The sequence below is a fragment of the Rahnella inusitata genome, assembly GCF_003263515.1.
GTDB classification, from domain to species: Bacteria; Pseudomonadota; Gammaproteobacteria; order Enterobacterales; family Enterobacteriaceae; genus Rahnella; species Rahnella inusitata.
In genome coordinates this window covers 57,672-173,014 of record NZ_JYDE01000020.1, presented here as the reverse complement: position 1 = coordinate 173,014, position 115,343 = coordinate 57,672, and the positions used below count along the sequence as shown (strand labels likewise).

Here is a 115,343-nt window from a genome sequence, read left to right as displayed (position 1 = left end):
TTTGGCGGCTCACTTCGCCACCACCGGCACCACAATCCGTAAAGATCTGACCCTGCTGGAAGAAGAAGGTGCGGTGCTCCGTACCTACGGCGGGGTAGTACTGAGCCGTGAAGAGGGCGATCAGCCGATTGATCGTAAAACCCACATCAATACCGGTAAGAAACTGAGTATTGCGCGCGCTGCGATTAAAGAAATCCAGGATGGCGATTCGTTGATTTTTGATGCGGGCAGTACGGTCATGCAGATGGTGCCGTTCCTCGGTCAGTTCAATAACATCACCGTGATGACCAACAGCCTGCACATCGTTAATGCCCTGGTGGAACAGGATAACGACCAGACTATTCTGATGCCTGGTGGCACCTATCGTAAAAAATCCTCTTCTTTCCACGGCAGCCTGGCAGAAGGCGCATTTAATCAGTTCAATTTTGATAAATTATTTATCGGCGCGGATGGCGTGGACCTGAATGGTGTTGTCACCACGTTCAACGAAGTTCACGGCGTGAGCCAGGCAATGTGTACAGCCGCCGAACGCATTTATCTGCTGGTGGATTCATCAAAATTTGGGCGTAAAAGTCCGAATGTGGTGTGTCATTTAGATAAGGTAGACACACTCATCACCGACTCGGGATTAAGCGATCAGTACCGTGAAGCCATCGAGCAACAAGGCATCCGCCTGATTTTAGTGGATGACCACGAGGAATAATGGCTTCACGGCGGTGGTTCTAGGACTCCTTATGCAGTGACTGCATGACGCGCGCGTGTTCGTTCGCGTCGAAGCAGACGAATTCCGGCCGCCGCCTGTTTAAGCGCCACAATGATCCGCTGGAAAATCGCGTCAATGCAACGGTCACGACGATGGCCACTGAGTGCTCGCTGGCGACTGAATCGAAGACGCCACCACGATAGAATTTGGCAATAAATCTTCCTTCAGGCGCGTTCCCGGTAGCCAGATTCTTTCTCAGAACGTTCCCTCCATCCTTGTTTTCACCCGCTAAACCTGGCGATTAGGGTTTACCTACACTGTATTCCGACATATCCACCGTTAACTGCAAGATGTTAGGCCGGATAGAGGCAAATAACCGGGGCGCATACCAGCTTGTAGTCTTTTAAGGGGGCCGCTTGGAAAACGGAAAATATCCTACGTTAAGCCTGTTTTTTAAGCAGGCATGACAGGCAGCTTTGAGCGAGAAGCGGACCTAAAGTCACGCAGGAAACGCCAGTCATATTTATACTTAAACGTTCCAACTCATAGTGTTCGATAACGAGTCAAATGAGGTCCACTTCCCACCATCACTTACTGTCGAGTATTGAAATGGTCTATACAAAATACCGTCTTAGGGTAGTGAGTTTTTCCGTTTTACAGGCGGACCTCAATAATAGCTCCTCAGGTTTCCATTAGTTTTGAAGACAGAAATTCAATAAAGCGTTGGGTTTTGGCCGGCGTAAGACGCGTTTCTGTCACGGCATAAATGCTGACGTCCGGGCCTTTCCACTCAGGAAGAACGCGCATGAGCCTGCCGGCAGCCAAATCATCTGCAACAATCTTCTCGGGAAGCAGTGCGATTCCCTGATTTTTTATGGCGAGAGTGCGGATCATCCCGACACTGTTAAGCGTGAATCTGCCACGAACGCCCACCTCGACATCTACCTTGTTTATCCGTTGATGCAAATTCCAGGTCGATACCCTTGTCATGCAGATACATTCATGTGCCGCCAGATCCTCAGGTGTAGCAGGTTTGCCTGACGCTTCGATATAACCGGGAGACGCATAGAGTTGGCGCGAGTGCCGACCGATAAGGCGAGCGATCAAACCCGACTCTTCCAGTTTGCCCATGCGGATCGCTACATCGAACGGTTCGGTCACCATATCGACACGCCGCGGAGTCAGGTCGAATTCGAACGTGATGCCGGGATAGTGTCCGGCGAAATCGACGAGGATCGGTGCGAGATAAAGTGTGGCGAAATCGACAGGCAGAGAAACCCGCAAGATCCCGCCCGGCTGCTCAAGCATCTCGCCGAGCTGCTCATGCACCAGCCGTGCCTCGTCGACGATATGTTTGCTTCGCGCATAGTAAAGCTGGCCCGCCTCGGTCAGCTCGATCTTGCGCGTTGTGCGATGCAGGAGCCTCAAACCAATCGCCTTTTCCAACTCACTGATCCGGCGTGACAGGGTGGAGTTAGGAATGCCCAGTGCCTCCGCGGCCCTTCGAAAACTCCTGACCCTCGCGACCTCCACGAACAGCGCCATGTCATTCAAATGGTTCATCTTATTGCCCCACATATGGAATACTGATTTCAACTATAGGGTATTTATCCCGAAATCGGAATGATGGATAGTGGATAGAGACGTCAACGTATGGAGAACTCAAATGAATCCAGTATTCGCACCTGTCTATTTAGGACGCTACACACTGACCAACCGGCTAGTCATGGCGCCCATGACCCGCAGCCGGGCAGCCTTCGACGGGACACCCGGGGAGCTATCCACCGAATATTATGAACAGCGCGCCAGCCTCGGCCTGATCGTGACTGAAGGCACCCAGCCCTCCGATGACGGCCAGGGCTACCTGATGACACCGGGCATCTATGCACCCGAACATGTCGCCGGCTGGCGGAAGATCACATCTGCCGTCCACGACAAGGGCGGAAAAATCTTCATCCAGCTCATGCATGCCGGGCGCATGAACCACCCCGACAACACTCCGCACCATCGCCAGGGCGTGGCACCCTCCGCAATCGCGCCGGGTGCGGGCATGTTTACCATGGCAGGGATGCAGGACATCCCCACACCGCGCGCGTTGACGACCGAAGAGGTGCGCCAGACCGTCGCCGATTTCCGCAATGCGGCGCGCTCTGCGATTGAAGCCGGTGCTGATGGTATCGAGATTCATGGCGCTAACGCTTATCTCGTCCAACAGTTCTTCGCGCCAAGCGCCAACACGCGCACGGACGAGTATGGCGGCTCTATCGAGAACCGTGCCCGCTTTGCCATCGAAGTGGCCTCAGCGATTGCCGAGGAAATCGGCGCGGACCGCACTGCGATCCGCCTGTCTCCCGGTACGACGATATGGGGAATTGATGAAGGTTCGGAAGGGCCGGAGCTCTATCGTTACCTCGTTGCCGAACTCGACAAGCTCGGTCTTGCCTATCTGCACATCATGCACCAGGGCAACGAAGCGCTGCTCACTGATATCCGCCAGCTCTGGCATCAATCATTGATCGTCAATCGCCCTGGTCGTCCGCGTGAGCAGATTGGCACCGATGTGGCGTCGGGACTGGCCGATCTGGAAGCCTATGGTCAGCTAGTCCTGGCCAATCCTGACTTCGTCGCGCGACTTAAAACGAACGCCGGGATGAACGCTGCGGACCACAAAACATACTACGGCGGCACAGCAGAGGGCTATACCGACTACCCTGCCCTCAACCTCTGAACCCTACCCGCTCATGAAAGGATATTAGATAATGGCTCAATCACCGCAACTTGCGACCGTCGCGGATACCCTCACGCCGGCGAGAAAGAAAGTCCTGGTCGTCGGCGCAACAGGTTTCCTCGGCGCAAAGATTCTGCACAACCTCGCGCTTGAGAAAAGCGCGGCCGTCGTTGCCATGTCGCGAAAGGGCGCCCCCTCAGGTGGGGACGCCGACATCGAATGGGTTCGCGGCGATATGATGGATCCGGCGTCGCTGGATCGTGCATTGGAGGGCGTTGACGTCGTCGTCAGCTCGGCAAACAGTTACATGAAGGGCAGCCTCGATACCGACTTTCAGGGCAACAAAAACCTCATCGAGGCCGCCGCGCGGGCGAAAGTGAGCAGATTTGTTTTTCTCAGCATCGTGAGTTGCGAAGCCGCGTCCGCTGTGCCTCATTTCCACGCCAAGAAAGTGGCTGAAGATCTGATCAAAAAGTCCGGCGTGCCATACGTCTTTGTCCGGGCACCCTCGTTTCTCGACCAGAGCACAGACTTTATCGCAAAGGCCGTGAAAGCTGGGAAATTCCAGGGAATGGGCGACAAAACCACAAGGTGGTCCTACGTGCTGACGGATGACCTTGCCTCCTATCTTACGAAGGCGGCGATCTATCCTGGCGCCGAAATCGTCAACCAGACGATCGATGTTGGCTGGAGTGACGGTCCTAAGAACCAGCAGGAGCTGGCCGATATCATCTCTGATGTCATCAATAAACGTCTGAAGATCCAGATCATTCCCTGGTGGATGATTCGGGTGGCCGCACGGCCGGTCAAGCTGTTTTCCGAACTCGGGTATGATCTGATCCAGATGTTCCTGTTCTTCAGAACGGGGCTCTATGTCTCGGACATCTCCAGGCACGAGGACTTCTTCGGACCCGCTCCGACAGCGCGCGATGCGATCACACGATGGGCACGAAATCAGCAGCTTATTCCCTAAGACGTAGGGATGGGGTGGCAATGCAATGATGACGCGACGTTGCGCCATCATTTGAGAAAAACGGCACGCGATAGCGGGACCGCCCTCAGCGGCGGCGTCTCGCCAGGAGGAGACAGGTATGAACCATTCACCAACCCCTGACAGGGGCAATACTAACGAACAGCAGGCCAAGGGCCGTGCCTTAAGGCTGCACGCTTACGGCGGACCTGAAGCTCTCAAGGTTGATCACGTTTCCTCACCCGAGCCGGGCCCGGGCGAGGTATTGGTATCGATCAAGGCCGCCGCGGTAAACGGCATCGACTGGAAAATCCGTGAAGGCCACCTGCGCGAGCGCTTCAAGCTGACCCTGCCTGCGACGCTTGGCATTGAAATGGCTGGCGTCGTGATTCGAACTGGCTACGACGTCACGAACGTGAAGCCAGGGGATCGTGTTATGGCGGCCCTCGGTGGCGTCGGAGCCTACACCGACTTTCTGGTCATTGATGCCGAGAAGCTCGTCCTGACGCCGGCAGGGCTGTCCGACGTCCAGGCTGCCGCCATTCCTGTAGCTGCAATGACGGCCTGGCATGTCATTCAGGCAGCGGATTTCGATCTGTCTGGAAAGCGAGTGTTGATTCAGGGCGCGGCTGGCGGTGTGGGTGGCTTTGCGGTTCAGTTCGCGAAGATGGCCGGTGCAACTGTTTACGCTACAGCATCGACCACTAGCCTTCAGCACGTACGAGCACTGGGTGCAGATGACGTTATTGATTATCGCCAGCAAACCCTGGAAAATCTTGCCGACCAGATCGACCTGGTGGTCGATCTGGTCGGCGGCGTGGTACTGGATCAGTGCTGGGACCTGCTGGCACCAGGCGGACTTTTGGTAAGCATTGCTGCTCCGGACGTAATCGCTCGCGCACCGCTAGGCCGCCGTGGCGTCTTTTTGTCTAACAAGCCGGACACTGCACGCCTGGCCTCAATTGCTCAGCAGGTCGCCGCAGGCACATTGCGTTCAACAATTGCAGAGGTGATTAGTCTCGGCGATTTGCCACTAGCGATTGAGCGCAACCGTACCGGCCATCCACCGGGTAAGATCGTTGCGGACCTTACCCTCAAATGAGGCGAAAAGTAGGAAGAGGTGGAAAACCGCGCGGCCTTTCTGCGCGGGTTGAACCCGACCGGAGGGCACCGCGCAGCGGCGGGATTTTGCGGCAATAACGGAAGTGCCTGAAACGTGGCCGGGATGCATGGCACACGTTTGAAAAAACGCGGGAGTCCAGAGGGCGCGCGTTTACGCGTCCTTTGGGCCAGTGTGGGGGGCAACCCGCGGTTTTGAAGTAGTGGCGAATGACGTCGCCCCGTCCCCTATAATTGTAATTATTGTCATCACCCTTTTTTGTTCCCTTTCGTAAACCTGCCAATTAGAATGCAAACCGTTATCATTTGTATTTACTTGGTTGTATTTTATTTCAGGGAATCACTCACATGTCTTTCATCCATGCCCCGCGCGGGGCTCTTGTCGGTGGATTTAAAAAATCCGTCGTTGCTGTCGCTATTCTCCACTGCTCGCCTCTCCTTGCGGCGACGCAGCCGTCTGAAGACTCCATTACCGTGAACGCGCAAGCCAATGCGCTGGATACCACCGATTACAGCGCAACGCAGAGCTCGACTGCCAGCAAAAGCGATACCCCGCTCAATGAAACGCCGCAGTCGGTCAGCGTGGTCACGCAGTCGATGATTCAGGATTACGACGTGACATCTCTGGATGACGCGATGAAGTTTGTCAGCGGCGTGACACAGGGAAATACGCTGGGCGGAACGGAAGATGGTTTCGTTAAGCGCGGGTTTGGGGCGAACAGTGACGGGTCGATTCTGATTGATGGCGTGCGCAGCAATCAGGGGCTTGGATTTGATTCGACTATCGATCATATCGAAGTGCTGAAAGGATCGGCTTCACTGCTGTATGGGATCCAAAACCCCGGCGGCGTGATCAACATGATCACCAAAAAACCGCAGTATGAGTGGAATACCCGCGTCAGTGGTCGTACCGGCGGATTTGGTGGCGGAGCAGGAACTCTCGACGTAACCGGTCCGCTTGGCAATGGTTTCGCATTTCGCATGATAGCCGAGCGCCAGTATGAAGATTACTGGCGCAACTTTGGCAGCGACTCACACACCCTGCTCGCGCCCTCGCTGAGCTGGTTCGGTGAAAAAGCCAGTTTCAACATCAGTTATCAGGAATACAAATACGATATTCCTTACGATCGCGGGACAGTATTCTCCAACGGCAAACCACTGGATATTCCTTATAACCGCCGTCTCGACGAACTGGCTAACCACGCCTGGGGAAAAACCAAACGCCTTAATACTACCTGGGAATATCAGCTGAATGAAGACTGGAAAACGCGGCTGACCTACGCCTGGCAGCAACGCCGTTATGACAGTAATGAAGTCCGTGCCACCGCAGTGAATACCGAAACGGGCGCCGTGACCCGCCGTGCGGATGCGAATCGCGGATTCAACCATCAGACCAGCTATACGTCATGGGACTGGATCGGCAATCAGGAAATCTTCGGAATGATGAATGACCTGCTGATTGGCGTCGATTACGAGAAAAACGAAACCTACAAGCAGTACTCGTATCGTGGCAAAACCTTCAGCACGTTTAACATGTACGATCCGGTCTATGGCGTTGAACCCATTACCAACAGCAGCACTTATTCCGACAGCAACAGCAATTTGCGCAATACGCTGTATAACAAATCGGTCTACCTGAAAGACAGTATTCATCTGACCGACAAATGGATCGGCGTAGTCGGCGGGCGTTATCAGCATTACAACCAGAAGCAGACGTCCGGTTTCGTGAATCCCACCCAAAGTCTGGATGATACCGACGACAAATTTCTTCCGCAGGTGGGCGTGGTGTACAAACTCACGGATGACCTCTCGTTCTACGCCAACTACAGTAAATCCTTTACGCCTTCCACCGATGTGGATGACAACGGCAACGTGGCCTCCCCGGAAAGCGGCACCACCTATGAAGTCGGCACAAAATGGCAGATTTCACCGCGTCTGGATGCCACGCTGGCGGTGTATCGCATTGATGAAGAAGACATGTCGGTATTCATTAACGGCGTAACCCGCAATATTCCTAAAGCACGCTCGACGGGTGCGGAGCTGGAGCTTAACGGGGAAATAGCCAAAGACTGGGATCTGACCGCCAACTACAGTTACGACAAAACAGAAATCACCGAAGATGACGTGAATTCTGCCAATGTCGGTAACCGTCTGGTGAATGCGCCAACCAACATGGGCAGCCTTTATCTCAGCCACACCATGCGCTGGTCAGTGGTGCCGGGCGATTTCCGCGTAGGCGGCGGTGCGCGTTACGTCGGTACGCGTGCGGGTGACCCGGAAAACAGCTTCACTTTGCCGGATTACACCGTGGCCGATGCGTTTGTCGCCTGGGATAACCAACTGCTGGGCAAACATACCCAGATTAAGCTCAACGTAAATAATCTGTTCGACAAAGAGTATTACTCCTCAAGCGCAGGAAATTTACGCGTGATCGAAGGCGAACCGCGCAATGTGGTGCTCTCTGCAGCCGTAGATTTCTGACAGACGAAGAAACAGAAGTTTAAGACGTGGATCAGAGCCGGCACAGAAATGTGCCGGTTTTCGTTATTCGTTATTCATTTTACATTATTCGTCACCCATTACTTTGCAGGTAACGTACTCCAGTAAGTCCCGCTGAACGGCACCGGCAGGAACTGTTGATAAAGATCTTTCATGGTTTGTTGCGGATCGACATCCTTAAACAGCTGCGGATACATCGCTTTCGCAAACACTTCTACGTCCACCAGATGATACGGGCTGAGGTAGAAGTTATGCCAGACGCTGTACGCGCGCCCTTCCCGCACCGCTTTCAGTGTGGAAAGCACCGGTTGCTGATCCATCACCTGACGGAAACTCTGCGCGGCTTCTTCCTGCGTGACCTGTGGGCCCAGCATCAGATTCGACACTCGCTTGCCTTCGGGCCCCGCCATACCGGTGGTGATATACACATCCGGGTTGGCGACGATCACCGCTTCCGGGTTGAGATCGCCATACACGCTTTTAAACGCGCCTTTAGCGATGTTATCGCCACCCGCAAAGGCCAGCAGATCCGCCAGATTACCGTGAGACACCGTGGTACAACAGGCTTCACGACGCCCAAGATGTAACTGCAACATCACTGTAGGCTTCTTTCCCTGATACGCGGCAATACGTTCCTGTACGCGGTTCATATGCTGCTGATAGAAGGTGATAAAACGCGCCGCTTTTTCGGGATGGTTAAGCACATCGCCTAACAGCTTCACGCTGGGGATCGTGTTATGCAGTTGATCGACGCGCAGATCGACGTAGATCACCGGGATCCCCGCTTTGGTCAGCGCTTCTTGCATCACATCGTGATCGTCCTGCTTTTTAGCGTAAATGGGCAAAATCACCAGATCTGGTTTTAGCGCGATAACCTTCTCGACGTTCATCTGCGTGTAATTGTTCTGCCCAAGCAGCGGGATCTTGCCGATGTCAGGAAAAGCTTTCAGATACATCGCCCAGCTCTGCGCATCCAGCGACGCCATGTCCCCCGGCCACCCCACCACATGCTGCGCGGGATTTCCGTCCTGAACCAGCGCCAGCGTATATAACATCCGGCTTTCGCCGACGACAATGCGCTGTGGATTTTCTGGAACCTCAACCGTGCGCTGAGAAATATCTGTCACCGTTTTGGCCTGCACGGCACCGGCGAGCAGCATGCAGGAGATCAGCAACGAAGGAATGAACTTAGGCATAGTACCTCAGGGAGGGATTTTTAATGTGGGGATGATAATGATAATCGTTGAGTATCGCAAACGTGAGGATACCCATCTTTAATGCGCAATTTTAATATTAGCTTATCGATATAATTAATTTCTAACATAGTAGTAACCCGTTTATGGTGATAACTCCTGCCAGCGCAGCCTCCCTCCGCTGGCCTCTGACCCAAGGAGAGACAGCTCATGAGCGTGCAATTTATCGGGATGATCGGCCACCGGCTGGCATCTGAAATCATCCCGCCTGCCGGTCCGATTTTTGATAAGCAATACATCGCCGATTTCGCCAAAGCCCACGAAGACGCGGGTTTTGACCGCATTCTGGTGGCCTACGCTTCGGATCAGCCGGACGCCTTTCTGGTGACTGCCCACGCCGGGGCAAACACTTCCCGCATTCACTTCCTGCTGGCGCACCGCCCTGGTTTTGTTGCGCCCACGCTGGCGGCCCGCAAGCTCGCAACGCTCGATCACCTGCTGGATGGCCGCGTCGCCGTGCATATCATCAGCGGCGGAAGCGATGCAGAACAACGCCGTGACGGCGATTTCGAACCTAAGTCTGGCCGCTATCAGCGTACGGATGAATATATCGATGTGCTGAAAAAAAGCTGGTACTCGGAAAAAGGCTTTGACCATCAGGGGGAATTCTATCAGGCAGAGAATGCCTTTTCGGCCATCAAACCTTATCAGCAACGTTTGCCGGTGTTCTTTGGTGGCTCCTCTGAAGATGCCATCCGCGTGGCAGGTAAACATGCCGATGTCTTTGCGCTGTGGGGCGAACCGCTGGCAAGCGCCGCGGAAACCGTCGCTGCGGTGAAAGCCTCGGCGGCGGCGCATCAGCGGGAGATAAATTTCAGCATTTCATTCCGCCCTGTTCTCGGTAACACCGAGGAAGAGGCGTGGGCGAAGGCCGATGAGATCCTGGCAAAAGCCAAAGCGCAGCAGGAGAAAAGCGGTCAGGTGCTGGCGGCCAAACCGCAAAGTGTCGGGGCGCAGCGGTTGCTGAATGCGGTGGCAAAAGGTGACCGGCTCGACAGTTGCCTGTGGACCGGCATCGCGGGGCTGATCGGCGGCGGATCTAACTCAACGGCGCTGGTTGGGACGCCTGAACAGGTCTCCGAGGCGCTACTCAAGTATTACGATCTGGGCATTACCACGTTCCTGATCCGTGGCTTTGATCCGCTTAATGATGCTGTCGAATATGGCAAGCACCTGATCCCGCTGACGAAGCAAAAAATCGCTGCCCGTCAGGCCAGTCATCAACCTGCCCGTACCAGTCTAGTCTGAGGAATTGCAATGCGAGTGAATGTGAAAAATCTGCTGCTGGCGGTGTCACTGATCGCCAGTATATCTGCGGCATTTGCCGAACCTGTGACACTGCGCGTGGCGGATCAAAAAGGGAATATGCGCGCACAGCTGGAAGCGGCGGGAAAACTGGATAATTTGCCGTACAAGATTGAATGGTCGGAATTCCCCGCCGCTGCACCGCTGGCAGAAGCGCTGAACGCGCAGGCGGTGGATGTCGGGATTATCGGAGATGCCCCCCTGTTGTTTGCCGAGGCTGCAGGCGCGCAGGTGAAAGCTATCGCGGTGGATAAATCAGATGCCTACGGCACCGCGTTGCTGGTCAAGCCCGACAATCCGATTAAAACGGCGGCCGATCTGAAAGGCAAAAGTATCGCCACCAACCGCGGATCTATCGGGCATTTCGTGGCACTGAAGGCGCTGGCATCTGCCGGGCTGACTGCCAAAGATGTCACCTTCCGCTTTCTGCCGCCGAGCGATGCCAAACTGGCGCTGACGCAAGGCTCTGTGGATGTCTGGGCGACGTGGGAGCCCTACACCGCCTTCGCCCAGACGCAGGATCATCTGCGGGTGCTGGTCAACGGACGCGGCCTGTGGTCCGGTAACAGCTTCCTCGCGGCGACGGATACCGCGCTGAAAGATCAGGGCAAACGTCAGGCGATTGCCGACTATCTCCAGCGTCTGAGCGACGCTCAGATCTGGGCGTATAAAAATCTGGATGCGTACAGCGTAAAGCTGGCGAAGATTATCGGTTTCCCGCTCGATGCGGCGAAGCTGTCGTTTGAACGCCGCAAATCCTACTGGCAGGCGATCGACTCAGCGACCGAAATACAGCAACAACAGACAGCGGATTTCTATCACGCTCAGGGGTTATTGCCTGTCGCGCTCAACGTGAGCGGCACGTTTGATCACTCTTTCCTGCTGAAATAACCCTGCTTTTCGGCACCGGTTTCCTGCCGGTGCTTTTTCCTTTGCCCCATTTATCGCTCTGATAACAACGGCAACTCCCTGCTAATCCAGTCGTCGAACACCTGCATCGTGGACGACATGCGTTTGGATTTGAGCCGCGTCAGCCAGTAGCTACCGAGCGTGATTTCAGTCGCAAAAGGCCGTACCAGATTTCCACTTTCCAGCTCGCGGGCAAACATCGATACCGGCACCAGCGCCACGCCTTCAGCCTGCATGGCGGCTTCCACCATCAGACGCGAGGAATCAAACACCGCGCCCGTCGCCCGCCACGGGGCCAGCCCGGCCGCAGTCATCCACTTATCCCATTCATCAGGACGGTATGAACGCAATAGTATTTCTTTGGTCAGTGATTCGGGAGTGGTCAGACGGCGGGCGATTTCCGGAGAGCATAAAACGGTGTGGGGCGCGTCGAACAGCAGCCGGTTATCGGTCGCCGCCCAGGTGCCTGTGCCAAAACGGATGGCGAAATCCAGGCCTTCAGAGGCCAGATTGACCACGTTATTATTGGTGAGGATTTTCAGTTCGATAAAAGGATGTTGCTCACGAAACGCCTTCAGTCTTGGCAACAACCAGCCGACTGCGAAGGTGCCGACCACCGCAATGGTCAGTACTTCATGGAAATATCCGCCCTCAAAGCGCTTGAGCACGGTCTGGATCTGGCTGAAGGCCTCAGTCAGAACTGGCAACAGCACCAGTGCTTCATCGGTCAGCTCCAGCCCGCGCGGCAATCGTTTAAACAGCGCCGTGCCCAGCTGATCTTCCAGTAAACGCACTTGCTGGCTGACCGCCGCCTGCGTGACGCTCAGCTCAAGCGCGGCGCGGGTGAAGTTAAGGTGTCGGGCTGACGCTTCAAAAGCTCGCAGCGCATTGAGAGGCAGAGATGTCCGCATAATGACTTATCCATAAGTTTTTCTTTATCCTGCGCGAAATTATTCTCGCTTGTCAATAATCTGCCAAACAAGGATATTGCCGGTCTCCGCAATACAACAGATAAGGATTTCTATGTTCAATAATACATTTCGTCATAAAGCGCTGCTGACCGTGGCCCTGATGCCTTTATTATTTTCCAGCGCCCCGCTATGGGCTCAGACGCCTGAACAGGCCAAAGCCGTGCAGCAAAAACTGGCTGATTTGGAAAAAAGCACCGGTGGCCGTCTGGGCGTGGCGATGATCAATACCGCTGATAACTCACAGACCGTATACCGTGGCGAAGAGCGTTTCGCCATGTGCAGTACGAGTAAAGTGATGGCTGCATCGGGCGTACTGAAAGCCAGTGAGCAAGATAAAAACCTGCTGAATAAGCATGTGGATATCAAAAAGTCAGATCTGGTGAACTACAACCCGATTACTGAAAAACATCTCGATACCGGTATGACGCTTGGCGAACTCGGCGCAGCAGCCATTGAGTACAGTGACAACGTGGCGATGAACAAGCTTATCGCGCAACTTGGTGGGCCGGCGAAAGTGACCCAGTTTGCGCGCTCGATCGGCGATGAGACATTCCGCCTTGACCGGACAGAACCGACGCTCAACACCGCAATTCCGGGCGACAAGCGTGACACCACGTCGCCTCTGGCGATGGCGCAAAGCCTGCGTAAACTGGCGCTGGGTGATGCGCTGGCCGAACCGCAGCGCGCGCAGCTGGTGGCATGGCTGAAAGGTAACACCACCGGTGCTGCCAGCATCCGTGCCGGTCTGCCAGCTTCCTGGACCGTCGGGGATAAAACCGGCAGCGGTGATTACGGTACGACCAATGATATCGCCGTTGTCTGGCCTGATAATCACGCACCGCTGATTTTGGTGACCTATTTCACCCAGCCGCAGCAGGATGCCAAAGCCCGTAAGGACGTCTTAGCCGCCGCCGCAAAAATCGTGACTGAAAACCTGTAACGCCCGACGCCCATGTGGACTCACCTCATGGGCGTATTGTTCTGTTAGTTTTCCGTGCGTTGCGCAAACTGTGAACTTCCGCCCTGTGCGAAACCGCTGAACGTGGTTAATAGAGAATGTCGCCCGATATCAGGCTTAGCTCACAGGATGCAGCATGGAAAATTACGCCAACAAAAGCGGTGATTCACAGGTTGTCAGCTTCCAGATAGATGCCAACTCGATCAAAGTCCGCTTTAAGAATAACCACGTGTATTTATACGACATCCGCCATCCCGGCCCGGAACATCTTGAGAAAATGAAAGAACTGGCGCGCTCCGGCTGGGGCCTGAATACTTATATTGAAAGCGAAGTGAAAACGGATTTTTCTTCCAAGGTTTTCTGAACACCGATCCCGTTCTGTAGTAAATAAAAACTCCCTCTCAGCAAACATTTATTATCCCTGAGAGGGAGTGAGTATATTACTTATTGATAGCGTCAGATGACAAGTACGAAGAAGTATTAAAAGACTGCATAAATTCTGTCTGTTGCTCCACTAACGTCAGATTGCTATGTGTGGCAGAGAAAGTACTCATCGCTTCAATTAATTCTTGAACTTGTATGCTCGTCAAATCATAACCGTCAGCCGTGTGAATAACTTTGTTTTTGTAATCAGTAGCCGAAAACCAGTTCATCAGTTCAACAGAGTCTTCGGAATTTTTTTCGTTAATCATCAGGTTAGCGTTCTTTTTGGAGAACCAAAGATCGCTAAATGTAGCGTCATTGAACTGCAGGATATCCGGGCTTTCTGATTTGAGCGCTGAATCCTTAACTTGATCTTTTCCATGGCCGTTAGAAAACAGATAAGTGTCCTGGCCGCTGCCTCCGTTTAAGGTGTCATCTCCTGCGCCGCCGTCTAAAACATCAGTACCACTTCCGCCACTAAGACTGTCGTTACCTGCGCCGCCTATAAGGCGGTCTGCGCCATACCAGCCTGACAGCCTATCTGCACCTTCATTCCCAGTTGAGATAACACCTGATGTGGCCAGGTCGTCTGCAGTCAGTGTCACGTCATCAAAAATGAATTGGCTGTAGCGAAAGACACTGCTTTGCCTGTCGTCGTCCATGAAATAATAACTCAATCTCACGCTGTCTTCGGTGCCATAGGCTTTGATAATCAGGTCATTACCATCACGTTCAAATATCGCCGAATCTGACTTCGCACCCGAAAAACGAAGAAAATCGCTTTCTTTCATGGTAGAAAAATCGTACATCGTATCCTGGCCGTGCCCCGCTGCGAAAAGGTAAGTATCACTGGCTCCGCCGCCATTTAGGTAGTCGTTACCCGCACCGCCTTCCAGGATATCAGTGCCACTACCGCCACTAAGACTATCGTTACCAGCGCCACCCGTCATTCTGTCTGCGCCATACCAACCTAATAGACTATCTATACCTTCAGTCCCAGTTGAGATCACACCTGTTGTGGCCAGGTCGTCTGCAGTCAGTGTCACGTCATCAAAAATGAATTGGCTGTAGCGAAAGACACTGCTTTGCCTGTCGTCGTCCATGAAATAATAACTCAATCTCACGCTGTCTTCGGTGCCATAGGCTTTGATAATCAGGTCATTACCATCACGTTCAAATATTGCCGAATCTGACTTCGCACCCGAAAAACGAAGAAAATCGCTTTCTTTCATGGTAGAAAAATCGTACATCGTATCCTGGCCGTGCCCCGCTGCGAAAAGGTAAGTATCACTGTCTCCGCCGCCATTTAGGTAGTCGTTACCCGCACCGCCTTCCAGGATATCAGTACCACTACCGCCACTGAGACTGTCGTTACCCACTCCTCCCTCTAAAATATCATTGCCTCCTCCACCGCTCAGGCTGTCGTTTCCGGCACCGCCAGTCATCCGGTCTACGCCATACCAACCAGAGTATGTGTCATTTGCCTCGGTGCCTGTATACGTCATACCCCTTGCCGCCAGATCTCCCACCGTCAGCGTAGCGTCGTCAAACACAAAACTGCTGGTGCGGTAATTACTTGTGGAAGAACTACTTTCAATAAAATAATCAGTTAATGTCACGCAATCTTCTGTGCCATAAGCGTTAATAATGAGGTCGTTACCCGATCTATCGAAATTCGCAGATGTTGCCATTGAGCCCACAAAACGAATAACATCCCCGTACTGTTTATTGTTATATGAATGAATTTTATCCTGCCCGTGCCCGACATAAAATAAATAAACCTCTGATTTATTTCCGTCATTAATCAGCAATTCATCTCCACTCGTGCCTCTTCTATATTTAGAAAATGAAAGACTGACTTGCTCCACTTCATTTTTGAAGTCAGTAGTATAAGTAAGCAGGTTTAAGAAAGTATAGCTGACATCATAAAAGTGAATGACATCTGTCTTTTCTTCTTGAGCAAGATACTGAGTAAAGGCATCAATATTTAATGATATTTTATCATCTTTATATTCGATAGTTACCAGATTAAATTCATCCTGATAAGCAGTCTGAATCATTAACCGGGCTAAAGAGAAATCATAATACTCCTGATACTCTTTTTGAAGCATAGCTATTCTATTTGGCAAACCATTCAAATTATCTGTAGAGAGAATATCTCCGGTAATGACCTCAAGAAAAGCCACTTTCCGTGCGTCAAATTCATCACCACGAAGAGTAGGACTAACATTCTCCACGCCAGCCCAGTTGAAGAGAATATCCTCTAACAGATTGCTTTTACTCGCATCAAGGGGATTAGCAATAAATTGCTCAACAAGTGTTTTAAGCTTATCATTTCGGCTCATGGCAATATGCAAATTGACCATATTCCCTGAACCTTTCAGGAAAGGCATGCCAAGTATTTCTTCAGTAAGAACATACTCACCGCTGTATCGTGTGTCCGCAGTGTTTGTGTCGAACCACACATCAGATGAAGCGGCTGTAGTACTATCATTAAATGTTATTGTACTTGTTTGCCTGTGAGCATTACCGTTCTCATCCACAAAAGTGGACGAACTATATTTCGTTGCAATAGTCTTTATATTTAATTGATCTAACGCGGTTAATTCTCCACTATCAACATGTCCATTACTGTTCTCATCTTGCCAGACACGTAATTGCTGCCAGATAGCATCTCCTGAATCTAATTGACCATTTTTATTATCATCCAGATCCTTAAGCGCGTCATACCCGTTAGTCGCCAGATGACCGTTTTTAAGCCTGGTGTTATTACCAAACAATTCCGCACCTGAATCGATCAGACCGTCCCCATTAATATCCCTGACTAAAAGTCCGTCATCTGCACCAACCCAACCGGTACTTTCTTCAAAAAAATTCCCGTCATGATCAAAATAGATACCCTGTTGTTTACTTAAGGTTTCGATACCATCACCGTCTAAATCGAAAATAATGGGACTGAATTCATTTTTGGCATCATCTAAACTTGGTGTACGTCCCGGAATGCGGTACCCATATTTATCAATCACCCCTCCCTCGACTAATGCATTATAAGCATTTAATTCTGGGTGGCCGCGGTAGATAAGGTCTATTCCTACACCCACTGTAATCCCCACATGTGTACCATAAGTCTCAGTAGCCAATGTTACCGAGAGGTCTTTAAATGCTTGTTTTCCAGCTGCTTGCGGATCCTTTTTATATAACTGATACAGATCGTAAGCATATTCAACCTTCCCTGCGGCCCCCAACATCGTAGATAGGCCCTGAGCAGCCCTTACCGGTTTTCCATCAAGCAGATTGTATCTATCATTATATTTAGCCGCATCAGCCCGATGCCCAGCAGCAGCAGTGGCGGCTGCATTTCTTTCGGCTTCTAAGGCGATGTATGCTGCACTCCCTCGTCCACCACTGGCATCCATTGCAGCAATTTGAGCGTCTAATGAAGCTACCCGACTGTTTTCTGCCACCGCGGCGAAGGTAGATGTAGCAAATTTTGAAGCCGCATCTACTTTACTGGCATTTACATCAGAAGTTCCGAGCTTAGACTCCACAAATGTATCAAAATTATCTTTTAAATCACTTAGAGTTTCCGGAGATTGATCCTTCGCATATTCAATAATGAGATCGGTTATGATATTTTTTTGCTCTTGAGTATCAGACATAATATAACTCCTTTTATATAAAAACCTAAATTACCACCAATTAATATTCATGCTAAGCTTTAGTTTAATATCAAAAGCATTCCCATTTACACATCTTATGGTTATTGCAAGCTGGGAATATTACTGAAAATAAAAATGTAAAGCGAGTTCTTAACTACGACCTGGGTCACAGATATCTTTATTTATCCTTCACTACCTCGCAGATCCATAGAAATATAATATTTTTAATTAAATCTCATCAAATTGATGAATAGTAATCACATTTAATTCAACATAATTATTACGATTCCAGTCAAAATAATTCTGGCGATATGAATGACGACAGATAACAGGCAAAAAAATCCCCGGTGAGGCCACCAGGGATTTCCTGAAAAACTATTATTTAAATGGTTTTAAATCTTCAGCTTCACATAATCAATCGCGCGGCTGATGATCCCGCCCTGCGCGACGTCTTCCAGCGCCACCAGCGGAACAGTTTTGATGACTTTACCGTTATCCACGATATTGATGTTGCCGAGCTCCTGACCTTTTTTAAGCGGTGCTTCGACCTGCGGATTGGTCAGCACGTACTGGGCTTTCAGCTTATCGGCATCGGCCTGCGGAACGCTGATGAACACATCGCTCAGTGAACCGACTTTCACCTGATCGTTAGCCCCAAACCAGACGTGCTCGCTGGAAACGGTCTGATTGGCTTTGAAAATTTGCTTGCTGGTGTACTCACGGAAGCCCCAGGTCAGCAATTTACGCGCCTGATCTTCGCGCCCTTTCGAACTTTTCCCGCCCATGACCACTGCAATCAAACGACGATCGCCCTGCGTGGCCGAAGCAATAATGTTGAAACCTGCACTTTCGGTGTGACCGGTTTTCAGGCCATCCACCTGCAGGTTTTTATCCCACAGCAGGCCGTTACGGTTTTGCTGAGTGATGTTGTCATACGTCAGCGATTTCTCGCTATACATGTGATATTCCTCAGGTTCACCACCGATAATCGCGCGGGAAAGTTTGGCGAGATCATAAGAAGTTGTGTACTGACCCGGCGCATCCAGACCGTGTACAGTTTCGAAATGGGTATTGGTCAGCCCCATGCTCACGACGTATTTGTTCATCATACCAACGAAGCTGTCCTGGCTGCCGGCCACATAATTCGCCATGGCGACACAGGCGTCATTACCGGAGGTAATGATAATGCCGCGGATCAAATCGCGTACCGAAACGCGATCGCCCGGCTTGAGGAACATTAGCGAAGAACCTTCCAGACTTTTATTACCAGCGACCCACGCTTCCTGCGGCACGGTCACAATGTCGTTCATCGTGATTTTCTTCTGATCCAGTGCGCGGTCAATCACGTAGCCGGTCATCAGTTTGGTCAGGCTGGCCGGGTTACGACGGTCATCCGGGTTCCCTGCTGCCAGCACATCACCGCTGGCGTAATCCATCAGGACAAAAGACGCGGCATCAATGCTCGGGGGAACAACCGGGAAATCCAGTGGCGCAACAGCGCTCGCACTGCCCGCAGAGAACAACAACACACAAGATAAAACACTTATTACACTACGTTTCACTGAATCTTCCTTAAACGTGCCGCATTGACCTGAACATAAATCCGCTCAGCATCTATACAAATAATCATACAAAAAAGTCATAGATCGAGATCTGCGGCATAGGGTGCCTGAAAACGGCGTTCAGAAAAACCCTTAGTCTTTTGCTAAGCATTTCATAATGAAACGATTCGGTTACAAGTTGGATGCTTTAACGCCAAAACAGGCAGTGACTGACGTAATCAGTTTTCGTTATCGCAAGATGCTGTTTTTGAAACCATTGAAATTGACTTTAAACGCCCGCCCGTCGAGGAAAATTTGCATTACGCCCCGATAAACCCTCGCGATAGACAGCTTCTATCACACCATCACGGCATTCGATTAGACGTAATCCCATCACCCTCCTAAACTTGTGACATAAAATTAACAATCGGATTAACAATTCGTCGATCCGGTTGTTTACAGACCAGATAAAAACCACCTGCGAAGCATAATTATGAAATTCAAAACTGAGATTAAACCCTACCACGGCGCGGCCGGTGGCTGGGGTGCATTGGAATCTACCACCCGTTTCGTCTTCGACAGTAAGAAAGTCCTTTCCAACCTGCGCAACCTGATGCGTGTTAACAAAGGTCGCGGTTTTGACTGTCCGGGCTGCGCTTGGGGCGATGATAACCACAGTACGTTTAGCTTCTGTGAAAACGGCGCGAAAGCCGTCAGCTGGGAAGCAACGCGCAAAGCGGTCGAGCCTGAATTCTTCGCGCAGCACAGCGTCAGCAAACTTCGCGAACAGAGCGATTACTTCCTCGAATATCAGGGACGCCTCACCCACCCGATGCGTTATAACCGCACCACCGATCACTATGAACCCATCAGCTGGGACGCGGCTTTTTCGCTGATCGCCAGCCATCTGAAAGGTCTGGAAAGCCCGGATCAGGCGGATTTCTACACCTCCGGTCGCGCCAGTAACGAAGCCTCCTACCTTTATCAGGTGTTTGGCCGCATGTTCGGTACCAACAATTTTCCTGACTGCTCCAACATGTGCCACGAAGCGAGCGGCGTCGGCCTCAAACAAAGCATTGGCGTCGGTAAAGGCACCATCCGTCTGGATGATTTTGAAAAGGCCGACGCGATTTTTGTCTTCGGCCAGAACCCCGGCACCAACCACCCGCGTATGCTGCACAGCCTGCGTCACGCCGCCGATCGCGGCGCGAAAGTGGTCAGCTTCAACACGCTGCGTGAACGTGGTTTAGAACGTTTCGCCGATCCACAAAAACCGCTGGAAGTCGTCACGCCGAAAGCCGGTCGCATCAGCTCTGCGTACTATCAGCCGAATCTGGGGGGCGATATGGCCGCCGTGCGCGGGATCGTCAAAGCGCTGTTGCAGACTCACCGCGAACGCATCGCCTCCGGCCAGCCTTCCCTGTTCGATGATGAATTTATTGCGCAAAACTGCGTTGGCGTGGACGACTATCTGGCGATAGTCGATGCCACCAGCTGGGAAAAAATCACCGAACAGTCCGGCCTGAGTGAACAGGATCTGCGCGAAGCCGCGGCTATCTATATGCATGCCGAACGCGTGATTTGTACCTGGGCGATGGGCATTACCCAACACAAACATTCCGTGCCGACCGTGCGCGAAATCACCAACCTGCAATTACTGTTCGGCCAGCTCGGCAAACCGGGTGCCGGTTTGTGTCCGGTACGTGGTCACAGTAACGTGCAGGGCAACCGCACCATGGGGATCGACGAAAAAGCGCCGAAAGCCCTGCTGGATGCGATGGAAAAACACTATCACTTCACGCCGCCGCGCACGCCGGGCCATAACACTGTGGAAGCGCTGGAGGCAATGCTGCGTGGCGACGCCAAAGTGCTGATCTGCCTCGGCGGGAATCTGGCTGCGGCAGCACCGGATACACCGCGTACCCTTCAGGCGCTGAGCAATCTGGATCTGTCGGTGCAAATCAGTACTAAACTGAACCGCAGCCATCTGACGCCGGGTCATGAAGCGCTGATCCTGCCAACGCTGGGCCGCACCGAGCTGGATATGCAGGCCACCGGCTCGCAGTTCATCACCGTCGAAGATTCCTTCAGCATGGTTCACGCGTCCGAAGGCGTGGGAATTCCGTTGTCGAAAGAGCAGCGTTCCGAAACCGCGATTGTCTGCGGTATCGCCGATGCGGTGCTTGGCGACAAATACCTCGACTGGATGGCCCTTGCGGATGACTACAACCTGATCCGCGACCATATCGAAGCGACCATTCCTGGTTTCCAGGACTTTAATGCACGCTGCGACATCAAAGGCGGTTTCTATCTGGGCAATGCGGCGGCGGAGCTGAACTTCAATACCTTAAGCGGCAAAGCCAATTTCAGCGCTGCTCCGTTACCGGAAGTGTTGATCCCGATGGGCGATCAAAATGCGCCGTTTACCCTGCAAACGTTGCGTTCGCACGATCAGTACAACACCACGATTTATGGTCTGGATGACCGCTATCGCGGCGTGTACGGCCAGCGTGAAGTGCTGTTTATTCACCCTCAGGATCTGGCTGATTTAGGGCTGAAAGACGGCGAACTGGTGGAAATCGAAACGCTGTGGAACGACGGCGTAGAGCGCAAAGTCAGTGGATTCAAACTGGTGAGCTACGATATTCCGCGCGGCAATCTGGCGGCCTATTATCCTGAGACAAACCCGCTGGTGCCGATGTCCAGCTTTGGCGACCAGACCCACACCCCGACCTCGAAAGCCGTTCCGGTGACCCTCCGTCGCTGTGAGCAAACGGTCGATCTGCAACGTATCGCCTGAACCGTTTTGCGAGGCATGCCGTAAATCCCCACTTTCGCTTCAGGGTTATGAGGCGAAAGGGGGATAAGAGCTTGCCCGACGGGGTCAGATCGCGTAAAACTGTCTGCCGCTAATCGAGCCACATTAACCCCCAATTCCCTGGACGATATGTTTCAAGATAACCCGCTGCTCGCGCAGCTAAAACAGCAACTTCACTCTCAGACTCCACGTGTCGAAGGCATCGTGAAAGGCACTGAGAAAGGCTTTGGCTTTCTTGAAGTAGACGGCCAAAAAAGCTATTTCATCCCGCCTCCGTACATGAAAAAAGTCATGCACGGGGACCGCGTGATCGCCTCCCTGCAAACCGAAAAAGAGCGTGAAGTCGTCCAGCCGGAAACCCTGGTTGAACCTTTTCTCAGCCGTTTTGTGGGCCGCGTGACCAAGAAAGACGACCGTCTTTCCATCATTCCCGATCATCCTTTATTACGCGATGCCATTCAGTGCCGCGTAATGCGCAACATCAATCACGAAGTGAGCGATGGCGACTGGTGTGTGGCCGAAATGCGCCGTCATCCGCTGAAAGAAGGCGATCACAGCTTCCAGGCTGAAATCACCGAGTGGATCACCAACGGCACCGACGATCTCGCGCCGTGGTGGGTCACCCTGGCACGTCACAATCTGGAACGTGAAGCGCCAAAATCTGAAATAGCCGAGCTGCGCGATGAAGGTCTGACCCGCGAAGATCTGACGGCCCTGCCCTTTGTCACTATCGACAGCGGCAGTACGCAGGACATGGATGACGCGCTGTTTGTGAAAGACAACGGCGACGGCACCCTGCAAATGACCATCGCGATTGCTGACCCGACGGCGTACGTCGCCGAAGGCAGCGACCTCGACAACACGGCAAAAAAACGCGCATTCACCAACTATTTGCCGGGCTTTAATATCCCGATGCTGCCGCGCGAATTGTCCGACGACATCTGTTCCCTGTGGCCGGACGTCAGCCGTCCAGTTCTGGCGTGTTCCGTCACGCTGGGCACCGATGGCGCACTGGGCAGCGACATTCGTTTCTTCGCCGCGACCATTGAATCCAAAGCCAAGCTGGCCTACGACAATGTCTCTGACTGGCTTGAAGCGGATGAGAAAAGCGAATGGCAGCCTGCCAGCGATGTGATTGCCGACCAAATTCGCCTGCTGAAACGCGTCTGTGACGTGCGCAGTGCATGGCGTACAGAAAACGCGCTGGTGTTTAAAGATCGTCCTGATTACCGCTTCGTGCTGGGTGAGAAAGGCAACGTGCTGGAGATTGTCGCCGAGCACCGCCGTATCGCTAACCGTATCGTGGAAGAATCGATGATCGCCGCCAACGTGTGTGCCGCTCTCGCCCTGCGCGACAGTCTCGGTTTCGGCGTCTATAACGTGCATACCGGTTTTGATCCGTTGCTGGTTGAGAACGCGGTTACCATACTGCAGGCCAACGATGTGGAAGCCAACGCCGAAGAGTTGCTGACCCTGCCGGGCTTCTGCGCACTGCGCCGCAAGCTTGACGCATTGCCAACGCAGTTCCTCGACAGCCGCATTCGCCGTTCCCAGACTTTCGCAGAAATCAGCACCTCGCCGGGGCCGCATTTCGGTCTGGGTCTGGAAGCTTATGCAACCTGGACTTCGCCGATCCGTAAATACGGCGACATGGTGAATCACCGTTTGTTGAAAGCGATGATCCTCAACCAGTCTGCAGAAAAACCTCAGGATGAGATGACCGTTCAGCTGGCCGAACGCCGCCGCGCCAACCGCATGGCCGAGCGTGACGTCGGTGACTGGCTGTATGCACGTTATCTGGAAGATAAAGTCGGCACTGACGTTAAGTTCAGCGCGGAAATCATCGATGTCACCCGTGGCGGCCTGCGTGTCCGCCTGCAAGATATCGGCGCCGTCGCCTTCATCCCTGCTCCGTTCCTGCACAGCGTGCGCGACGAACTGGTATGCAGCGCGGATACCGGCACCGTTCTGATTAAGGGCGAAGTGGCCTACCGTCAGAGTGACATCATTGATGTAGCGATTGCGGAAGTACGGATGGAAAATCGCAATGTGATTGCCAGGCCTGCTGCTTAGCGAACCTTGGGATTATTGATGTGAGTGAAAAGCCGGTTTAGAACCGGCTTTTTTTATGTGCGGGTTGTAACCCGACCGGAGGGGAACCGCACAGCGGCGAGATTTTGCGGCAATAACCGGAGTTTCTGAAACATAGCCCGTTTGCATAGCACATGTTTTAAAGAGCCGGAGATTCTTAAGAGGCTCGGCGACAGGCGCCTCTTAAGGCCGGTTTGGGCGGCAGCCCAAGGTTTTGACCGTGAAGTTGAAGTTAAAAGCCGCCCATTGCGCGGCCCCGCACGATCAGATCTGGTAGTCAATTACCGTCTCACTCTCCTGCCCCGACGCAAACACCTTCTCCTTAATATCATTCACCGATAACCCCGGATTACATAATTCGATAAATCGCCAGACATAGTTACGCTGCAACTGCGCCCTTTTCAGACCCAGCCAGACGGTGTTGGCTTCGAATAAATGTTCGGCATTGATGAGCTGAAGACCGGTGTCGCGGGCGGCTTCGTAAGCTTTGTCGGCGAGAATACCGACGCCTAAACCGAGTTCGACATAGGTTTTGATCACGTCAGAATCCTGCGCGCTGAGCACGATATCCGGGCTGAGTGCGGCACGACTAAAGGCTTCGTCAAGCCGCGAACGGCCAGTAATGCCCTGACGATAGGTAATCAGCGGTTGTTCGCTGAGATGTTGCAACGTGACTGGATGCTGCAACGTCAGCGGATGCCCCTGCGGAACCACGATGGCGTGGTGCCAGCGGTAATACGGAAACGCGGCGACAGAGGTGTCGTTCATCAGCTTCTCGCTGGCGATAGCAACATCCGCCTGCCCGCTGAGCAACATCGCCAGCACTTCGTTTGGAGAGCCCTGATGCAGCTCCAGCCGGACGCCAGGGTAGATGGCGCGGAAGGCTTTGATGACTTTCGGCAGACTGTAACGCGCCTGAGTATGCGTGGTGGCGATGGTCAGTACGCCCGCGTCCTCTTTGGAGAAGACGTCCGCCAGACGACGGATGTTCTGGGCTTCGTTGAGAATTCGCTCAGCAACGGCCAGTAACTCTTTACCCGGCTCGGTCAGCCCCAGCAAACGCTTGCCGCGACGGATAAAAATCTCGACGCCCAGCTCATCTTCCAGCTCGCGAATGTGGCGGCTGACGCCTGACTGCGAAGTGAACAACATGTTCGATACTTCGGTCAGGTTGTAATTGCATCGCGCTGATTCCCTGATAATTTTGAGTTGTTGAAAATTCACCGCCGTCGCCCCTGTCTGTTCTAAAACCCTATTGTTACGGCCTGCGGGTATGCCAGACAAATAAGAAAAAGCGGTTACTTATGCTTTTTCCGACTATAGAGAGTGACAGCGGTTTCAGATTTACTCCGGCACCGGCGTCAGCACCGGTCTGGCGGAGAAATGAGCGCTGAGGTTATCCAGCACCAGCGCCAGCATATTTTCGACCGACTCCGGCGAGCGCCCTGCCACATGCGGCGTGATCACCAGATTATCCAGCGTCAGCAACACAGGCGGCACCTGCGGTTCGCCGTCCACCACGTCCAGCGCGGCACCGGCGATTTCATGACTTTGCAGGCTGGCTGTCAGCGCGTCGGTATCCACCACGCTGCCGCGCGCAATGTTAATTAAAAATCCTTCAGCGCCCAGTGCGCGCAACACGGCGGCATCCACCAGCCGGACAGTATTTTTGCCCCCCGGCGTGGCGACCACCAGATAATCCGCCCAGGCGGCCAGTTCGGTCACGCTGTGGAAATAGGTGTAAGCCGTATCCGCCTGCGGTTTACGGTTGTGATAACCAATTGCCATATCAAATCCGCCCGCCGCGCGACGGGCAATCAGCGCGCCGATGTTGCCAAGCCCTACGACACCGAGCTTTTTGCCCGCCATGCCGGGGACATTCCAGCGCGCTTTATTCCACTCACCGCCGCGAACCGCCTGGTCAAACTGAGGAATGCGGCGGGTAATGGCCAGCATCAGCGCCAGCGTGTGGTCCGCGACAGAGGAATTATTGGTGCCCGGTCCGTGGGTGACGTGAATACCGCGCGATTTTGCCGCCGCGACGTCAATATGTTCATACCCCACGCCCTGCGCACAGATTATTTCCAGCTGCGGCATCGTTGCCATTTCTGCATCGCTCAGGCCAATACTGCCTATGGTTAACACGGCCTGAATTTGCTGTGCAAGTTCGCAGGAAAGCGTGGCGCGCTGCCCTGGCGTGGTGGCGAAATGGAGGGTAAATCCGGCGGCAGCAAAACGTTCAGGATAGCCAGCGTCCAGCGGGACATGGCTTAGCAACGCGATAGTCATGGGGGCTCCTGTTTCATAAAAGACGGCAAATACGTTCAGCGCCCGCCCTGATTGCAGCGGGTCAGAAAGAATATCTGTGAATGCCGCCGCTAAGTACAGAAGTTAAACTTTGCAGAATGATGCAGACGAAAAATGCCGGTGTGAGGGTTCACACCGGCGAATTTAAACAGTACGGATTAAATAACTAAAAAGTATTTCTGACAGCGGATTACACCGCCTTATGTTGATAAGTCGCGATAATCTTGCTGTAGGCGTAAGACTCGGTGCCTTCATAAGTACATTGATAGAGGTTGTTGTGATCGCTGGTGTGACACATTTCCAGACCCTGATTGTAATCGCGGGTCGCATCCCAGCCGGAGATGGTGCCGAAATTGTATTTCTTCGCCAGGTCGATCAGTTTTTTCATATGCTCGGTAGTGAAACTCGGGCCGGTGTCGTTGATACCAAACATCGGCGTCACACCAATACGACGCCAGAGTTTGGCATCTGACCACTCGGTGAAAACGGTTTTGATCTGACGATGCATCGCCAGCATCGACATTTCCACACCGGTATACATGTCCGGCGGTGGCGCCACGTCGCCGAAGTCCATCGACATGGCGTTGAACAATGCCGGTGAAATCCCCGCGTCATGCACCATGCGCACAAAATCAATCCCAAAGGAAGTCAGACCCTGGGAATCGTCAGACGTTTGCCCATCAACCGGCAGCGTGAAGGCGATTTGCAGTGACGGATTGTTTTTTTGCACTACCGCCATGGTCGCCAGCAAACGGCTAAGCATTTCAGTCTGCTGTAACGCGCCGCCTTCGATATCGAAGTCGATATGGTTCACGCCGTAGTTATCCAGCACGCCCTGATACAGCGCAGCCAGCTCACCCACGTCAGTGATGTGCTCTTCGAGGAAGTTGGAGTTCGCCCCGCCGAAAGAAATCGCCACATCGCCACCCGCCGCGCGGAACGCCGCGATATCTGCTTTACCGTAATCTGACACCGTTGCATCACCGGTAAACTCTGCGCCGTAGTCGCCAACGTTCGCATCAGTGATGCTCACCAGACCACCCCAGCAAGGACGGTAGTTCGGTGCGCCGTTACCGGCATTCATATCGGCAGATGTAATGAAGCCCAGGGTATAGGCTTTCAGACCGGACTCTTTACCGAACACGCTCGGACGCGGCGTCGGCCAGCCGGTGAAATCCATAAACGGCGCGTGGTTGAAGCTGTAATCACCGGAATCCGGCAAGGTTTTGTCTGTGGTGACATTCAGCGCCGGGGATTTTGCCGAGAAATTACTGGCCATATCGTAAGCACGTACCTGAACGCTGTAGGCCGTTTCCGCCGTCAGCCCGACCAGAGTCACCGAGGTGGTGCTAGTTTTTTGAGTTTTGACGACATTAGTTTTGGTGTTGGTATACGTGACTTCGTAACCGCCCACCATCACGTTATCGGTAGATGCCGTCCAGCCTAAGGTCAGGGTCACCGCCCCGCTCGCCACCACTTTCACAGCAGAAGGTATGGTCGGTGCCTGAGTATCGGCTACCTGATCGGCCACTTCGCCGTTGACTTTGAAGCCGCGCGGCAGATTACCGATGCTCACGCCGGTGTTGTTGCCGACCATAATGGCAAAAGTGCCTTTGCCGCCCGCCGGGATCACGCTGCAATCGTCAATCAGCGTGCCTTTAATCGGGCTGCTCCAGGTTTCGAACTGGAAGTTGATGTTGGCGGAAGCGCTCTGAGAGTTATCAAGCGTAAATTCAACTTTGCCTGATTCCAGGTCGGTATCCGTCATATTAAATACGTCAATTGAACAGGAAGATGACCAGACATCGTCAGCATTTTCCCATGCTGCGGAAACCATATATTTTTGTTTGGTAGTGCTCATAAATCGTGACTCCGAAAAAAGATGTAAGTGAATGTCGGAAAGCAGATGACGGCGTGGGGCAAGATTCGTTGTCTCATCGCTCGCTGCTGCTTTCTCTGTGGCCAGTATCGGAGCCTGATTTCAAAAGAGAAAATCACACTGCATCATAAATTTTCGTGAGAAACGTATTCTTCAATATCAACGAGTAAGAGGGAAATGTGTGCTTTTTGGTGATATGCAAAAGGGCATCAATCAGGAATATTTTCTCCCCACTGATTTTTCGATATACGCGGTTAGATGCCTCTTTTTAGTCATGTAAAAAAAGCGTTATTCGCCGGTTAATTGGCCCCTGGCAGGGGAAAAGCCGGAACTGCAACTACACTGATTTGATAGCAACGGACAAGCGGCCCCATGAGCCGCGGATCTTTTTCGCTCAATTCTTTCTCAGGATTTATTCTGATTGACCTGCTCAGGAGTGTGAAACGAATGGCAAAAGCCCGATCCAGCAAAGTGACCCAACCCACAGCCAGTACTGATGAAGTCCGCACTGTCCCCTCCAATTCCCAGGTCAACATCGCTGTTGACGAACTTGGTGTGCGCATCATGCATCCTTACAGCGACGGCGAAATCGTTCGCAGTTTCGATTCGGGCCACACCACCCGCGTGCGCGAAGGTTTACCGGTACCGCTCGGCGCGACGTGGGACGGTCTGGGCGTGAACTTCGCGCTGTTTTCCGCGAATGCCACCAAAGTCGAACTGTGTCTGTTTAACGACGAAGGCGAACAGTACGACGTGATCGAACTGCCGGAATACACTGATGAGGTCTGGCACGGTTATCTGCCGGATGCCCGCCCCGGCCTGTTGTATGCCTATCGCGTACACGGCCCTTACGCGCCACACGACGGACACCGGTTTAATCCGGCCAAGCTGCTGCTTGATCCCTACGCCAAGCAAATCGTCGGCGACCTGAAATGGGACGACGCTGTGTTTGCCTATGACATGCAAAGCGCCAAGAAGGATTTGCATATCGATAACACAGACAGCGCGCCTTTTCTGCCCAAGTGCCGCGTGATCGACCCGGCCTTTTCCTGGGCGCGTTCGCGCAAAAAGCATATCCCGTGGGAAAAAACGCTGATCTACGAAACGCATTTGCGCGGCTACACCATGCGTCATCCTGCGGTGCCGGAGCATCTGCGCGGCACGTTTTCCGGCATGAGCACGCCACATATCGTTGAATATATCCGCTCGCTCGGCGTGACCTCCGTCGAACTGATGCCAATCCACGCGTTTACCGATGACCGGCATCTGCAGGATAAAGGGCTGCATAATTTCTGGGGCTATAACACGCTGAGCTTCTTCGCGCCGCATCCGCAGTATATGGCGACGCACACCGTGAACGAATTCAAGCAGATGATCGCCACCTTCCACGCCGCCGGTATCGAGGTGATCCTCGATGTGGTCTATAACCATACGGCGGAAGGCAATGAGCTCGGCCCAACGCTGTCGTTCAAAGGGATCGACAACGCCAGTTATTACCGGCTGATGCCCGATAATAAACGCTATTACATCAATGATACCGGTACCGGCAATACGCTCAACCTCAGCCATCCGCGCGTGTTGCAGATGGTGACGGATTCGTTGCGCTACTGGGCGACGGAAATGCAGGTGGATGGTTTCCGCTTTGATCTGGCGACCATTCTCGGGCGCGAAAGCTACGGATTCGACGAAGGCTGCGGGTTCCTTGATACCTGCCGTCAGGATCCGATCCTCAGCCAGTGCAAACTGATCGCCGAACCCTGGGATTGTGGCCCCGGCGGCTATCAGGTTGGCGGGTTTCCGCCGGGCTGGATGGAGTGGAATGACCGCTTCCGTGACACAGTGCGTAAATTTTGGCGCGGGGACGAAGGCCAGCTGGCGCAATTTGCCACGCGGCTTTCCGGTTCAGCGGACATCTTTAATCACCGTGGACGCAAGCCTTACGCCTCGGTGAACTTCATCACCGCACACGACGGTTTCACCCTCAATGACTGGGTTTCTTATGAGAAAAAGCACAACAGCGCCAACGGGGAAAACGGCAAGGACGGCAGCGATAACAATATTTCAGCCAACTACGGCGTCGAAGGCCCGACTGACGATGCGGAAATAAATGAGCTGCGCCTGCGGCAGATGCGCAACATGCTGGCAACGCTGCTGTTTTCGCAGGGTACGCCGATGCTGCTGGCCGGGGATGAATTCGCCCGCTCGCAGGAAGGTAACAATAATGCGTATTGTCAGGATACCGACATTGCCTGGGTGAACTGGAACGTTGGCGATAAAGGCAAATCGCTGCTGCTGTTTACTTACCGGCTGATCGCCCTGCGTAAACGTTTTCCGATTTTGCATCGCGGACGATTTCTCACCGGTGCGGTCCATGAAAAGCTCGGCGTGAAGGATGTGAGCTGGTTCCAGCCGCAGGGGCCGGAAATGACTGATGCCGCGTGGAGCGATCCGCACGCGAAATGCATCGCCATGCTGCTCGATGGCCGCGCACAGCCAACCGGCTTGCTGCGTCAGGGATCGCTGAGCACCGTGCTGCTACTGTTTAACGCCTCGCACAAAGACGTCATGTTCACCCTGCCGTCGGTGGCACACGGTGAGAGCTGGCGGCATATTCTCGATACCTTCCAGCCCGATGACGTGAACGAACATAACTTCGATTTTGGCCGCGAATATGTGTGCACCTCGCGAACCGTGGTGCTGTTTGAATTGATCAGCACTGCGAAACATTAATCAATAAACGACATCGCCGCGCTGCTTCAGGCATTGAGGATCTGAAGCAGCGTTTCACGCCCTTCCGCCAGCCCTTTCTCCCGGCCAATCGCCTGACGGCTAACGCCTTCAGCGCGGATGACGTGGCAATCTGCCACGCCCATCAGTTCCAGAATCGACGCCAGATACGGCTCCTGAAAATCATGCAGTTTGCCTTCCGGCGTGCTGTACACCCCGCCGCGCGTGGAAGCGATATATACCGTTTTTCCGGGGATCAGCCCCACCACGCCCTGCGGCGTATAACGGAACGTCAGTCCTTTCTGGCACACCTGATCCAGCCACGCTTTGAGATTGCTGGGGATAGAGTGGTTGTACATCGGCGCGCCAATCACCAGCACGTCGCAGGCGGTCAACTCTTCAATCGACTGATAAATGCCGTCCAGCTCGGCCACTAACGCCGGCGTCATCACTTCTTCCTGGGAATTATGCAGCATGCTCATGGCGGCGGCGGAAAGATGCGGCGGCGGCGTGGTGCCAAGATCGCGGTAAGTCACTACAGCGTCATGATGGCGGGCACAAAGTTCGGCGACAATCGTGGCGGAAAGTTCGCGGGATACGGAGCCTTCAGTAAACGGGCTGGAATCAAGGTGTAAAATTTTCATAAGGGCCTCTGTTTTCATCTCTTAATAAGAATGAGCACAGGGTAATCGTTGTGGTAATAATCCAAAATACCTGATATCACAACGCATCGTTGCAAAATAGCAACAATACTCAAGCGGAAGCATCGACATGCAGGACAATCTCAATGATATGGCGCTTTTCGCCGCCGTGGTAAAACATCAGGGTTTTACCGCCGCCGGGCGCGCGCTGGGTGTATCGAAATCCCTGCTCAGCCGCCGCGTGGAGGCGCTGGAATCGCGCCTCGGTGTGCGTCTGTTGCAGCGCACGTCGCGGCACTTTTCCGTCACCCTCGTAGGCGAACGGTACGCGGCTGAATGTCAGAAACTGCTGGAACAGGCGCAGTCCGCACAGCAAGTGATTGATGATTTGCAGCATAGCCCGCGCGGGCTGTTGCGAATTTCCGCACCGGTGATGATGGCTGAAACGGTGATAGCGCCGTTGATGAAGACATTTCTGACGCGTTACCCGGAGATTACGCTCGAGCTTCTGGCGATCAATCGCGCGGTAGATCTACTGGAGGAGAACTTCGACGTCATGATCCGCTCGCACAACGAGCCACTGGAGGATTCTGGCCTGCATCGCAAACCGCTCGGCACATTGCGCTACGTGCTTGTCGCCAGCCCGGCCTTTATCGCCGCCCTGCCGTCACCACCGTCCGTGGAACAACTGAGCGCACTGCCCACGCTGGTGCGCAAAACGCCCTGGGCCGGGGAGCAATGGGAACTGGTGCATCCGCAGGAAGGCCCGCGCAGAATAACGCTGACGCCGCGCATGGTGAGTAATAATTTGCTGGTGCTGTGTCAGGCGGCCGCCGATGGGCTGGGTATCGCGCTACTGCCTGAAATCGCCTGCGCGCAGCGGATCGCGCAAGGTGAACTGCAACATCTTCTGGCGGAGTGGCATACGCCGCCCTCTTCGGTTTCAGCGTTGTATGCCAGCCACAAAGGCCAGTCTCCGGCGTTGCGGGTCTTTCTGGATTTCCTCAGCGAGACGCTGAATAACCCTCTGTGAACCACATTATTCCGGGTCTTTGAGATAGGCTTTGAACTGCGGCGACATATAGCTTTTAAAACTGTCGCCATCTTTGGTGATCAGATACACCGCCAGATGTTGCTGCTCCGCCAGCGCCAGCGCTTTGTGCGTTCCTAACACCATCAGACCCGTATCCCAGCCGTCAGCTTCCAGCGCAGTCGGCGCAATCACAGTCGCGGACACCAGTTTGTGAGTGACAGGCTCACCTGTCGCCGGATCGATAATATGCGAGAGGCGTTTGCCGTTTAGCTCGTAATAGTTGCGATAACTGCCGGACGTGCTGATGCCCATGCCCTGCAAATCCACAATTGCCTGCACGGCCGTCTCTTTGTCAGTCGGTTTTTGAATCGCCACCTGCCAGGGTTTACCCCTGGCGTTATGGCCGCGTGACACCACGGCACCGCCCACCGACACCAGATAATTGCTGATGCCATTGCCTTCGACCAGCCGCGCCAGATGATCGGTCGCATAGCCTTCGCCGACCGTCGAGAGATCGACATACATTCCCGGCAAATCTTTTTGCAGGTACTGCCCGTCACTCTGCTGAATCACTTTCAGATGCTGCAAGCCAATCCGCTCACGTGCCGCGGCGATCTGTTCCGGTGTCGGGGTTTTCACCGGCTGCTTATCCGGGCCAAATCCCCACAGATTGACCAGCGGGCCGACGGTGATATCCATCGCGCCGCCGGTTAATGTCCCGATACGCATTGAGGTGACAATGGCATCCGCCATCCCGGCGCTTATCGGCTGCGGCACGTTGCCCTGATACTGGTTAAAACGCGAGAGCACCGAATCGTCTTTGTACGTCGACAACTGGTGATCGTCTTCTTTGAGCTGTGCCTCGATTTGCCCGCGCAGCGCCGCTTCCCGGTTTTTATCGACCCCCGCAATGCTGACTCTATAGAACGTGCCCATGGTGTTGCCTTCGATGACCAGCGCGCTGTCCTCGACGGAAGACGCGCCATCGCAGGCGGATAACAAACTGACGGCGGACAGCAACAGAGCGTGACGCAGTAAAACCGGTGATAAAGACATGAAGAAAGACTCGTCTGAATGCCCGAAGCCGGGCAAGAAAAGGTGCGCAATAGTAAAGGATGACATCTAAACCGCAGTGGAACTGCGGCAAATTATCCTGATATTTCACCGCCGGGTAAAGCCACGTCGTCGCCGGTAAAAATTCCTGAAATGTGCGCTGCGGTAATAAATGGCATTTTTGAATCTATACTTAGCTGCTGGAGCAGAAAGTCATTTACATCAATGAGGCTCTGTTCTGCCACACAATTGAGGAGAAAGAATGCCGTACCTTGATGATCCCTTAATTATTTTCACTGACCTGGATGGTTCGCTGCTTGACCACCACGATTACAGCTGGGAACCCGCGCAGCCCTGGCTGGACCGGCTTGCCACCGCGCAGATCCCGTTGATTCTGACCACCAGCAAAACGTCCGCAGAAGTGGCGGCCTTGCAGTCTGCTTTACAGTTAACGCATCTCCCTTTTATTGCCGAAAACGGCGCCATGATCCACTTCCCGGCCAGCTGGAGGCCTGAAAGCCCGGTGCCTGGCGCGCGCTACGCCGATATCCGCCATACGCTTGAGGAGTTGCGGCATCGGTATGATTTTGAGTTTCGCGGTTTTGGCGACGTCACGCCCAAACAGGTCGCCATCTGGACGGGACTGTCTGAGCCGGATGCAGCACTGGCGATGCAACGTGAAGCCTCTGAGCCGCTGATCTGGTTTGGCAACGATCTGGACTTTAGCCATTTTAAAAAATGCCTGACCCGCGAAGGTCTGGCGCTGACCCGCGGTGGTCGTTTCTGGCATGTGATGGGAGTCGATGCGGGAAAAGGTCCGGCGGTGCAGTGGTTAGCAGCCGAATACCAGCGCCAGCGCGGTAAGCCGGTCATCACTCTCGGGCTCGGCGATGGACCGAATGATATATCAATGCTGGAAGCGGTCGATCACGCCGTGGTCATCAAAGGCCATCACGATCACGCGATGCCGCTGAGCCGTCACCACGCTTCACAGGTATTTCGCACCTCGGAGTTTGGCCCGCACGGCTGGGTTCAGGGACTGGACCATTTTATTACGCTCCCGGCACGGGAAATTCAAAAATGATTGAGAAGAGAAATACTTTAGCTGTTGTTTGTTCCCAATAATTTTATCAATTCTAAAATTGGAGAATACCGCATGAGTGATTTTTATCAGGATGGTGTCATTACTAATTTCCATAATTTGACTAACCGTAAAGTTGAAGAACTGGAATACGATTTGCAGGTGTTTTCGGGCCGACGCTCAATGGGATTAATATTACCTTCGCTTTTTTCAGAACTTGAAGGTCCGGCGCTGACAAAAATTGTCGATGAACTGACAAAAGTCCCCTATCTGGAAGAAATTGTTATTGGTTTGGATCGTGCTGACCGCGATCAGTTTTTATTTGCTCGTGAGTTTTTCTCCCGCCTGCCGCAGCGTCACCGTATTTTATGGAATGACGGCCCGCGCCTCAAAGCGCTGGATGAAGAGCTAAAAAAAGAAAATCTCTCACCGATGGAACCGGGCAAAGGCCGTAACGTCTGGTTCTGTGTCGGCTACACGCTGGCCTCGCGGCGCACGTCCGTCGTGGGCTTACATGATTGTGACATTGTCACCTATAGCCGCGATATGCTGGCGCGCCTTATGTATCCTGTCGCCAATCCCAATTTCCATTACGATTTCTGTAAAGGCTATTATGCCCGCGTGGCAGATGGGAAATTCAACGGCCGCGTGGGCCGTCTGCTGGTCTTCCCGCTGCTCAAATCCCTGCAAATCGTCTACGGCCACTCCGATTTCCTCGAGTATCTGCGTACTTTCCGTTATCCGCTGTCCGGGGAATTCGCCATGCGTACCCACGTTCTGAATGATCTGCGGATTCCGAGCGACTGGGGTCTGGAAATCGGCGTCCTTTCGGAACTTCACCGCAACACCGCCACCCGCCGTATCTGTCAGGTGGATATCGCCGATAATTACGACCATAAGCACCAGCCGATGTCAGAAGATGATGCCACCAACGGCCTGCAGCGCATGAGTATCGACATCACTAAAGCGCTGTACCGTAAAATGGCGATTTTGGGCGTCAACATTACCAGTGAATCTTTCCGCATTCTGAAAGCCACCTACTATCGCAATGCGCTGGATATGATCGATGGATTCGAGAATGATGCGCGCATGAACGGCTTGTCGTTCGATCGCCATAGCGAGGAATCCGCGGTAGAGCTGTTCTCGGGCGCAATCATTGAAGCGGGTCAGGCTTTTGTCGATACGCCGAGTGAAAAGCCCTTTATCCCGAGCTGGAGCCGCGTGCAGTCGGCCTTCCCGGATATGCTGGATCGCCTTCACGAAGCGGTAGAAAAAGATAATGAAGGCGACGTATAATTTCGCAAGATAATTTGATGAGACAAATCAACGCTGCAATTGCAGCGTTTTTGCATTTGGTCAATCAAAAACCGACGCCAAGAATATCCTCAGCCACGATAAATTGATTCACCCAATGTATTCGTTAAAATTTTTATATATTTTTTACGAATAAATTGACCCATATCTAAATCTCATTGATTCTCAATTCGTCTAAATACCTCGTGCAGATCAAAATAATTGGAAAAAAAAACCATTAAAAATCGTGCTTTTTAAACATTTCGCTCTTTTCGCGCCATTAAGCTACTTATCACTCGCTGCAAAAGATGTTAAAATTGACCCATATCAATATTGCCTGAGTGACTCTTATGATCCCGGAAAAGCGTATTATTCGACGTATCCAATCTGGTGGCTGTGCGATCCATTGTCAGGACTGTAGCATTAGCCAGCTTTGCATTCCTTTCACGCTGAACGAGCACGAACTCGATCAGCTCGACAACATCATCGAAAGGAAAAAGCCGATCCAAAAAGGTCAGGCATTGTTCAAAGCCGGCGATGAATTGAAATCCCTTTATGCTATCCGTTCCGGGACCATCAAAAGCTACACCATCACCGAACAGGGTGATGAACAGATCACAGGTTTCCATCTGGCGGGCGATTTAGTCGGCTTTGATGCGATTGGCGGTCTGCAACATCCAAGCTTCGCACAGGCGCTGGAAACCTCCATGGTCTGTGAAATCCCGTTTGAGACGCTCGACGATCTCTCCGGTAAAATGCCTAATCTGCGCCAGCAAATGATGCGACTGATGAGCGGCGAGATCAAAGGCGACCAGGATATGATCCTGTTGTTGTCGAAGAAAAATGCGGAAGAAAGACTGGCGGCGTTTATCTATAACCTCTCCCGTCGTTTCGCAGAACGTGGTTTCTCTCAGCGCGAATTCCGCCTGACGATGACCCGCGGCGACATCGGTAACTACCTCGGTCTGACCGTGGAAACCATCAGCCGTCTGCTTGGTCGTTTCCAGAAATCAGAAATGCTGAGCGTAAAAGGCAAGTACATTACTATTGAGAATCATGCCATGCTTTCTCAATTAGCCGGCCAGTCTGTTGCGGTATCTGCCTGATAGTCCACATCGTTAAATTTTGAGTCGGCTCAGCAACGAATAATTTGTTGATCCGACTCAATTTCTCCTCTGTCCGATTGCTTAATCTTGGTTTACTCTGTACTTAATACAGTGAACGCTGTTCTCTCACAGGTGTTAAGGAGTCCCCATGGCTAAGTATCAAAATTTACTCGTTGCTATAGACCCCAATCAGGATGATCAACCTGCTTTGCGTCGCGCCGTTTATCTGGTGCAACGTAACGGTGGCCGAATCAAAGCTTTCCTGTCTATTTATGATTTCTCCTATGAGATGACCACCATGTTGTCGCCTGATGAACGGACCAGCATGCGACAGAGTGTGATCAATGAACGGGCTGAATGGATTAAAGAGCAGTGTAAGTACTACATCGAAGCAGGTATCCAGATTGAAGTGAAAGTGGTCTGGCACAACAAACCTTTCGAAGCGATTATTCAGGAAGTCATTGCAACTGGTCACGATCTGCTCCTCAAAATGGCTCATCAGCACGACCGTCTTGAATCCGTGATCTTCACCCCTACCGACTGGAATTTGCTGCGCAAATGTCCTTGCCCGGTGTGGATGGTCAAAGACCAGCCGTGGCCTGAAGGCGGTAAAGCCGTTGTTGCAGTTAACCTTTCCAGCGAAGAGCCCTATCACGATCCGCTGAACATCAAACTGGTAAAAGAAACCATCGATCTGGCCTCTCACGTCAATCAGACTGAAGTGCATCTGGTCGGTGCGTATCCGGTTACGCCAATTAATATTGCTATCGAGCTGCCGGACTTCGACCCCAGCGTCTATAACGACGCAATTCGTGGTCAGCACCTGATTGCCATGAAAGCATTGCGACAGAAATTCCAAATTGATGAGAAATTCACGCACGTGGAAAAAGGCCTGCCGGAAGAAGTGATCCCGGATCTGGCTGAGCATCTGCAGGCCGGTGTAGTGGTATTAGGCGCGATTGGCCGTACCGGATTATCCGCGGCGTTCCTCGGCAATACCACCGAACAGGTGATCGACCATCTGAAATGCGATTTGCTGGCCATCAAGCCGGACGATTTTGAATGCCCGATTACGCAAGACGATGATGAAGAGGACGACGACGAATAACGTCTGAATTCCTAAACCTTAATTCTTACGAAATAAATAAAGGCCAGTCGATTGACTGGCCTTTCTCTTTTCAAATCAATGCTGAATGTGTTATAGCGCGCGCAGGATTTTCTCTACGCTTTCTTTTGCATCACCAAACAGCATCTGCGTGTTGTCTTTGAAGAACAGCGGGTTCTGTACACCTGCATAACCCGTATTCATCGAACGTTTGAACACAATCACGTTCTGCGCCTTCCACACTTCCAGCACCGGCATACCGGCGATTGGGCTGCGTGGATCTTCCAGCGCTGCCGGGTTCACGGTGTCATTGGCACCGATAACCAGCACGACGTCGGTATCTGCGAAGTCACCGTTGATTTCATCCATTTCCAGCACGATGTCATAAGGTACCTTCGCTTCCGCCAGCAAGACGTTCATGTGGCCCGGCAAACGCCCTGCAACAGGGTGAATCCCGAAACGCACTTTGATCCCTTTGGCACGAAGTTTAGCCGTGATGTCGTGAACCGGATACTGAGCCTGCGCTACCGCCATGCCGTAGCCAGGCGTAATGATCACAGAACTGGCGTTTTTAAGCATGTCTGCCACGTCTTCCGCGCTCACTTCATGATACTCGCCCATCTCTTCCGCATTACCGGTCGAAGAACCGTCGGTACCGAAACCGCCTGCAATCACGCTGATAAACGATCGGTTCATCGCTTTACACATGATGTAGGACAGGATCGCACCGGAAGAACCGACCAGCGCACCGGTGACGATCAGCAGGTCGTTGCTGAGCATAAAGCCCGCCGCCGCTGCTGCCCAACCGGAATACGAGTTCAGCATCGATACCACCACCGGCATGTCCGCACCGCCGATAGAAGACACCAGATGCCAGCCGAAGCCCAGCGCGATAATGGTCATTATCAAAAGTGCGAAGACTTGCAGACCCACGCTTTCGGTACGAACGAACGTCACCATCAGCAGGAATGACACCACCAGCGCCGCCAGATTCAGTTTATGACGATGTGGCAATGCCAGCGGTTTGGAAGAGATAATCCCGCGCAGTTTGCCAAAGGCCACAATCGAACCGGTGAAAGTCACCGCACCGATGAAGATACCCAGGAAGACTTCGGTCAGATGGATGTTTTCCATCACACCTTCCATCGGCACTGCACCGTGATCGAGGTAGCTGTTGAAGCCGACCAGAACCGCCGCCAGACCCACGAAGCTGTGCAGGATCGCCACCAGTTCCGGCATTTCGGTCATTTCGACTTTACGCGCCAGATAAACACCAATTGCGCCACCGATCACCATCGCAACGATGATCCAGCCGACGTTACCGGAGTCAGGACCAAGGATGGTCGCAATTAACGCGATCGCCATCCCGGTCACACCGAAGATGTTCCCCTGCTTAGACGTTTCATGTTTAGAAAGCCCCGCAAGGCTGCAAATAAACAGAATAGCGGCAACAATATATGCTGCTGTAACTAAACCCCCAGACATATGCTACCCCTTAATTCTTACGAAACATCTTCAGCATGCGCTGAGTGACGGTGAATCCGCCGAAAATATTGATACTGGCGATCAATACCGCAATAAAGGACAGGAAGCTAACCCAGCCACCGTGACCAATCTGCAATACCGCACCCACTACGATGATCCCGGAAATGGCGTTCGTGACCGACATCAGTGGGGTATGCAGTGCATGGCTGACATTCCAGACCACGTAGTAACCGACCACGCAGGAGAGCGCGAAGACCGTGAAGTGGGACAGGAACTCTTTCGGCGCCACATTTGCCAGCCAGCCAAACAGCACTATGGCCACGGCCATGATGATGAACTTGGTCCACGGCGACGCAGGTTTGGCTTCGGCCTTTGCAACTGGTTCAGCCGCTTTGGCAGCCTGAGGTTGCGCAGACACCTGAATCGGTGGCGCAGGCCAGGTAACCTCACCGGCTTTCACCACGGTCACACCACGAACCACGGTGTCTTCGAAGTCGATCTCGATTTCGCCGTTTTTCTCTTTGCACAGCAGTTTCAGCAGGTTAACCAGGTTGGTGCCGTAAAGCTGAGAGGACTGCGTCGGCAGACGGCTTGGGAGATCGGTATACCCGATGATTTTCACGCCGTTGTCGGTGGTGGTGATTTTATCTGCCACGGTCAGTTCGCAGTTACCGCCGGTTTGCGCCGCCAGATCGACGATCACGCTGCCCGGTTTCATGGACGCGACCATTTCTTTGGTGATGAGTTTCGGTGCCGGACGGCCAGGGATCAGCGCGGTGGTTACGATGATATCCACTTCTTCGGCCTGAGCAGCAAACAGCGCCATTTCCGCTTTGATGAAGGCTTCGGACATGACTTTGGCATAACCGTCGCCGCTGCCTGCTTCCTCTTCGAAGTCCAGTTCAAGGAACTCCGCGCCCATGCTCTGAACCTGCTCTTTCACTTCAGGTCGGGTATCAAAAGCACGCACGATAGCACCGAGGCTGCCGGCTGCGCCGATAGCCGCAAGACCCGCCACGCCAGCGCCGATAATCATGACTTTTGCCGGTGGCACTTTACCTGCGGCGGTGATTTGCCCGGTAAAGAAGCGGCCGAATTCGTGAGCGGCTTCGACAATCGCACGGTAACCGGCGATGTTAGCCATTGAGCTCAGGGCATCCAGAGATTGTGCGCGGGAGATGCGCGGCACGGAATCCATTGCCATTGCCGTAACCTGACGGTCAGCCAGCTTCTGAATTAGTTCAGGATTCTGTGCAGGCCAGATAAAGCTGACCAGCGTGGTGCCTGCCTGTAATTTATCGATTTCATCGTTTTCAGGTGCATTCACCTTCAACACGATATCTGAATGCCAGACTTCCTCGCCGCTCACCACGGACGCGCCCGCTTGTTCGTAAGCGGCGTCCTCAAAGCTGGCTAACTTCCCGGCACCTTGTTCGATAGCGACCGTAAAGCCGAGTTTGAGCAGCTGTTCCACCGTTTTCGGCGTGGCTGCAACTCGGGCTTCATTGGTCAACCGCTCTCTTGGTACACCAATACGCATAGTATTCCCTTCACCCTTTTCATTGATGATTTGTGTCATCGTCATAACATTTCAATTACCCGCCTGCCGGCTTATACAGAACGCCGGAACGTGTTTTTTCAGGCTGGTTATAACCTACTGAATATCTAATCAATAATCTACGTATCGCAGTGATAGTCGGTTAATTAATAATAAAAAAATTGATATGGACCGCAAACCTGCTGCAAACCCTGAGAAATACGCCTTTGATCCACTTCATCAGGCGGCGAACACCCGATCTTTCACTCTGTCCTTTTCCCCCTGAGCCGCTGGCAGCGGGCATAAAAGTTAGAAAATAGTGAATAATTAACATTTATTTCACTACTTGGATTATTCCTCAAACTTATATAACTTAGGGTCAGCAAAAAAAGAACGGTGTAATGGCGCTGACGCCTGCATTACTGCCATAAATTACTGAGACACTCGGTATTGTTACATGCAATAATCGGCCGCTAACCTGTTACACATCAAGAATTCAGCACGTTTCAACATTACTGCGCAAGGTGAAAGGATTTTTTATGAAGCTGACAAAAACGATCATCGTATCGGCCCTGTTTTCTGTTTCTGCGCTGTCTGCTGCACATGCCGCGCAGGAAATTAGCCCGCAGAAAGCAGCAGCCATCAAACCCTTTGATCGCATTGTTATTTCCGGGCGTTTTAACACGCTTGGCGATGCGGCTGATGCCGTATCACGTCGCGCTGATACACTCGGCGCTGACTATTTCTACATTCAGGACACCAACACCACTAACAATAGCGGTAACTGGCGCGTCGTTGCAGATATCTATAAAAAAGATGCGCCAGAAGTGAGCAAAGACCCAAATTATCGTGTGATCAACGGCGTGGTCGAGCTGCCTAAAGACGTTGCTTATCAGCTTGAGCCTTTTGATACCGTCACGGTCAGCGGATTCTACCGCAGCCAGCCAGACGTCAATGATGCCATCACCAAAGCAGCGAAAGATAAAGGGGCTTACTCCTTCTTCATCGTGCGCCAGATTGATGCCAACAGCGGCGGCAACCAGTACATCACCGCGTTTATCTACAAAAAAGATGCACCGAAACGCGTAGTGCAGGATCCGGACGCTATCCCTGCGGATTCCGAAGCCGGTAAAGCCGCACTGGCCGCCGGTGGTGCAGCCGCGAAGAAAGTTGAAATTCCTGGCGTGGCTTCCTCAGGTAGCCCAAGCCGTGACGTTGGCCGTTTCTTCGAAACGCAGTCATCCACCGGTAAGCGTTACACTGTCACTGCAACTAACGGTGCAAAAATTCAGGAAGTGAATGACGTGACCGCCGCTCAGATGGTTCCGTTTGACTCTGCTACTTTCACCGGGCACTTCAACAGCACCACGGATGTGTCGCAGGAAGTGGCGAACCGTGCCGCTGCCAAAGGCGCCAAGTTCTACCACATTACCCGCCAGTGGCAGAACAAAAGCGGTGGCAACCTGACCGTGAGCGCAGACTTCTTCAAATAAGTCTGATGCAAAACAGCCCAACAAAAAGGCAGCCACTGACGGCTGCCTTTTTTATTTGTGACTCAGAGTCTGACATCAGATCTCATACCCGGTTTATTCGCCCCAGGTTCTTTCCAGAACGTTCACCCAGTTCTTGTAGCAAATCTTCTCCAGCAACGCCTGCCCGTACCCTGCCTTTCTCAATGCGTCCACCAGCACCGGCAATCCGCGCACGTCAGCCATAAACGGCGCCATTGACGCGCCATCGAAATCTGAACCAAAGCCCACACCGTCTTCACCCAGGTGTTCCACCAGATAATCCACGTGGCGCACCATGATGTCGGTACCCGTGTCGTCGCTTCTCTTACCATCTTCACGCAGGAACGGTACAGCAAAGTTCAGGCCGACAAAGCCTTTACTCTCTTTGATCGCGCCCAGCTGTTTGTCTGTCAGATTACGCGACTGTGGGCAGATACTGAAGGCATTGGAATGACTGGCCACCAGCGGCGCATCGCTCAGTTCGGCGACCTGCCAGAACCCTTTTTCGTTCAGATGTGACAGATCGATCATGATGCGTTTTGCATTACAGGCTTTCACCAGACGGATACCGGCGTCTGTCAGGCCTGGTCCGATATCCGGCGAGGTCTGATATTTGAACGGTACACCGTGTCCGAAGATATTCGGACGGCTCCACACTGGTCCGAGAGATCGTAATCCCATGCTGTACAGCACATCAAGATTATAGAGATCGGCATCAATTGCTTCAGCCCCTTCAATATGCATAACCACAGCTAATGCATGGTTATCTATCGAGTGACGAATATCACGCGCCGTGCGGCAGATTTTTACTTTTCCCTGCGACTTTTCTTCGATACGCAGCAGGAACGCCATCATGCCAAACGTGACATCGCGCGCAAAATCGAAAGATGGCGTCGGGGAAAAATCAGGATGTTTTTGAGTACCTTCCAGTAAGAATTGGGTATCGACTGAACGATCTGGCGCGGTCTTTGCAAGATCAACGTCAGGAGTCGGCACCCAGGCGGCGAAAAGCCCGCCGGCAAAGCCTGCTTCTCGGCAGCGAGGCAGATCCATTTGTCCGCTGGCCGGGCCCTGAAGGAATGCGTGCTCGGGATTTTGACGATGTTCTGTCCAAAGTTGCAGCAAAACGTCGTTATGTCCATCAAAAACCGGCATTAACTCTTCAGTTCCGTGCGCTACGTTATTCATAAAAAAGGTCTACCTTTGATTGAGCGTGACAAAGACAACGGAGATTTGCTCGCATGAGGTGCATCACCGGTTCCATGTTGCACTAAAGATGAACAGAGCCGTTGTCGTTCACATTAGATTTTTCGATATGAAAACTCGAAACATGCAAAGCAACGGTTTTTCATTTAAGCCAGTTGCCCGCGGTGAAGTCAAGGGTTTGCCCACGTAATACTTAATTTTACTTTTATATATCAACACTATGGGAGTTGTTATGGTTACCAGGCGTCAATTCGTTACCGGTTTTTCCGCAATACCTGCACTGTCTTACCTGAAATTTGATTCGGTCTTTGCTGCCACGCCAGCGTCAATTCTGGTGATGGCCATCCAGCTCGACATCATAACCAGCCTTGATCCGCATGAAAGTTTCGAGTCCGTAGGCAGTGAAATAACCGGCAATATGTATCAGCAACTGGTGAAACCTAAGCTGGCCTCCCCTGATGAAATCGAAGGCGATCTGGCCCTGTCATGGACCGCTTCCGACGATAAAAAAACCTTTACCTTCAAGCTGGATCCGAAAGCCAAATGGGCTGACGGCAAACCGCTGACCGCCGAAGATGCCGCGTTTTCGCTGCAACGCGTGGTGAAACTGGATAAAAGCCCTGCGTACATCATCAACCAGTTTGGTTACACCAAAGATAACGTTGAGAAAATGATCACGGCCCCGGACGCCGAAACGCTGGTGATCACTACCGCCGAACCGGCCTCAGAATCATTCCTGCTGTATTGCCTGACTGCCAACGTCGGCAGCATCGTGCAGAAATCCGCGTGTCTGGCGAATCAGGCAGGTGAAGATTTGGGCAACGCCTGGCTGAAGAAAAACAGCGCCGGTTCTGGTGCCTTTAAGCTGCGCGACTGGAAAGTCAGCGAATCCGTCATCCTTGAGAGCAACAAAAATAACCCGCACGCCGGCAACATCCAGCGCATCATTATGCGTCACATCATCGATCCTTCCGCACAGCTGCTGATGCTGCAAAAAGGCGATATCGACATCGCACGCAACCTGACCACCGAGCAGCTGCGTCCGCTGATGAACGACAAAAACTTCACGCTGGTGCGTAAAGGCATCGCCGGAACCTACATGCTTTCCGCCAATACTGCGCACCCGAATCTGGCCAAACCGCAGGTCTGGCAGGCACTGAAGTGGGCGGTTGATTACGAGAATATTCAGCAGCATATCGTGCCGCTGACCCACAAAATCCATCAGAGTTTCCTGCCTGAAGGTTTCCCGGCGGCGGTGAACACCATCATGTACAAACGTGACGTCGCCAAAGCCAAAGCGCTGCTGGCCGAAGCCGGTTTCCCTAATGGCTTCGAAATCACGCTCGATCACTATTCCGCGTCACCCTCTTCCGACATCGTGCAGGCATTGCAGTCCAACCTCGCCGAAGTCGGGATAAAAGTAACCTTGCTGGCTGCGGAAAGCCGTCAGGTGCTGACCAAGATGCGTGCGCGTCAACAACAGCTGGCTCTGACCCAATGGGGCGCGGATTACTTCGACCCGAACTCCAACGCCGAAGCGTTTTGCAGCAATCCGGATAATACCGATGCTGCTAAGAGCCGTACGCTGGCGTGGCGTTGCAGCTGGCAGGATAAAAGCATTTCCGATCTCAGCACCAAAGCCATGAAAGAGTCGGATCCGGCCACTCGTATCAAACTTTACGAAGAGCTGCAGACCAAGCATATGGAAAACAGCCCGTTTATCATCATGCTGCAACCGACCATGACCGCCGCCTGCCGTAACGTGATTTCCGGTGTGGTATTGACTGTAATGAGCACCAGCCCTTACGAGAAGGTTGTTAAAGCGTGAGCAAGAGACTCAAAGGCTATCTGAGTACCTGCATCAGCGTTTGTCTTACTTTGTTTGGTCTGTCGGTAGTGACGTTTTTTATCGGTCGCGTCATGCCGACAGATCCGGTTCTGGCTGCGGTTGGCGATAACGCCCCGCAGGCAGTCGTTGAACGGGTTCGTCACGAAATGGGGCTGGATCAGCCCCTCTGGTTGCAGTTCTTCCACTACCTCAGTCAGGTGTTTCACGGTGACTTAGGCCGTTCCGCCCTCACCTCCAATCTGGTCACCACCGATATCGCCCGGTTCTTCCCCGCCACGCTGGAGCTGGCGACCGCTGCCATCATTATTGCGGCTGTGGTCGGCATTCCGCTGGGTGTCTGGGCGGCAACGCGTCAGGGAAGCTGGATTGACCAGACCATCCGCGTGGTGTGTCTGGCAGGTCATTCGCTGCCTGTGTTTGTGTTGGCCTTGCTCAGCCTGCTGATTTTCTACTCTGCGCTGGGTATTGCACCGGGGCCGGGGCGTCAGGACATCATCTATCAGGACATGATCCCGCAGGTCACCGGGCTGTTAACGGTGGATTCACTGATCGCCGGTGACATGGGGGCATTCTGGGATGCGCTGGCACACATGGCGCAGCCGGTGCTAATCCTGGCGTATTTCAGCATGGCCTACATCACCCGCATGACCCGCACCTTTATGCTCAATGCGCTGAGCGGTGAATATGTGATCACCGCCCGCGCCAAGGGTTTATCGGCACAACGGGTTATCTGGAAACACGCCTTTCCGACCGTCGGCGTGCAGCTCATCACCGTACTGGCGCTGACGTATGCCGGTTTGCTGGAAGGCGCCGTGGTCACCGAAAACGTCTTTTCCTGGCCGGGTCTCGGACAATATCTCACCGTCTCGCTGATGAATGCGGATATGAACCCGGTGATCGGCTCCACGCTGCTGATTGGCGCGATTTACGTGCTGCTTAACCTGCTGGCCGACCTTCTCTACCGACTATTGGATCCCCGCGTAAAATGACTTCAATTCCTGTTACCTCGCCACCCCGCGCCGGAAGCCGCGCCTGGCTGCTGGCGGATACGCCGCTTACCCGCACGCAGGCCGTGTGGGGACGCCGTTACCGCATCTGGCTCGGTCTGCGCAAAAATCCATTGGCCGTAACCGGCCTGTTCACCGTGCTGGTCGTTCTGCTGGTGTCGATTTGCGCGCCGTGGCTGACGCCTTACGATCCTGGCGCCCAGGATTTGGCGCACCGTTTAGCCAAACCTTCCTCCCTGCACTGGCTGGGCACCGATGAACTTGGCCGCGATACGCTGAGCCGCATTTTGTACGGCGGTCGCATCACGCTGGGCATGGTGATTATCGTCGTGGCTATCGTGGCCCCGCTCGGTCTGCTGATAGGCTGCGTAGCCGGTTATGCAGGCGGATGGGTGGATCGCCTGCTGATGCGCGTGACCGACATCTTCCTCGCCTTCCCGCGTCTGATTCTGGCGCTGGCGTTTGTCGCCGCACTGCGTCCGGGTATCGAAAGCGCCATTCTGGCGATCGCCCTTACCGCCTGGCCGCCGTACGCCCGTCTGGCGCGCGCCGAAACCATGCAGGTACGCGGCACCGATTATATCGCCGCCTGCCGTCTGACCGGCGCAACCTCCGCCCGCATCGTGCTGCGTCATATTATGCCGCTCTGCGTGCCAAGCCTGGTGGTGCGTATCACGCTCGACATGAGTTCTATCATTATCACCGCCGCCAGCCTCGGCTTTCTCGGTATGGGCGCACAGCCGCCGTCACCGGAATGGGGGGCGATGATTGCCACCGCACGCCGTTTTCTTTTCAGCGAGTGGTGGGTGCCGTTAATTCCGGCAATTGCGATTTTCGTGACGTCTCTGGCGTTCAACTTCCTCGGCGACGGACTGCGTGACGTCCTCGATCCTAAGGAGCAATGATGCTGGTTGATATCAAAGATCTGCACATCACATTCAAAACTAACAGTGGCAGTTTTGATGCCGTACGCGGTGTCTCGCTGTCGCTGGGTAAAGAGAAATTTGGCATCGTGGGCGAAAGCGGTTCAGGTAAATCTCTGACCGCACGCTGCCTGATGAATCTGCTGCCTTCGAGCGCCAAGTGCCGCGCCGAAACGCTGTCGTTTGACGGTATCGATCTGCGCAACGCCAGTGAAAAACAGATGCGCCAGATCCGTGGCAAACGCGTCGGCTTTATTTTGCAGGACCCGAAATATTCCCTCAATCCGGTGATGCCGGTGGGTAAACAGGTCGCGGAAGCGTGGCAGACGCACAAAGGCGGTACAAAAAAACAGGCGATGAACGCCGCCATCGAACTGCTCGATCAGGTGCGCATTCGAGACCCGCATAAAGTTGCGCAGCGTTATGCCCATGAAGTGTCCGGCGGTATGGGCCAGCGCGTGATGATAGCCATGATGCTGGCGCCCGATCCGGAGCTGATGATTGCCGATGAACCGACCAGCGCGCTGGATGCCACCGTGCAGGCCGAGATTTTACGTCTGCTTGACGATCTGGTTTCCAGCCGTGGCATGGGGCTGATTCTGATCAGCCACGACCTGCCGCTGGTGTCGAAATTCTGCGATCGCGTGGCGGTAATGTACGCCGGGCGGATTGTCGAAACGTTACAGGCTGGAGACTTGCTGAAAGCACAGCATCCTTACACGCGCGGGTTGCTGGAATGCCTGCCGTCGCTGAAACATCCCCGCGACAGACTGCCTGTGCTGGTGCGTGATGAAGCATGGAAAACCTCATGACAGAACACTCTACGTTTAACAGCGAATTTTTCGATAACAGCAAGATTATTCTCAATAATTTGCGCATTGCGTTCGATGATACCGAAGTCGTCAAAGGCGTGAGCTTCAGCGTCCCGCCGGGCGGCTGTTTCGGCATCGTCGGCGAAAGCGGCTCGGGCAAATCCACTATTTTGCGCGCGCTGGCGGGGCTGAATCAGTCATGGTCAGGAGAAATGGTGATCGGGGGTGAAGATCAGATGCCGGTGCGTCAGAAACGCTTTTTCCGCCGCGTGCAGATGGTATTTCAGGACCCCTACGGCTCACTGCATCCGCGCCAGACTATCGACCGTATCCTCAGCGAACCGCTGATCGTGCATGGTTTTCTTAACATCGAAAAACGTATTGCCGAAGCGCTGGCCGAAGTGGGATTGCCGCAGGCTGTCCGCTTTCGTTTTCCGCATCAGCTGTCGGGCGGGCAGCGTCAGCGCGTGGCGATTGCGCGGGCGATGATTTCAGAACCCGAGATTTTACTGCTTGATGAACCGACTTCCGCCCTCGACGTCTCGGTACAGGCCGAGATCCTCAACCTTCTGAGTGATCTCCGCGAGCGACGCAAACTGACCTATATTCTGGTCAGCCACAATCTGGCGGTCGTAACGCATCTTTGCACCAGCATTGGCGTGATGATTGGTGGTGAAATGGTCGAGCTTCTGAGCGCGGACGATTTACGGATGGGCAACGTCAGCCATCCGCATACAGCAGAATTACGATCGTTGAGTCTCAGTCTTGAAGAGCCCGAATGAACCGGCTGAACGTTTCATTCGTGCACATTGAAAAGTATTCACTGACTGACAGTATTGGGAGACGTTTATGACATCCACCGCACAGTCTGCATTACAGTGGCAGGCGGCTGAGGCAGCGGCAAAACGCATTACCGGCAGCTGGAATCAACCCGGCGAACCGGGCGGCGCCATCACCCTTTTCGACAGTAAAACTCTGCGCAGCAGCGCCACCGGCGGGTTGGCGAATCTGACCACCGCCGAACCCTTCAGCATCGATTCCGTGGTGCGCTACGCCTCAGTCACCAAGCACATTTTCGCCACGCTGGCGTTACTGCGCAGCGACGCCGGCCTTACGCTGAGCGATACGCTGGGCCAGCATTTACCGCAGCTAAAAGCGCCGATGTCACAGGTGACTGTCGGCCAGGCGCTGGACATGACCGGCGGTTTGCCGGACGTGCGCGAAACGCTCTCGCTGCTCGGTGTGTCGGTCTACAACGTCAGCGACGCCGAGGATATCATGGCGTTTCTGGCACAAGACGGCGCGCTGAATTTCCCGGCGGGCACTGAGATTTCTTATAGCAATACCGGATACCGGCTGGTGGAAGAGATCCTGAAACAAAAAGGTATTTTGTTTGAAGACCTGCTTCAACAGCACATCGCGCGTCCGCTGGACATCGCTTTCCACGCGCCGGAAACCTGGTTCGACATCGTGCCCAACCTGGCACCCGGTTACTGGCAGGATGTGACCGGCTGGAAAACCGCCGTCGCCGGTCTTCATCTTTCGGCGTCCGGCAGCCTGACCGGCAGCGTGCGGTCGCTTTCCGTCTGGCTGCAAAGCCTGCTCAGCAATACTGGCCCCGGCGCGGGCGTGCTGAAAACCCTGACGCAAACGCGTTATCTGCACGGCGATATTCCTTCCGCATACGGGCTGGGAACCACTTCAACGCAAATCGGTGAACATACGGTTTACGGCCACGGCGGTTCGCACGCCGGTTACAAAACCTACTTCCTGCTGCATCCGGAACTGGATATCGGGGTCGCGCTGGTCTCGAACCGCGAAGACACCACGGCGTACACCCATGCGCTTGAGGTGATGTCGGCGCTGCTGGCCACCCCGCTTCCGCCACGCAGCCACGCCCTGCCGGATGGCCTTTACGCCAGCACCGCTGAACCCTACTGGCTGAAAGTCAGCAACGGCACGGCCAGCTATCTGGGTTCCGCAGATAACCTGTATGAGGGCGAAGATGCCGGTGAAGCCATTACGCTGTCGGCGCATATGCCGATGCGTCTGCGCTGGGACGGTAAAGCCATTAAAGGCGAAATCGGCCATGCCCCGCGTTATTTCACGCCGGTAGAACCTAATAACTGCCTGAAAATGGTTCAGGGGCGCTGGTATCACCCGGAATCAAAAGCCGCGTTTGATATCGAAGGCGACAAGCTGCTGATGGGCGTCGGCACACTGCGCGCCTGCGGTCAGCTGACGTCGCTGGGTGCCGGGCGTTTATTGGTGGAACTGCCGGACGGCCCGTGGAAGAAAAACTTCTGCCTGTATTTTCAGGGCTACAACGTGAAACTGATTTCTAACCGCAGCCGCGTGCTGAACTTCCGCCGCGACGAATGCCGCAGTAGCTGGCAACCGACAAAATAATCCCCTTCACACCACACAAAGCCTTCCGACCGGAAGGCTTTTTTGTTAACTCGATCACATTCCATTCATCACAACGGATCAATTGGTACGTATTCGCACAAAATGTTCAATCCTTATTCCATAAGGCCTGCCAGCCCGATTTGCGCATTTTATCCGCTGAAATTCCTGTTTTTGATTAGTCACCCGCCGCAACCGTCACTTCTTCTGCTTTGTTAATTGAATTAACATCCACGAAACATAAAACAATAATCTTGTGGCTAATTTGGCTTTAAGAACGTGCTTAAGCGTCCGGCCAGTTACCGTTATTGTTTTAAACATGATGATTTAAAGATACTTTTTTTCAAAGCAATGTTGTTGCTACTGCTACAAGGGATGAGTCTATGTCTGCTAAAAAAAACGCTTCGCGCGCGTTAGTTTGTGCCGCCACACTTCTTTTTTCCGCCACCCCGGCATTTGCTGCCGATCATCCTCAGCTGGATAATGCGCAAGCCGCAAAAGTCATCGACAGCGTTAAATCGACGCTGGCGGAACAGCACAGCACCGGCTGCGTGGCCGTTGTTGATGCATCTGGTTCATTAATGGCCTTCCAGCGCCTGGACGGTTCTCCGGCCGGTTGCGTTGAGGCGTCAATTGGCAAAGCCCGCACGTCCGCCCTCTATCACGCCCCTTCGCTGAAGTTCATGCAACGTTTGCAGGGTGGCGAAACCACGGTTCTGGCGATCCCTCACGCGGTCGCGCTCGGCGGCGGCTTCCCGCTGACGCTTAACGGCGAAGTGGTCGGCGCCGTCGGCGTCAGCACACCGAAGCAGGAGATCGATAATCAGTCTTCTGAGAAAGCCGCCAGCGTTCTGAAATAACCACACCCGAAACAGTTTGATTAATGGCCACGCCCGTGGCCGTTTTATGGAAAAGACACAATGATCAATCTCTCTCGTCGCCGGATGGTTCTCGGCACTGCGGGCGTGCTGGCCGCCGGGATCGGCAGTCACCTGCTGGGCGGTGGCGTGTTTGCCACACTGGCTCATGCCGCACCGCCTCTGGCCTCAGCCGTGACTATGCCCGACAGTTTTATGCGGCTCTCCAGACAGCTGACCGGTATGGATGCGCTGGAACCCCATCTCGCGCAGGCACTCTACGGCTGGCTGCATCATGCCAAACTCGACACCCAGCTCGATGCCCTTTTGGCACTCTTTTCTGAACACGGTGACGTGACCGGCGACTCCCTGCATCAGCTGTTAGCACAGCAACCGGCTGAAATGGCGCAGCTGTATCAGCAACTGGTCAGCGGCTGGTATCTCGGCGTGGTCGGCCAGCCGGGCAGTCAGCAATGCATCGGATTCGAAAATATCGTCAGCTATCAGTTGCTGAAAAATAACCTGCTGCCTCCAAGCTATGCGCCGGGCGAGCCGAATTTTTGGATCCACAAACCTGCCGCCGCGCCACAAAACACTCTGGAGGTAAACGCTCATGGCTGATGCACTGAACGCAGACGTTGTCGTCATCGGTGCCGGTATTGCCGGTTCCCTGGCGGCGCTGAAAATGGTCAAAGCCGGTGTGTCCGTGCTGATGCTCGATTCAGGGCCAGTCATTAAACGCGATGAAGCGGTGGAACTGTTCCGCCAGTCGCCGCTGAAAGGCGATTTCACCGAGCCGTACCCGCCGAAACCCTGGGCTCCGCAGCCGAAATTCCAGCCAAAAGATAATAACTATCTGATCCAGAAAGGCCCGGATTTGTACGCGGCGCAATATCTGCGCGGCGTCGGCGGCACCACCTGGCACTGGGCCGGACAAGCGTTTCGCCTGCTGCCGAACGACATGAAGATTAAAACCCTGTACGGCATAGGTCGCGACTGGCCGATCAGCTATGAGGATCTCGAACCTTATTACACCGAAGCCGAAATCCAGATGGGCGTTTCCGGTGATGATGCGCTGGATTCCCCGCGTTCGCAGCCCTATCCGTTGCCGGGTATCCCGCTGCCTTACGGCTTTGACCGCATCAGTAAACGCATCGCCAAACTGGGTTATGTGCTGGGTATTGGCCCGCAGGCGCGCAACAGCATTCCTTACGATGGCCGTCCCGCCTGCTGCGGTAACAATAACTGTATGCCGGTGTGCCCGATTGATGCGCAATACCACGGCGGTATCTCCGCCCGTAAAGCTATCGAAGCCGGTGTGCGCGTCATCGCCAACGCCGTGGTTTGCAAAATTGAAGCCAATGACAGTGGCGAAATCGTCGCCGTACATTATCTCGATGCCGACAAAGTGATGCATAAAGTCACTGGTAAACGGTTCGTGCTGACCGCCAACGGTATCGAAAGCCCGAAACTGCTGCTGATGTCCACCAGCGAAAAATACCCGAACGGTATCGCCAACAGCTCCGGCATGGTGGGACGAAACCTGATGGATCATCCGGGGACCTCGGTTGAGTTCTACGCCGATGAGCCGGTGTATTTTGGCCGCGGCCCGATGCGTCCGGGCAGTATCAACAATCTGCGCGACGGTGACTTCCGTGGCGAACGTTCCGCGCTGCGCATTGATGTGGCCAACACCTCACCGGTGCGATATCTGACTGAGCGTCTGGTACGCCAAGGCTATTACGGCAAAGCACTGAACGACAAACTGACTTTTCAGTCTGAGCGGTTTATTCAGCTCAAATGTCTGCTGGAAATGCTGCCGGAGCCGGAAAACCGCGTCGTCTTAAGCAAAACCGAAAAAGACGAATGGGGTATTCCGCGTCTTGAGGTGTATTACAAATTCCCGGAATACGTTCATCGCGGCTATGACCAGTCGATGCTCGACTTCCAGAAGATTGTCAACGAAATGGGCGGCACCGACGTGGTGTACAGCAAGCGTGGCGTGTACGACAACAACCAGCACATCACCGGCACCATGATTATGGGCAGCGACCCGAAGGATTCGGTGGTGGATGGCGACTGTCGCACCCACGATCATCCGAACCTGTTTATCGCCGGTACCGGCATCATGCCGTCGGCCTCGACGGTGAACTCCACGCTGTCCGGTACGGCGCTGGCCTTACGCATGGCGGATACGGTGCTGAAAAGCCTGGCCTGATTTTCTGAGGATTGAGCAATGAAAATGAATTTCATGCTGGCGATGTTGCCATTAATGGTGGCGACCAGCGTCTGGGCAGCGGATACGCCAGAGAATGCCGCGCTAATTAAACGTGGTGAATATCTGGCGATCGCCGGTGACTGTACCGCCTGCCATACGGCGCCGGGTGCGGATAAAACCGCAAAATTTGGCGGCGGCTATCCGCTGGCGTCCCCTTTCGGGGTGATTTACGGCACAAATATTTCATCCGATAAAGAGTTTGGGATCGGCAACTGGACGGACGATGAATTTGTGCGGGCTGTGCGCGAAGGCGTGGGTAAAGAGGGTCAGCAGCTCTATCCGGCAATGCCGTATGACTCATTTACCAAAATGAAACGCGAAGACGTGCTGGCGATCAAAGCCTATCTGATGTCGCAACCGGCGGTACATTCTGCCGGACCGCAGACTGATTTGTCGTTTCCATTCAACCAGCGCTGGGGCATGCGCGTCTGGAAATGGTTTAACTTCGACAAAGGTGAGCTGAAAAACGATCCGTCGAAATCCGCCGAATGGAACCGTGGCGCGTATCTGGTCGAAGCACTTGAGCACTGCGGCACCTGCCACACACCTCGCACGCTGACCATGGGCATGGATACCGACAACGCCTTTTCCGGCGGTGATTTAGGATCCTGGGTGGCGTTTAACATCACCCCGGATAAAAACGCCGGTATCGGTAACTGGTCGCAGGAAGAGCTGGTGACTTACCTGAAAACCGGGTTTGTCGCCGGGAAAGCCTCGGCGTCCGGTGCGATGGGTGAAGCCATTGAGCACAGTCTCCAGCATTTATCCGACAGCGATCTGAATGCCATCGCCACCTACATCCGGTCCGTTCCGGCAGTGGGTGATGATAAGCAAACTAAACCGCGCGATGAATGGGGCCAGAAAAATCAGGATGTGTATCCGGTGCGCGCACAGGGTCTGTCGATGGATAAATCCGCCGCGGCGTTGTTTAACGCCAGCTGCGCCGCGTGTCACGGTAAAGGCGGGGAAGGAATTGGCGAAGGGTTCCACGCCTATCCGTCACTGTTCAGCCATTCCAGCACCGGGTCTTACGACAACCGCAATCAGGTGTCGGTTATCCTGAATGGCGTTCAGCGCCACATGGAGAAAGGTGAAGTCATGATGCCATCTTTCGCTAACCAGCTGGACGACGAGCAGATTGCCACGCTGAGTAACTACGTCAGCCAGCAGTTTGGCAATCCGGCGGCGGCGACGGTCACCGCGAAGGACGTCGCAAAAATGCGAAAAGCCGCAGACCTGACCTCTCCGCCAAAAATTGAGGAAGGCACGCAGAAGTAACGCGCACGGAAGTCACGTACGCACAGCAGTAAAAAGGGGCCGGTGACCGGCTCCTTTTCTTTTTCATTCTCAGGGATATCGGGAAGGCGGACGTTTATCACCCAGTGCGGCCAGGGTCAGAATAGAACTGCCGACGACGCGATTCTTCCCCTGCCTTTTGGCCTCGTACAGAGACAAATCAGCAAGTTTCAGCGATTTACGGATAATCATTCCCGGCAGATACAGCGAAACATCCAGTGACACCGTCACCTTTAGTTCCCTGCCATCCTCAAGAATAATCAGGCAATCCTCGACTTCTTTGCGGATACGTTCGGCAATCGCCAGCAGCGTATCGGGATCGTAATTCGAGGTCATCACCAGAAACTCTTCGCCGCCGTAGCGCCCTGCAAAATCATCATTGCGCGTCAGATGCCGTAATAAACGCCCTACCTCTATCAACACCCGGTCTCCGGCCAGATGCCCGAGCGTGTCGTTCACGTGCTTGAAGTTATCGATATCCAGCAGGATCAGCCCGCAGGCTTCGCGCTGGATCTGCCGCTGCGCCAGCCAGTAATCGATGCTGGCGCGATTGTTGATTTGTGTCAGTTCATCGGTCGCGGCCTTCACGCGGATGGTGAAGACTTTGCTCATGTACATCTCTTTATAATTCAGCGCGTGATAACAGAGGATCATACAACCGGCGGCAATGATCTGATAAAAAATCAGTTCTGACCAGGGAACGTCGATTCCATGAATACCCGATACCAGTGCCAGGCGGAAAATACCGACCAAAATGATGGTGATATACAGTTCGCGGTGTTTACGTCTTTGCCAGACGCGGAAAGTGAACAGCGTACAAAGAATAATGGCGATAAACAGATTATTGAGGGTGAACATGCCGCTGAATAAAAACGCCACAATAAAACTGCACAGCCCGCTAAGCCAGCCACCAAAAAAGGTCACTAAAATCATCGGCAGCATTTCGAAGCTGAAGGATAAGTCGTCGACCAGTACCAGTCTGTTGTTACGCAAATACAGGGCAGTAAATCCCGCCACTACGCCGAAGACGATGCGTTTCCAGTGCGCTCCTTTAAAGGTGAAGGGTTCGCTGCGACTCAGGACAAAAAAGATGATCGACAGCGTGGCATACGTAACGCAAATATCCGCATACAAGCTATTGAGCGATAATATATCCGGCATAGATAAATGCGTCCCCTCACGCTTTTCTCTCCAAATTACGGGTTTTAACTTAAATATAGATGATCAACGCCTTGATTGTTCCCGACAGTTAAATATAGCGGGACGTGTCACATTGCAGGGAATTAAACTGGCGCACAGGTTACAGGCCAGAGCCTTGCCACTCCTTGATTTACATCTAGATGACGTCGGGATGATCGGCGTAAGCTAGCGCTTTCGGGTAATGGATAACCCGTGTTCTTTTCAATCCTTTTTCGTCAGGTGGTTTACGCCGTATGAATACCTCAGGAAGTCGCCGTGTCAGGCTGTTCAGTGCTCTGATTGATGCCTGTTTCCATGAAAAATACTCTCTCCCACGTCTCCTCAAAGATGCCATTGCCGGTGTCACTGTGGGGATCATCGCGATCCCACTCGCCATGGCGCTGGCCATTGCCAGCGGTGTTCCGCCGCAATACGGGCTTTATACGTCAGCGATAGCAGGGATTGTGATCGCCATTTGCGGCGGCTCTCGCTTCAGCGTTTCCGGACCGACCGCCGCGTTTGTGGTGATCCTCTTCCCGGTCTCACAACAGTTTGGCCTCTCCGGTTTATTACTGGCGACGCTGATGTCCGGTTTCATTCTCCTGCTGATGGGGCTGGCGCGCTTTGGCCGTCTTATTGAATACATTCCGCTGCCGGTGACGCTCGGTTTCACCTCGGGGATTGCCATCACTATCGGTACCATGCAATTCAAAGACTTCTTCGGGCTGACAATGGCGACGGTGCCGGAGCACTATCTGAGTAAAGTCGCGGCGCTGGTGATGGCCATGCCGACGCTGGATTTCGGCGATGCGGCCATAGGTATCGTGACGCTCGGCGTGCTGATCTTCTGGCCGAAACTGGGGCTGCGCGTACCGGGGCATCTTCCGGCTTTGCTGGCGGGCTGCGCGGTGATGGCAATTTTCATGCAGGCCGGACATCCGGTCGCCACCATTGGTTCGCGTTTTCATTATCTTCTGCCTGATGGTTCACAGGGCAACGGCATTCCGGCGATCCTGCCGCAGTTCACGCTACCCTGGAATCAGGGCAGTGGCCTGAGCTGGTCGCTGGTACAGGCGTTATTACCGGCAGCCTTTTCGATGGCCATTCTTGGCGCGATTGAATCGCTGCTGTGCGCCGTGGTACTCGACGGAATGACCGGTAAAAAGCACCACTCGGACAGTGAACTGATCGGTCAGGGTATCGGTAATATCGTCAGCCCGTTCTTTGGGGGTATCACCGCGACGGCAGCCATTGCCCGCTCGGCGGCGAACGTCCGCGCGGGGGCAACTTCACCGGTTTCCGCCATCATTCACTCACTGCTGGTGATCCTCGCCCTGCTGGTGCTCGCGCCGTGGCTTTCCTGGCTGCCGCTGGCGGCGATGGCTGCATTGCTGCTGATGGTCGCGTGGAACATGAGCGAAGCCCATAAAGTGGTGGATTTGCTGCGCCGCGCACCAAAAGACGACATTTTGGTGATGCTGACCTGCATGAGCCTCACCGTGCTGTTCGACATGGTGATCGCTATCACCGCCGGTATTGTGATGGCCTCGCTGCTGTTTATGCGGCGTATCGCTAAACTCACCCGCCTGACGGAAGTCCCGGTCGAAACGCCGGACGATATGCTGGTCATGCGTATCAACGGCCCGCTGTTCTTCGCCGCCGCCGAACGTATCTTCAGCGAATTACAGTCACGCAGCTCAGGCAAGAAAGTGATCGTTTTACTGTGGGATCGCGTGGCGGTGCTGGATGCCGGTGGCGTGAATGCATTACGCAACTTCATCGACAACCTGACGGAAGGTACCGAAGTTCGCATCGCTGAAATTCTTTTCCAGCCGCTGAAAACCCTGGCCCGCGCCAGAATGCAGCCGATTGAAGGCAAACTCAGTTTCTACGGCAAGCTGGAGGAAGCACTTTAAGCGAATCCCGTAAATTAACCGAAGCCCGTAAACAACAAAGGCGACCACAGTGGTCGCCTTTGTTCATTCCGATACCGCCAGATTATTTGCTGGTATCGAGTGCCGGGAAGCTTTTCACCAGATCGTCGATGGCTTTCATCTGAACCAGGAAAGGTTCCAGTTTCTCTAAAGGCAGTGCGGACGGGCCGTCGCATTTCGCGTTAGCCGGATCTTCATGCGCTTCGATAAACAGACCGGCGATACCGACTGCCATACCCGCACGCGCCAGCTCAGCAACCTGGGCACGACGGCCGCCGGACGCTGCGCCAAACGGGTCGCGGGTTTGCAGGGCGTGGGTCACGTCGAAGATGACCGGATGACCGCCTGTGGCATTGATCATCACGTTCATGCCCAGCATGTCGACAACCAGATTGTCATAACCGAAGTTGCTGCCGCGATCGCACAGAATGACCTGATCGTTGCCGCCTTCTTTGAATTTATCGACGATGTTACCCATCTGACCAGGGCTGACGAACTGTGGTTTTTTCACGTTAATGACTGCGCCGGTTTTCGCCATCGCTTCCACTAAGTCAGTCTGACGCGCCAGAAACGCAGGCAGCTGGATAACGTCAACCACTTCAGAGACCGGCTGTGCCTGCCAGGATTCGTGAACGTCGGTGATGATTTTCACGCCGAAAGCCTGCTTCAGCTCCTGGAAAATCTTCATGCCTTCGTCGAGACCCGGACCACGGTAAGAATGAATCGATGAGCGGTTGGCTTTATCGAAAGACGCCTTGAAAACGTAAGGAATGCCCAGTTTCTGCGTCACGGTGACGTAGTGTTCGCACACGCGCATCGCCATTTCGCGCGATTCGAGTACGTTCATCCCACCGAACAACACAAACGGCAGATCGTTGGCGACGTTGATGTCCTGAATGCTAACCACTTTATGTTTCATGCTTTGGCCTTTTTAGTGATAAATCCTTCATCTGCGACCGCCTTCAGAGGCGCTTTTCGATACTCGTCAGATGATAACGTAAGGTAATAATAAATTAATGCAGCGTCACGTGCTTGTGTTCAATCGCATGGATCTGCACTTTGATCACTTCTGAAATCGGGTCTTCCGGGCACTGTTCAACAAAATAATTAAGATCTGACACCGCCACCTGATTGCAATCGAGCTGCACGTAAATCAGGCCACGATCGCGGATTTCGTACGGGTCTTCCGGATCAAACTGCAACACGGTTTCACTTGCCCGCAGCGCCAGTTCAAACTGTCTTTCTTCCATCAGCGCTGCTTTTAGCGTATCGAGCATTTTACGCACGATCACGGTGTTTTCCGCTTCTTCCAGATCGTCGTCTTCGATTTCTGCCGTGATGCCGAGATTGCCCTTTAGCCAGACGCTGAGCATATGCTCGTTAAGGGTGTCGCCGTTGATAGGATTGAGCAACCACATCTCTTCATCCAGCCAGTCTGCGCGCAGGATCAGCTGCGTGGGGAATATAACCGGCATCAGCGGTAAATCAAGTTCGTGCGCGATGTGCAGAAAAATCACACCCAGCGAGACCGGCGTGCCCTGCTTAGAGGCCAGCACTTTATCGATCCAGATAGCATCGGACAGGCGATACACACCGCCCGCGCCGCCGAATCCCCAGGTGCGATAAAACAGTTCAATCAGGACTTCGAGCTGCTGATCCTGATCGAGATCTTCAGGCACGGCGCGGCGCGCTTCATCAACCAGCAGTTGCAACTGTCGGCGGACATCTTCCGCATTGAAATCAAAGCGCACGGACTCTGTCACTTTGATCACTCCGGCACTGAGACGGGCAGTGTTAAATTCGAAATCAGCAAGGGTACTCATAGTTATCCCAATAGCAGCGGCATTTTCGTCAGCGCCAGTTTGAGAACCAGATAGAGACAAGCCAGGGCCAGAATAAAGGCCAGCCAGCGTGTTTTCTGGCTAACGGGGCGCTTGCTCAGGGCTACAAAACCTAACGCGATGTAGATAATAACGCCGAAAAGCTTTTCGGTCAGCCAGGTTCCCTGTGGGCTGAACGGATAAAAGTGTGTGATGAAGATAAGCGAGATACCGCTTAATAACAGCAACGTGTCCACCACGTGCGGCACGACCTTCACCCAGCGTTTCTGCATCATAGCAGAACCCGCCCATTTCCAGAAAAAACGTAAAACAAACAGCGTAATACTCAGCGTAATAGTGAGCAAATGCAGATTTTTTATCCAGACGTAGGTCATTGCCCGCTTCCTCGGATATTTCGAATTATTATAGGGTTAGATGGCTACACCCATTGCCCGAGCGTTACGCGATCGTTGTCGCCGTAATCTTTTACGGTCGATACCTGCTGATAACCGGCGTCACGCATCAGCGCCTGAACGTCATCCGCCTGCTGCCAGCCGTGTTCGAGTAACAGCCAGCCGCCCTGCTGAAGATACGCCGGTGCGTTGAGAATAATATGAGCCAGATCAGCCAGACCGGCATTATCGGCAACCAGCGCACTCGCCGGTTCAAAACGTACGTCACCCTGAGCCAGATGGGGATCGGCGGCGTCAATATACGGCGGATTACTGGCGATAAGCGCGAAGGTTTCACCGGCCACCGGTGTGAACCAGCTGCCTTGCAGGAAACGTGCGTTGGGGATGGCGAGCTTTTGCGCATTATGTTGCGCCAGGCTGACCGCTGCGGGTTGCAGATCAATACCTGTTATCTGGCAGTCCGGACGCTCGCTGGCAATCGCCAGAGCAATCGCACCGGTGCCGGTACCTAAATCCAGTACCCTAACTGGTTCTTGCGGCAAGCGTGCAAGCGCCTGTTCCACCAGACATTCCGTATCAGGGCGGGGAATCAGCGTGGCGGGGGAAACCGAGAGCGGTAGCGACCAGAATTCGCGCTCGCCGGTCAGATAGGCAACCGGCTCCCCCCGCTCGCGGCGCGCCAGCAGAGTCCCGAGCTGTTGAAGTTGCTCAGCCGAAAGTGCTGTTTCACCAAACGCCATTATGAAAGTTCTTGCCCGGCCAGTCACAAAGCCGAGCAAGATTTCCGCATCACGCTTCGGGCTTTCGCCCCCGGCCAGACGCGCGGTGGCGTCACGCAGCCAGTGCTGAAAATCCATTAGTCCTGCTCAGACAACGCAGCGAGCTGATCGGCCTGATATTCCTGCACGATCGGCTGGATAAGTGCATCCAGTTTGCCTTCCATCACTTCGTCCAGACGGTAAATCGTCAGGTTGATACGGTGATCGGTAACACGGCCCTGCGGGAAGTTATAGGTACGGTTACGGTCAGAACGGTCACCGGTGCCCAGCAGGTTCCGCCGCGTTGAAGCCTCTTCTGCATGGCGTTTAGCCACTTCGGCGGCACGGATACGCGCGCCCAGCACGGACAACGCTTTGGCTTTGTTTTTGTGCTGTGAACGCTCGTCCTGACATTCCACCACGATACCGGTGGGAATGTGCGTAATACGGATCGCGGAGTCGGTGGTGTTAACGTGCTGACCGCCCGCCCCGGAAGAACGGAAGGTATCAATGCGCAAATCACCGGCGTTGATTTCCGGCATTTCGGCTTCAGGGATTTCTGGCATTACCGCCACGGTGCAGGCGGACGTATGAATACGCCCCTGAGATTCGGTTTCAGGCACGCGCTGAACGCGGTGTCCGCCCGACTCAAATTTGAACTGGCCGTAAGCGCCCTCGCCGATCACTTTGGCAATCACTTCTTTATAACCACCGTGTTCGCCTTCGCTGGCGCTCACGATTTCCACGCGCCAGCGACGCATTTCAGCGTAACGGCTGTACATGCGGAATAAATCACCGGCAAAAATCGCCGCTTCATCGCCACCGGTTCCGGCACGGATTTCAAGGAAACAGCCGCGCTCGTCATCAGGATCTTTCGGCAACAGGAGAAGCTGTAATTTTTCTTCGAGCTCTTCGATGGTGGCTTTGCAGTCTTTGATTTCGTCCTGCGCCATTTCGCGCATCTCGGGATCGTCGAGCATCATTTCGGCGGTTTCTAAATCTTCCTGAGCCTGACGCCAGGCCAGAAAACACTCAGAAACGGCGGTTAACTGGGAGTACTCGCGGGAAAGACCGCGAAATTTGTCCTGATCGGCAATAACGCTGGCGTCGCCGAGCATCGCCTGCACTTCTTCGTGGCGCTCTTGTAACGCTTCCAGTTTGGCAACAATAGAAGGCTTCATGCGTGGTGTTTAACCCTGTGAGAAAAGGAGGAACTATTGCTGACCCAGCCCGAGGCTGTCGCGTAAAATTTGCAAACGCTCCACATCACCGTCGCTGGCTGCCTGTTGCAGAGAACGGGTTGGCGCGTGAATAAGGCGGTTTGTCAATTTGTGGGCTAATTCATGGATCACCGCCTGGACGTCAGCGCCCTGCGCAATCGCTGCGATGGCTTTGGCTTCTGCGTCGGCGCGAATAATATCAGCACGCGAGCGATAATCACGAATAATTTCAACGGCTCCCTGCGAACGCAGCCAGGCCATGAAGTTGGAGCTCTCCTGCTCAACGATAGTTTCTGCCTGGATAGCGGCAGCTTTGCGTTGGGCAAGATTGTTTTGAATGATGCTGTGCAGGTCATCAACGCTATACAGATAGGCGTTGGCCAGTTTGCCGACTTCGGGCTCGATATCGCGCGGAACGGCAATATCCACCATCAGCATTGGCTGGTTACGGCGGGCTTTCAATGCGCGTTCCACCATGCCTTTACCGATAATCGGCAGCGGGCTGGCGGTCGAACTAATAATGATGTCAGCTTCGGCCAGACGGGAATCGATATCTTGCAGGCTGATGACTTCCGCATTGACTTCAGTTGCCAGCGCCTGCGCACGTTCGCGGGTACGGTTGGCAATCATCATATGGCGGACGTTATGCTGATGCAGATGGCGCGCGACCAGCTCGATGGTTTCACCCGCACCGACCAGCAACACGCTCACTTCTGAAAGGGATTCGAAAATCTGACGCGCCAGCGTACAGGCGGCAAACGCAACAGAAACGGCACTGGCACCAATATCAGTTTCAGTACGCACACGTTTTGCGACGGAGAAGGACTTCTGGAACAGACGCTCCAGTTCACCGGAAACCGCTTGGCCATTTTGAGATTCGGCAAAGGCCTTTTTGACCTGCCCGAGAATTTGCGGCTCGCCAAGCACCAGTGAATCGAGCCCGCTGGCGACGCGCATCAGATGGCTGACAGCTTCATTCCCGTGATGCCAGTACAAGCTTTTGCGCACTTCATCTTCGCTAAGATGATGATAGTCGCACAACCATTTCACCAGTTGGTCCTGCAGATTGCCTTGCTGTTCGACGCTGAGGTACAGCTCAGTGCGGTTGCACGTAGACAACACCACGCCGCCCTGCACCAGCGGTTGCTGGAGCAGACTGGAGAGCGCCTGATCGAGTGTCTCGGGTGAAAAGGTTACCCGTTCCCGCAGAGACACCGGGGCCGTTTTGTGGTTGATACCTAATGCAAGCAGGGTCATATAGGGAGCGGTTATCGGTTTATACTTTATAATAGTATGGGTTTACGTCTGCTGCGCATTCTACAAGATGCGCGAGATCAATAAAAGGCGTACAGCATCATCGGTTAAATCCTGATGTGGATTTGGTTCTGCTTTTCTGATCTTTGCGTTTGCAGCACCCTGCCAGAAGAATCCCAGCGACGAACGGGGCAGAAATGTAAAAAAACCAGTTATCTCATTGATTTTTATTTCTGACCTTTTACCCACAACAAAAATAAACTTTCTCCATTACAAGAAAGACATTAATTATCAACACTCAATATGTAGAGTTATTAAATATATCATGTAGATCGTTTCAGCTGCTACTTACCTTGCCCCATGGCAATATTCTTTTCATTATCCCATACAAGAGAAAAAAGAAGAGCAAGCATGTCAAAAATAATGTCATTCAATCAAGAGGGCTATATTTCAGGTCATAAAAAATTAAAAAAACACGATGATGGGTGTTGTTTTTCTCTGGCTCTCGCATGGTTATATGCAACAAGTAAATATAAAATGAGTGGAGATTACTTTGAGAAAAACAAAGTACAATCGAGAGTAACACGCTGGCAAAAGTGGCATGTGAAAGAACTGAAAAAGTCTCTTCTCTCGCAAACGGACAATCTCTATTTTGACGATAATGACAAGCTGATTCTCAGTTCTGGCAGTGCTTTCGCTAAAAATAACATACGACTCTACAATACGGTCATTGCTGAACAAGTTAAGAAGTGGGGGCATAAACGCAATCTTAATTTAGCCAGTTCTAAAACAAATTTTTTCACCGGAAACATTGATAGCGCATTCACTACATCCCTTTTTAAGGAGGCGATAGGTTCTCAAACTGCCCCCTTATATGGACTCATTATTATTAATGGCGTATTGGGTGTACATGCGATGGGCTATTCCCTGACCAACGACCTTGACGCCATTCGTTTCTTTGATTCAAATAAAGGTGAATTTACATTTCAAAGAAAAAATGAATTTTCAGATTTCATTAATGAATATATGAGTGCCGTGTACCCCAGACTGGGTGATAGCTGGCTTGTACTGAAAATGAATAAAACAGATAAGAAACATTTTTTTTCATTTTAAGATCATAAATATTATTTCACGTCACCCTGACCTTGAAACAAGGTCAGGGTGACGTCCTTTAGCCCTTCGATTACCCCCCCGCGTAGAGAGTATCCCCCTCAGCATTGTCCCAAAACAGGTGTATCACCGATCATCAGCACAGGGTTGAGAACACCCGATGCGTTGGCTGTGCTAAACTAGCGCACGCCGAATTTGTCCTGGCACCTTTTGGTTTATCGAGTCATTTTGTTAACCAAAACAACATTTCGCCATCGCACAAAGGATTTAATCTGTTATGCCAATGCGTAAAACCCATTTTGTTCGCCTTCTCCCTCTTGCAAGCTTAGTGCTTGCCGCGTGTTCTTTTAATACGCCCAAAGGCCCGGCGACCAGCCCGACGTCTGCGCAATGGCGTGAACACGAAGCTCAGGTCAAACAGCTTGACCACTATCAGACCCGCGGCTCTTTTGCTTATCTTTCTGATAAACAGAAAGTCTATGCCCGCTTTTTCTGGCAACAATATTCCCGCGACAGCTACCGTTTACTGCTGACTAACCCGCTCGGCAGCACCGAAATGGAGCTAAAAGTACAAAGCGGCGTGGCGCAGTTGACCAATAATGAAGGCAAGCATTACACCAGCGACAATCCAGACGACATGATCCAGAAGCTGACCGGTATGTCGATCCCGCTGGATAATCTGCGTTTGTGGATGCTCGGCCTGCCGGGTGATGGCACCGATTTCACCCTCGACAGCCAGTACCGCCTGTCTCAGGTCAAGTTCACGCAGAACGGCAAACCGGGCACCGTGGTTTATCAAAGCTACGACGACGATGCCAAACCTTCCCTGCCGCAGCGTCTGGAAATGACGCAGGGCGAACAACGCATCAAGCTGAAAATGGATAACTGGACGCTTAACTGAGATGACGCAGCAATTGTGGCCGTCTCCGGCTAAACTCAATTTGTTCCTCTATATCACCGGGCAGCGCCCGAACGGCTATCACGACTTGCAGACGCTGTTTCAGTTTGTGGATTACGGCGACAGCCTGAGTTTTACCGTACGTGATGACAGCGCGATCGTGCTGACCACGCCAACGGACGGCGTGGCGGATGACGAGAATCTGGTTATCCGCGCCGCGCGTCTGTTGCAGTCACACGCGGGCGTCTCTCTGGGTGCGGAGATTTCTCTGCAAAAACGTATCCCGATGGGCGGCGGTCTGGGTGGCGGTTCGTCCAACGCAGCGACCGTGCTCATCGCGCTCAATACGTTATGGAATTGTGGCTATTCTGATACCGAATTGGCGCAGCTGGGTATCCGCCTCGGTGCCGATGTGCCTGTTTTTGTGACAGGTCATGCGGCCTTTGCTGAAGGCGTCGGCGAGATTTTGCACCCGGTAGAACCGCCGGAAAAATGGTTTCTGATTGCCCACCCCGGCGTGAGTATTCCGACCCCGGTGATTTTCGGCGATCCTGAACTGACCAGAAATACACCAAAACGCACTGTTAATGTGCTTTTGAACACGCCTTACGCAAATGATTGCGAACCGATTGCGAGAAAACGATTTTACGAGGTTGAACAGCTACTTTCTTGGCTGTTAGAATACGCGCCGTCAAGACTGACTGGGACAGGGGCTTGTGTGTTTGCCGAATTCGACACCGAATCTGCTGCCCGTCACGTTTTAGACAAAGCCCCATCGTGGATGCGGGGTTTTGTCGCGAAAGGCGTTAACATCTCGCCCTTGCACCGTTTTCGTGAAACCTGGTTGAGGGATGCGGGCAAAGCGTAGAGCGTCACAGTCGTTTTGTGTCTGTTCTTTGCCAGCTACTTGCTACAACTTATTCACACCGAGTTTTGTTTTAAGATTCAAGATTTATTACCCTAAATAATTCGAGTTGCAGGAAGGCGGCAATCGAATGACTCCCAACGAGCTTGCTCATGTAAGTGATTTGGGTGAATGAGAGCAGCCAACGCATCTGCGGCTCGAAGTATGACGGGTAAGTTTTTTCTCGTGAGCATAATGCTTTGGTACCGCTCACCGCCCGGTGGTGCCAAAAGCCAATGTCTTCCCTGGACGCAAGCCTGAGGTTCTTCTCGTGCCTGATATGAAGCTTTTTGCTGGTAACGCCACCCCGGAACTAGCACAACGTATTGCCAACCGTTTATACACCAGCCTTGGTGACGCCGCCGTCAGTCGTTTCAGTGACGGTGAAGTAAGTGTGCAAATCAACGAAAATGTACGTGGCGGAGATATTTTCATTATCCAGTCCACCTGCGCGCCTACTAACGATAACCTGATGGAACTGGTCGTGATGGTTGATGCCTTACGCCGCGCATCCGCCGGTCGTATCACCGCCGTTATTCCTTACTTCGGCTACGCACGTCAGGATCGCCGGGTTCGTTCAGCCCGTGTCCCTATCACCGCGAAAGTGGTGGCTGATTTCCTCTCCAGCGTTGGCGTTGACCGCGTTCTGACCGTGGATCTCCACGCAGAGCAAATTCAGGGCTTCTTCGATGTCCCTGTAGACAACGTATTCGGCAGCCCAATCCTGCTCGAAGACATGCTGCAACAGAACCTGGAAAACCCAATCGTGGTTTCTCCGGACATCGGTGGCGTTGTCCGCGCCCGTGCCGTCGCTAAACTGCTCAACGATACCGACATGGCCATCATTGATAAACGTCGCCCACGCGCAAACGTTTCTCAGGTGATGCACATCATCGGTGACGTCGCTGGCCGTGATTGCGTTCTGGTTGATGACATGATTGATACCGGTGGCACGCTGTGTAAAGCGGCTGAAGCACTGAAAGAACGCGGTGCAAAACGCGTATTCGCCTATGCAACTCACCCGATCTTCTCCGGCAATGCAGTGGAAAACATCCGTAACTCCGTCATCGACGAAGTGATCGTATGCGACACCATCCCGCTCTCCGCTGAAATTCGTGCGCTGAAGAAAGTCCGTACCCTGACGCTGTCAGGTATGCTGGCCGAGGCTATCCGCCGCATCAGTAACGAAGAATCCATTTCTGCGATGTTCGAGCATTAATCATCACGCCCCTGTTTTCAGGGGCGTTTTGTTTTAAATGTTTTGATTCATCAGAAATGCAAAAAACCGTTGTGGCGTGAGCGACAACGGTTTTTTTATGTCCAGCCTTCAGGCTACATCAGGAATGGCGATGAGACTTACTGCAACGTGAGTCGTAATGACGTACCCACCAGTAGCGATCTGCTACACGTTCGCGTCCACCGACTCTCGCACCGGCCAGCCATAAAATCGCACCGATAAAGATGCTGCCAATCGCGCCGTGCGCCAGGAACTGCGGCAGTCCGAGCTCAGGTAGTTGATTTAAAATGGAATAACCAACGCCACCGACCATTGTGAGCAAACCGAGACCCATCAGGGCATTGCCCAGTCTTGTTGCGGTTTTACGTTTCATATGTCACCTCCAGATAGCGTTCATTTAGCATCATTGCTGTCTTGTCTTTTCCTGCCTTAACTATAGACGTCCCAACCGGTTCACTTTGCGGCAACGATCACATTCAACGAACAATGAGTGACAAAACTTTACGTTTTCCAGACATATACGTTCGCAGGGTGAATAGTTATCTGTTGGCATTATTCATTTTCGACGCTATCAGTGGTTTTTCCCCCGCCCTTTATTTGGCATGGCACTGACAGGCAGGTAAACTGTGCGCCTAAACCTCACCAGATAAAGAAGCGAAAACCGTGAGCAGCATTAAATTAATTGTCGGGCTGGCCAATCCCGGTGCCGAATATGCCCAAACCCGTCACAATGCGGGTGCCTGGTATGTCGACCTCCTCGCCCGTCAGCACAATCAGCAGTTGAAAGAAGAAAGTAAGTTTTTCGGTTATACAGCACGGCTGTCTCTGGCCGGTGAGGACGTTCGTCTGCTGGTGCCGACCACCTTTATGAACCTCAGCGGTAAAGCAGTGCTGGCGATGGCACAGTTCTATCGCATTGAACCGGAAGAAATTCTGGTCGCCCACGACGAGCTGGATATTCCTCCGGGGTTGGCGAAAATCAAACTCGGCGGCGGTAACGGCGGCCACAATGGTCTGAAAGATATTCAGAGCAAATTCGGCAATAACCCGAACTTTTACCGCCTGCGGATCGGCATCGGTCATCCGGGCGATAAGAGCAAAGTGGTGGGATTCGTACTGGGTAAACCACCGGCCAATGAGCAAAAGCTGATTGATGATGCGATCGATGAAGCGCTGCGCTGCACGGAGCTGTTGATGAAAGAAGGCCTGGAAAAAACTATGCGCCGCCTGCATAGCTTCAAAGCCGAGCTGTAACGCTTTCTGACAGGGCGCGGAGAGTCTTCGCGCCCTTTTCTTCCCGCCGCCCCCTGCCGTAACTAAAATTCCGTTACCTGCCCTGCAATTCCTGAGCTCCTTGTTGCCAATCGCAACTATTCATGAGCATTATGCGAATCTCATTTACATTCAGTTACGCCTAATGATTAACGTTGCTTTGATTGATGACCACGTGGTGGTCCGTTCCGGTTTTGCCCAGCTGCTCGGCCTTGAGCCCGATATTCAGATTGTCGGTCAGTACGCCTCGGCGGCGAACGCGTGGTCGTCGCTGCTGAAAATGAACATTGACGTGGCGGTGATGGATATCGCCATGCCCGACGAAAGCGGACTAAGTCTGCTTTCGCGCATACGCCATCAGCGGCCTGATTTTCGTGCCATTATTCTGAGTATTTACGACACCACGGCCTTCGTGCAAAGCGCGCTGGACGCCGGTGCCGGCGGCTATCTCACCAAGCGTTGCGGTCCTGAAGAACTGGTGCAGGCAGTGCGCACGGTTCACGCCGGTGGCCGTTATCTCTGCTCAGATGCCCTGCTGGCGCTGCGCCAAAGCCAGCAAACGCCGAAAGCGCTTCAGGCGCTGACGCCGCGCGAACGCGAGATTTTCGACTTACTGGTCAACGGGCTGAGCGTAAAGGCCATCGCCGAACAGCTCGAACTCAGCCATAAAACCGTTCACGTCCACCGTGCCAATATCCTCGGAAAACTCCAGTGCGAAACCACTATCGAACTGGTGCATTTCGCCATCCAGCATAACCTGCTCGCCTGATGCGCAGATTTGGCCTGACGCTGTTTCTCGCCATTTTTTACAGCCTGTGCTGGCTGGCGCTGTGGTCGATCAGTTTTTACCTCACGCAAAACGGTCAGCAGGCGATGTTGCTTCTGCCGCAGGGCTTACGCCTGGCGCTGATGACGCTGCTTTCGCGCCGTTACTGGCCGGCGATGCTGGCGTCGGAGCTCGGCATTGCCGTCTGGCTGCACAGTGAACAGTTGCAGACGCACTGGATTATTTTGCTTTCGCCTTTCCTCAGCCTGATCCCCGCCGCACTGGTGCAGCATTTCTGGCGACGATTTACCCTCTACTGGCAACGGCTTCTACTTTTGCTCGGTGCCGTGGCAGGCAACAGCCTGTTACAGATGGCTATGCCAGGCCTGTGGCTGAGTTCGCCGCTGAGCCAGACGCTGCTCGCCTCGTTCACCGGCGGTATTCTGCTGACGCCTTTCATCTATCTGATTTACGAATACCTCAAGCAGCAACATCTGCAAAACCTGCTGGCGCAGGAGATCCCCGATCCACCGCTGCGCACCTCGTTACTGATCTGGTGCTCGCTGTTCTTCGCCCTCGCCGTCTGTCTGCAAATGACGCTGGCACCCGAAGTGGAAAGGCTGCTGATCATTCTGGTATTCCTGCCTAACGTGGTGATGGCCTATGCCTTTGGCTGGCAAGGCGGCGTGCTGGCGGCGATACTGGGCAGCCTGATGATCACCGTCACGCGCCAGATGAGTGGCGCGTTTCACGATCTGCTGGAGCTGGAACTGTTTCTCTCGACGCAGGCGCTGCTCGGCATCGGACTTGGGATCGCCATCAGCCGTCAGCAACAGCTGGCATCGCATCTCAATCGCTACCGGTTGCAGCTGGAGCAGGAACTCCACACCCGACGCCAGCTGACCGAACGGCTGGTGCATACCGAAGAAGCCGTTCGCAAGGAAATTGCCCGCGAGCTGCACGATGAAATCGGCCAGAACATCACGGCGATACAGATCCAGGCGATGCTGGTCGACCGCAGCCCGCACGGTGAGGCCACGCACGCGGCCGCAAAGCAGATCGGCGAACTTTCCCAGCGTATTCACCACACCACGCGGCAACTGTTGCGCCAGCTCCGCCCGCCGGTGCTGGATGAAATGGCGCTCGATAAAGCCCTGCATCATCTGGCCAGTGAATTTGCCTTCGCGCAGCAGGGCATCGATTTTCAGCTGGATTACCGGCTGCCGGGCGTGCCTACCGACGATACTCTGATCTTCACGCTCTACCGGCTGGTGCAGGAGTTGCTCAACAACATCAACAAGCATGCCGGAGCCACCGAGGTACGTGTCAGCCTGACCGAACAACACCCTATGCTGGTACTGGACGTCTGCGACAACGGCATCGGCTTCACTCAGCCAGTGCAGGAAGGTTTCGGGCTGCGCGGAATTGAAGAACGGGTCCGGGCGCTCGGCGGCGAATGGGTGCTCAGCCAGCAGGCGGGTACGCGCATAATTGTTAAGTTGCCCACAAATTTGCAAAGAACACCGCCCTGACTAGGAATAATTCCTAGTCATCTAAAACCTTGTCTCATCCGCCCGACAAAACACCCGCCTACACTCGCCTCAATACGTTGGAGAACACCATGACCGCAACGCCGTTATCCGCCACTGATGTGGATAAAAACTACCGTTACTGGCGCGTGCATTTATTGCTGTCAATGGTTATCGGTTACGCCGCGTTCTATCTCACCCGTCGGAGCGTGACCTTCGCAATGCCGGTGATGCAGCTGGAACTGGGGCTGACCAAAGGGGATATCGGCCTGCTCGGCACGCTGTTTTATCTGGCCTACGGCGGCTCAAAATTTATCTCAGGGATCTACAGCGACCGTACCGGAGCCCGCTGGTTTATGGGCGTCGGGTTACTGATGACCGGCGTGCTGAATATCCTGTTCGCCTTCTGCCATTCGCTGACTGCACTGCTGATTGTGTGGACGCTGAACGGATTTTTTCAGGGCTGGGGATGGCCGCCGTGCGCCAGATTGCTGACGCACTGGTATTCACGCAATGAACGCGGGTTCTGGTGGGGCTGCTGGAATACGTCGATCAACATTGGCAGTGCGGCGGTTCCGCTGCTGTCAGGATTACTGGCGGCCACCTGGGGCTGGCAGGCGGCGTTGCTGGTACCGGGTGCGGTGGGCATTGTTCTCGGATTGTGGTTGTGTCGCCAGCTATGCGGCACACCGCAGCAGGAAGGCTTACCGACCGTAGGCGAATGGCGGCGTGATCCGCTGGAGCTCCGCCAGGAACAGCAAAGCCCGCCAATGGGCATGATGCAGATTTTGCGCGAGACGATTTTGCAGAACCGCACCCTCTGGCTGCTCGGCGTCTCATACGTGCTGGTGTACCTGATCCGCATCGCGCTCAACGACTGGGGCAATATCTGGCTGGCGGAGAACCACGGCGTCAATTTGCTCAGTGCAAACGCGACACTGTCACTTTTCGAACTCGGCGGCTTGCTTGGCGCGTTGTTCGCCGGCTGGGGCTCTGACCTGCTGTTTCGCGGGCAGCGCGCACCGATGATTTTATTGTTTTCTCTGGGGCTGTTTCTGACCGTCACCGCTCTGTGGCTGGCGCCGGTGCATCACTTCGGGCTGCTGGCGCTGAGTTTCTTCAGCATCGGATTTTTTGTTTTCGGCCCGCAAATGCTGATAGGTCTTGCGGCCACGGAATATTCACATAAAGACGCGGCGGGCACGGTGACCGGATTCCTCGGCCTGTTCGCCTACCTCGGCGCGGCGCTGGCCGGGTGGCCACTGGCAGTGGTGATGCAACACTACGGCTGGTGGGGATTTTTTGCCGTACTGACGATGGCTTCGGCATGCGTCGGGCTGCTGCTGATGCCCATGATGATGGCCGGGATCAGCAAACGCGAATTACAGTCCGCTCCGCCGGACAACTGACAAGGTTCTCTGTCCTGCAACATAACAAGAAAAAGGTAAACACCATGAAATCTAAACTCACCTACTCCCTCCTCGCCGCGGCCATTGCCATGACCGCATTCACCGGTGCCGCCCAGGCCAAAGGCCGCCTGGTGGTGTATTGCTCCGCCACCAACGCCATGTGTGAAGAAGAAACCAAAGCCTTTGGCGAAAAGTATGACGTCAAAACCTCCTTTATCCGCAACGGCTCCGGCAGCACGCTGGCGAAAGTAGAAGCGGAGAAGAAAAACCCGCAGGCTGACGTTTGGTATGGCGGCACCTTAGATCCGCAGTCGCAGGCGGGTGAGATGGATCTGTTGCAGGCATACATTTCCCCCAACCTTGCGCAAATCATGCCGAATTTCAAGGATCCGGCCAAGCGTAAAGGTAACTACTCCTCCGCCGTATATATCGGCATTCTGGGCGTCGGCGTCAACACCAACCGCCTGAAAGAGAAAAACCTGCCCGAACCGAAATGCTGGAAGGATCTGACCAACCCTGTCTACAAGGGCGAGATTCAGATTGCCGATCCGCAGAGTTCCGGCACCGCCTACACCGCGCTGGCCACCTTTGCGCAGCTGTGGGGCGAAGATCAGGCTTTCGATTACCTGAAAAAGCTCAACACCAACATTTCCCAATACACCAAATCCGGCATCGCCCCGGCCCGTAATGCTGCACGTGGCGAAACCGCCATCGGCATCGGTTTCCTGCATGATTACGCTCAGGAAAAAGAGAGCGGCGCACCGCTGAAACTGATCTCCCCTTGCGAAGGTTCCGGCTATGAAATCGGCGGCGTTAGTATCCTGAAAGGCGCACGCAATCTGGATAATGCCAAACTGTTTGTCGACTGGGCGCTGTCCAAAGAGGCACAAGAACTGGCGTGGAAGAAAGGCCAGTCCTATCAGATCCTGACCAACACCACCGCAGAAACCTCCCCGAACTCGCTGAAAATGAGCGACCTGAAACTGATCAATTACGATATGGACAAGTACGGCGCGTCCGATATGCGTAAAGAACTGATCACCAAATGGGTCAACGAAGTGAAGATGGGCAAAGAGACACAATAAAAGCCCACGTAACACATTGATAGGATTCAGCCCCCTCCCCGGCTACGGGGAGGGGCAAAAAATTATTTATCGCCAACACCTTTTCTCTCTTAATAAGGGGACGTTATGTCTCATTCTTTAACGCTGCCTGACACCCGACGCCGCGACCCGGTTTTCGGCTGGCTGGGGCTGATTCTGGCGGCCTTTGTGCTGCTGCCGTCGTGGAGCCTGGACTACGGTCTGCTCGAATCCACGTCGGATGAAATCCTTGCCGCCTACGGCTGGTCCGGGCTGAACCTCAGCCTGCTGTGGCTGATCTTGCCGATGGCACTGCTGTTCCGCCCGCGTTACGCACAGCGGCTGGAAGCCCGTCGCCGTCATCAGTTTGATGCCGCCTGGTCGGTGTTCTGCGCGCTGTTTATGATTGTCAGCGCCACCTTGATTGGGCGCGGGCTGGGCTACGGCAGCATTTTGATGTTTATTGCGCTGGGCGCGATTTGCTCGCTGGCGCTTTCACGACTTGAATGGCTGGGCGGCGACCGCTTCGTACTCGGCTCGCTCATCTGCATTATCGCGCTGATCGCCGTCTTCATCATTTATCCGAGCATTGCGATTTTCATTCCGATGTTCACCAACGACACCGGTGATTTCGCGCCGCTGGCATTTATGGCAGTGCTTGGCCAGTCGCATATTTTGCAGGTGATTTGGAACTCGTTCCTGCTCTCGGTGGCCGTCGGTATCGGCTGTACTTTCTTCGGGCTGGTGCTGGCCATTTACACCACGCGTATCGCCAAACGGTCAGCGGTGATTGGCCGTATCTTCTCGATTCTGCCGATCGTCACCCCGCCGTTTATCGTTGGCCTCGGCGTGACGCTGATGATGGGCCGCTCCGGTTATCTCACCGAATTCATGGCGGACTGGTTCGGGCTGACCAACACTAACTGGCTGTATGGATTTACCGGCATCTGGCTGGCGCAGGTTCTGGCGTTCACGCCGATGGCGTTTATGATCCTCGACGGCGCAATCAAAACCATTCATCCTTCGCTGGAAGAAGCGTCGTACACCCTGCGCGCCAGCCGCTGGCAGACCTTCCACCGCGTGTTTTTGCCGCTGCTCAAACCGGCACTGGCCAACGCTTTTCTCATCGTCATTGTCCAGTCGCTGGCGGATTTCAGTAACCCGCTGGTGCTCGGTGGCAACTTCGACGTGCTCGCCACGCAGATTTATTTCTACATCACCGGCGCGCAGCTGGATTATCAGGCTGCCAGTACGCTCGGCGTGATCCTGCTGGTGTTTTCCTTGCTGGTGTTCTGCGTGCAGTACATGTGGATCGGCAAACGTTCCTACGTCACCATTTCCGGTAAAACGTCACGCGGCGACGTTCAGCCGCTGCCGGTGACGCTGGTGTGGGGCGTCACCGCACTGCTGGCGGTGTGGGTGGCATTCAACGCCCTGCTTTACGGCAGCATTTTCTACGGCAGCTTCACCGTCAACTGGGGCGTGGATTACACGCTGACCTTCGCCAACTTCACCAAATTGTTTGGTCAGGGCTTCTCAGATGGCGCATGGCCGTCGCTGCTCGACACCCTGCTGTATGCGGGAATCGCCGCGCCGATCACCGCGCTGTTTGGCCTGCTGATTGCCTACATCGTGGTACGCCAGCAGTTCCGCGGCAAAAAAACCATTGAGTTCAGTACCATGCTGTGCTTCGCGGTGCCGGGCACGGTCGCCGGGATCTCCTACATTCTGGCCTTTAACAGTGCGCCGGTTTACCTGACCGGCACTGCGGCAATTGTCATAATTTCGATGGTGATGCGTAACGTGCCGGTGGGTATCCGCGCCGGTATCGCCGGGCTCGGACAGCTGGATAAATCGCTGGATGAAGCCTCGCTCAGCCTGCGTGCCGGATCGATGCGCACGGTGATGTACATCCTGCTGCCGCTGCTGCGACCGGCCATTCTCTCGGCGCTGATTTACAGCTTCGTGCGCGCTATCACTACCGTCAGCGCCATCGTGTTTCTGGTCACGCCGGATACCCGCGTCGCCACTGCCTACATCCTCAACCGCGTGGAAGACGGCGAATACGGCGTGGCGATTGCTTACGGTTCGATCCTCATCGTCGTCATGCTGGCGATCATTTTCATCTTTGACTATCTGGTTGGCGAAGCGCGTATTTCCCGCTCAAAAGCCAAAACCGGCCAATAATTCTGGAGTGCTTTGACATGACCATGACCACTGAACACCCGGTTAAACCGGCACCGGCACAAGCCACGCAAAGTTTTGTTGAACTGAAAAACGTCGCCAAACGTTTCGGCACCAATACCGTACTGGAAGGCCTGAATCTGGCGATCCCAAAAGGTAAAATGGTCACCCTGCTTGGCCCGTCCGGCTGCGGTAAAACCACGGTTTTACGCATGGTCGCCGGGTTGGAAAAACCGTCTGAAGGCCGCATTTTCATCGACGGCGAAGATGTCACCGACCGTTCCATTCAGCAGCGTGATATCTGCATGGTGTTTCAGTCCTACGCCCTATTCCCGCATATGTCGCTTGGGGAAAACATTGGTTACGGCCTGAAAATGCTCGGACGCCCGAAGGCCGAGATCCGCGACCGCGTGCGTGAGGCCTTGTCGCTGGTCGATCTGGACGGGTTTGAAGACCGCTACGTCGATCAGATTTCTGGCGGCCAGCAGCAGCGCGTGGCGCTTGCCCGTGCGCTGATCCTCAAGCCAAAAGTGTTGCTGTTCGACGAACCGCTGAGCAACCTCGATGCCAACCTGCGCCGCAGCATGCGCGAAAAAATCCGCGAGCTGCAACAGCAGTTCAACATCACCTCTTTGTACGTGACGCACGATCAGAGCGAAGCCTTTGCGGTCTCCGACACGGTGCTGGTGATGAACAAGGGCAAAATCATGCAGATTGGCGCACCGCAGGAGCTTTACCGCCAGCCAGCCTCGCGCTTTATGGCGAGTTTTATGGGCGATGCCAACGTCTTCCCGGCGGATTTGCACCGCGACACGGTGGAAATTTTCGGCTACCACATCCCGAAACCCGCGGCGTTCGCGCCGGGAATGCAGCAATGTACGGTCGGCGTACGCCCGGAAGCGATCACCCTCGGGCTACAGGGTGAAGACAGCCAGCGCTGTGTGATCACCCATGTCGCCTATATGGGGCCGCAGTATGAAGTGACGGTGGACTGGCACGGGCAATCGCTGCTGTTGCAGGTCAACGCCACGCAACTGCAACCAACCGCAGGCGATAATTTCTTCCTGCAAATCCACCCATACGGGATGTTTGTTCTGGTGTAATGACCGATTGACACAATGAAAAAAGGTGCCGTTTTATGCGGCACCTTTTGCATTTCAGAGGGTATCTTCAGCGACGTAATACTCAGGGTCATCCAGTTCATGCGAACAGAACGGGCCGGCTTTTTTCAGCAGGCTCACGCAGTCGTTGCTCAGATGCCGCAGCCGGATGGTTTTACCGGCCTCAAGATAGCGCGCCGTCAGCTTATCAATCGCCTCAACGCCGCTCGAATCCATCACCCTCGTACCGGCAAAATCCAGCACCACGTTTTGCGGATCGTTTTTCGGCTCAAACAGCTCCGAGAACGACGCCGCCGAACCAAAGAACAACGGCCCTTCCAGCTTATACACCGTCAGGTCGCCCTTGGTTTTGTGCTCACGAATGCGGATCCGCGCCTGCTGCCAGGCAAAAACCAGCGCCGAGATAATTACGCCGCTTATCACCGCGACCGCCAGATCGGTGAATATAGTGATCACCGTGACAATCACCATCACCAGCGCATCGGCTTTCGGCATACGACGAAAACGACGCAGCGAGCTCCATTCGAAGGTGTTGTAGCAAACCACCAGCATGATCCCCGCCAGTGCCGCCACCGGCAGCAAACCGATGTAACCGGACAGACTTACCACGAACAGGATCAGTAAAATCGCGCCGACGATGCCGGAAATACGCCCGCGCCCGCCAGAGGTGAAATTGATGATCGACTGACCAATCATCGCGCAACCGGCGAAGCAGCCGAACAGCCCGCAAATCGTATTGCCCGCGCCCTGCGCGATGCTTTCACGGTTACCGTTGCCTTTATGGCCGCCCATTTCATCGAGCACCGTCATGGTCAGCAGCGATTCAATCAGGCCGACCAGCGCGATCACCACCGCATAAGGCAGCACAACTTTCAGCATTTCCAGACTAAATGGCACTACCGGCAAACTGAAGTGCGGCAATGCACCGGAGATATCCGCCAGATCGCCGACCCGCAGCGTGTGCAGGTTAAAACCAATCGCCACCGCCGACACTACAATCAGCGCCGCCAGAGAAGCGGGAATAATTTTGGTCAGTTTCGGGAACAGCACGACGACGGCAATTGCCAGCAGCACCAGCCCGTACATCAGCGGACCCTGCCCGGCGATCATATGCAACTGCGCCAGCATAATCACAATCGCCAGCCCGTTCACAAATCCGTGAACCGCTGGCAGAGGCACCAGCCGGATAAACTTCCCGAGCCGGAACACGCCGATCAAAATCTGAATCACACCGGCGAAAATCGTCGCCCACAGCACATATCCCATGCCGTGCTGAGCCGCCAGACTCATCAGAACCACAACAATAGACCCCGCCGCGCCGGAGACCATTCCCGGTTTTCCGCCAAACAGCGCCGTCACCAGCCCGATAATAAACGCCGTGTGCAGCCCGACAATAGGCGACAGTCCGGCCACCAGCGAGAACCCGACCGCTTCCGGGATCATCGACACCGCCACCACAAATCCCGCCAGCGTTTCATTCTTCACTTCCGACAACTTCAGACCACGCGGGCTAAACATAAAACATCCGGTTCATTTCCAGTCAGTTAAAAAATTGTGACAAGTATCTAAAAATGAGCAAAGCGAGGCAAGGTTTAATCCATGACGTTTTGCCCACCACATCACAAGCGGTTCGAGAAAAATCACTATTCCGTGTATAATGCGGCGTAATATGGTCATTACATCAGGCAATTAACTTTAATTACCTGATAACTAAGATATTAAGGTGAGAAAAACATGGGATTCAAATGCGGTATCGTCGGCCTGCCGAACGTCGGTAAATCCACTCTGTTCAATGCGCTGACCAAAGCGGGTATCGAAGCAGCAAACTTCCCGTTCTGCACCATCGAACCTAACACCGGCGTCGTGCCAATGCCCGATCCGCGTCTCGACCAGCTGGCCGAGATTGTAAAACCACAGCGTATCCTGCCAACTACCATGGAATTCGTGGATATCGCCGGTCTGGTAAAAGGCGCATCCAAAGGTGAAGGCCTGGGCAACCAGTTCCTGACCAACATCCGCGAAACCGAAGCCATCGGCCACGTTGTGCGCTGTTTCGAGAACGACAACATCATTCACGTAAACAACAAAGTGGATCCGGCTGATGACATCGACGTTATCAACACCGAACTGGCGCTGTCCGACCTCGACACCTGCGAACGCGCGATCCATCGCGTACAGAAGAAAGCCAAAGGCGGCGACAAAGATGCGAAAGCCGAACTGGCTGCGCTGGAAAAATGTCTGCCACAGCTTTCCGAAGCAGGCATGCTTCGCGCGCTGGATCTGACCGAAGAAGACAAAGCGGCCATCCGCTACCTGAGCTTCCTGACGCTGAAACCCACCATGTACATCGCCAACGTTAACGAAGACGGTTTCGAGAACAACCCGTACCTCGACATCGTGCGTAAAATCGCCGAAGCCGAAGGTTCCGTCGTCGTTGCCGTCTGTGCCGCCGTGGAATCTGACATCGCCGAACTCGATGACGCTGACCGCGAAGAATTCATGCAGGAACTGGGCTTAGAAGAGCCGGGCCTGAACCGCGTGATCCGCGCCGGTTATGAGCTGCTGAACCTGCAAACTTACTTCACCGCTGGCGTGAAAGAAGTCCGCGCATGGACCATCCCTGTCGGCGCCACCGCGCCACAAGCAGCGGGTAAAATCCACACCGACTTCGAGAAAGGCTTCATCCGCGCACAAACCATCGCGTTCGAAGACTTCATCACCTACAAAGGTGAGCAAGGCGCGAAAGAAGCCGGCAAAATGCGTTCAGAAGGCAAAGAGTACGTTGTGAAAGATGGCGACGTGATGAACTTCCTGTTTAATGTCTAAGTTAAGATTCGCTTCATACAGACCTGAATGTTGATTAAAAATCCACGCCACGGCGTGGATTTTTCTTTTTACCGCGCCGCAAAAAGTCCCTCTCTGCCCCCTCTTTCATTTCTCCTTCGGCCCCATTACGGGATATATTGGTTCACTTTCGTAAAATTATCACTTTGTAACAGGTAACATCGTCATGGCATTGATCCCAAAAAACTATACGCGTCTGGAAAGCGGCTATCGTGAAAAAGCGCTCAAAATCTATCCATGGGTATGCGGACGCTGCACGCGGGAATTTGTTTATTCCAATCTGCGCGAATTAACGGTTCACCATATCGATCACGACCATACCAATAATCCGGAAGATGGCAGTAACTGGGAGTTATTGTGTCTGTATTGTCATGACCATGAGCACTCGAAGTACACCGAAGCCGATCTTTACGGCTCAACGGTTGTGGCGGGAGAAGACGCGCAAAACGATGTTGATGCAGCAACCTATAATCCGTTTGCCGATTTAAAATCGATGCTCAATAAGAAGAAATAAGTGAAGAAAGAGAAATGCAACGTCGGTGATGTTGCATTTCAGACCACCAAAAGCGTTTCATTATAGGGAAAGTCTTTAGGCTGCGGCTGCCATGGGGGAGCCGGGACGCGCACAGTGCAGGGCTCAAATTCACAAAACCTCCCCCCAAAGATCATGCGATCATCCCCCGCTATTGATAAAAATGATCCCCAAAAGGCAAGCGCACCGCTTCACACTTACTCCTTCAGGAAAACAAGATGACGACCTTAAACGAAAGACTGGCATGGCGTTACGCGACCAAAAAATTTGATGCAACGAAAACCGTGTCAGCTGAAAAACTCGAACGTATCGTAGAAGCCGTGCGTCTCGCACCGACGTCGAGCGGGCTCCAGCCGTTCGAACTCTTTGTAGTAACCAATCCTGACGTCCGCGCAAAAATCAGAACAGTGTCCTGGGATCAGGCGCAGGTGACCGACTGTTCACACCTGCTGGTCTTTGCTGCATGGGACGACATCACGGCTGACCGCGTCAATATGATGTTTGATCTGACCAACGACGTGCGTGGTTTTAAAAACGAAGGCTGGGAAAACTATCGTCAGATGCTGTTGGGTATCGTCGCCGATCGCGGAACCGAAGCAAATTATCAGGCCGCTGCCCGTCAGGCGTATATCGGCCTTGGCGCCGCGCTGATTGCAGCAGCGTTCGAAGAAGTGGATGCCACACCAATGGAAGGTTTTGATCCGGCGGCGGTGGATGAAATCCTCGATTTGAAATCGAAGAACTTACGCAGCGTGGTGATGCTCCCGCTGGGTTATCGCGCCACCGAAGGTGACTGGCTGGTAAACCTGAAGAAAGTACGTCGCAGCCGCGAAAACTTTGTGACTGAAATTAAATAAACCGGATTTCAGGCAGGAATAAAAAATCCACGTGAGAGCGTGGATTTTTTATTTAAGTCGATCTGAAAAAATAACAAATACGATTAATACATTATGAAGGGGTTCAGCTGTCTGATTGCTCACCGTTTCATCCTGTTATTTGGCATGACTTTCAAAAACATTACAGCTGAACCGCCCTTTGCCCTCAAAGATTTTATTGATTACTTAGCCATTATTAAGCAACAGGAAATGTGGCCAGCTAATTTGCCACGGGTGCAGGCCGACGCGCCTGCGCCAGAACCCCCTCCAGCTCCGCCTTCGTCATCCGCACGCAATAACTCGGCATTGCGCGCTGGAAGCGCCAGCCTTCAGACAGTGCGCCTGCATCCACCGCGTCAAAACCAAACGCATCGTAAAGACTGATGATGATCTGTTTGGTTGCCTTATCGTCACCGGCCAACGGCAATGCACGGCGTTCGGGGTCTCCGGCGGGCAGGCCGTCGGTTTCGAGATCGGTCATCTGAATAGCATTGAAGGCTTTGGTGATTTTCGACTGCGGCAGAAAACCGGCCAGATATTCGCTGGTCGTCGTCGTCTGCTGATCGAGTTCCGCCACCTGCCCGTCGCGTTCAGGATAATAATTGACGGCGTCGATGACTCCTTTTCCGGCAAGTTCCGCAACAGGCAGTTGCCCGATGGCGGTCAGAGGGACGGCGATAACCACAATCTCGCCAAATATGGCAGCCTCCGTGGCGGTGCCGGTCTCACAGCCAATCATTGGCTTCAGGCTGAACAGCGTCTGCGGCCCGCGGGAATTACTCAACATGACCTGATGTCCGGCCTTGATCGCCTGTTTTGCCACCGCTCGTCCTACAAATCCAGCACCGATGATGCCTATTTTCATGATTCTCACCTTTCAATTGTCTGTCAGAAGGTTAAGAATAATTCGACACCCTGCGTTGATAAATACTCGCCATCAGCACAGACAAACAACAAAAAGGAGCGAATCGTGGATCGTCTCACCAGCATGAACGTTTTCGTCAGAGCCGCCGAACTGGGATCCTTCGCGGCGGCGGCAGAGGCGTTACGCATATCCCCGCAGATGGTCGCCAAACATATCGCCCGGCTGGAATCGCGGCTGGGCACAGCGCTGCTGAACCGCACCACCCGCCGCCAGCATCTGACGGACATCGGCAGCAGCTACTATGAACGCTGTAAAATCGTGCTTGCCGAGGCTGAGGCGGCCGATGCCATCGCGCTGGAGATGAAAGCCACGCCATCAGGCATTATTCGCGTCAATGCGCCGGTGACCTTTGGTGCATCCATGCTGGCGCCGTTCATTACACAATATCTGGATAACTATCCCGGCACGCAGGTAGAGCTGACGCTGAGCGATCGCATGGTCGATCCTGTGGAGGAAGGCTATGAAGTGATCCTTCGCATCGGTGAACTGCACGACGGCCCGCTGATTGCATATCCGCTTCGGCCATACCGGCTGATTGCCTGCGCCTCGCCGGAGTATCTTGCGCAGAATGGCACGCCGGTTACACCCGCCTGTCTGGCGCAGCATTCCTGTCTGGTTTATGGGATCTGGTCACCACAGTCGCCCTGCCGCTGGCTGTTCACTAAGGAGGGAAAAACCCAGGAAGTGCGCCCTGAAGGCCGTTTTCGGGCGAATGACTGGCGGGCGCTGTTGCACGCAGCCATCAGAGGTTATGGCGTGACGCAGGGGCCGGAAGACGTATTGCGGGAAGAAATCAACGCCGGGCGTTTGGTGCAAATACTGCCTGATTACACGTGTCCTTCGCGACCGATGCACGTGCTCACGGCGGCGGGTTTACGGCAGACAGTGAAAATTCGCAGCTTTATCAAAGCCGTGACTGAGACTTTTGGCTAACCTCATGAAACGCGGACTGTGTCCGGTGCCTTGGATTCACGCGCCTATCCTGTTCACATATATCCATCATTAAGGGGCTGGAAATGAAGACTGCGGTGAAGGCGTGGGAACTGAAGGGCTGACCTGCTGTATGAGCAAACTCCTCTGGCATCGCGCAAAGAAACGCCAGAGGAGGCAGGTTTTCTAATTGTTCTGCGGACCCTCACCGGCATTCACAAACGCCGGTGGCTGGAAAGCGGTGACGTCGGGAAGCGGCGCATCCCAGCGTTCAATGTCTATCCAGCAACTTTGCGCGCTGCACCCCTGACCCAACCGCGAGCTGCCGCGATCTTCAGTCAGTACGTTCGGGTTACCGTGTTTATCCAGAGAATCCGGCAGTGCCGGATCCTGCGGGTCATACCATGCACCCGTCGACATCTGCACCACCCCCGGACGCAGGTCTTCACTCAGATGCACACCTGCAAGAATCGCCCCGCGATCGTTAAACACCCTCACGATGCTGCCTTCGGAGATCCCGCGCGGCGCGGCGTCCTGCGGATGCAGCCACAGCGGTTCGCGGCCTTGTATCTTTGTGCGACGGCTGACCGTACCCTGATCGTACTGACTGTGCAGCCGCGTACGGGGCTGGCTGGAAAGCAGATGCAACGGCCAGCGCGTGCTGATCTCCTGCTGTGCCTTGGCCTCAGGTTCGTACCAGAAAGGATGTCCCGGACATTCTTCATAATCAAAGTCGGCCACGGTCTGCGAGAACAGCTCAATTTTGCCGGACGGCGTTGTCAGAGGCGAACCCACCGGGTCATCACGGAACGATTTAAGGAAGATTTGCGGCGCATCCGGTCGCGCATATTCCAGCTTGCCCTGCTGCCAGAAATCATCAAAATCAGGCAGTTCGATGCCGTCGGCCTGCGCCCGCGGAGTAGAAATCTCATAGATATGGCGCAGCCAGGCCATCGGATCGCGCCCTTCACTGAACGTCTCGCCAAAACCCAGCTTCTGCGCCAGCCCGCAGAAAATCGCAAAGTCGCTCTGCGCCTCATCCACCGGCGCAATATGCTGACGCATCGCAATCATAAAACCGTCATTGCTGGAACTGCCAATGTCATCGCGCTCAAGTGACGTTGTCACCGGCAGCACGATGTCGGCGAATTTGGCCTGCGCGGTCCAGTATTGTTCGTGAACTACCACGGTGTCGGGTTTACGCCATGCCTGCGTCAGCCGGTTTAAATCCTGATGATGGTGAAACGCATTGCCGCCCGCCCAGTAGACCAGCCGGATATCGGGATAATGACAGTGACTGCCGTCGAACTGATAAGGCGCGCCCGGATTAAGCAACATGTCAGCCAGCCGCGCGACGGGGATCGGTTGTTTCACCGCATTTTGCCCCATCGGCAAACGCGGGCCGGAGAAGGTACGGCGGTCCGATCCCGCCAGATTGGTCGAGGCGTAGGCAAAACCGAGCCCGCCACCGGCAGTGCCGATTTGCCCCAGCAAAGCCGCCAGCGCCACCGTCGCCCAGAACGTCTGTTCACCCTGCCTTGCGCGCTGCAATGACCAGGCAATGTTGATCATGGTGCGTTTTTGCGACATCTCACGGGCAAGCTCCCGGATCTCCTCCGCGCCTACGCCGGTCAGCGGTTCGGCCCACTCCGGCGTTTTTGGCCTGCCGTCGTTCTGCCCGGTCAGATAATCACGGAACGTTTCAAACCCTTCGGTGTGGCTGGCCACGAAATCTGCGTCATAGCGGGACTCGTCAATCAGCACATAGCTCAACGCCAGCAACAGCGCGGTATCGCTGCCCGGCTTGAGGGATAACCATTCGGCGGATTGTACTCCCGAAAGATCGTTCTTCACCGGGCTGACGTTGATGAAGCGAGTGCCGGTCTGCTCCATTTTTTGCAGCCAGTATTTCAGGGAATGATCGTTCGCGCCGCCGCCGTTGACCTGCGCATTGCGCAGCGGCAGCCCGCCAAAGGCGACAAACAGCTCGCACTTCTCCGCCAGTACTGACCAGTGGGTGTGTTGCTTTTGCAGAACATCGAGGTCGCCGATAATGTGCGGTAGTAACCGCTCAGCGGCGGCCAGACTGTAAGTGTTGGTGCTGCCGCTGTAGCCGCCGAACTGATTAAAGAAACGGTGCAGCTGGCTCTGCGCGTGGTGAAAACGTCCGGCACTCGACCAGCCGTAGGAACCGGCATAAAACGCGGCATTGCCGTGGGTGTCTTTCACCCGTTTCAGCTCCCCGGCGACCAGCGACAAGGCGGTGTCCCAGCTCACTTCTACAAAAGGCTCTTTGCCGCGACCTTCGCGCGACGCGCTGCCGTGCTGTAAATATCCCAACCGCACAGCGGGACGGCGAACGCGGCTGCTGCCATCCACGGCACCGACCAGTGACTGGCCGATTTCAGACGGATTGCGATCCCATTCCACTGGCGCCACGGCGGTTAACGCGCCGTCTTCGGTGGTGACGCGGTACGTTCCCCAATGCATAACGGCTAAATCGTGATTTTTTTTCATTTTTGACAGATTTTCATTATTGGCAGGTTTTGATTTATGAGCAGGTCAATATAAGACAAAAAATCACCCTAGCACAGCCGGATCCCCTGCCGCTATGCCATCGGTGTTATTTCTATTTTTATCATACAGTTATCAATTATACGCATGAGGCAACATGGCGCCTGATGAATATCCAAAACCGCTTTGATGCGGATCTCAGCGTTAACAAAATGTCCTTGTGTAAACATATTTTCCGCGAGGGTTTTGCGAAGGTTGCAGGTGATACCGGACACAGTAATGCATTCAGAAATGCACTGCATAATATAATTCCGTTCACCAAATCAGTGCGAACTAATAAAATTCTCACCACTTCGGTGCGTTATTTAAAATAGCCGACTCTGATTGTTTCTTTTTTGAACGCAATCGATTACCTGTGCGCAACGCAATGAAAAAAGCAGATGAGTTTTGTGAGGTTGCTGTTATAGTTCGCGCTTAAAACACCACTCACATCATTTGGATCCTCCATGACGTCAAATATATTGCATTTTTTACTTAGCCTTATAATGATATTCGGCATTGGCTGGTTGATTAGCTACAACAAACGCGGCGTTAAACTGCGCTACGTCGTGCAAATTTTGGTGATCGAAATCGTACTGGCCTGGGTTCTGCTTTACAGCCAGGCAGGCGTCTACCTGATCTCCGGCCTCTCCGGCGTGTTCACCAATCTGATGAGCTACGCACGCGTCGGTACAGACTTCGTGTTTGGTGGTCTGGTAAATGATAACCAGTTCAGTTTCTTCTTATTCGTATTATGTCCAATCATCTTTATTTCTGCGCTGATTGGTATTCTCCAGCACCTGCGTATTTTGCCATTAATGATTAAAGGGATCGGTTATCTCTTATCTAAAATTAACGGAATGCCGCGACTGGAATCCTTTAATGCCGTGAGTTCTTTATTGGTCGGGCAATCTGAAAACTTTATCGCGATTAAAGATATTGTTCCGCACTTGAATGAACGCCGCATGTATACATTATCCGCAACCGCAATCTCCACCGTTTCCATGTCGATTGTGGGTTCTTACATGACCCTGCTGGAACCGCGTTATGTGATGCTCTCGCTTATTCTGAATATGCTTTCTACCTTTGCCGTATTGCAGGTGGTAAACCCGTATTCCGACGAAGCGGATAATGAAATGCCTAAGCTTACTGTACCGAAACACAGCTTCGTAGAAATGCTGGGTGAGTACATCATGGCCGGTTTCAAAATGGCGATGATCGTGGCGGCGATGCTGGTCGGCTTCAACGCCCTGCTGGCGATGATCAATGCCATCTTCATGGGCGGTTTTGGTAAAAGCTTCCAGGACATCATCGGCTACCTGTTCTACCCGATCGCCTGGTTAACCGGCATCGTGAGCCATGATTCCCTGACCGCAGGCAGCATCATGGGCACCAAAATCGTCGCCAACGAATTCGTGGCGATGTTGCAGATGAAAGACCTGATCGCACACCTCGAGCCGCGCACCGTGGCAATCCTGTCCGTCTTCCTGGTGTCTTTTGCCAACATTTCTACCGTCGGGATTATTGCCGGTGCGGTAAAAAGTATCGAAGAAGTTCAGGGCAACATGGTCGCCCGTGCTGCGTTCCGCCTGCTGGTCGGCGCAACGCTGGTCAGCCTGCTTTCTGCTTCGATCGTCGGTCTGGTTTACCGTTAATCCTCAGCCGTTAGCGTTCTGAATGACTGAAAACGTCCGCCCACCGTGGCGGACGTTTTTGTTTGTGCGGCAGCAAAAAAAATCCACGCCGGCGCGTGGATTTTTATTTCAATCTGAAGTCTTAAGACCTCAGCGTTTAGCCAGTGCTGCCGCGTTACGTCCTGCCAGAATACCAAAGATGATGATATCGGCCACGGCGTTACCGCCGATGCGGTTAGCACCGTGGATGCCGCCCGCCACTTCACCTGCCGCCCATGCACCGGTGATCGGCTGTTTCTGCGCATCCAGCACGGCGGTGTCGGTATTAATCACCACGCCACCCATGGTGTGGTGCACGCCCGGCGCGATACGGATGGCGAAGAATGGCCCCTTATTGAGCGGGTGACGCAGCGCCGTCGTACGACCGAAATCTTCGTCTTTCTTCTCCACCACAAACAGGTTATAGCGCTCCAGCGTCTCGGTCAGCGCGACCGGGTTCATGTTCAGCTTCACCGCCAGCTCTTCCGGCGTCGGGGCGCTGAGCACAAATCCTTTGGCGATATACTCATCCGCCGCTTTGTTGTTGGCACGAACCTGCTCATCGAAAATCACCCACGCGCTTTTCTCCGGCAGCGCGATGATCTCTGCGGAGACTTTGTCGCGGGTCTCCATCTCGTTGTAGAAACGCTTGCCCGCCTGACTCACCAGAATTGCCCCGCCGCCGCGAATGGACTCTGAAATCAGATAGGAGGTCGTCTGCTCAACGGTCGGGTGGATTTGGATCTCGCCCATATCGACAGTATCCGCGCCGATTTTTTGCAGCATGGCGATACCGCTGCCGGTCGCGCCCTTGTGGTTGGTCGTGACAAAACCGTCCAGCTCAGGGCGATATTTCACCACCATCTCGCGATTAGCACTGAAACCGCCGGTAGCGACGATGACACTTTTAGCATTCAGAATGCGGCTGTCGTTGTACTCATCGACCACTTTGACGCCGGTCACTGCGCCATTCTCATACAAAATCTCAGCGACGGAAGTTTCGAGCAGCACTTCGATATCGCGTTTGTTGACGTTTTTCACCAGGCCGCTGATCAGGAAGCCGCCCACTGCCGACCGGTCTTCCGGGCGATGCGTGCGGTCGATGCTCATGCCGCCAGTGATGGTGATGTCGTTCAGCTCAATCTCTTTCGCCGCCAGCCATTCGATGGCCTCAGGGGCCAGTTCAACAAACTCGCGCAGCAGTTCCGGGTTGTTTTTGAACTTGCCGCCTTTCAATGTTTCTTCGTAGAAAAGCTCTTTACTGTCTTCGATACCTTTGATTTTCTGGAAACGGGTTTCGGCCGCGTTCATCCCTACCGAGGCTTTAATGGTATTGCCGCCAATGGTCGGCATTTTCTCGATGATGACGACGTGAGCGCCTTCGTCATGCGCCTGAATTGCCGCTGCCAGCCCTGCACCGCCGCTGCCGACGATCACCACATCGTAATTTTGCGGTGCCTGCGGATTACCGCCTTCTTCGATGACGTGCTCTTTGCTCGAGGTGGTCAGCGCGCGTGACACCGCTTTCTTGAGCGCCTCACTCTGCGTGGTCGCGCCGGTGATGGCATCAACGTGCGGGCTGTTGGCGACCAGAATACGCGAACGCAGCTGTTCGAAGGTGGTGGTGAAATCGACGTCGAGCGTGTCGTCCTTCACCAGAGAAATATCAGTGATACGGTCAGTATCGAGCGTCACGCTGATTTTCAGTTTCAGCGCTTCGGCTTCGACTTTCTCCTGATACACCCCGGCTTTGTATTTACGGCCAGTGGTGCTGGTGTCGCGGATCATGGCGTCAACCAGTGAGAAGCGCCACAGCGGCTCCGGAATATTCAGTTCTTCGCGTTTGTTGCTGTCGATGAACAGTTCCAGATGGTCGTTATTAATGATGCGATCGGCCCAGTCCGGATAGGCGATGCACGCTTTACCCACAGCCACCAGATCAAAGCCGTACTCCAGCGCTTTCTCGGCATCGGCTTTATTGACCACGCCACCCACGCCGATCACCGGTACTTTCGCCAGGGTTTCAGAACGCATCGCGCGGAATTTAGTGATAAGCGGCGTCGGGTCAGTCGTATCGACAATAGAAGGACGCAGCAGCTGCCCGACGGAGAAATGCACGTAGTCCAGCCCGCGCGCGGCGAGTTTTTCCAGCAAGTACATGGTGTCATCAAAGCGAATGCCGGGAACTTCCAGCTCTTCCGGCGAGAAACGGTAACCGATAATGAAATGGTCGTCGGCAAAGCGATCCGCCATTTTGTGGGTGATCTCGAGAACTTCCATCGGGAAAGTTGTGCGCTTCTCGCGGTCGCCGCCCCATTTGTCGGTGCGCTGGTTAGAGTTTGGCGAGTAGAACTGCTGAATAAGGTAAGTGTTTGCGCCGTGAATTTCCACGCCATCAAATCCGGCTTTAATCGCACGGTTCACTGCGTCACCAAATTTGGTGATCATCACCTCGACTTCTTCGCCGCTCAGCTCTTTCGGCGTGGTCGCGCCTTCACGCGGTGCCGCCAGCGCACTTGGCGCCACCGGCGTTCTGCCGCCAATCAGTTCCGGCTCGACCATGCGGCCGCCGTGATAGATCTGCAAAACCGCTTTCGAGCCTTTGGATTTAATGGCATCAGCGATTTTTTTCAGGCCGGGGATTTTGTTGTCACTGTCGATAGCAATCGCACCGGGAAAGGCCGGGCCCATGCGGTCAATGAAGCAACACTCAACGATGATTGTGCCGATGCTGCCAGCGCGGTCGCGGTAATATTCCACCAGTTCACTGGTCACCGTGCCGTCATAAAAGCCGGTACAGGTGGTCATCGGTGCCATCAGCAGGCGGTTTTTCAGCACCGCGCCGTTGGGCAAGGTAAGTGGATTAAGAACCGGGGTGAGCTTATTCATTGTAATCGACTCCAAAATGTAAACGCTTTGATTTTTTTCGTGGGCGAATGACTTACCGCTAAATTAAGTTATCCGGTGCAGGTGATAAATTTAAATTGCTTTCTTTAATAGAAGAGACAGTGTCGTTATAAACATCTGATGGACAGGAGTTGTTTAATTACTCAGCATTGACGCAAATATCCCTCCAATTGTTAACCATGAGTTGACAAAAATCAACTTTTGATTAACATGGGAATTCCTCCGAACAAAATCAGCAGGTTATGCCCTCAATTTGGCTTTTGCAGAAATTTACTCTACATTTCATAAAGCAGGAATTTTGGTCAAAAATATAACCACACACAAAGTAGTGTTAATGCCTTAAATGGGAATGAGACCGGGGAAGGATAATATCCGCCGTGGTATACCTCCTTATCTTTTAGTAATACGTCAGCCTATTCACGAGATAAATTAATCTATTTCAGATGTCATCGTGAAATATCTACCGCAGCAGTTTAAAACATAAAGTTCCAGATAACGTCAACATAAAGATCCGGGCGTAAGGCTCACTTTTAATAACGGGCAGAAAAAACTATGAAACCCACATCCGCTTTGAATGATCCCGCGAAGGCCGCTCCTGCCTCTGCGGGGCTAAAGAAACGTTTGATCATGCTGTTCCTTCCGGTGCTGGTGGCGGTGATTTTGCTGCTGACACCGGTGCCGTCGGGGTTGAATCCTTATGCGTGGCACTTCTTTGCCATCTTCGTCGGGGTGATTGTCGGTCTGATTTTCGAGCCGTTACCGGGTGCGGTGATCGGCCTGACCGGCGTGGTGGTCATCGCCCTGTTCAGCCAATGGCTGCTGTTCAGCCCGGCTGAAGTCGCCGACCCGAAATTTAAAATGGCCGGTGAGGCGTTTAAATGGGCGGTCAGCGGATTTGGTAACTCAACGGTGTGGCTCATTTTCGGCGCATTTATGTTTGCCGCCGGATATGACAAAACACAGTTTGGCCGCCGTCTGGCACTGATTCTGGTGAAATACCTTGGTCGTCGTAGTCTGACGCTCGGCTACGCCATCACTTTCGCCGATCTGCTGCTCGCGCCCTTCACGCCTTCCAACACGGCACGAAGCGGCGGGACTATCTATCCGATTATCGCCAACCTGCCGCCGCTGTATGGCTCCAAGCCTAACGACCCAAGCGCACGTAAAATCGGTTCCTATCTGATGTGGGTGGCGATCACCGCAGCCTGTATCACCAGCTCGATGTTCCTCTCGGCGCTGGCACCGAACCTGCTTGCACTGGCGCTGGTTAAAAGCATCACCGGTTTTGAAATCTCGTGGGGCATGTGGTTCCTCGCCTTCCTGCCGCTTGGCGTCCTGCTGATCCTCACCATGCCGTTGCTGGCTTATTGGTTCTATCCGCCGGAAGTGAAGATTAACGATGAAGTGCCGCGCTGGGCCAAAAGTGAGCTGGAAAAACTGGGCAAACTGTCGCGCAACGAAATCCTGCTGCTGATCTTCGTTTGTTCAGCGCTGCTTATGTGGATTTTTGCCGCCGCCTGGATTGAACCGGCGCTGGCCGCGTTGCTGGTAGTGGTTCTGATGCTGTGGACCGGCGTGCTGAACTGGAACGACATTATCAGCAACAAACCGGCCTGGAACACCTTCGCATGGTTTGCGACGCTGGTTGCACTGGCAGACGGTCTGGCACGCGTTGGCTTTATCGCCTGGCTGGGTAAAGAAGGCGGGCAGTTGCTCGACGGTTTCGACCCGCAAGTCGCGGCAGTGATGTTGCTGATTGCCTTCTTCCTGCTGCACTACCTGTTCGCCAGTACCACCGCACACACCACCGCCCTGTTACCGGCGATGCTGACTATCGCGGCGGCCATCCCGGGCATCAACATGCCGGTTTACTGCCTGATGATGGTGACTTCGCTGGGCGTAATGGGGATCATCACCCCGTACGGTACCGGCCCGAGCCCGATTTACTACGGCAGCGGTTACCTGCCAACCAAAGACTACTGGCGTCTGGGCACCATCTTCGGTGCCATCTTCCTCGGCGGCATGATGCTTATCGCCTACCCGTGGATGGTCATGATGTTCTGATCGGCAACACAACCTGTCAGAAACGAAAATCCACGCAAAAGCGTGGATTTTTTTTATGCAGCGCTTACGCCCACATCCCCCGCAGGCCATCTCTGTGTCGGATATAGCGCCATGCGGATATTAAAGAGATGGAATAGTGGCGCGAACAATTGGATATCGGCGCAGCAGAGTTTTTCCAGTTCGATAAGCGACCGGTTTAACTCGTTTAATAATGTTTGCGGCGGGCCGACATAAATATTCTTCAGCCGTGACTTCAGGTAGGTATTAATTTCATACATCAGACCGTCGGCCTCGAAGGTGTGGCTGCGCAAAATATCCTGATGGCGGGCATAGAAATCGTAGCAATTCACACCAAGCCAGATCTCAGTAATTAAGTTGCCACCCAGCGCGACGTTGGGAATAGGATCGATTTTATTTCGCGGCAGAATAATATTCACTTTATCCAGCATGCTGGCGACATATTGCTGGCGCGACAGCAGCGAAGACGCATTGATTTTAATCTCGTTGGTGAATTGCAGCAGTTCTTTGATGCCCTTACGCAGCGCGCGTTTGGCAGTCCACGACGGACGTTTATTGCGAATTAACGCGGTGGTCAGCAGCGCAATCACAATGCCGACAAGCGTCGAAATCGACGCATTCACGATAACCAGCAGGTCAGGTTTAAAATCATGGCTCATGCCGATAAAACCGGGGATCTGCGTGGCAATAATCAGCCCGATAAAGTTGGTGGAAGGTCTGGCAATCACCAGCCCTAACGCCAGCAAACCGGGCGCGAGGCAGATGACCAGCGCTTCAAAAGTCTCCGCCATCGGGATAAACACCGCGGCGTAGATAAAGCTGATAACGATGGCAATCAGCACGCCTTTTAAGAAGACGTGGATCGAAGCAATCGGGCTGTCGAGAGAGGCGAAGAACGAACAGATGACCGCCGCCATCATCGGTGCGGATGCGCCGTCGCGCCAGCCGGTACCAATCCAGAAGATGCAGCCGACCATGGTCGCGACAAAGGCGCTGAAGGCGGAAAGCAGGATCATCCCTTCATCTTTATGACGCCTGAACAGCTTAAGCTTGCCAGCTTTTTTGTCATTACCCACCTGACTGACTCTTTCACTCACCCCGAAATAAGATTCCGCGATCTGAATGAAATTCTGTAAACGTTCCAGCAGGCCGATGAGCAACAACCCTTCTTCAGCACTCATCTCACCGCGGTTATACAGCGTCTTGATGCGCTCCTGCGAGACGCGGATTTCCGCCTGAATTGCCTGCGCATTGCCGCTCTGCTCCGGGCTGTTGAGCCACAGCAAAAACTGACTGAAGGTCTCTGACACAAAATCCGGGAACGCGATGCCCTGTTCGGCCAGCAGGCTGAGGCGTTTTTCGATGGCGGTCAGCGTCGGGATCAGATACGACAGATGCTGATACTGCGCCGACACCAGACGGATCAGTCTGCGCGCCGAATCCCCTTCAAACACGCAGTGGGTGATCAATGCTTCGACATTGACCGGATAATTCGCCATCTGCACCAGAATGTGTTCGCGCTCCGGGGACGGTTCTTTCGCTTCGACGGTCAGCAACTCGTTGCAGAGTTTTTTTGCGCTGCCGTACCAGTTGCTGACGCTGTTCTCCAGCAGATTGCGCATCTTGACCGGGAACACCAGCATGTGGATCAGCGTACTGCACAAAATGGCGACGGTGATTTCTTCCACGCGGGAAATCACCGTGTAGGTGATCGACAGCGGCGTATCGACATCCGCAAACCCCATGATTGCTGCGCTGTATCCGGCCAGCATAAACACATAGCCTTTCGGCGTGCGGTCGTGCAAGGAAAGATACAGGCAGAACGCCACCCAAAGCGACACGCTGAGGCTGAACAATATGGGATCAGTGACGGTAAACGGATAGACCAGGAAGATAAACAGCCCGCCCAGCACGGTGCCGAGAAAGCGGTATGTCGCTTTAGAAAGCGTAGACGCGGAATAGAGCTGTGAGATGACATACACCGAGACCATCGACCACGCCGGTTTATCGAGATTGAGCTCCAGCGCGATATATAAAGCTAAAAATGCCGCAATACAGGTTTTAACAGAGAACAAGACAGCATTTTTGGTTAACCATTTCATCGTGAAATCAACAGCTCAGCGGGTGTTAAAACCCTATTTTAGTCTGTGCCGGACAGACTGCATTGTGCCAGAGTGTAACAAAGCACCCATCATCAAAAACCTGAGAAAACGGCCTCCTTTTTGGGGAGGCCGTTTCACACTACATCACCGACATGATGAGCATCAGTGCGCCAGTGTTTTGCGCACTTCGCTCACGTCTTTGGCCGACACCGCCGGAGCGTTGTTGCTCCAGCCCTGACGGATGAAGGTCGCGAGCTGCGCGGCCTCTTCATCGGACAGCCGCGCGGCAAAGCCCGGCATGACCAGCGTCGACGGCGCACGCGCCGTGGAAGGCTGCTGCGCACCGGCGAGGATCGTATGGATAAGCCCGGTAGGATCCTGCGCATTAACAATCGTCGCCTGATCCAGTTGCGGGAACACGCCCGGTGCGCCCTTGCCGGTCACAAAGTGGCAGGCACCGCAGTTATCTAAATACAGACGCTCGCCTTCGCTGAGGTTCTTCGCTGCCGTCAGTTTGGCTTCGGTTGCGCTGGCCTTCTGCGTATCCGCTGCCGGTACCGGCGGATTGCCGCCGAGGAACTTCAGGTAGGCTGCGATAGCATTGAGATCGTCATCGGTCATGTGCGCCGTACTGTTCTCGACCACTGACGTCATTTCACCGCCGACCGCCGCTTTGTCGTTGCGCCCTTTACCAAGATAATCGACGATTTCCTGCTGATTCCAGTGCGCCACGCCGCGCAGCGACGGGACATCCCAGTTATTCAGGCTGCCGCCCCCGAGGAAATCGGAGTCGCTGCTGTCGAGCGCTTTTTCGTTCATCCCAAAGCCGCGCGGCGTGTGGCAACTGCCGCAGTGCCCAAGGCTTTCCACCAGATACGCGCCACGGTTGACCTGCGCCGTTGCCCCGCCAATCGGCTGGAAAGGTTTATCGGAAGCGAACGCCCAGTTCCAGAACCGCATACCCCAGCGCTGGCTGAACGGGAAGCTCAGATCCGTTTCCGGCGGCTGTTCGGTACTCGCTTTCACGCCCTGCATAAAGTAAACGTAAAGCGCGTGCATATCCTGATCGTTGATTTTGGCGTAATCAGGATACGGCATCGCCGGGTACAGACGTGTGCCATCGGGCAGAACGCCTTTACGCACCGCGTCGGAGAACTGCTGTTCGGTATAGTTGCCAATTCCGTGGTTTTTATCCGGCGTGATATTGGTCGAATAAATGGTGCCGAGATTCGAGTTAATGGCCAGCCCGCCGGAGAACGCCGGTTTTCCGGCAACGGTATGACAGGCACCGCAGTCGCCCAGACGCGCGACATATTCGCCCTGTTTAATCAAAGCCGCGTTGTCAGGGGACGTCGTTTCAGCTTGTGCATTGGCCATCAAACCGGCACCCAGCAGCAAGACGTTTGCGATAAATAAACGCTTAAGTTTCATTGAGTTCATCTCCGCTTATGCCTGCACCAGTGGGCCGGGGTTTTTCAGATACTGATCTTTAATCGCCTGCGCCGCCATCAGGGTGATCGCGCCGATGGTATCCGTCGGGTTAGCCTGGAAGTTTTGCGGGAACGCGTTGCCGCCTGGCACAAACACGTTATGCACATCCCAGCTTTGCAGGAACTTGTTCAGCGCAGAGGTTTTCGGGTTATCGCCCATCACCGCGCCGCCGACGTTGTGCGTCGAGACGTATTTGGTCAGGTCAAAGTGCGCATCCATCGGCAAGAAGCTTTCGCTGTAGCTGTCCGGGTTCAGCTCTTTGGTGATATTGCTCACGATGCCCTTCAGATACTGTTGCAGCTTCAGCTCGTTCTGTTTCCAGTCGAAGGTCATGCGCAGCAGCGGATAGCCATACTCATCTTTGTAGTTCGGATCGAGATCGAGATAGATATCGCGATAAGACTGGCAGGTGGTGGTGATACTGATCTTCATCGAATGGCCGTACCACTCTTCCATGCCCTCTTTCCAGCCGGTACCCCACGCAGGCGTACCTTTTGGCAGCGACGTGCTGATTGGCGTGCCGGTCGCCTGAGAACTGTGAATTTTCGCGCCGCCGATAAAGCCGAGTGATGCTCCGTCGAAGTTGCCCGGTGAAATGTCGTTGAACATCTGGCCGGTCGCGCCCGCGGTGGCGAACGGGTTGAAGTTTTTATCTTTGAAGAACAGCGTGGAGCCGCCGTTGCTCAGGAACGCGTAGTTACGGCCCACCACACCTTCTTCGGTGATCGGGTTGTAAGGCTTGCCGATGCCGGACAGCAGCATCAGGCGTACGTTGCAGAACTGGAAGCTGCTCAGCACCACGATTTTTGCCGGCTGGAAGCATTCATTGCCCTGCGCATCAATGTAGATCACGCCTTTGGCGGTTTTCTTGTCATCATGCAGCTCGACTTTCATCACGTTGGCATGGACTTCGTAGGAGAAGTTATCCATGCGCTTCAGCGCGTCCATCACGGCGGTCTGCGGCGAGGCTTTCGAGTAGTTCAGGCACGGGTATTTACTGCAATACCCGCAGTAGTTACAGGGTGCTATCTGGTTGCCGTACGGATTGGTCCATGCACGGGAGACACAGGCCGACGGGTTCGGGAACGGGTGATAGCCCATCTTTTTGGTGACTTCGGCGAACATGCTGCTGTTGAGGGTATCTTCCAGCGCAGGCAATGGATAAGGCTCGGAGCGCGGCCCTTCAAACGGATCGCCGCCTTCCATAATCTGTCCGCGCAGGTTACCGGTTTTGCCGGACTGCCCGCAGATGTGCTCAAATTTGGTGTAATACGGCTCGATTTCATCCCAGGTGAACGGGAAATCCATGATCCGCATGTCTTCCTGCAAAATGCCCGGCTTATAAGCTTCGTCCGCATAGGTTTTAAGTTTTAAATCGGTCGGCGTCGGGCGGATTAACACCGCGGTCCAGTGCAGACCGGAACCGCCGACGCCCGTACCCGGCGCAAACGCGCCCCATTTACGGGTCGGCAGCGCGGTTTCGCTCATGTTATACCGCACGGTCACCGCAGCCTGCGCCGGAGTGGCCATCACTTTGTTACGCACGGCGTAGGCGTATTCATCCGCCGGTTTCGGGTAAGCAAATTCTTCATAGCCACGATCGCCGCCGCGTTCCAGCGCACGCACGGTCAGCCCGGCCATTGCCAGTTCGATGCTCATCAGCGAGCCCGCCCAGCCGAGGCCGACGACGACGACGTCGACTTCAGGTTTTGTTATTTGTGCCATCTTTAATCCTGTCATTCATCAGAAAAGGTAATAAGACGCGGCCCTCAGGCACGCGCGCCTTGCAGGCTCACAGGCCCCAGCGGATAAGGCACGTTATGCTGTTTCACCCATTCGGTGAAACTGGCGCGCGCGCCGGGGAACCCGATGGCAATCCACGCTTTCATCCCTTTGTTACCGCCGTAGATCGGGTCGGCGAGGTAACCATGTTTGGTGTCTGAAAGCAGTTCACCGAAAAATTGCGAGGCAACGAGACTCTCTTCGCCCAGATCGGCAAAGTGGATATCGTTTTTCTGCAATTGCGTCAGAACCTGGTCTTTGTCCTGTTCGGCGAGTTCATGGAAGGCTTTCTGATGATGTTGCTGGCACCAGCTGTTCGCCAGGCGAATACCGGTTTTGTAGATTTGCTGCGGCCGGAAGGGGATCTGATAGCCCATGGTGGCAGGCGCATGCACGTTGAACGGCCCCTGCATATAGATTTCTTCACCGAAATCGCCATGCATTTGCTGATCGATAAAGATAGGCACATTGGTTTCCAGCGCACCTGGCGCTTTGCCTTTGCCCCCGGCGGGGATCAGGCGATCGGCGGCGGCCATAATAAACTGCCATTCCTCTGCGCTGAAAAAGACGGGTTTATAATCGAGTAAATCCGGGGCAGCCATTTCAGCCGCTTCTGCTGCTGACAGCCCTTTCATCATGATGGTCGCGACGGGCAATGCCATCAGCGACCCAAGTAAGAACTTGCGACGGGTTGTTTTCTTTTGAAGGAGCATAGAATGACGACTCTCACATGCCTGATGTTAAGTTTGGGTTGGATATTATTGTTATTTAGGTACAAATTTATAATATCACTGCAACATCAAAAATAAACGTTTATTTCCATAACGTTTATGCGGTGACAATAATAGGGGATCGTCTGATCGATAAATTACCCATATAAAACAATTAGTTAAATAACAAAATTGATTACAGAATATTTATATTTAATAGCATTGATTATCAAAAATTCCTTCTGAAATCTTAATCACTCACCTCGATAAATATAATTTCACGACGGAATGTTTTGTTATTTGTTGATGATATTGTTAGCTAACATTTTCTAACATTCAGAGTGAATGAGATTATTAAGTGAAATTAGAGAGGAAATTCTTAAATATAATTGTTTGAGTAAATTTCGGTTTCTCAATCACGGTGAACACCGGGTCTTTCGCGCCGAAACCGAGCTTTTTTACTTATCCCCCTGCGAAGAGGAGAGTTGGGGTGGGGTATTAACGTCAAATCCACACGTTAAATTGTGCTCTGACAACTTTATCGCCAGCAATACCCCCTCCCAGCCTCCCCCCTGGCAGGGGGAGGAGCAAAGCAGTACCCGGTTTTGCGTGGCACCCCCTCCCCTTACGCCGATTCCCTAATTACCAACGAATACCCTATATCCACTACCGGTTCGCCCACCGCCTTTCCCTCGATCTTATCCGCCAGCATCCCCGCCGCGCGGATACCTATGCCCCATTTATCCACGCTCACCGTGGTGATCGCCGGGCGGTTATGCGCCGCAAAGTTCAGGTCAGCAAATCCCATGACCGACACATCCTGCGGTACCCGCAGCCCCTGTGCTTCCGCTTCCATGATAACGCCCTGCGCCAGCGTGTCGGAACTGCAAATGATCGCGTCGAAACGTTTGTCCCCCGCCATCATCTGCCGCAGCGCGCTACGCCCGACTTCCATATTCGCCGGACGCGACACCATCAGCTCTTCGATCTCATGCTCCGGACGCCCGCGTAATACGGCGATCGCACCATTTTTTCTTACCACCGCGCGGCGGTCTGATGCGCAGATAAAACCAAAGCGGGTGAAACCTTTGTCGAGGAAATATTCTCCGACAGCGTTGCCGACTTTTTCGTGTGAAAAACCGATCAGCATGTCGACAGGCGTGGGAGTCAAATCCCAGATTTCGACCACAGGAATATTGGCGTTAAGGATGATTCTTTTCAGTTCAGAAGTGTGATGAATACCGGTCAGCACGATGCCGTCCGGGCGGCGCGAGAGCAGCGTGGCGACAATATCTGTCTCATCTTCAGGCTCATAGCCGACGATGCACAACAGCATGTGATAACCGCGCAGCGCCAGCGCATCGCCGATCGCCTGCACGGTATCGACGAACATATTGTTGTTAATCTGTGGCACCACCACCGCGATAAGCTTGGTGCGACGGGTCGCGAGGCCTCCGGCCAGCATGTTGGGGATGTACCCGGTTATCTTCACCGCGTCCATTACGCGGGCGATGGTCGCCGGTCGCACCACTTTCGGGTTGTTCAGCGCCCGGCTCACCGTCATCGGTGAAAGCCCGGCTTCTTTGGCCACATCTTCAAGCGTGGCGGAACGGAGTCGGTTATTTTCTATTTTAGTATTGTTATTCAAAGCATTGCCCACTGGTTTCGGGTGTCAAATTGTAATGTTTGCGCAATCATTGTGAGTTTCTCACAGGCCCGCCATCAGGTTAAGCTGAAAATGTTTAGTGATTGTTACGAAATTGATGCGAAAAAAATCCACGACTGAGCGTGGATTTTTGTTTTATAGAAATCGGATGCGTGATTTAGAACGGTCTAATCACCGCCAGCACCACAATCACCACCACGGCGGCGACAATAATTCCGGAAGCTTTGCGCAAAATGGCGAAATCCCTGGTTGGCTGGCCGGTTGCGCGGCGGCGAAGTTCGCCGGACAGCATCCCGTGAATGGCGGAAAGCAACACCACGACGACCATTTTGATCAACAGCCACGCGTGCGGGAATTTGCCATAGCTGACAATCATCCAAATCCCGGCAATCCACAACAGGAGCATCGCCGGGCTGGTGACGCAGCGATTCCATTTGCGGACATAATCGAGCAACGCCGCACGGCTGGCGTCATTCGCAGCGGATTTCCCGCTGACCGCAAAAACCATTGCCATCCCCATCATCCCGCCAATCCACAACACCCCGGCAATAACGTGTAAGGCATTCAGCCACTCATGAAGCATGATTTACTCCTTCTCAAAGTTAACGACATTTTGCTCTGCCAGACAGCGTCAACCCGCTGTCCCGAAACGGCTTTTAGCGGATTATGGCGCTTTCCCACAGTAAAGGCACGGTTAACCCACCTCTCCGTCCTCTTTCATCCTTTTTTAATAGTAGGTAGACTGGTCTACCTACTTGCTGATTTGCACAGGAAAAACACCGCCATGTCATTACCTGAATCACCGGCCCAAAGCGCACGCGATCGTCTGCTCGGCGCGGCCAGCGTGCTGTTTTATAACGATGGCATCGCCGGAACGGGCATCGATGCCATTGTGAAAAAAGCCGGCGTGGCCAAGAAAAGCCTCTATAACAATTTTGAATCGAAAGCCGAACTGGTGGCGACATATCTTGAGATCCGTCACGACGAATGGCTCGCGCTGTATGCCCGCCGTGTGCAACAGGCCTCGACGCCCAAAGAAGGTGTGATGGCGGTATTTCTGGCCTACGAAGATCACGCTGAATTTGCCTATGAGCGCGGTTTTCGCGGGTGCGGATTGCTCAACGCTGCGGCGGAGCTGCCAGCCGGTGCGCCGGGCAGAGTCGCGGTGCGCGGGCATAAAGAACAGGTCGAATCGATCCTGACAACTCACCTTCTGACCATGATGGACGGTCACGAAGCAAAGGCGCAGCGAATGGCACGTCACTTTTCCTTCCTGCTAGAAGGGGCGATGTCCCGCGCCGGGCTGGAAGGCAACGGCGAATGCGTCCGGCAGGCGAAGGCGATGGCCGCCGGGATGATGGAGGCGTTCGAAGGATGAATCAGCGAGACCGCATGTCAGGCACAGGCGGCGTATTGATCGCCGCATTATTGTGGGGAACCACGGGTACGGCAGCGACGTTTGCGCCAGAGGTCAGCCCGGTTGCCATCGGCGCGGTGGCAATGGGCGTCGGCGGGTTGTTACAGGCGCTGATCGCATTACGGGGCATTATCAGAAGCCGCGTCAGCCTGCGCCAGAACGGCGGCATGTTGCTGACCGGGGCGCTGGCGGTGGGCATTTATCCGCTGGCGTTTTACGCCTCCATGCATCTTGCGGGCGTGACGGTCGGCACGGTCATATCCATCGGATCCGCCCCGCTGCTTTCAGCACTCATCGAATATTGTCTCGACGGACAACGGCTCACACGTCGCTGGATGACCGGCGCGGCGGTGGGTGTCATCGGAATGGTGCTGTTGTGCGTGGCGGAAAGCGCCAACCACGCGTCAACCGCGCAGCAATCGGACGTCATTATCGGCATCGCCCTCGGCCTGCTCGCCGGACTGACCTACGCCCTCTATTCCTGGGCGGCACGTCATCTCATGCAGCGCGGCATTCCCTCCCGCACGGCGATGGGCGCCACCTTCGGGCTCGGCGGGATCTTGCTGATGCCGGTGCTGTTTGCCACCGGCGCGCCATTGCTGGCATCAATGACGAACGCCGCCGTCGGCATTTACATGGCGCTGATCCCGATGTTTATCGGCTATGTCTGTTACGGCTACGGGCTGGCGCGCATTCCCGCCAGTCTCGCCACCACCCTTACCCTGCTGGAACCAGCCGTCGCAGCGTTGCTCGCTGTGATGATCGTCGGTGAAAGGTTGCCGGTGATGGGCTGGATCGGCATCGGGCTGATTTTGGGATGCCTGATCGTAATTACTGCACCGGCGAAGCGCGCGCACACGGTCACCGCAAGAACTTACTGACCGGGTAATTTCGGTTTAATCAGCGCCAGTGAATCGACCAGGCGCTGCTTGTCAGCCCCGCTCAGCTGCGGCGCGTTAAGCAGGCTCAATAACTGCGCCCGCTCACCGTCGCTGAATCCACCGGACTTTAACTGCTCACTGATAGTTTTGAGAATGACGTTATCGTATTGAGAAATCCGCGCTCTGACGTCTTCAAGATTTGCCGGTTTCCAGTCCGGTTCAGGGCGGGAAAGCCAGTCGGCCAGATAACGGTACTGAATGGCTTTCGCCGCATCCATCTGCGCCTGAATAAACGGTGCGACGGACTGAGGATCCACCCCCGCCTCGCCTGCCTCTGCCTGCGCGGCGGCCAGTACCTTCTGCTCGCGAACCAAATCCTCAACCGGTAAGTGATGTGCGGATTTGTAACCCGCCACATCTTTCATCACCTGCATTCGCTGATTCATCGCCGAGGCCAGAGATGTCGCCGGATCCGGGCTGGCAAATGCCGAACTGACCATACAAAACAAAGAAACTAACAATACCAATTGATGCATTTGTCACTCCGAGATAACGCTGGGGAAAAAGGCAGCATAAACAGGTAATAATACCGGAACGTGACAATATGATTTAAATGTTTTCTCCTGCCACGATGGTTTTACCGCTGACCTTATCGCGTCCTGCCCTGCGCTTCGGGGATTTCATCGTCACAATCAAAATGCCTGACGAAATAATTAACAACCCTGCCGCCAGCGTTAGCGTCAGATGTTCACCGAGGAACACCACCGACATCAGCAGGCCGATGACCGGCACACCGAGCATCGCGGTGGACATGCTGGTACTCGACAGCCACATGCTGGCGGCGTTCACCGCCACAAAACAAAACGCGGTAGCGAACGGCCCCATGAATAACAGCGTTTCGATCAACGACGCCGACCCGTCGCCGTCATACGGCCCTTCGACAACGCGCGCCATCACGATAAGCGGCACACTGGCCAGCAACATCTGCCACGGTGCCAGCTGGTAGGCGCTGCACACACCTTTGTGGTGACGCAGGTGCAAAATGCACATCGCCCAGGTGAACGATGCGGTCAGCAGCATCAGGTTAGCCAGCACCAGCGCATGATCGCTCCAGTTAAAGGTGAAGGGATTGAACAAAACCACGACGCCTGCACCGCCGAGCAGCGTGCCGGTCAGCTGGCGGCGTGACAGTTTTTCCCGGAAAAACAGCACGGCGATCGGCGTCACCCACAGCGGCGTGGTGTAAGCCAGCACCGCCGAGCGGCCCGCCGGGACTTCGGTCATCGCAATCGCGCCGAGCACGGTAAACGTCATCATCTGCAATAACCCGACGCTGACCACCAGCGGCCAGTCCTTGCGCGGCGGAAAGCGTAACTTACCGGTCAGCGCCTGAAGCGCGAACAGGCAAAGCCCGCCGGTGGCGAACCGCAGTGAAGAAAGCCAGATCGGCGAGACATGCGAAAGACCTGATTTCATCACCGGCCAGTTTGCGCCCCAGACGACAATCGCCCCAATCAGCAGCAAAATGCCCTTCAGTTTCACGCTTTTTTGATCCTGCGCCGACGCCGTCAAAGATTTCCCCTCAGTTCCCACAATCGTTTCTCCACTGCGAAATGTTATGTGGTAATTTTATCTGGATCTAACGGGGTAATTTCTCCTATTAGCGTAGTGTTAGCCTGTTTTATGAGTCACTTTATCTGCCGATTTAAATGTTTAAGGATAATTTACCCTGATGAAAAAACTCGACCGGACCGACGTCGCCATCCTTAACTCCATGCAGGAGAATTCGCGGATCACCAACGCTGATCTTGCGCGCTCCGTTAATCTCTCACCGACGCCGTGTTTCAACCGGGTGAAAGCCATGGAAGAGCTGGGCGTGATCCGCAAGCAGGTCACGCTGTTAGAGCCCGCGGTACTTGGCCTGCATGTGAACGTGTTCATTCAGGTCAGTCTGGAGAAACAGGTGGAGGATGCGCTGAGCGTGTTTGAAAAAGCGATCGGCGATCGCCCGGAAGTGATGGAATGTTATCTGATGACCGGCGATGCGGATTATCTTCTGCGGGTTTTAGTGCCGGATATCCGCGCACTGGAACATTTTATTTTGGACCACCTGACTAAGATCCGTGGCGTCTCTAATATTCGTTCCAGCTTTGCTCTCAAGCAGGTGCGCTACAAAACCGCATTGCCGTTGCCGTCGGAAGGAATAACGCTGAGCAAAAAATAGTGCGCTATGGCAGCTGACTCAGCCACTGGCTGCGGTACTGCGAAGGGGATCGCGCCGTACTTTTGCGAAACACACGACAGAAATAGTTGCTGTCGACAAATCCGCAGTGAGTCGCGACTTCTTTGATTTTCAGCTCATAGCCTTTGAGCAGCAGCTTCGCGCGCTCCAGGCGGACGTGATTGAGATATTCGCTGAAGCCAATATCGCCGGATTTTCTGAACAAGTGAGAGAGATAATTCGGCGTGATGTGAAATCGCTTCGCGACATTTTCACGCGTCAGCGGCAGTGACGCATTTTCATCGATGTACCTTTTCACCACCTCAAACAGAGCACCGCTGCGGGTCAGCACCTGTGCGCGGTTGGACAGCTGTTCCAGACAATGACTAAGCAACCCGGCCATTACGCAGCGAGCGGTTTGCTGATCTTCCGGGATTGAGACGACTTCATTCATCGCCTGAAGCAAAAATGACCCTACGCGCGGCCCAAGACGTGGCACGCTCTGTTTATCGGTGCCGGTGAACGCTTTGCCATCCCAGAATTGCAGGCTGAAACCGAGTTTTTCCTTGCTAAAAAGAATGCTCAACAATACCGCTGGCTTATCCCAGACGGTCAGATTCCACTTCCCGCCGGGAATATATATTGCATCGCCCTGCCTCAGCAGTCCTTTATCCGCCGTGACGTTGCGGTCATGCACTTCGCCTTCGACCACAAATTCTATTCGCGGAAAACTCACCACGCAGGCCAGCTCCGGCGGCGGTTGTGAGTTATCCGGAAACCGGATCACCAGTGACCCGCTGCCCGAAACCGAGCGGAAAAGTGTCTCTATCACGTCTGTCAGCATCGTGGCCTCCGGGGATTTCCGTTTACCATAACATACCCGTAACAACATCGATGTTATGCGGGATCCGGAGTCTGTGACCGCGCGCAAATTGCGAAAATAAAAAAGCCCGACCGTCAGGTCAGGCTTCATACGGAAGGGAATTCAGAGCACGTCGAGCAGCCATTTTTGCGCTGGCGTCAGGCGGCTGGCGGTTTCAGGCCTTAGCCATTTACGCTGGTCCTGCTGCTGCATATCCTCGCGGTCGATATACAAACTGTGCAGCACACGTCGGCGGGTCCCCGCATTGTTATTAGTGCCGCCGTGCCAGGCATGCGCGTTATAGATCATCACGCTGCCCGCCGGCGCTTCGAAAATCACCTCATCGGGATGCGGCAAACCGCAGTCGGCCAGCACGTCCTCCGGCAGCTCCGGGCGGTGATGCGTACCGGGAATAATGCGCGGCGCACCGTTGGCGGCGCTCAAATCGTCAATCGCGATAATGGCGTTCACCAGATGCACCTTAGGGAAATCCGGGCGCGGCTTTTTCCAGTCGGCATGAAGAGGCTGATGCCCGCCGTGGTGCAACGCTTCCCGGCCATTCAGGCTGGAAACTTTGAACGGCCCCTGAAAGATATGGCGACATACGGAAAGGATCAGCGGATGCGCCCATGCCTTTTCCCACACTGTTCCCTTGTTGATCATGTTTGCGATACGGGTCGCCGTGGCTTCCTGATGATGTTCCACCGCCAGATTATCGCCCTCTTTTTCCACCAGCGAATCAAACGCGGCGCGCATATCTTCCAGCCAGTCTTTATCGATAACATCATGAATAACCACGTAACCTTTAGTCTCCAGCTCATCAAGCTGTGCCGGTGACAACGTCTGATTTGCGCCCAGCGCGCTGAGATACTGTTCAGATGAAGTGTTCATTTATCGCCTCGTCAGTTAACGTTTCCGTAACATCAAAGTACGGGGAATATTGTAGGAATAAACGATGAAAATCCTACGGAGATCTGGAGAAATGTGGGATCAAAATGGGAATGTGATGAGTATCGTGCGGCGCACTGGCGATTGAATCAAAATAGGGGGTAGTGCTGACAACACCCAAGCGAGAAAAGCTGAAATGACGGGAGGTATTTGCAATAAAAATCCAAAAAAATAAAATGCCCACCGTTAAATGGGCATCTTGTCGAGCGTGAGTTCTGGAATAAAGAATTACTTTTTCTTATAAACGTCAGCGGTGCCGTGGATTTTATTATTGGTATTGCCGGAGGTTAATACGAAGACGTCGCCGCCTTCTTTATCGGCTTTTTTAGAGAGATCTTCGAGAGCACCAGATTGCGACGTTTTATTCGATGTGGTAATAGAACCCACTTTTGTATACTGAGATTCCACTTTTTCAAAATCAACTTTTTTCATCAGTTGAGCAGAAAATGCGCTGGTAGAGAGAAACGCCGTCAAAGCCACAGCCAGCAATGCATGATGTTTTTTCATTTAAGCCTCTGATTAAAATTTATCCAGTAAAAAAAACGAATATCGGCTAGCCCAACGCCTGTTAATAATAACCCTGTTAAGCAATAAACACGTCGATAAACAACGAGTTCAGGCTCCAACTAAGTAGTAGATGACGGAGTGGATAATTTCAAGGTAAAACTATAAATTTAAAAAAGTATTCATAAGAAAAACGTCTTATTGCTTTGCACAGAAATTATATCTTCACGATAAAAGCGGTATAAAGTGTGAGTCACTTATCGTTCTCATTATTTTATTGAGTGTTAATAAAGTCGCGAGCGTTGCTTTCTTTATTACGCCTGTTTTTGCTTGTGAGTTTTATCGCTGCAAAAATTCGGTAATATTCTGAGTCGTTGGTAATACCCCCTCCCGGCCTCCCCCTTTGCAGTGGGATGAGCAAACGCCCCCCCCCTATCTCATTTCCTGCACTTGAATAGCTACTATTGTTCTTTTACATCCTCCCTCCCTGACTTCAATAATCCTTGTTAACAGAGTGTGTCAAAAAAAGGGATAACGATGGGATACCGTTTGAGTTTGCTGGAAAAAAGTCCGCAAGACGATCATGAAGATGCCGCCGGGGCGCTGCGGCGAACGCTGGAACTGGCGCAGAAAGCTGAGCACTGGGGCTATCACCGTTTCTGGCTGGCAGAGCATCACAATACCGACAAGCTGGCGATTTCATCTCCTGAGATAGTCATCGCGTGGATCCTTGCACACACCCGGCGGCTGAGGGTCGGGTCGGGCGGGGTAATGTTGCAACACTACAGCCCGTTCAAAGTCGCCGAGAATTTTAATCAGCTGGCGTCGCTTGCACCGGGACGCGTCGATCTCGGTATCGGTAAAGCGCCAGGCGGTTTACCGCTCTCCACCAACGCACTGCAATACGCTGTCGATCCCGCCCGCAAAGGCGACTTCGCCCGCCAGCTGCGCCAGCTGGATGACTGGCTTTCCGTACCGGCTCGCGGCCAGGGTGATGACCGGCTGTCAGCAACGCCGCAACCGCCGCAGACGGCTTCGCGTTTTCTGTTAGGTGCCAGCGAGCAAAGCGCCCGTCTGGCGGCGAGCCTCGGCTGGAACTTTGTGTTTGCTGCCCATCTCAATGCGGATGAACGCGATATTTCCCGCGCCCTTTCCGCTTATTCCCACGACAGCAACGGTAAGCGCGCCCTGCTCGCTGTACCGGTGATCGTCGCCGAAACCGCCGCCAAAGCAGCGAGTCTGGTGGACAACAGCCAGCGATACCGCGTGACCGGCAGCGACGGACAGAGCGTTAACGTCGGCAGCCTGGAGCAGGCCGAGTTGTATACCCGCCAATCGAAAGCGGCTTCCCATGAGATTGAAGAGCGTAAATCCGCCGTGCTGCATGGCACCGGTGAAGACGTTCATCGTCAACTGGAAGCCCTGCAGGCGCAGTACGGTATCGAAGAGTTTGTGATTGATACGCCACTGGCGCAACCTCAGGCACGCCTGCGATCTCTGGAATTGTTAGCCACGACCAGCGTTGCGCTGGCATGAGGAGCTGAAGATGAGCCATCGAATTCGTCTTGCCAATGAGTCTGACGCCGCTCCCTTGCACAGCCTGCTGCAAAAGGCATATGCGCCGCTGCTCGAGCACAATATTCATTTCACCATCACCCGCGCCAGCGTTGAAGACGTGCGCGAAGTGATCCGCAGCGAAACCACCTATGTGCTGGAAACTGACGCCGGGCTGACCGCCACGTTGACCACCCGTTTTCAGTGGACACCGGCAAAAAATCATCTGGCGCCCTGGCCTTTCGTTCACTGGTTTGCCGTCGCCGAACATGCCAAAGGGCAAGGCTATGGCCGCGAGATTATCCGCTACGTGGAAGAAACATTTTTGCGCGATACGCTGAAATCCCCGGCCGTGTATCTGGCGACGGCAATCGAACACCCGTGGCTGACGAGTCTCTATCAGCGGCGCGGCTACGAGCCGTTTCACACCGCAACCAATCCGCTGGGCGTCGAACTGGTGTATCTGCGAAAAATACTCGATCAGCATGCGTTCGACGTGCAGGAAAATAAGCCCGCTGTTCGCTCCCTCAATGAATTACGTGCGCTGGCATAGCGCCGGAAATGAATTATAAATAAGGAAAAAACATGAGCCATAAACAGTACATCCGTCTGGGCGCGATTATTCAGGGCGCATCGGGAAATATGTCCGCATGGCGACACCCTGACGCCGTGGCCGACGCCAGTATAAATATTCAGTTCTGTCAGCAATTAGCGCAAAAAGCCGAACAGGCAAAGTTTGATTTCTTATTTGTCGCCGATGGGCTGTTTATTACAGAGAAATCCATTCCGCATTTTCTCAACCGTTTTGAACCGATCACCCTGCTGTCGGCGCTGTCGTTAGTCACCCAAAAAATCGGGCTGGTGGCGACGCTTTCCACCTCTTACAGCGAGCCGTTTACCGTTGCACGCCAGTTCGCCAGCCTTGATCACCTGAGCGGCGGCCGTGCGGGCTGGAACGTGGTGACTTCTCCCCTGGAAGGCTCCGCCAAAAACTTCTCGCGCGATAAACACCCTGAACACGACGAGCGCTATCGCATCGCCAGCGAATATGTCAGCGTGGTGAAAGGCTTGTGGGATTCGTGGGAGAAAGATGCGTTCGTGCGTGACAAAGCCAGCGGCGAATTTTTTGCGGCGGATAAATTGCACACGCTCAATCACCATGGAAAATACTTCTCGGTGCAGGGTCCGCTGAACGTTGGGCGATCACCCCAAGGGCGTCCGGTGGTGTTTCAGGCCGGAGCATCCGATCAGGGCAAAGCCTTTGCCGCCGAAGCCGCCGACGCGATCTATACCCGTCAGGAAACCCCCGAACTGGCACGTGAGTTCCGCGATGATGTCCGCCGTCAGCTGGTGGAAAATGGCCGCGATGCCGGGGATATCCGTGTGTTTCAGGGCATCAGCGTAATTATTGGTGACACTGTCACGGATGCCGAGCGTCAGTATCAGGAAACGGCGCAGCTGGTAACGCTGAAAAGCGCGCTCGACTATCTTGGCCGTTACTTTGAGCATTACGATTTCAGCCAGCACGACCCGGATGCGCCGTTCCCGGACATCGGCGATCTCGGCCAAAACAGTTTCCGCAGCACCACCGATGAAATCAAACGCAACGCTCTCGAACGCGGGCTGACGCTGCGTCAGGCCGCACTGGAAGCCGCTACCCCGCGCCCGACGTTCTTCGGTACTGCCGAAGATATCGCCGACGGGCTGGAACACTGGTTCACCTCGGGGGCGACAGACGGTTTTATCGTTCGCGGGGGGACGCCGACGGCGTTTGATGATTTCGTGGAAACTGTCATTCCACTGCTCCAGCAGCGTGGGCTGTATCGTACTGAATATGAAGGGGAAACGTTGAGGGAGAATTTGGGGTTGAGGGAGCCGGAGAATCAGTTTGCAGCTGAAGCCGCTCTGGCTTAAGTTTCAATTTCAATTTCAAGACCTTGGGCTGCCGCCCAAACCGGCCTCAAAGGGGGTCTATCGCCGCCCCCCTTGAGAATCCCGGGCTCTTTAAAACATGTGCCATGCATCCCGGCTATGTTTCAGGTATTTCTGCTATTGCCGCAAAATCCCGCCGCTGCGCGGTGCCCTCCGGTCGGGTTACAACCCGCGCAAAAAAATGCGCGGTTTTCCACCTCTTCCTCCGGCATGATTTTTGAACGCGGCCAGCGCTTTTTAGGTCACAACTTCACCCACTCGGAGCATTTCAAAAAAACCAAATACGTTGTGCAAACTTTCTTTTTGTTTTTTTAAAATCCTGAGATGGCGCGATCAAAAAATCCTGTTGAACGAAGCGGCCTGAAGACCAGAGGCTTCAGGACCGAGAGAAGGGACCGCGCAGGGAGTTAAGCGATCACTGCAATTGAGAAACCGAAACATTCCCGGTCAAACTTTAAAAGCCGTTACAGCAGCGGCTTCTGCGCCAGACCAAGATTTCCCCTAAAATCCCCGCCTCCATACTCCGTATCAATCAGCCCTCTTTTCCTCAACTCCGGCAATAACCCGTTTATCAGCAAATCCTCCTGGTCCGGCTGCCCCAGCCCGTGCAGTGAAATGACATCCAGCACGCCTGCGCGGTAGCGTTCCTCGATGGCGTCGGCCAGCGTCTCCGGAGTTCCGGCGGTGAACCAGTGGCCGGTTTCCTGTGCCTGAATGATTAACTCCCGCAGCGTCAGACCCTGCAGGGCGAAACGCTTGAAGATTTCCGCACGTCCGCGCCGCCTGTTGACCTGCTCAATGTCGGGCAGCAACCGCAGCGGGATTGGCTGATCGAGAGCGAAATCACGCAGGTCAATCTCTCCGCCCAGCATGTCGGCAACTTTGAGACGTCCCTGCTCATAATCGATCCGCTCGTGCTTCTCGAAAAGACGCCGCGCCACATCAGACGGGCTTTCGCCGATGATCGAATGGAATGAGTTCATGATAAGTGGCCGGTTTTCACGGCGGCCAAAGGCATCGGCGTGATGATGCACACGTTCAACAAAACTTTTTGCGTCGTCGAGCGTCGGCTGCGAGGTGTAAATCACTTCGGCCAGTCTCGCGCCCAGCTTCAGCCCTTCTTCGGATTGCCCGGCCTGAAACTGCACCGGACGGTGCTGCGGCGGTGGCGGAACGTTCAGCGGCCCCTGTACGCGGAAGAAATCACCGTGATGGTCGATCGGCTGCAACTTACGTGGATCGATGCTGACCGAGCCGCTTTTATTACGACGTACTGCGTCCGGCTGGTTGGCGTCAAATAAAGCGTTGATGACCTCAATGAATTCTGTCGCGCGGGCGTAGCGCACTTCGGGTGCGGGTAAGGTGATTTCACCAAAGTTCTCTTCGCCAACAGAGGACGTCACCGCGTTCCAGCCCGCGCGACCACCGCTGACGTGATCGAGCGTGCCGATCAGCCTCGCAAGATTATACGGGTGCTGAAACGTGGTGGAGACCGTGGCAATCAGCCCGATGTGCGAGGTGACCTGGCTCAGCGCCGCCAGTGTGATGAGCGGATCCTGACTGCCGGTTGAACCGGAAAGCCCGTCAGGATCGGCCTGCAATAAGTCGGCAGTGAACAACCCGGTGATCTTCTCTTTTTCAGCGATTTTAGCCAGGGCAATGGCGCGGGTAATGCCGGTCCGGCGGTCTTCGTCGTTGGAGGCGTACACCACGCTCCCTGCCCCGACCAGCGTTTTCAGGCGACTGCGAGAGGTAATAGTCAATGGAATTCCTTAATTTTAGGCTTAATTTGAGGCTGAATTGGATGAACAACGTTTGCGTTAAAAATAGAGGTCAGGCGCATTAAAGCCACGAAGAAAAAAGCATTTAGTTTCTCTAAAAAGGAATAAGCGCGGAGGAATAAACGCCTAAGTCATTTATTTTCTCTGATAAGCAAATATTGTGATTTTACATACTGGCAACGCACCTTTAATAATCATTACGGGAATCACCCTTCCACATAACAGGACCGTGAATTTTATTCGTTTTATATATTCGAAAATTGTCTGGCTTATTACCTTAATGGGAAAAATATGAAAGTCTCCGTCGCCTCTCTTTCTGCTTTAACGCTGTTAGTCATGTCCTCCAGCCAGTCGCTGTACGCCGCTGGACAACCGCAGTCCGGCGGAACGCTCACCTGGGGCGTGGAAACCGAACCCAATACGCTCAACCCGCAGCTTAACGGCCAGTCGAAAGCCGAGCTTATCCTGCGTGTCGCCTATGAATCCCTGTTAGCGCGCAAGCCCGACGGCGGTTATATCCCGTGGCTGGCAACCGGTTATTCGGTCTCCGAAGATGGCAAAACCTATACCTTCACCCTGCGTGATGACGTGAAATTCTCTAACGGCGAGAAGCTCAACGCCAATGCCGTGGCGGAAAACTTCCGTCATGCGAAGGATCCGGCTTACTGCGCGGGTTCCAGTATCTGCGCACTGGCGGGCCGCATTGAGAGCGTCGCCACACCAGACGAACACACTGTCAGCATTACGCTCAAACAGGTTTACAGCCCGTTTCTCTCCTTCGCCGCTGGCCTGAAGCTGATTTCGCCGTCTTCCTGGACCTCGCCGCAGCTCAAAGCGGGCGGTACGGATCTCGCCGGTACCGGCCCGTTCATTCTCAAACGCTATGAAAAAGGCCAGCAGATTGAATATGTGCGCAACCCGGATTACCACTGGGCGTCGGCCAATGCCAGACATCAGGGTCCGGCCTATCTCGAAGGCGTGACCTACCGCTTCCTGCCGGAATCCTCGGTGCGCACCGGCGCGCTGCTTTCCGGTCAGGTGGATGTGATTGAAGGCGTGTCCGGCAATGACGCCGGTGAATTCAAAGACAACGCCGACTTTTCCTATCAGCATGCCCTGAATACCGGCACGCCCTACTCGCTGTTTCTTAACGTGAAATATGGCCCGACGCAGGAAGTGAAAGTCCGTCAGGCGATTTTGCAGGGGCTGGATATTTCGCCAATCCTGCAATCAATTTATCGCGGTGAACGTACCCGCGTCTGGGGCATTACTTCACCGGTTGACCCGCTGTATGACGCCAGTCTGGTCAATAAATACGGCAACAATCCGACGCTCGCCAACCAGTTGCTGGATGAATCGGGCTGGAAAACCAAAGGCGCGGACGGCATCCGGACTAAAGACGGCAAGCCGCTGTCCATCGAGATTATTCAGGCGCAGGCGACGGTACGCGATCAGCGCGATGTGCTGTTGCAGGCCTTGCAGGCGCAGGCACGGCAGCGGCTGGGCATCGATTTAAAAATCCGTTATGTCGATTCCGGCACTTATACCGAAGTGCGTAAAACCGGGGAATTCGGCTCGATTGCCAACTCAAACACCGACACTGACGGCATCGATATCGAAAATCATTACCTGCCGGTTAACGCGGGAGGGGCTATCAACTACAGCCGCACCGATGCGCCGGAAATCATTCCGCTGCTAAAAGGCGCGTCACAAACGCTGGATAACACCGAACGCAAAACCTTCTACGGCCAGTTGCAGCATTTCGCCATTTTGCAGCAGGCGCTGGCCATCCCGTTGTATGAACCGGAAGACCAGATCGCGGCAGCATCTTACGTTCACGGGGTCGGTTTCCGTCCGTTTAAACAGATGCCGGAAAACGCCTACGACGTCTGGCTGAGCAAGCACTAAAGGAGTTATTCCATGACGGTTGAAAGTTCGTTTGGTTCACCACGGCTGCCTGACACTGCGCCGTCATGGCGATGGCGGATCCTCCGGCGGCTGCTGAGCGGCGCGCTGGTGCTCTGGGCGGCGGTGACGCTGTCCTTTATCAGCGTGTACCTCGCGCCGGGTGATATCGTCAGTTTACTGATGGGCGAACAGGTACAAACACCAGCGATTGAAGCGGCGATCCGCGCCGAATGGGGGCTGGATCAGCCGCTGTACATGCAATATCTGCACTATTTATGGCGCGTGATCCACGGTGATTTTGGTCGTTCGTACATGCTCAATACCGACGTCAGTTCACTGGTGCTGTCCCAGCTGTGGCCGACGCTCAAACTTACCGGTCTGGCGCTGGTGGTCAGCCTGGTGTTTGCCGTGCTGATGGCGGTGACCACCGCGCACCGTCGCTGGGGGCAGCGTGTCGCCGGTTCTGTCGAGCTGGTTCTGGCCTCAACGCCCTCCTTCTGGCTGGGGATCGTGCTGTTGTTTATCTTCAGCTTTACGTTGCGCTGGTTCCCGGTAGCGGGCGACCGCAGTTTTTCCTCGCTGGTGCTGCCGGCATTATCACTGGGTTTATCGCAGGGTGCCGTGGTGTCTCAGGTTCTGCGACGCGGGCTGGAAGACGCACTCGATGAACCCTTTGTGCTGACGCTGCGCGCCTGGGGATTGGGCAACGCCACCATCCGTTTACGCCATGCCCTGCGCCACGCCGCGCTGCCTGCGGTCACCCTCACCGGCTGGCTGATCGGCGGATTGCTCAGCGGCGCGGTGATCACCGAACAGGTCTTTGGCCGCCCCGGT

91 protein-coding genes (2 of these 91 cut by a window edge) are annotated in these 115,343 nt (G+C 53.9%); 54 read left to right on the top strand and 37 right to left on the bottom strand.

Annotated elements, in window-relative coordinates; translation table 11 throughout:
- Positions 1 to 703 carry the 3' portion of a glucitol operon DNA-binding transcriptional repressor SrlR gene (gene srlR / locus TU92_RS13585; protein ID WP_112167752.1) on the top strand. 71 nt of this gene lie to the left of the window's left edge, so only the last 703 of its 774 coding nucleotides appear in the window; its start codon lies beyond the left edge, outside the window; its stop codon occupies positions 701 to 703.
- A 681-nt stretch (positions 704 to 1,384) separates the two neighbouring features.
- Here srlR and TU92_RS13580 read toward each other — a convergent pair.
- Positions 1,385 to 2,266: a LysR family transcriptional regulator gene (locus TU92_RS13580; RefSeq protein ID WP_112167751.1), complete on the bottom strand. Its 882-nt coding sequence runs from the start codon at positions 2,264 to 2,266 to the stop codon at positions 1,385 to 1,387.
- 103 nt (positions 2,267 to 2,369) lie between these two features.
- Between TU92_RS13580 and TU92_RS13575 the strand changes: the two genes are divergently transcribed.
- From TU92_RS13575 to TU92_RS13560, 4 genes are all read left to right on the top strand, one after another.
- On the top strand, positions 2,370 to 3,431 hold the full coding sequence (locus tag TU92_RS13575; protein WP_112167750.1) for an alkene reductase: 1,062 nt from the start codon (positions 2,370 to 2,372) through the stop codon (positions 3,429 to 3,431).
- A gap of 31 nt (positions 3,432 to 3,462) precedes the next feature.
- The gene (locus tag TU92_RS13570) at positions 3,463 to 4,404 is read left to right on the top strand and encodes an SDR family oxidoreductase (RefSeq protein WP_112167749.1); all 942 of its coding nucleotides are present in this window, start codon (positions 3,463 to 3,465) and stop codon (positions 4,402 to 4,404) included.
- A gap of 118 nt (positions 4,405 to 4,522) precedes the next feature.
- Positions 4,523 to 5,503 (top strand): NADP-dependent oxidoreductase, encoded by a 981-nt coding sequence (locus tag TU92_RS13565; RefSeq protein WP_112167748.1) that lies wholly within the window; start codon positions 4,523 to 4,525, stop codon positions 5,501 to 5,503.
- A gap of 365 nt (positions 5,504 to 5,868) precedes the next feature.
- Complete coding sequence (locus TU92_RS13560; protein WP_112167747.1) at positions 5,869 to 8,001, top strand: TonB-dependent siderophore receptor; 2,133 nt, start codon at positions 5,869 to 5,871, stop codon at positions 7,999 to 8,001.
- A gap of 98 nt (positions 8,002 to 8,099) precedes the next feature.
- On the opposite strand, the gene TU92_RS13555 is transcribed toward TU92_RS13560, so the two are convergent.
- A complete protein-coding gene (locus tag TU92_RS13555) occupies positions 8,100 to 9,215 on the bottom strand; it encodes an ABC transporter substrate-binding protein (RefSeq protein ID WP_112167746.1) in 1,116 nt (371 codons plus the stop codon).
- A gap of 207 nt (positions 9,216 to 9,422) precedes the next feature.
- Between TU92_RS13555 and TU92_RS13550 the strand changes: the two genes are divergently transcribed.
- Positions 9,423 to 10,520 carry an LLM class flavin-dependent oxidoreductase gene (locus TU92_RS13550; protein WP_112167745.1) on the top strand — a complete coding sequence of 366 codons (1,098 nt, stop codon included), beginning with the start codon at positions 9,423 to 9,425 and terminating at the stop codon, positions 10,518 to 10,520.
- 9 nt (positions 10,521 to 10,529) lie between these two features.
- Positions 10,530 to 11,468 carry an ABC transporter substrate-binding protein gene (locus TU92_RS13545; RefSeq protein WP_112167744.1) on the top strand — a complete coding sequence of 313 codons (939 nt, stop codon included), beginning with the start codon at positions 10,530 to 10,532 and terminating at the stop codon, positions 11,466 to 11,468.
- A gap of 50 nt (positions 11,469 to 11,518) precedes the next feature.
- On the opposite strand, the gene TU92_RS13540 is transcribed toward TU92_RS13545, so the two are convergent.
- On the bottom strand, positions 11,519 to 12,397 hold the full coding sequence (locus TU92_RS13540) for a LysR family transcriptional regulator (RefSeq protein ID WP_112167743.1): 879 nt from the start codon (positions 12,395 to 12,397) through the stop codon (positions 11,519 to 11,521).
- A 112-nt stretch (positions 12,398 to 12,509) separates the two neighbouring features.
- Here TU92_RS13540 and bla point away from each other — a divergent pair, with 112 nt between their 5' ends.
- Together bla and TU92_RS13530 are read left to right on the top strand one after the other, a co-directional pair.
- Positions 12,510 to 13,397, top strand: a complete 888-nt coding sequence (gene bla / locus TU92_RS13535; protein ID WP_112167742.1) for a class A beta-lactamase — start codon at positions 12,510 to 12,512, stop codon at positions 13,395 to 13,397.
- 154 nt (positions 13,398 to 13,551) lie between these two features.
- Positions 13,552 to 13,779 (top strand): hypothetical protein, encoded by a 228-nt coding sequence (locus TU92_RS13530; protein ID WP_112167741.1) that lies wholly within the window; start codon positions 13,552 to 13,554, stop codon positions 13,777 to 13,779.
- Positions 13,780 to 13,855: 76 nt separating this feature from the next.
- Here TU92_RS13530 and TU92_RS22550 read toward each other — a convergent pair whose 3' ends face one another.
- Positions 13,856 to 17,497, bottom strand: a complete 3,642-nt coding sequence (locus tag TU92_RS22550; protein WP_112167740.1) for a calcium-binding protein — start codon at positions 17,495 to 17,497, stop codon at positions 13,856 to 13,858.
- Positions 17,498 to 17,889: 392 nt separating this feature from the next.
- Positions 17,890 to 19,059, bottom strand: a complete 1,170-nt coding sequence (locus tag TU92_RS13520; RefSeq protein WP_112167739.1) for a serine hydrolase — start codon at positions 19,057 to 19,059, stop codon at positions 17,890 to 17,892.
- Between the two features lie 472 nt (positions 19,060 to 19,531).
- Between TU92_RS13520 and TU92_RS13515 the strand changes: the two genes are divergently transcribed.
- Positions 19,532 to 21,838, top strand: a complete 2,307-nt coding sequence (locus TU92_RS13515) for an FdhF/YdeP family oxidoreductase (protein WP_112167738.1) — start codon at positions 19,532 to 19,534, stop codon at positions 21,836 to 21,838.
- A 147-nt stretch (positions 21,839 to 21,985) separates the two neighbouring features.
- Positions 21,986 to 23,929, top strand: a complete 1,944-nt coding sequence (locus tag TU92_RS13510) for an exoribonuclease II (protein ID WP_112167737.1) — start codon at positions 21,986 to 21,988, stop codon at positions 23,927 to 23,929.
- Between the two features lie 282 nt (positions 23,930 to 24,211).
- Here TU92_RS13510 and cbl read toward each other — a convergent pair whose 3' ends face one another.
- The 3 genes from cbl to TU92_RS13495 form a co-directional block, all read right to left on the bottom strand.
- Positions 24,212 to 25,171, bottom strand: a complete 960-nt coding sequence (gene cbl / locus TU92_RS13505) for an HTH-type transcriptional regulator Cbl (protein WP_112167736.1) — start codon at positions 25,169 to 25,171, stop codon at positions 24,212 to 24,214.
- Between the two features lie 120 nt (positions 25,172 to 25,291).
- Positions 25,292 to 26,236: a 2-hydroxyacid dehydrogenase gene (locus TU92_RS13500; protein WP_112167735.1), complete on the bottom strand. Its 945-nt coding sequence runs from the start codon at positions 26,234 to 26,236 to the stop codon at positions 25,292 to 25,294.
- 208 nt (positions 26,237 to 26,444) lie between these two features.
- Positions 26,445 to 28,115: a fibronectin type III domain-containing protein gene (locus tag TU92_RS13495; protein WP_112167734.1), complete on the bottom strand. Its 1,671-nt coding sequence runs from the start codon at positions 28,113 to 28,115 to the stop codon at positions 26,445 to 26,447.
- A gap of 465 nt (positions 28,116 to 28,580) precedes the next feature.
- On the opposite strand from TU92_RS13495, the gene glgX reads away from it, so the two are divergent.
- A complete protein-coding gene (gene glgX / locus TU92_RS13490; RefSeq protein WP_112167733.1) occupies positions 28,581 to 30,863 on the top strand; it encodes a glycogen debranching protein GlgX in 2,283 nt (760 codons plus the stop codon).
- Between the two features lie 26 nt (positions 30,864 to 30,889).
- Here glgX and TU92_RS13485 read toward each other — a convergent pair whose 3' ends face one another.
- Positions 30,890 to 31,504, bottom strand: a complete 615-nt coding sequence (locus TU92_RS13485; protein ID WP_112167732.1) for an FMN-dependent NADH-azoreductase — start codon at positions 31,502 to 31,504, stop codon at positions 30,890 to 30,892.
- Between the two features lie 127 nt (positions 31,505 to 31,631).
- Between TU92_RS13485 and TU92_RS13480 the strand changes: the two genes are divergently transcribed.
- Positions 31,632 to 32,534 carry a LysR substrate-binding domain-containing protein gene (locus TU92_RS13480; RefSeq protein ID WP_112167731.1) on the top strand — a complete coding sequence of 301 codons (903 nt, stop codon included), beginning with the start codon at positions 31,632 to 31,634 and terminating at the stop codon, positions 32,532 to 32,534.
- Between the two features lie 6 nt (positions 32,535 to 32,540).
- On the opposite strand, the gene apbE is transcribed toward TU92_RS13480, so the two are convergent.
- A complete protein-coding gene (gene apbE / locus TU92_RS13475; protein WP_112167815.1) occupies positions 32,541 to 33,590 on the bottom strand; it encodes an FAD:protein FMN transferase ApbE in 1,050 nt (349 codons plus the stop codon).
- A gap of 259 nt (positions 33,591 to 33,849) precedes the next feature.
- Between apbE and TU92_RS13470 the strand changes: the two genes are divergently transcribed.
- From TU92_RS13470 to uspE, 4 genes are all read left to right on the top strand, one after another.
- Entirely contained in the window at positions 33,850 to 34,671 is an 822-nt protein-coding gene (locus TU92_RS13470) for a mannosyl-3-phosphoglycerate phosphatase-related protein (RefSeq protein ID WP_112167730.1), read from the top strand.
- A gap of 72 nt (positions 34,672 to 34,743) precedes the next feature.
- Entirely contained in the window at positions 34,744 to 35,964 is a 1,221-nt protein-coding gene (locus TU92_RS13465; protein ID WP_056770652.1) for a glycosyltransferase family protein, read from the top strand.
- 347 nt (positions 35,965 to 36,311) lie between these two features.
- A complete protein-coding gene (gene fnr / locus TU92_RS13460) occupies positions 36,312 to 37,067 on the top strand; it encodes a fumarate/nitrate reduction transcriptional regulator Fnr (protein ID WP_112167729.1) in 756 nt (251 codons plus the stop codon).
- Between the two features lie 148 nt (positions 37,068 to 37,215).
- On the top strand, positions 37,216 to 38,175 hold the full coding sequence (uspE, locus tag TU92_RS13455; protein WP_112167728.1) for a universal stress protein UspE: 960 nt from the start codon (positions 37,216 to 37,218) through the stop codon (positions 38,173 to 38,175).
- 90 nt (positions 38,176 to 38,265) lie between these two features.
- Here uspE and pntB read toward each other — a convergent pair whose 3' ends face one another.
- Complete coding sequence (gene pntB / locus TU92_RS13450) at positions 38,266 to 39,657, bottom strand: Re/Si-specific NAD(P)(+) transhydrogenase subunit beta (RefSeq protein ID WP_112167727.1); 1,392 nt, start codon at positions 39,655 to 39,657, stop codon at positions 38,266 to 38,268.
- A 10-nt stretch (positions 39,658 to 39,667) separates the two neighbouring features.
- Positions 39,668 to 41,197: a Re/Si-specific NAD(P)(+) transhydrogenase subunit alpha gene (gene pntA / locus TU92_RS13445; protein ID WP_112167726.1), complete on the bottom strand. Its 1,530-nt coding sequence runs from the start codon at positions 41,195 to 41,197 to the stop codon at positions 39,668 to 39,670.
- A 536-nt stretch (positions 41,198 to 41,733) separates the two neighbouring features.
- Here pntA and ydgH point away from each other — a divergent pair.
- Positions 41,734 to 42,687 (top strand): DUF1471 family protein YdgH, encoded by a 954-nt coding sequence (ydgH, locus tag TU92_RS13440; protein WP_112167725.1) that lies wholly within the window; start codon positions 41,734 to 41,736, stop codon positions 42,685 to 42,687.
- A gap of 93 nt (positions 42,688 to 42,780) precedes the next feature.
- Here the strand turns inward: ydgH and TU92_RS13435 are convergent, their stop codons facing one another.
- The gene (locus TU92_RS13435; RefSeq protein ID WP_112167724.1) at positions 42,781 to 43,893 is read right to left on the bottom strand and encodes a dipeptidase; all 1,113 of its coding nucleotides are present in this window, start codon (positions 43,891 to 43,893) and stop codon (positions 42,781 to 42,783) included.
- 250 nt (positions 43,894 to 44,143) lie between these two features.
- On the opposite strand from TU92_RS13435, the gene TU92_RS13430 reads away from it, so the two are divergent.
- The 10 genes from TU92_RS13430 to TU92_RS13385 all read left to right on the top strand — a co-directional run bounded on the left by TU92_RS13430 (position 44,144) and on the right by TU92_RS13385 (position 55,321).
- Complete coding sequence (locus tag TU92_RS13430; RefSeq protein WP_112167723.1) at positions 44,144 to 45,739, top strand: ABC transporter substrate-binding protein; 1,596 nt, start codon at positions 44,144 to 44,146, stop codon at positions 45,737 to 45,739.
- On the top strand, positions 45,736 to 46,749 hold the full coding sequence (locus TU92_RS13425) for an ABC transporter permease (RefSeq protein ID WP_112167722.1): 1,014 nt from the start codon (positions 45,736 to 45,738) through the stop codon (positions 46,747 to 46,749). The genes TU92_RS13430 and TU92_RS13425 overlap by 4 nt, the downstream gene beginning before the upstream one ends.
- Entirely contained in the window at positions 46,746 to 47,672 is a 927-nt protein-coding gene (locus TU92_RS13420; protein WP_112167721.1) for an ABC transporter permease, read from the top strand. Before TU92_RS13425 ends, TU92_RS13420 begins: the two co-directional genes overlap by 4 nt.
- Positions 47,672 to 48,502, top strand: a complete 831-nt coding sequence (locus TU92_RS13415; protein WP_112167720.1) for an ABC transporter ATP-binding protein — start codon at positions 47,672 to 47,674, stop codon at positions 48,500 to 48,502. Before TU92_RS13420 ends, TU92_RS13415 begins: the two co-directional genes overlap by 1 nt.
- The gene (locus tag TU92_RS13410) at positions 48,499 to 49,284 is read left to right on the top strand and encodes an ABC transporter ATP-binding protein (protein WP_112167719.1); all 786 of its coding nucleotides are present in this window, start codon (positions 48,499 to 48,501) and stop codon (positions 49,282 to 49,284) included. Before TU92_RS13415 ends, TU92_RS13410 begins: the two co-directional genes overlap by 4 nt.
- Before the next feature lie 67 nt (positions 49,285 to 49,351).
- A complete protein-coding gene (locus tag TU92_RS13405) occupies positions 49,352 to 50,911 on the top strand; it encodes a serine hydrolase domain-containing protein (protein WP_112167718.1) in 1,560 nt (519 codons plus the stop codon).
- A 380-nt stretch (positions 50,912 to 51,291) separates the two neighbouring features.
- The gene (locus TU92_RS13400; RefSeq protein WP_112167717.1) at positions 51,292 to 51,768 is read left to right on the top strand and encodes a GlcG/HbpS family heme-binding protein; all 477 of its coding nucleotides are present in this window, start codon (positions 51,292 to 51,294) and stop codon (positions 51,766 to 51,768) included.
- A gap of 60 nt (positions 51,769 to 51,828) precedes the next feature.
- A complete protein-coding gene (locus tag TU92_RS13395; RefSeq protein ID WP_112167716.1) occupies positions 51,829 to 52,386 on the top strand; it encodes a sugar dehydrogenase complex small subunit in 558 nt (185 codons plus the stop codon).
- Entirely contained in the window at positions 52,379 to 53,983 is a 1,605-nt protein-coding gene (locus tag TU92_RS13390) for a GMC family oxidoreductase (RefSeq protein WP_112167715.1), read from the top strand. Before TU92_RS13395 ends, TU92_RS13390 begins: the two co-directional genes overlap by 8 nt.
- Positions 53,984 to 54,001: 18 nt before the next feature.
- Positions 54,002 to 55,321 (top strand): cytochrome c, encoded by a 1,320-nt coding sequence (locus tag TU92_RS13385; protein ID WP_112167714.1) that lies wholly within the window; start codon positions 54,002 to 54,004, stop codon positions 55,319 to 55,321.
- 69 nt (positions 55,322 to 55,390) lie between these two features.
- On the opposite strand, the gene TU92_RS13380 is transcribed toward TU92_RS13385, so the two are convergent.
- The gene (locus tag TU92_RS13380) at positions 55,391 to 56,500 is read right to left on the bottom strand and encodes a GGDEF domain-containing protein (RefSeq protein ID WP_112167713.1); all 1,110 of its coding nucleotides are present in this window, start codon (positions 56,498 to 56,500) and stop codon (positions 55,391 to 55,393) included.
- A 272-nt stretch (positions 56,501 to 56,772) separates the two neighbouring features.
- Here TU92_RS13380 and dauA point away from each other — a divergent pair, with 272 nt between their 5' ends.
- Complete coding sequence (gene dauA / locus TU92_RS13375; protein ID WP_112167712.1) at positions 56,773 to 58,434, top strand: C4-dicarboxylic acid transporter DauA; 1,662 nt, start codon at positions 56,773 to 56,775, stop codon at positions 58,432 to 58,434.
- An 82-nt stretch (positions 58,435 to 58,516) separates the two neighbouring features.
- Here dauA and kdsA read toward each other — a convergent pair whose 3' ends face one another.
- From kdsA to hemA, 6 genes are all read right to left on the bottom strand, one after another.
- Positions 58,517 to 59,371, bottom strand: coding sequence for a 3-deoxy-8-phosphooctulonate synthase (kdsA, locus tag TU92_RS13370; protein WP_112167711.1), 855 nt, complete (start codon positions 59,369 to 59,371; stop codon positions 58,517 to 58,519).
- A 94-nt stretch (positions 59,372 to 59,465) separates the two neighbouring features.
- Positions 59,466 to 60,275 carry an invasion regulator SirB1 gene (gene sirB1 / locus TU92_RS13365; RefSeq protein WP_112167710.1) on the bottom strand — a complete coding sequence of 270 codons (810 nt, stop codon included), beginning with the start codon at positions 60,273 to 60,275 and terminating at the stop codon, positions 59,466 to 59,468.
- Positions 60,276 to 60,277: 2 nt separating this feature from the next.
- Entirely contained in the window at positions 60,278 to 60,667 is a 390-nt protein-coding gene (locus TU92_RS13360) for a SirB2 family protein (protein ID WP_112167709.1), read from the bottom strand.
- 44 nt (positions 60,668 to 60,711) lie between these two features.
- Entirely contained in the window at positions 60,712 to 61,542 is an 831-nt protein-coding gene (gene prmC / locus TU92_RS13355) for a peptide chain release factor N(5)-glutamine methyltransferase (RefSeq protein WP_112167708.1), read from the bottom strand.
- A complete protein-coding gene (prfA, locus tag TU92_RS13350; protein WP_112167707.1) occupies positions 61,542 to 62,624 on the bottom strand; it encodes a peptide chain release factor 1 in 1,083 nt (360 codons plus the stop codon). Before prfA ends, prmC begins: the two co-directional genes overlap by 1 nt.
- 33 nt (positions 62,625 to 62,657) lie before the next feature.
- The gene (gene hemA / locus TU92_RS13345; RefSeq protein ID WP_112167706.1) at positions 62,658 to 63,920 is read right to left on the bottom strand and encodes a glutamyl-tRNA reductase; all 1,263 of its coding nucleotides are present in this window, start codon (positions 63,918 to 63,920) and stop codon (positions 62,658 to 62,660) included.
- 408 nt (positions 63,921 to 64,328) lie between these two features.
- Here hemA and TU92_RS13340 point away from each other — a divergent pair, with 408 nt between their 5' ends.
- The 4 genes from TU92_RS13340 (at position 64,329) to prs (ending at position 68,048) form a co-directional block, all read left to right on the top strand.
- Positions 64,329 to 65,030, top strand: coding sequence for a YopT-type cysteine protease domain-containing protein (locus TU92_RS13340; protein WP_167457504.1), 702 nt, complete (start codon positions 64,329 to 64,331; stop codon positions 65,028 to 65,030).
- 274 nt (positions 65,031 to 65,304) lie between these two features.
- Positions 65,305 to 65,928, top strand: a complete 624-nt coding sequence (lolB, locus tag TU92_RS13335; RefSeq protein WP_112167704.1) for a lipoprotein insertase outer membrane protein LolB — start codon at positions 65,305 to 65,307, stop codon at positions 65,926 to 65,928.
- Between the two features lies 1 nt (position 65,929).
- Entirely contained in the window at positions 65,930 to 66,793 is an 864-nt protein-coding gene (ispE, locus tag TU92_RS13330) for a 4-(cytidine 5'-diphospho)-2-C-methyl-D-erythritol kinase (RefSeq protein WP_112167703.1), read from the top strand.
- A gap of 307 nt (positions 66,794 to 67,100) precedes the next feature.
- Entirely contained in the window at positions 67,101 to 68,048 is a 948-nt protein-coding gene (gene prs, locus TU92_RS13325) for a ribose-phosphate diphosphokinase (RefSeq protein ID WP_104921955.1), read from the top strand.
- A gap of 118 nt (positions 68,049 to 68,166) precedes the next feature.
- On the opposite strand, the gene ychH is transcribed toward prs, so the two are convergent.
- Entirely contained in the window at positions 68,167 to 68,439 is a 273-nt protein-coding gene (gene ychH / locus TU92_RS13320) for a stress-induced protein YchH (RefSeq protein WP_112167702.1), read from the bottom strand.
- A gap of 290 nt (positions 68,440 to 68,729) precedes the next feature.
- Between ychH and pth the strand changes: the two genes are divergently transcribed.
- The 7 genes from pth to fbpC all read left to right on the top strand — a co-directional run bounded on the left by pth (position 68,730) and on the right by fbpC (position 77,411).
- Positions 68,730 to 69,320 carry an aminoacyl-tRNA hydrolase gene (gene pth / locus TU92_RS13315; protein ID WP_112167701.1) on the top strand — a complete coding sequence of 197 codons (591 nt, stop codon included), beginning with the start codon at positions 68,730 to 68,732 and terminating at the stop codon, positions 69,318 to 69,320.
- Between the two features lie 163 nt (positions 69,321 to 69,483).
- Positions 69,484 to 70,107 (top strand): response regulator transcription factor, encoded by a 624-nt coding sequence (locus tag TU92_RS13310; protein WP_112167700.1) that lies wholly within the window; start codon positions 69,484 to 69,486, stop codon positions 70,105 to 70,107.
- Entirely contained in the window at positions 70,107 to 71,636 is a 1,530-nt protein-coding gene (locus TU92_RS13305) for an MASE1 domain-containing sensor histidine kinase (RefSeq protein WP_112167699.1), read from the top strand. The genes TU92_RS13310 and TU92_RS13305 overlap by 1 nt, the downstream gene beginning before the upstream one ends.
- Positions 71,637 to 71,725: 89 nt before the next feature.
- Entirely contained in the window at positions 71,726 to 73,042 is a 1,317-nt protein-coding gene (uhpC, locus tag TU92_RS13300; RefSeq protein WP_112167698.1) for an MFS transporter family glucose-6-phosphate receptor UhpC, read from the top strand.
- Between the two features lie 44 nt (positions 73,043 to 73,086).
- Positions 73,087 to 74,127: an ABC transporter substrate-binding protein gene (locus tag TU92_RS13295; protein ID WP_112167697.1), complete on the top strand. Its 1,041-nt coding sequence runs from the start codon at positions 73,087 to 73,089 to the stop codon at positions 74,125 to 74,127.
- A 105-nt stretch (positions 74,128 to 74,232) separates the two neighbouring features.
- Positions 74,233 to 76,311: an ABC transporter permease gene (locus TU92_RS13290; RefSeq protein WP_112167696.1), complete on the top strand. Its 2,079-nt coding sequence runs from the start codon at positions 74,233 to 74,235 to the stop codon at positions 76,309 to 76,311.
- 23 nt (positions 76,312 to 76,334) lie between these two features.
- On the top strand, positions 76,335 to 77,411 hold the full coding sequence (gene fbpC / locus TU92_RS13285; RefSeq protein ID WP_112167814.1) for a ferric ABC transporter ATP-binding protein: 1,077 nt from the start codon (positions 76,335 to 76,337) through the stop codon (positions 77,409 to 77,411).
- Between the two features lie 54 nt (positions 77,412 to 77,465).
- Here fbpC and TU92_RS13280 read toward each other — a convergent pair whose 3' ends face one another.
- Positions 77,466 to 78,947 carry a SulP family inorganic anion transporter gene (locus tag TU92_RS13280; RefSeq protein WP_112167695.1) on the bottom strand — a complete coding sequence of 494 codons (1,482 nt, stop codon included), beginning with the start codon at positions 78,945 to 78,947 and terminating at the stop codon, positions 77,466 to 77,468.
- Between the two features lie 216 nt (positions 78,948 to 79,163).
- On the opposite strand from TU92_RS13280, the gene ychF reads away from it, so the two are divergent.
- The 3 genes from ychF to TU92_RS13265 all read left to right on the top strand — a co-directional run bounded on the left by ychF (position 79,164) and on the right by TU92_RS13265 (position 81,662).
- Positions 79,164 to 80,255, top strand: a complete 1,092-nt coding sequence (gene ychF / locus TU92_RS13275; protein ID WP_112167694.1) for a redox-regulated ATPase YchF — start codon at positions 79,164 to 79,166, stop codon at positions 80,253 to 80,255.
- A gap of 184 nt (positions 80,256 to 80,439) precedes the next feature.
- Positions 80,440 to 80,787: an HNH nuclease YajD gene (gene yajD, locus TU92_RS13270; protein ID WP_112167693.1), complete on the top strand. Its 348-nt coding sequence runs from the start codon at positions 80,440 to 80,442 to the stop codon at positions 80,785 to 80,787.
- Between the two features lie 236 nt (positions 80,788 to 81,023).
- Positions 81,024 to 81,662 carry a nitroreductase family protein gene (locus TU92_RS13265; RefSeq protein ID WP_112167692.1) on the top strand — a complete coding sequence of 213 codons (639 nt, stop codon included), beginning with the start codon at positions 81,024 to 81,026 and terminating at the stop codon, positions 81,660 to 81,662.
- Between the two features lie 238 nt (positions 81,663 to 81,900).
- Here TU92_RS13265 and TU92_RS13260 read toward each other — a convergent pair whose 3' ends face one another.
- Positions 81,901 to 82,545 (bottom strand): NADPH-dependent F420 reductase, encoded by a 645-nt coding sequence (locus TU92_RS13260; RefSeq protein ID WP_112167691.1) that lies wholly within the window; start codon positions 82,543 to 82,545, stop codon positions 81,901 to 81,903.
- A 105-nt stretch (positions 82,546 to 82,650) separates the two neighbouring features.
- Here TU92_RS13260 and TU92_RS13255 point away from each other — a divergent pair, with 105 nt between their 5' ends.
- Positions 82,651 to 83,538 carry a LysR family transcriptional regulator gene (locus TU92_RS13255; RefSeq protein WP_112167690.1) on the top strand — a complete coding sequence of 296 codons (888 nt, stop codon included), beginning with the start codon at positions 82,651 to 82,653 and terminating at the stop codon, positions 83,536 to 83,538.
- Positions 83,539 to 83,721: 183 nt separating this feature from the next.
- On the opposite strand, the gene TU92_RS13250 is transcribed toward TU92_RS13255, so the two are convergent.
- Entirely contained in the window at positions 83,722 to 86,052 is a 2,331-nt protein-coding gene (locus TU92_RS13250; RefSeq protein WP_112167689.1) for a molybdopterin-dependent oxidoreductase, read from the bottom strand.
- A 542-nt stretch (positions 86,053 to 86,594) separates the two neighbouring features.
- Here TU92_RS13250 and TU92_RS13240 point away from each other — a divergent pair.
- Positions 86,595 to 87,743 (top strand): NupC/NupG family nucleoside CNT transporter, encoded by a 1,149-nt coding sequence (locus TU92_RS13240; RefSeq protein WP_279633908.1) that lies wholly within the window; start codon positions 86,595 to 86,597, stop codon positions 87,741 to 87,743.
- A 129-nt stretch (positions 87,744 to 87,872) separates the two neighbouring features.
- Here the strand turns inward: TU92_RS13240 and TU92_RS13235 are convergent, their stop codons facing one another.
- Positions 87,873 to 90,650, bottom strand: a complete 2,778-nt coding sequence (locus tag TU92_RS13235; protein ID WP_112167686.1) for a flavocytochrome c — start codon at positions 90,648 to 90,650, stop codon at positions 87,873 to 87,875.
- A 570-nt stretch (positions 90,651 to 91,220) separates the two neighbouring features.
- Between TU92_RS13235 and TU92_RS13230 the strand changes: the two genes are divergently transcribed.
- The gene (locus TU92_RS13230) at positions 91,221 to 92,732 is read left to right on the top strand and encodes an anion permease (RefSeq protein ID WP_112167685.1); all 1,512 of its coding nucleotides are present in this window, start codon (positions 91,221 to 91,223) and stop codon (positions 92,730 to 92,732) included.
- A gap of 53 nt (positions 92,733 to 92,785) precedes the next feature.
- Here the strand turns inward: TU92_RS13230 and TU92_RS13225 are convergent, their stop codons facing one another.
- The 6 genes from TU92_RS13225 to TU92_RS13200 all read right to left on the bottom strand — a co-directional run bounded on the left by TU92_RS13225 (position 92,786) and on the right by TU92_RS13200 (position 101,084).
- Positions 92,786 to 94,852 (bottom strand): FUSC family protein, encoded by a 2,067-nt coding sequence (locus TU92_RS13225; RefSeq protein ID WP_112167684.1) that lies wholly within the window; start codon positions 94,850 to 94,852, stop codon positions 92,786 to 92,788.
- A 162-nt stretch (positions 94,853 to 95,014) separates the two neighbouring features.
- Positions 95,015 to 96,292, bottom strand: coding sequence for a c-type cytochrome (locus TU92_RS13220; RefSeq protein ID WP_112167683.1), 1,278 nt, complete (start codon positions 96,290 to 96,292; stop codon positions 95,015 to 95,017).
- Positions 96,293 to 96,298: 6 nt separating this feature from the next.
- Positions 96,299 to 98,068 (bottom strand): GMC family oxidoreductase, encoded by a 1,770-nt coding sequence (locus tag TU92_RS13215; protein ID WP_112167682.1) that lies wholly within the window; start codon positions 98,066 to 98,068, stop codon positions 96,299 to 96,301.
- Positions 98,069 to 98,112: 44 nt separating this feature from the next.
- Positions 98,113 to 98,838 carry a gluconate 2-dehydrogenase subunit 3 family protein gene (locus TU92_RS13210; protein WP_167457505.1) on the bottom strand — a complete coding sequence of 242 codons (726 nt, stop codon included), beginning with the start codon at positions 98,836 to 98,838 and terminating at the stop codon, positions 98,113 to 98,115.
- Positions 98,839 to 99,460: 622 nt separating this feature from the next.
- Positions 99,461 to 100,483 carry a LacI family DNA-binding transcriptional regulator gene (locus TU92_RS13205; RefSeq protein WP_244207793.1) on the bottom strand — a complete coding sequence of 341 codons (1,023 nt, stop codon included), beginning with the start codon at positions 100,481 to 100,483 and terminating at the stop codon, positions 99,461 to 99,463.
- A gap of 175 nt (positions 100,484 to 100,658) precedes the next feature.
- Entirely contained in the window at positions 100,659 to 101,084 is a 426-nt protein-coding gene (locus tag TU92_RS13200) for a CopD family protein (protein ID WP_112167680.1), read from the bottom strand.
- Between the two features lie 201 nt (positions 101,085 to 101,285).
- Here TU92_RS13200 and TU92_RS13195 point away from each other — a divergent pair, with 201 nt between their 5' ends.
- Together TU92_RS13195 and TU92_RS13190 are read left to right on the top strand one after the other, a co-directional pair.
- The gene (locus tag TU92_RS13195) at positions 101,286 to 101,879 is read left to right on the top strand and encodes a TetR/AcrR family transcriptional regulator (RefSeq protein ID WP_112167679.1); all 594 of its coding nucleotides are present in this window, start codon (positions 101,286 to 101,288) and stop codon (positions 101,877 to 101,879) included.
- Positions 101,876 to 102,799 carry a DMT family transporter gene (locus TU92_RS13190; protein WP_244207794.1) on the top strand — a complete coding sequence of 308 codons (924 nt, stop codon included), beginning with the start codon at positions 101,876 to 101,878 and terminating at the stop codon, positions 102,797 to 102,799. Before TU92_RS13195 ends, TU92_RS13190 begins: the two co-directional genes overlap by 4 nt.
- Here the strand turns inward: TU92_RS13190 and TU92_RS13185 are convergent.
- Both TU92_RS13185 and TU92_RS13180 read right to left on the bottom strand, forming a co-directional pair.
- Complete coding sequence (locus TU92_RS13185; RefSeq protein WP_112167678.1) at positions 102,793 to 103,335, bottom strand: chorismate mutase; 543 nt, start codon at positions 103,333 to 103,335, stop codon at positions 102,793 to 102,795. The genes TU92_RS13190 and TU92_RS13185 overlap by 7 nt on opposite strands.
- Before the next feature lie 73 nt (positions 103,336 to 103,408).
- Positions 103,409 to 104,341: a DMT family transporter gene (locus TU92_RS13180; protein ID WP_244207795.1), complete on the bottom strand. Its 933-nt coding sequence runs from the start codon at positions 104,339 to 104,341 to the stop codon at positions 103,409 to 103,411.
- A 190-nt stretch (positions 104,342 to 104,531) separates the two neighbouring features.
- Between TU92_RS13180 and TU92_RS13175 the strand changes: the two genes are divergently transcribed.
- The gene (locus TU92_RS13175; RefSeq protein WP_112167676.1) at positions 104,532 to 105,023 is read left to right on the top strand and encodes an Lrp/AsnC family transcriptional regulator; all 492 of its coding nucleotides are present in this window, start codon (positions 104,532 to 104,534) and stop codon (positions 105,021 to 105,023) included.
- A gap of 4 nt (positions 105,024 to 105,027) precedes the next feature.
- Here the strand turns inward: TU92_RS13175 and TU92_RS13170 are convergent, their stop codons facing one another.
- The 3 genes from TU92_RS13170 to yahO all read right to left on the bottom strand — a co-directional run bounded on the left by TU92_RS13170 (position 105,028) and on the right by yahO (position 107,337).
- On the bottom strand, positions 105,028 to 105,864 hold the full coding sequence (locus tag TU92_RS13170; protein ID WP_112167675.1) for an AraC family transcriptional regulator: 837 nt from the start codon (positions 105,862 to 105,864) through the stop codon (positions 105,028 to 105,030).
- A 141-nt stretch (positions 105,865 to 106,005) separates the two neighbouring features.
- On the bottom strand, positions 106,006 to 106,773 hold the full coding sequence (locus tag TU92_RS13165) for a phytanoyl-CoA dioxygenase family protein (protein ID WP_112167674.1): 768 nt from the start codon (positions 106,771 to 106,773) through the stop codon (positions 106,006 to 106,008).
- A gap of 285 nt (positions 106,774 to 107,058) precedes the next feature.
- Entirely contained in the window at positions 107,059 to 107,337 is a 279-nt protein-coding gene (gene yahO, locus TU92_RS13160) for a DUF1471 family periplasmic protein YahO (protein ID WP_112167673.1), read from the bottom strand.
- Between the two features lie 534 nt (positions 107,338 to 107,871).
- On the opposite strand from yahO, the gene TU92_RS13155 reads away from it, so the two are divergent.
- The 3 genes from TU92_RS13155 to TU92_RS13145 are packed head-to-tail and all read left to right on the top strand — an operon-like array spanning position 107,872 to position 110,802.
- Positions 107,872 to 108,870: an LLM class flavin-dependent oxidoreductase gene (locus tag TU92_RS13155; RefSeq protein WP_112167672.1), complete on the top strand. Its 999-nt coding sequence runs from the start codon at positions 107,872 to 107,874 to the stop codon at positions 108,868 to 108,870.
- 10 nt (positions 108,871 to 108,880) lie between these two features.
- Positions 108,881 to 109,441, top strand: coding sequence for a GNAT family N-acetyltransferase (locus tag TU92_RS13150; protein ID WP_112167671.1), 561 nt, complete (start codon positions 108,881 to 108,883; stop codon positions 109,439 to 109,441).
- 32 nt (positions 109,442 to 109,473) lie between these two features.
- Positions 109,474 to 110,802: an LLM class flavin-dependent oxidoreductase gene (locus TU92_RS13145; protein ID WP_112167670.1), complete on the top strand. Its 1,329-nt coding sequence runs from the start codon at positions 109,474 to 109,476 to the stop codon at positions 110,800 to 110,802.
- Positions 110,803 to 111,284: 482 nt separating this feature from the next.
- Here TU92_RS13145 and TU92_RS13135 read toward each other — a convergent pair whose 3' ends face one another.
- Positions 111,285 to 112,583 carry an NtaA/DmoA family FMN-dependent monooxygenase gene (locus tag TU92_RS13135; protein ID WP_112167668.1) on the bottom strand — a complete coding sequence of 433 codons (1,299 nt, stop codon included), beginning with the start codon at positions 112,581 to 112,583 and terminating at the stop codon, positions 111,285 to 111,287.
- A 309-nt stretch (positions 112,584 to 112,892) separates the two neighbouring features.
- On the opposite strand from TU92_RS13135, the gene TU92_RS13130 reads away from it, so the two are divergent.
- Positions 112,893 to 114,509, top strand: coding sequence for an ABC transporter substrate-binding protein (locus tag TU92_RS13130; RefSeq protein WP_112167667.1), 1,617 nt, complete (start codon positions 112,893 to 112,895; stop codon positions 114,507 to 114,509).
- A 12-nt stretch (positions 114,510 to 114,521) separates the two neighbouring features.
- Positions 114,522 to 115,343 carry the 5' portion of an ABC transporter permease gene (locus tag TU92_RS13125; protein WP_112167666.1) on the top strand. The gene runs 168 nt beyond the window's last position, so only the first 822 of its 990 coding nucleotides appear in the window; it begins with the start codon at positions 114,522 to 114,524; the stop codon falls past the right edge of the window.

Coding starts and splice junctions, on each gene's coding strand:
- TU92_RS13215 (WP_112167682.1), bottom strand. CDS start 98,068: ATGGCACAAATAACAAAACCTGAAGTCGACGTCGTCGTCGTCGGCCTC.
- TU92_RS13465 (WP_056770652.1), top strand. CDS start 34,744: ATGAGTGATTTTTATCAGGATGGTGTCATTACTAATTTCCATAATTTG.
- TU92_RS13550 (WP_112167745.1), top strand. CDS start 9,423: ATGAGCGTGCAATTTATCGGGATGATCGGCCACCGGCTGGCATCTGAA.
- TU92_RS13575 (WP_112167750.1), top strand. CDS start 2,370: ATGAATCCAGTATTCGCACCTGTCTATTTAGGACGCTACACACTGACC.
- TU92_RS13420 (WP_112167721.1), top strand. CDS start 46,746: ATGACTTCAATTCCTGTTACCTCGCCACCCCGCGCCGGAAGCCGCGCC.
- TU92_RS13555 (WP_112167746.1), bottom strand. CDS start 9,215: ATGCCTAAGTTCATTCCTTCGTTGCTGATCTCCTGCATGCTGCTCGCC.
- TU92_RS13540 (WP_112167743.1), bottom strand. CDS start 12,397: ATGCGGACATCTCTGCCTCTCAATGCGCTGCGAGCTTTTGAAGCGTCA.
- TU92_RS13150 (WP_112167671.1), top strand. CDS start 108,881: ATGAGCCATCGAATTCGTCTTGCCAATGAGTCTGACGCCGCTCCCTTG.
- TU92_RS13260 (WP_112167691.1), bottom strand. CDS start 82,545: ATGAAAATAGGCATCATCGGTGCTGGATTTGTAGGACGAGCGGTGGCA.
- ychH (WP_112167702.1), bottom strand. CDS start 68,439: ATGAAACGTAAAACCGCAACAAGACTGGGCAATGCCCTGATGGGTCTC.
- TU92_RS13515 (WP_112167738.1), top strand. CDS start 19,532: ATGAAATTCAAAACTGAGATTAAACCCTACCACGGCGCGGCCGGTGGC.
- dauA (WP_112167712.1), top strand. CDS start 56,773: ATGAATACCTCAGGAAGTCGCCGTGTCAGGCTGTTCAGTGCTCTGATT.
- prmC (WP_112167708.1), bottom strand. CDS start 61,542: ATGGATTTTCAGCACTGGCTGCGTGACGCCACCGCGCGTCTGGCCGGG.
- TU92_RS13360 (WP_112167709.1), bottom strand. CDS start 60,667: ATGACCTACGTCTGGATAAAAAATCTGCATTTGCTCACTATTACGCTG.
- TU92_RS13250 (WP_112167689.1), bottom strand. CDS start 86,052: ATGAAAAAAAATCACGATTTAGCCGTTATGCATTGGGGAACGTACCGC.
- glgX (WP_112167733.1), top strand. CDS start 28,581: ATGGCAAAAGCCCGATCCAGCAAAGTGACCCAACCCACAGCCAGTACT.
- pntB (WP_112167727.1), bottom strand. CDS start 39,657: ATGTCTGGGGGTTTAGTTACAGCAGCATATATTGTTGCCGCTATTCTG.
- yajD (WP_112167693.1), top strand. CDS start 80,440: ATGGCATTGATCCCAAAAAACTATACGCGTCTGGAAAGCGGCTATCGT.
- TU92_RS13185 (WP_112167678.1), bottom strand. CDS start 103,335: ATGCATCAATTGGTATTGTTAGTTTCTTTGTTTTGTATGGTCAGTTCG.
- TU92_RS13165 (WP_112167674.1), bottom strand. CDS start 106,773: ATGAACACTTCATCTGAACAGTATCTCAGCGCGCTGGGCGCAAATCAG.
- TU92_RS13175 (WP_112167676.1), top strand. CDS start 104,532: ATGAAAAAACTCGACCGGACCGACGTCGCCATCCTTAACTCCATGCAG.
- TU92_RS13145 (WP_112167670.1), top strand. CDS start 109,474: ATGAGCCATAAACAGTACATCCGTCTGGGCGCGATTATTCAGGGCGCA.
- TU92_RS13130 (WP_112167667.1), top strand. CDS start 112,893: ATGAAAGTCTCCGTCGCCTCTCTTTCTGCTTTAACGCTGTTAGTCATG.
- TU92_RS13395 (WP_112167716.1), top strand. CDS start 51,829: ATGATCAATCTCTCTCGTCGCCGGATGGTTCTCGGCACTGCGGGCGTG.
- TU92_RS13295 (WP_112167697.1), top strand. CDS start 73,087: ATGAAATCTAAACTCACCTACTCCCTCCTCGCCGCGGCCATTGCCATG.
- TU92_RS22550 (WP_112167740.1), bottom strand. CDS start 17,497: ATGTCTGATACTCAAGAGCAAAAAAATATCATAACCGATCTCATTATT.
- lolB (WP_112167704.1), top strand. CDS start 65,305: ATGCCAATGCGTAAAACCCATTTTGTTCGCCTTCTCCCTCTTGCAAGC.
- kdsA (WP_112167711.1), bottom strand. CDS start 59,371: ATGAAACATAAAGTGGTTAGCATTCAGGACATCAACGTCGCCAACGAT.
- yahO (WP_112167673.1), bottom strand. CDS start 107,337: ATGAAAAAACATCATGCATTGCTGGCTGTGGCTTTGACGGCGTTTCTC.
- TU92_RS13470 (WP_112167730.1), top strand. CDS start 33,850: ATGCCGTACCTTGATGATCCCTTAATTATTTTCACTGACCTGGATGGT.
- TU92_RS13290 (WP_112167696.1), top strand. CDS start 74,233: ATGTCTCATTCTTTAACGCTGCCTGACACCCGACGCCGCGACCCGGTT.
- TU92_RS13235 (WP_112167686.1), bottom strand. CDS start 90,650: ATGAATAAGCTCACCCCGGTTCTTAATCCACTTACCTTGCCCAACGGC.
- apbE (WP_112167815.1), bottom strand. CDS start 33,590: ATGTCTTTATCACCGGTTTTACTGCGTCACGCTCTGTTGCTGTCCGCC.
- TU92_RS13380 (WP_112167713.1), bottom strand. CDS start 56,500: ATGCCGGATATATTATCGCTCAATAGCTTGTATGCGGATATTTGCGTT.
- TU92_RS13435 (WP_112167724.1), bottom strand. CDS start 43,893: ATGAATAACGTAGCGCACGGAACTGAAGAGTTAATGCCGGTTTTTGAT.
- TU92_RS13155 (WP_112167672.1), top strand. CDS start 107,872: ATGGGATACCGTTTGAGTTTGCTGGAAAAAAGTCCGCAAGACGATCAT.
- TU92_RS13480 (WP_112167731.1), top strand. CDS start 31,632: ATGCAGGACAATCTCAATGATATGGCGCTTTTCGCCGCCGTGGTAAAA.
- TU92_RS13195 (WP_112167679.1), top strand. CDS start 101,286: ATGTCATTACCTGAATCACCGGCCCAAAGCGCACGCGATCGTCTGCTC.
- hemA (WP_112167706.1), bottom strand. CDS start 63,920: ATGACCCTGCTTGCATTAGGTATCAACCACAAAACGGCCCCGGTGTCT.
- TU92_RS13580 (WP_112167751.1), bottom strand. CDS start 2,266: ATGAACCATTTGAATGACATGGCGCTGTTCGTGGAGGTCGCGAGGGTC.
- TU92_RS13310 (WP_112167700.1), top strand. CDS start 69,484: ATGATTAACGTTGCTTTGATTGATGACCACGTGGTGGTCCGTTCCGGT.
- TU92_RS13170 (WP_112167675.1), bottom strand. CDS start 105,864: ATGCTGACAGACGTGATAGAGACACTTTTCCGCTCGGTTTCGGGCAGC.
- TU92_RS13565 (WP_112167748.1), top strand. CDS start 4,523: ATGAACCATTCACCAACCCCTGACAGGGGCAATACTAACGAACAGCAG.
- TU92_RS13225 (WP_112167684.1), bottom strand. CDS start 94,852: ATGAAATGGTTAACCAAAAATGCTGTCTTGTTCTCTGTTAAAACCTGT.
- TU92_RS13545 (WP_112167744.1), top strand. CDS start 10,530: ATGCGAGTGAATGTGAAAAATCTGCTGCTGGCGGTGTCACTGATCGCC.
- TU92_RS13240 (WP_279633908.1), top strand. CDS start 86,595: ATGATATTCGGCATTGGCTGGTTGATTAGCTACAACAAACGCGGCGTT.
- ydgH (WP_112167725.1), top strand. CDS start 41,734: ATGAAGCTGACAAAAACGATCATCGTATCGGCCCTGTTTTCTGTTTCT.
- prfA (WP_112167707.1), bottom strand. CDS start 62,624: ATGAAGCCTTCTATTGTTGCCAAACTGGAAGCGTTACAAGAGCGCCAC.
- TU92_RS13560 (WP_112167747.1), top strand. CDS start 5,869: ATGTCTTTCATCCATGCCCCGCGCGGGGCTCTTGTCGGTGGATTTAAA.
- uspE (WP_112167728.1), top strand. CDS start 37,216: ATGGCTAAGTATCAAAATTTACTCGTTGCTATAGACCCCAATCAGGAT.
- TU92_RS13500 (WP_112167735.1), bottom strand. CDS start 26,236: ATGACTATCGCGTTGCTAAGCCATGTCCCGCTGGACGCTGGCTATCCT.
- fbpC (WP_112167814.1), top strand. CDS start 76,335: ATGACCACTGAACACCCGGTTAAACCGGCACCGGCACAAGCCACGCAA.
- bla (WP_112167742.1), top strand. CDS start 12,510: ATGTTCAATAATACATTTCGTCATAAAGCGCTGCTGACCGTGGCCCTG.
- uhpC (WP_112167698.1), top strand. CDS start 71,726: ATGACCGCAACGCCGTTATCCGCCACTGATGTGGATAAAAACTACCGT.
- TU92_RS13210 (WP_167457505.1), bottom strand. CDS start 98,838: ATGCTCCTTCAAAAGAAAACAACCCGTCGCAAGTTCTTACTTGGGTCG.
- TU92_RS13485 (WP_112167732.1), bottom strand. CDS start 31,504: ATGAAAATTTTACACCTTGATTCCAGCCCGTTTACTGAAGGCTCCGTA.
- TU92_RS13280 (WP_112167695.1), bottom strand. CDS start 78,947: ATGTTTAGCCCGCGTGGTCTGAAGTTGTCGGAAGTGAAGAATGAAACG.
- TU92_RS13190 (WP_244207794.1), top strand. CDS start 101,876: ATGAATCAGCGAGACCGCATGTCAGGCACAGGCGGCGTATTGATCGCC.
- TU92_RS13220 (WP_112167683.1), bottom strand. CDS start 96,292: ATGAACTCAATGAAACTTAAGCGTTTATTTATCGCAAACGTCTTGCTG.
- TU92_RS13390 (WP_112167715.1), top strand. CDS start 52,379: ATGGCTGATGCACTGAACGCAGACGTTGTCGTCATCGGTGCCGGTATT.
- TU92_RS13495 (WP_112167734.1), bottom strand. CDS start 28,115: ATGAGCACTACCAAACAAAAATATATGGTTTCCGCAGCATGGGAAAAT.
- TU92_RS13265 (WP_112167692.1), top strand. CDS start 81,024: ATGACGACCTTAAACGAAAGACTGGCATGGCGTTACGCGACCAAAAAA.
- TU92_RS13405 (WP_112167718.1), top strand. CDS start 49,352: ATGACATCCACCGCACAGTCTGCATTACAGTGGCAGGCGGCTGAGGCA.
- TU92_RS13385 (WP_112167714.1), top strand. CDS start 54,002: ATGAAAATGAATTTCATGCTGGCGATGTTGCCATTAATGGTGGCGACC.
- ychF (WP_112167694.1), top strand. CDS start 79,164: ATGGGATTCAAATGCGGTATCGTCGGCCTGCCGAACGTCGGTAAATCC.
- TU92_RS13430 (WP_112167723.1), top strand. CDS start 44,144: ATGGTTACCAGGCGTCAATTCGTTACCGGTTTTTCCGCAATACCTGCA.
- TU92_RS13305 (WP_112167699.1), top strand. CDS start 70,107: ATGCGCAGATTTGGCCTGACGCTGTTTCTCGCCATTTTTTACAGCCTG.
- fnr (WP_112167729.1), top strand. CDS start 36,312: ATGATCCCGGAAAAGCGTATTATTCGACGTATCCAATCTGGTGGCTGT.
- TU92_RS13200 (WP_112167680.1), bottom strand. CDS start 101,084: ATGCTTCATGAGTGGCTGAATGCCTTACACGTTATTGCCGGGGTGTTG.
- TU92_RS13340 (WP_167457504.1), top strand. CDS start 64,329: ATGTCAAAAATAATGTCATTCAATCAAGAGGGCTATATTTCAGGTCAT.
- TU92_RS13570 (WP_112167749.1), top strand. CDS start 3,463: ATGGCTCAATCACCGCAACTTGCGACCGTCGCGGATACCCTCACGCCG.
- TU92_RS13415 (WP_112167720.1), top strand. CDS start 47,672: ATGCTGGTTGATATCAAAGATCTGCACATCACATTCAAAACTAACAGT.
- pntA (WP_112167726.1), bottom strand. CDS start 41,197: ATGCGTATTGGTGTACCAAGAGAGCGGTTGACCAATGAAGCCCGAGTT.
- ispE (WP_112167703.1), top strand. CDS start 65,930: ATGACGCAGCAATTGTGGCCGTCTCCGGCTAAACTCAATTTGTTCCTC.
- TU92_RS13410 (WP_112167719.1), top strand. CDS start 48,499: ATGACAGAACACTCTACGTTTAACAGCGAATTTTTCGATAACAGCAAG.
- sirB1 (WP_112167710.1), bottom strand. CDS start 60,275: ATGAGTACCCTTGCTGATTTCGAATTTAACACTGCCCGTCTCAGTGCC.
- TU92_RS13510 (WP_112167737.1), top strand. CDS start 21,986: ATGTTTCAAGATAACCCGCTGCTCGCGCAGCTAAAACAGCAACTTCAC.
- TU92_RS13530 (WP_112167741.1), top strand. CDS start 13,552: ATGGAAAATTACGCCAACAAAAGCGGTGATTCACAGGTTGTCAGCTTC.
- TU92_RS13230 (WP_112167685.1), top strand. CDS start 91,221: ATGAAACCCACATCCGCTTTGAATGATCCCGCGAAGGCCGCTCCTGCC.
- TU92_RS13400 (WP_112167717.1), top strand. CDS start 51,292: ATGTCTGCTAAAAAAAACGCTTCGCGCGCGTTAGTTTGTGCCGCCACA.